This window comes from Pseudomonas fluorescens (assembly GCF_000967965.1).
GTDB classification, from domain to species: domain Bacteria; phylum Pseudomonadota; class Gammaproteobacteria; order Pseudomonadales; family Pseudomonadaceae; genus Aquipseudomonas; species Aquipseudomonas grandcourensis.
Window position 1 is genome coordinate 283007 of sequence record NZ_LACC01000011.1, and the last position, 111862, is coordinate 394868.

The 111862-nt window shown below is 61.0% G+C and carries 109 protein-coding genes (2 of these 109 cut by a window edge); 59 read left to right on the forward strand and 50 right to left on the reverse strand.

What is annotated here, in order from left to right; all coding sequences use genetic code 11:
* A protein-coding gene (locus tag VC35_RS08310) for a DUF2059 domain-containing protein (protein WP_046039132.1) crosses the window boundary here: on the reverse strand, positions 1 to 126 show its 5' portion. Its footprint begins 627 nt before the window's first position; only the first 126 of its 753 coding nucleotides appear in the window; it begins with the start codon at positions 124 to 126; its stop codon lies beyond the left edge, outside the window.
* A 108-nt stretch (positions 127 to 234) separates the two neighbouring features.
* Between VC35_RS08310 and VC35_RS08315 the strand changes: the two genes are divergently transcribed.
* Together VC35_RS08315 and VC35_RS08320 are read left to right on the forward strand one after the other, a co-directional pair.
* On the forward strand, positions 235 to 867 hold the full coding sequence (locus tag VC35_RS08315) for a 2OG-Fe(II) oxygenase (RefSeq protein ID WP_046039134.1): 633 nt from the start codon (positions 235 to 237) through the stop codon (positions 865 to 867).
* 2 nt (positions 868 to 869) lie between these two features.
* The gene (locus VC35_RS08320; protein WP_046039137.1) at positions 870 to 1355 is read left to right on the forward strand and encodes a 2-thiouracil desulfurase family protein; all 486 of its coding nucleotides are present in this window, start codon (positions 870 to 872) and stop codon (positions 1353 to 1355) included.
* Between the two features lie 123 nt (positions 1356 to 1478).
* On the opposite strand, the gene VC35_RS08325 is transcribed toward VC35_RS08320, so the two are convergent.
* Positions 1479 to 2069: a transporter substrate-binding domain-containing protein gene (locus tag VC35_RS08325; RefSeq protein ID WP_046039139.1), complete on the reverse strand. Its 591-nt coding sequence runs from the start codon at positions 2067 to 2069 to the stop codon at positions 1479 to 1481.
* A gap of 135 nt (positions 2070 to 2204) precedes the next feature.
* On the opposite strand from VC35_RS08325, the gene VC35_RS08330 reads away from it, so the two are divergent.
* Positions 2205 to 2630, forward strand: a complete 426-nt coding sequence (locus tag VC35_RS08330; protein WP_046039141.1) for a DUF4399 domain-containing protein — start codon at positions 2205 to 2207, stop codon at positions 2628 to 2630.
* 114 nt (positions 2631 to 2744) lie between these two features.
* On the opposite strand, the gene serA is transcribed toward VC35_RS08330, so the two are convergent.
* Positions 2745 to 3974: a phosphoglycerate dehydrogenase gene (serA, locus tag VC35_RS08335; protein ID WP_046039143.1), complete on the reverse strand. Its 1230-nt coding sequence runs from the start codon at positions 3972 to 3974 to the stop codon at positions 2745 to 2747.
* A gap of 204 nt (positions 3975 to 4178) precedes the next feature.
* On the opposite strand from serA, the gene VC35_RS08340 reads away from it, so the two are divergent.
* The 4 genes from VC35_RS08340 to VC35_RS08355 all read left to right on the forward strand — a co-directional run bounded on the left by VC35_RS08340 (position 4179) and on the right by VC35_RS08355 (position 8496).
* On the forward strand, positions 4179 to 5573 hold the full coding sequence (locus tag VC35_RS08340) for an FAD-binding oxidoreductase (protein ID WP_033052123.1): 1395 nt from the start codon (positions 4179 to 4181) through the stop codon (positions 5571 to 5573).
* A 38-nt stretch (positions 5574 to 5611) separates the two neighbouring features.
* Positions 5612 to 6277, forward strand: coding sequence for a fumarylacetoacetate hydrolase family protein (locus tag VC35_RS08345; RefSeq protein ID WP_046039147.1), 666 nt, complete (start codon positions 5612 to 5614; stop codon positions 6275 to 6277).
* A 268-nt stretch (positions 6278 to 6545) separates the two neighbouring features.
* On the forward strand, positions 6546 to 7472 hold the full coding sequence (locus VC35_RS08350) for an SdiA-regulated domain-containing protein (RefSeq protein ID WP_046039149.1): 927 nt from the start codon (positions 6546 to 6548) through the stop codon (positions 7470 to 7472).
* Between the two features lie 106 nt (positions 7473 to 7578).
* Entirely contained in the window at positions 7579 to 8496 is a 918-nt protein-coding gene (locus VC35_RS08355) for an SdiA-regulated domain-containing protein (RefSeq protein WP_046039151.1), read from the forward strand.
* 144 nt (positions 8497 to 8640) lie between these two features.
* Here VC35_RS08355 and rpiA read toward each other — a convergent pair whose 3' ends face one another.
* Positions 8641 to 9315: a ribose-5-phosphate isomerase RpiA gene (rpiA, locus tag VC35_RS08360; protein ID WP_046039153.1), complete on the reverse strand. Its 675-nt coding sequence runs from the start codon at positions 9313 to 9315 to the stop codon at positions 8641 to 8643.
* 222 nt (positions 9316 to 9537) lie between these two features.
* Here rpiA and ilvA point away from each other — a divergent pair, with 222 nt between their 5' ends.
* Positions 9538 to 11052 carry a threonine ammonia-lyase, biosynthetic gene (gene ilvA / locus VC35_RS08365; RefSeq protein WP_046039155.1) on the forward strand — a complete coding sequence of 505 codons (1515 nt, stop codon included), beginning with the start codon at positions 9538 to 9540 and terminating at the stop codon, positions 11050 to 11052.
* Between the two features lie 40 nt (positions 11053 to 11092).
* Positions 11093 to 11518, forward strand: a complete 426-nt coding sequence (locus tag VC35_RS08370; protein ID WP_046039157.1) for a DUF2269 domain-containing protein — start codon at positions 11093 to 11095, stop codon at positions 11516 to 11518.
* Positions 11519 to 11611: 93 nt separating this feature from the next.
* Here VC35_RS08370 and VC35_RS08375 read toward each other — a convergent pair whose 3' ends face one another.
* Complete coding sequence (locus VC35_RS08375) at positions 11612 to 12268, reverse strand: histidinol-phosphatase (protein ID WP_046039159.1); 657 nt, start codon at positions 12266 to 12268, stop codon at positions 11612 to 11614.
* 143 nt (positions 12269 to 12411) lie between these two features.
* On the opposite strand from VC35_RS08375, the gene VC35_RS08380 reads away from it, so the two are divergent.
* A complete protein-coding gene (locus VC35_RS08380) occupies positions 12412 to 12891 on the forward strand; it encodes an RNA pyrophosphohydrolase (protein WP_003229203.1) in 480 nt (159 codons plus the stop codon).
* 22 nt (positions 12892 to 12913) lie between these two features.
* Complete coding sequence (gene ptsP, locus VC35_RS08385) at positions 12914 to 15193, forward strand: phosphoenolpyruvate--protein phosphotransferase (protein ID WP_046039161.1); 2280 nt, start codon at positions 12914 to 12916, stop codon at positions 15191 to 15193.
* 159 nt (positions 15194 to 15352) lie between these two features.
* On the opposite strand, the gene VC35_RS08390 is transcribed toward ptsP, so the two are convergent.
* On the reverse strand, positions 15353 to 16099 hold the full coding sequence (locus VC35_RS08390; protein WP_046039162.1) for an NRDE family protein: 747 nt from the start codon (positions 16097 to 16099) through the stop codon (positions 15353 to 15355).
* 135 nt (positions 16100 to 16234) lie between these two features.
* Between VC35_RS08390 and VC35_RS08395 the strand changes: the two genes are divergently transcribed.
* The 3 genes from VC35_RS08395 (at position 16235) to VC35_RS08405 (ending at position 18928) form a co-directional block, all read left to right on the forward strand.
* Positions 16235 to 17017 (forward strand): sulfite exporter TauE/SafE family protein, encoded by a 783-nt coding sequence (locus VC35_RS08395; RefSeq protein WP_046039164.1) that lies wholly within the window; start codon positions 16235 to 16237, stop codon positions 17015 to 17017.
* Positions 17018 to 17100: 83 nt separating this feature from the next.
* The gene (lgt, locus tag VC35_RS08400; protein ID WP_046039166.1) at positions 17101 to 17907 is read left to right on the forward strand and encodes a prolipoprotein diacylglyceryl transferase; all 807 of its coding nucleotides are present in this window, start codon (positions 17101 to 17103) and stop codon (positions 17905 to 17907) included.
* 49 nt (positions 17908 to 17956) lie between these two features.
* Positions 17957 to 18928, forward strand: a complete 972-nt coding sequence (locus tag VC35_RS08405; protein ID WP_046039168.1) for a thymidylate synthase — start codon at positions 17957 to 17959, stop codon at positions 18926 to 18928.
* A 122-nt stretch (positions 18929 to 19050) separates the two neighbouring features.
* Here the strand turns inward: VC35_RS08405 and cadR are convergent, their stop codons facing one another.
* A complete protein-coding gene (gene cadR / locus VC35_RS08410; RefSeq protein ID WP_046039170.1) occupies positions 19051 to 19500 on the reverse strand; it encodes a Cd(II)/Pb(II)-responsive transcriptional regulator in 450 nt (149 codons plus the stop codon).
* 93 nt (positions 19501 to 19593) lie between these two features.
* On the opposite strand from cadR, the gene VC35_RS08415 reads away from it, so the two are divergent.
* From VC35_RS08415 to VC35_RS08445, 7 genes are all read left to right on the forward strand, one after another.
* The gene (locus VC35_RS08415; protein WP_046039171.1) at positions 19594 to 21855 is read left to right on the forward strand and encodes a heavy metal translocating P-type ATPase; all 2262 of its coding nucleotides are present in this window, start codon (positions 19594 to 19596) and stop codon (positions 21853 to 21855) included.
* A gap of 16 nt (positions 21856 to 21871) precedes the next feature.
* Positions 21872 to 22735 carry a LysR family transcriptional regulator gene (locus VC35_RS08420; protein WP_046039172.1) on the forward strand — a complete coding sequence of 288 codons (864 nt, stop codon included), beginning with the start codon at positions 21872 to 21874 and terminating at the stop codon, positions 22733 to 22735.
* Positions 22736 to 22892: 157 nt separating this feature from the next.
* Complete coding sequence (locus VC35_RS08425) at positions 22893 to 23969, forward strand: putative 2-aminoethylphosphonate ABC transporter ATP-binding protein (RefSeq protein ID WP_046039174.1); 1077 nt, start codon at positions 22893 to 22895, stop codon at positions 23967 to 23969.
* The gene (locus tag VC35_RS08430) at positions 23969 to 25693 is read left to right on the forward strand and encodes a putative 2-aminoethylphosphonate ABC transporter permease subunit (RefSeq protein WP_046039176.1); all 1725 of its coding nucleotides are present in this window, start codon (positions 23969 to 23971) and stop codon (positions 25691 to 25693) included. The genes VC35_RS08425 and VC35_RS08430 overlap by 1 nt, the downstream gene beginning before the upstream one ends.
* A 38-nt stretch (positions 25694 to 25731) precedes the next feature.
* Positions 25732 to 26757 carry a putative 2-aminoethylphosphonate ABC transporter substrate-binding protein gene (locus VC35_RS08435; RefSeq protein WP_046039177.1) on the forward strand — a complete coding sequence of 342 codons (1026 nt, stop codon included), beginning with the start codon at positions 25732 to 25734 and terminating at the stop codon, positions 26755 to 26757.
* 143 nt (positions 26758 to 26900) lie between these two features.
* Entirely contained in the window at positions 26901 to 28034 is a 1134-nt protein-coding gene (locus VC35_RS08440) for a TIGR03364 family FAD-dependent oxidoreductase (RefSeq protein WP_046039179.1), read from the forward strand.
* The gene (locus VC35_RS08445; protein ID WP_046039180.1) at positions 28034 to 28591 is read left to right on the forward strand and encodes a phosphonate degradation HD-domain oxygenase; all 558 of its coding nucleotides are present in this window, start codon (positions 28034 to 28036) and stop codon (positions 28589 to 28591) included. Before VC35_RS08440 ends, VC35_RS08445 begins: the two co-directional genes overlap by 1 nt.
* Positions 28592 to 28724: 133 nt before the next feature.
* Here VC35_RS08445 and VC35_RS08450 read toward each other — a convergent pair whose 3' ends face one another.
* On the reverse strand, positions 28725 to 30101 hold the full coding sequence (locus VC35_RS08450; RefSeq protein WP_046039182.1) for a GTPase/DUF3482 domain-containing protein: 1377 nt from the start codon (positions 30099 to 30101) through the stop codon (positions 28725 to 28727).
* Entirely contained in the window at positions 30094 to 31464 is a 1371-nt protein-coding gene (locus VC35_RS08455) for a DUF2868 domain-containing protein (protein ID WP_046039184.1), read from the reverse strand. Before VC35_RS08455 ends, VC35_RS08450 begins: the two co-directional genes overlap by 8 nt.
* 85 nt (positions 31465 to 31549) lie before the next feature.
* On the opposite strand from VC35_RS08455, the gene VC35_RS08460 reads away from it, so the two are divergent.
* Positions 31550 to 32062 (forward strand): dihydrofolate reductase, encoded by a 513-nt coding sequence (locus VC35_RS08460; RefSeq protein ID WP_046039186.1) that lies wholly within the window; start codon positions 31550 to 31552, stop codon positions 32060 to 32062.
* A gap of 150 nt (positions 32063 to 32212) precedes the next feature.
* Here VC35_RS08460 and VC35_RS08465 read toward each other — a convergent pair whose 3' ends face one another.
* Positions 32213 to 33604, reverse strand: a complete 1392-nt coding sequence (locus VC35_RS08465) for an L-cystine transporter (RefSeq protein ID WP_046039188.1) — start codon at positions 33602 to 33604, stop codon at positions 32213 to 32215.
* Between the two features lie 254 nt (positions 33605 to 33858).
* Between VC35_RS08465 and VC35_RS08470 the strand changes: the two genes are divergently transcribed.
* Entirely contained in the window at positions 33859 to 34914 is a 1056-nt protein-coding gene (locus VC35_RS08470; RefSeq protein WP_046039190.1) for an HAD family hydrolase, read from the forward strand.
* 206 nt (positions 34915 to 35120) lie between these two features.
* On the opposite strand, the gene ilvD is transcribed toward VC35_RS08470, so the two are convergent.
* From ilvD to VC35_RS08490, 4 genes are all read right to left on the reverse strand, one after another.
* Positions 35121 to 36962 (reverse strand): dihydroxy-acid dehydratase, encoded by a 1842-nt coding sequence (ilvD, locus tag VC35_RS08475; RefSeq protein ID WP_046039192.1) that lies wholly within the window; start codon positions 36960 to 36962, stop codon positions 35121 to 35123.
* A gap of 218 nt (positions 36963 to 37180) precedes the next feature.
* Positions 37181 to 38377 (reverse strand): MFS transporter, encoded by a 1197-nt coding sequence (locus VC35_RS08480; protein ID WP_046039194.1) that lies wholly within the window; start codon positions 38375 to 38377, stop codon positions 37181 to 37183.
* 2 nt (positions 38378 to 38379) lie between these two features.
* Positions 38380 to 39486, reverse strand: a complete 1107-nt coding sequence (locus VC35_RS08485) for a SagB family peptide dehydrogenase (RefSeq protein WP_046039196.1) — start codon at positions 39484 to 39486, stop codon at positions 38380 to 38382.
* Between the two features lie 383 nt (positions 39487 to 39869).
* Positions 39870 to 41066, reverse strand: a complete 1197-nt coding sequence (locus VC35_RS08490; RefSeq protein WP_046039197.1) for a class I SAM-dependent rRNA methyltransferase — start codon at positions 41064 to 41066, stop codon at positions 39870 to 39872.
* Between the two features lie 153 nt (positions 41067 to 41219).
* Between VC35_RS08490 and VC35_RS08495 the strand changes: the two genes are divergently transcribed.
* Together VC35_RS08495 and mutM are read left to right on the forward strand one after the other, a co-directional pair.
* A complete protein-coding gene (locus VC35_RS08495; protein ID WP_046039199.1) occupies positions 41220 to 42089 on the forward strand; it encodes an HDOD domain-containing protein in 870 nt (289 codons plus the stop codon).
* 42 nt (positions 42090 to 42131) lie between these two features.
* On the forward strand, positions 42132 to 42944 hold the full coding sequence (gene mutM / locus VC35_RS08500; RefSeq protein WP_046039201.1) for a bifunctional DNA-formamidopyrimidine glycosylase/DNA-(apurinic or apyrimidinic site) lyase: 813 nt from the start codon (positions 42132 to 42134) through the stop codon (positions 42942 to 42944).
* Positions 42945 to 43079: 135 nt separating this feature from the next.
* On the opposite strand, the gene VC35_RS08505 is transcribed toward mutM, so the two are convergent.
* The 5 genes from VC35_RS08505 to VC35_RS08525 all read right to left on the reverse strand — a co-directional run bounded on the left by VC35_RS08505 (position 43080) and on the right by VC35_RS08525 (position 47803).
* Positions 43080 to 43331, reverse strand: a complete 252-nt coding sequence (locus tag VC35_RS08505) for a YfhL family 4Fe-4S dicluster ferredoxin (RefSeq protein ID WP_003195146.1) — start codon at positions 43329 to 43331, stop codon at positions 43080 to 43082.
* 148 nt (positions 43332 to 43479) lie between these two features.
* The gene (gene coaD, locus VC35_RS08510) at positions 43480 to 43959 is read right to left on the reverse strand and encodes a pantetheine-phosphate adenylyltransferase (RefSeq protein WP_046039203.1); all 480 of its coding nucleotides are present in this window, start codon (positions 43957 to 43959) and stop codon (positions 43480 to 43482) included.
* Positions 43960 to 44074: 115 nt separating this feature from the next.
* Complete coding sequence (locus VC35_RS08515) at positions 44075 to 45670, reverse strand: GMC family oxidoreductase (RefSeq protein ID WP_046039205.1); 1596 nt, start codon at positions 45668 to 45670, stop codon at positions 44075 to 44077.
* Positions 45671 to 45798: 128 nt separating this feature from the next.
* The gene (locus tag VC35_RS08520) at positions 45799 to 46344 is read right to left on the reverse strand and encodes a hypothetical protein (RefSeq protein ID WP_046039207.1); all 546 of its coding nucleotides are present in this window, start codon (positions 46342 to 46344) and stop codon (positions 45799 to 45801) included.
* Positions 46345 to 46372: 28 nt separating this feature from the next.
* Positions 46373 to 47803: a coniferyl aldehyde dehydrogenase gene (locus tag VC35_RS08525; protein WP_046039210.1), complete on the reverse strand. Its 1431-nt coding sequence runs from the start codon at positions 47801 to 47803 to the stop codon at positions 46373 to 46375.
* 145 nt (positions 47804 to 47948) lie between these two features.
* Between VC35_RS08525 and VC35_RS08530 the strand changes: the two genes are divergently transcribed.
* The gene (locus VC35_RS08530; RefSeq protein ID WP_046039211.1) at positions 47949 to 48620 is read left to right on the forward strand and encodes a TetR/AcrR family transcriptional regulator; all 672 of its coding nucleotides are present in this window, start codon (positions 47949 to 47951) and stop codon (positions 48618 to 48620) included.
* A 32-nt stretch (positions 48621 to 48652) separates the two neighbouring features.
* Positions 48653 to 49507 carry a sulfurtransferase gene (locus VC35_RS08535; RefSeq protein ID WP_046039212.1) on the forward strand — a complete coding sequence of 285 codons (855 nt, stop codon included), beginning with the start codon at positions 48653 to 48655 and terminating at the stop codon, positions 49505 to 49507.
* A 69-nt stretch (positions 49508 to 49576) separates the two neighbouring features.
* Here VC35_RS08535 and VC35_RS08540 read toward each other — a convergent pair whose 3' ends face one another.
* The 7 genes from VC35_RS08540 to VC35_RS08570 form a co-directional block, all read right to left on the reverse strand.
* Positions 49577 to 50416, reverse strand: coding sequence for an AraC family transcriptional regulator (locus VC35_RS08540; RefSeq protein WP_046039213.1), 840 nt, complete (start codon positions 50414 to 50416; stop codon positions 49577 to 49579).
* Between the two features lie 3 nt (positions 50417 to 50419).
* On the reverse strand, positions 50420 to 51439 hold the full coding sequence (locus tag VC35_RS08545) for a hydrolase (RefSeq protein ID WP_185754757.1): 1020 nt from the start codon (positions 51437 to 51439) through the stop codon (positions 50420 to 50422).
* A gap of 73 nt (positions 51440 to 51512) precedes the next feature.
* Positions 51513 to 52958 carry a M16 family metallopeptidase gene (locus tag VC35_RS08550; protein ID WP_046039214.1) on the reverse strand — a complete coding sequence of 482 codons (1446 nt, stop codon included), beginning with the start codon at positions 52956 to 52958 and terminating at the stop codon, positions 51513 to 51515.
* Positions 52951 to 54297 carry a M16 family metallopeptidase gene (locus VC35_RS08555; RefSeq protein ID WP_046039215.1) on the reverse strand — a complete coding sequence of 449 codons (1347 nt, stop codon included), beginning with the start codon at positions 54295 to 54297 and terminating at the stop codon, positions 52951 to 52953. Before VC35_RS08555 ends, VC35_RS08550 begins: the two co-directional genes overlap by 8 nt.
* Positions 54298 to 54422: 125 nt before the next feature.
* A complete protein-coding gene (gene rsmD / locus VC35_RS08560; protein WP_046039216.1) occupies positions 54423 to 55019 on the reverse strand; it encodes a 16S rRNA (guanine(966)-N(2))-methyltransferase RsmD in 597 nt (198 codons plus the stop codon).
* Positions 55019 to 56509, reverse strand: a complete 1491-nt coding sequence (locus VC35_RS08565) for a M16 family metallopeptidase (RefSeq protein ID WP_046039217.1) — start codon at positions 56507 to 56509, stop codon at positions 55019 to 55021. Before VC35_RS08565 ends, rsmD begins: the two co-directional genes overlap by 1 nt.
* Entirely contained in the window at positions 56502 to 57857 is a 1356-nt protein-coding gene (locus tag VC35_RS08570; RefSeq protein ID WP_046039219.1) for a M16 family metallopeptidase, read from the reverse strand. Before VC35_RS08570 ends, VC35_RS08565 begins: the two co-directional genes overlap by 8 nt.
* A 343-nt stretch (positions 57858 to 58200) precedes the next feature.
* On the opposite strand from VC35_RS08570, the gene ftsY reads away from it, so the two are divergent.
* The 4 genes from ftsY (at position 58201) to rpoH (ending at position 62404) form a co-directional block, all read left to right on the forward strand.
* Entirely contained in the window at positions 58201 to 59742 is a 1542-nt protein-coding gene (ftsY, locus tag VC35_RS08575) for a signal recognition particle-docking protein FtsY (protein ID WP_046039221.1), read from the forward strand.
* Complete coding sequence (ftsE, locus tag VC35_RS08580) at positions 59739 to 60410, forward strand: cell division ATP-binding protein FtsE (protein ID WP_007975383.1); 672 nt, start codon at positions 59739 to 59741, stop codon at positions 60408 to 60410. Before ftsY ends, ftsE begins: the two co-directional genes overlap by 4 nt.
* A complete protein-coding gene (gene ftsX, locus VC35_RS08585; RefSeq protein WP_046039223.1) occupies positions 60407 to 61429 on the forward strand; it encodes a permease-like cell division protein FtsX in 1023 nt (340 codons plus the stop codon). The genes ftsE and ftsX overlap by 4 nt, the downstream gene beginning before the upstream one ends.
* 120 nt (positions 61430 to 61549) lie before the next feature.
* Positions 61550 to 62404, forward strand: a complete 855-nt coding sequence (gene rpoH, locus VC35_RS08590; protein ID WP_007975386.1) for an RNA polymerase sigma factor RpoH — start codon at positions 61550 to 61552, stop codon at positions 62402 to 62404.
* Between the two features lie 141 nt (positions 62405 to 62545).
* Here rpoH and mtgA read toward each other — a convergent pair whose 3' ends face one another.
* Entirely contained in the window at positions 62546 to 63268 is a 723-nt protein-coding gene (gene mtgA / locus VC35_RS08595) for a monofunctional biosynthetic peptidoglycan transglycosylase (protein ID WP_046039224.1), read from the reverse strand.
* Positions 63269 to 63342: 74 nt separating this feature from the next.
* Between mtgA and VC35_RS08600 the strand changes: the two genes are divergently transcribed.
* From VC35_RS08600 to trmB, 4 genes are all read left to right on the forward strand, one after another.
* Positions 63343 to 63714, forward strand: coding sequence for a DUF423 domain-containing protein (locus VC35_RS08600; protein WP_046039225.1), 372 nt, complete (start codon positions 63343 to 63345; stop codon positions 63712 to 63714).
* A gap of 90 nt (positions 63715 to 63804) precedes the next feature.
* A complete protein-coding gene (gene thiS, locus VC35_RS08605) occupies positions 63805 to 64005 on the forward strand; it encodes a sulfur carrier protein ThiS (protein WP_162184594.1) in 201 nt (66 codons plus the stop codon).
* A gap of 60 nt (positions 64006 to 64065) precedes the next feature.
* Entirely contained in the window at positions 64066 to 64860 is a 795-nt protein-coding gene (locus tag VC35_RS08610; RefSeq protein WP_008051425.1) for a thiazole synthase, read from the forward strand.
* A gap of 9 nt (positions 64861 to 64869) precedes the next feature.
* On the forward strand, positions 64870 to 65595 hold the full coding sequence (gene trmB, locus VC35_RS08615; RefSeq protein ID WP_046039226.1) for a tRNA (guanosine(46)-N7)-methyltransferase TrmB: 726 nt from the start codon (positions 64870 to 64872) through the stop codon (positions 65593 to 65595).
* A 133-nt stretch (positions 65596 to 65728) separates the two neighbouring features.
* Here trmB and VC35_RS08620 read toward each other — a convergent pair whose 3' ends face one another.
* From VC35_RS08620 to VC35_RS08665, 10 genes are all read right to left on the reverse strand, one after another.
* Complete coding sequence (locus tag VC35_RS08620; protein WP_007987827.1) at positions 65729 to 66052, reverse strand: DUF3392 domain-containing protein; 324 nt, start codon at positions 66050 to 66052, stop codon at positions 65729 to 65731.
* A gap of 9 nt (positions 66053 to 66061) precedes the next feature.
* Positions 66062 to 67267: a radical SAM family heme chaperone HemW gene (hemW, locus tag VC35_RS08625; RefSeq protein WP_046039228.1), complete on the reverse strand. Its 1206-nt coding sequence runs from the start codon at positions 67265 to 67267 to the stop codon at positions 66062 to 66064.
* Entirely contained in the window at positions 67264 to 67860 is a 597-nt protein-coding gene (rdgB, locus tag VC35_RS08630; protein ID WP_046039230.1) for an RdgB/HAM1 family non-canonical purine NTP pyrophosphatase, read from the reverse strand. The genes hemW and rdgB overlap by 4 nt, the downstream gene beginning before the upstream one ends.
* Complete coding sequence (locus tag VC35_RS08635; protein WP_046039232.1) at positions 67857 to 68291, reverse strand: DUF4426 domain-containing protein; 435 nt, start codon at positions 68289 to 68291, stop codon at positions 67857 to 67859. Before VC35_RS08635 ends, rdgB begins: the two co-directional genes overlap by 4 nt.
* Before the next feature lie 26 nt (positions 68292 to 68317).
* The gene (metW, locus tag VC35_RS08640; protein ID WP_046039234.1) at positions 68318 to 68938 is read right to left on the reverse strand and encodes a methionine biosynthesis protein MetW; all 621 of its coding nucleotides are present in this window, start codon (positions 68936 to 68938) and stop codon (positions 68318 to 68320) included.
* 7 nt (positions 68939 to 68945) lie between these two features.
* Positions 68946 to 70085, reverse strand: a complete 1140-nt coding sequence (metX, locus tag VC35_RS08645) for a homoserine O-succinyltransferase MetX (RefSeq protein WP_046039236.1) — start codon at positions 70083 to 70085, stop codon at positions 68946 to 68948.
* 181 nt (positions 70086 to 70266) lie between these two features.
* A complete protein-coding gene (locus VC35_RS08650; protein WP_046039238.1) occupies positions 70267 to 70563 on the reverse strand; it encodes a DUF167 domain-containing protein in 297 nt (98 codons plus the stop codon).
* Positions 70563 to 71150: a YggT family protein gene (locus VC35_RS08655; protein ID WP_046039240.1), complete on the reverse strand. Its 588-nt coding sequence runs from the start codon at positions 71148 to 71150 to the stop codon at positions 70563 to 70565. The genes VC35_RS08650 and VC35_RS08655 overlap by 1 nt, the downstream gene beginning before the upstream one ends.
* Positions 71151 to 71174: 24 nt before the next feature.
* Entirely contained in the window at positions 71175 to 71993 is an 819-nt protein-coding gene (gene proC / locus VC35_RS08660; RefSeq protein ID WP_046039242.1) for a pyrroline-5-carboxylate reductase, read from the reverse strand.
* Between the two features lie 35 nt (positions 71994 to 72028).
* Positions 72029 to 72715 carry a YggS family pyridoxal phosphate-dependent enzyme gene (locus tag VC35_RS08665; protein ID WP_046039244.1) on the reverse strand — a complete coding sequence of 229 codons (687 nt, stop codon included), beginning with the start codon at positions 72713 to 72715 and terminating at the stop codon, positions 72029 to 72031.
* Positions 72716 to 72771: 56 nt separating this feature from the next.
* On the opposite strand from VC35_RS08665, the gene VC35_RS08670 reads away from it, so the two are divergent.
* Positions 72772 to 73806 (forward strand): type IV pilus twitching motility protein PilT, encoded by a 1035-nt coding sequence (locus VC35_RS08670; protein ID WP_046039245.1) that lies wholly within the window; start codon positions 72772 to 72774, stop codon positions 73804 to 73806.
* Between the two features lie 140 nt (positions 73807 to 73946).
* Here the strand turns inward: VC35_RS08670 and VC35_RS08675 are convergent, their stop codons facing one another.
* Positions 73947 to 74567 (reverse strand): C40 family peptidase, encoded by a 621-nt coding sequence (locus VC35_RS08675; protein WP_046039247.1) that lies wholly within the window; start codon positions 74565 to 74567, stop codon positions 73947 to 73949.
* A gap of 251 nt (positions 74568 to 74818) precedes the next feature.
* Here VC35_RS08675 and VC35_RS08680 point away from each other — a divergent pair, with 251 nt between their 5' ends.
* A complete protein-coding gene (locus VC35_RS08680; RefSeq protein ID WP_046039250.1) occupies positions 74819 to 75238 on the forward strand; it encodes an NINE protein in 420 nt (139 codons plus the stop codon).
* An 89-nt stretch (positions 75239 to 75327) separates the two neighbouring features.
* Here VC35_RS08680 and VC35_RS08685 read toward each other — a convergent pair whose 3' ends face one another.
* The 7 genes from VC35_RS08685 to gshB form a co-directional block, all read right to left on the reverse strand.
* Entirely contained in the window at positions 75328 to 76599 is a 1272-nt protein-coding gene (locus VC35_RS08685) for a dihydroorotase (protein WP_046039252.1), read from the reverse strand.
* Entirely contained in the window at positions 76596 to 77615 is a 1020-nt protein-coding gene (locus VC35_RS08690; RefSeq protein ID WP_046039254.1) for an aspartate carbamoyltransferase catalytic subunit, read from the reverse strand. The genes VC35_RS08685 and VC35_RS08690 overlap by 4 nt, the downstream gene beginning before the upstream one ends.
* Positions 77616 to 77642: 27 nt before the next feature.
* Positions 77643 to 78146 (reverse strand): bifunctional pyr operon transcriptional regulator/uracil phosphoribosyltransferase PyrR, encoded by a 504-nt coding sequence (gene pyrR, locus VC35_RS08695; RefSeq protein ID WP_046039256.1) that lies wholly within the window; start codon positions 78144 to 78146, stop codon positions 77643 to 77645.
* 79 nt (positions 78147 to 78225) lie between these two features.
* Positions 78226 to 78663, reverse strand: coding sequence for a Holliday junction resolvase RuvX (ruvX, locus tag VC35_RS08700; protein WP_046039258.1), 438 nt, complete (start codon positions 78661 to 78663; stop codon positions 78226 to 78228).
* Positions 78663 to 79235, reverse strand: coding sequence for a YqgE/AlgH family protein (locus VC35_RS08705; protein WP_046039260.1), 573 nt, complete (start codon positions 79233 to 79235; stop codon positions 78663 to 78665). Before VC35_RS08705 ends, ruvX begins: the two co-directional genes overlap by 1 nt.
* Positions 79236 to 79427: 192 nt before the next feature.
* Positions 79428 to 80327 (reverse strand): energy transducer TonB, encoded by a 900-nt coding sequence (locus VC35_RS08710; protein WP_046039262.1) that lies wholly within the window; start codon positions 80325 to 80327, stop codon positions 79428 to 79430.
* Positions 80328 to 80433: 106 nt separating this feature from the next.
* Positions 80434 to 81405 carry a glutathione synthase gene (gene gshB / locus VC35_RS08715; protein ID WP_046039264.1) on the reverse strand — a complete coding sequence of 324 codons (972 nt, stop codon included), beginning with the start codon at positions 81403 to 81405 and terminating at the stop codon, positions 80434 to 80436.
* A gap of 235 nt (positions 81406 to 81640) precedes the next feature.
* On the opposite strand from gshB, the gene pilG reads away from it, so the two are divergent.
* The 15 genes from pilG to madM all read left to right on the forward strand — a co-directional run bounded on the left by pilG (position 81641) and on the right by madM (position 99123).
* Positions 81641 to 82045, forward strand: a complete 405-nt coding sequence (gene pilG / locus VC35_RS08720; RefSeq protein WP_007987791.1) for a twitching motility response regulator PilG — start codon at positions 81641 to 81643, stop codon at positions 82043 to 82045.
* A gap of 57 nt (positions 82046 to 82102) precedes the next feature.
* Positions 82103 to 82468 carry a twitching motility response regulator PilH gene (gene pilH / locus VC35_RS08725; protein WP_007897961.1) on the forward strand — a complete coding sequence of 122 codons (366 nt, stop codon included), beginning with the start codon at positions 82103 to 82105 and terminating at the stop codon, positions 82466 to 82468.
* A gap of 10 nt (positions 82469 to 82478) precedes the next feature.
* On the forward strand, positions 82479 to 83018 hold the full coding sequence (locus VC35_RS08730) for a chemotaxis protein CheW (protein WP_046039266.1): 540 nt from the start codon (positions 82479 to 82481) through the stop codon (positions 83016 to 83018).
* 156 nt (positions 83019 to 83174) lie between these two features.
* Entirely contained in the window at positions 83175 to 85235 is a 2061-nt protein-coding gene (locus tag VC35_RS08735) for a methyl-accepting chemotaxis protein (protein ID WP_046039268.1), read from the forward strand.
* A 37-nt stretch (positions 85236 to 85272) separates the two neighbouring features.
* Positions 85273 to 91179: an Hpt domain-containing protein gene (locus VC35_RS08740; RefSeq protein WP_046039269.1), complete on the forward strand. Its 5907-nt coding sequence runs from the start codon at positions 85273 to 85275 to the stop codon at positions 91177 to 91179.
* On the forward strand, positions 91172 to 91633 hold the full coding sequence (locus VC35_RS08745) for a chemotaxis protein CheW (RefSeq protein ID WP_046039270.1): 462 nt from the start codon (positions 91172 to 91174) through the stop codon (positions 91631 to 91633). Before VC35_RS08740 ends, VC35_RS08745 begins: the two co-directional genes overlap by 8 nt.
* A 231-nt stretch (positions 91634 to 91864) precedes the next feature.
* Positions 91865 to 93535: a malonate decarboxylase subunit alpha gene (mdcA, locus tag VC35_RS08750; protein WP_046039272.1), complete on the forward strand. Its 1671-nt coding sequence runs from the start codon at positions 91865 to 91867 to the stop codon at positions 93533 to 93535.
* The gene (locus VC35_RS08755; protein WP_046039274.1) at positions 93535 to 94410 is read left to right on the forward strand and encodes a triphosphoribosyl-dephospho-CoA synthase; all 876 of its coding nucleotides are present in this window, start codon (positions 93535 to 93537) and stop codon (positions 94408 to 94410) included. Before mdcA ends, VC35_RS08755 begins: the two co-directional genes overlap by 1 nt.
* Positions 94410 to 94709, forward strand: a complete 300-nt coding sequence (locus tag VC35_RS08760) for a malonate decarboxylase subunit delta (RefSeq protein WP_046039276.1) — start codon at positions 94410 to 94412, stop codon at positions 94707 to 94709. Before VC35_RS08755 ends, VC35_RS08760 begins: the two co-directional genes overlap by 1 nt.
* Complete coding sequence (locus tag VC35_RS08765) at positions 94702 to 95553, forward strand: biotin-independent malonate decarboxylase subunit beta (protein ID WP_046039278.1); 852 nt, start codon at positions 94702 to 94704, stop codon at positions 95551 to 95553. Before VC35_RS08760 ends, VC35_RS08765 begins: the two co-directional genes overlap by 8 nt.
* Positions 95550 to 96353: a biotin-independent malonate decarboxylase subunit gamma gene (gene mdcE, locus VC35_RS08770; RefSeq protein ID WP_046039279.1), complete on the forward strand. Its 804-nt coding sequence runs from the start codon at positions 95550 to 95552 to the stop codon at positions 96351 to 96353. Before VC35_RS08765 ends, mdcE begins: the two co-directional genes overlap by 4 nt.
* The gene (locus VC35_RS08775) at positions 96347 to 96967 is read left to right on the forward strand and encodes a malonate decarboxylase holo-ACP synthase (RefSeq protein WP_046039280.1); all 621 of its coding nucleotides are present in this window, start codon (positions 96347 to 96349) and stop codon (positions 96965 to 96967) included. Before mdcE ends, VC35_RS08775 begins: the two co-directional genes overlap by 7 nt.
* On the forward strand, positions 96964 to 97875 hold the full coding sequence (gene mdcH / locus VC35_RS08780; protein ID WP_046039282.1) for a malonate decarboxylase subunit epsilon: 912 nt from the start codon (positions 96964 to 96966) through the stop codon (positions 97873 to 97875). Before VC35_RS08775 ends, mdcH begins: the two co-directional genes overlap by 4 nt.
* Positions 97876 to 97940: 65 nt before the next feature.
* Positions 97941 to 98357 (forward strand): malonate transporter subunit MadL, encoded by a 417-nt coding sequence (gene madL, locus VC35_RS08785; RefSeq protein WP_046039284.1) that lies wholly within the window; start codon positions 97941 to 97943, stop codon positions 98355 to 98357.
* A gap of 1 nt (position 98358) precedes the next feature.
* Entirely contained in the window at positions 98359 to 99123 is a 765-nt protein-coding gene (madM, locus tag VC35_RS08790) for a malonate transporter subunit MadM (RefSeq protein ID WP_046039286.1), read from the forward strand.
* Between the two features lie 158 nt (positions 99124 to 99281).
* Here madM and VC35_RS08795 read toward each other — a convergent pair whose 3' ends face one another.
* Entirely contained in the window at positions 99282 to 100196 is a 915-nt protein-coding gene (locus VC35_RS08795) for a LysR family transcriptional regulator (protein ID WP_046039288.1), read from the reverse strand.
* 131 nt (positions 100197 to 100327) lie between these two features.
* Between VC35_RS08795 and trhA the strand changes: the two genes are divergently transcribed.
* On the forward strand, positions 100328 to 100945 hold the full coding sequence (trhA, locus tag VC35_RS08800; protein ID WP_046039289.1) for a PAQR family membrane homeostasis protein TrhA: 618 nt from the start codon (positions 100328 to 100330) through the stop codon (positions 100943 to 100945).
* Here trhA and VC35_RS08805 read toward each other — a convergent pair.
* The gene (locus tag VC35_RS08805; protein WP_046039291.1) at positions 100942 to 101859 is read right to left on the reverse strand and encodes a LysR family transcriptional regulator; all 918 of its coding nucleotides are present in this window, start codon (positions 101857 to 101859) and stop codon (positions 100942 to 100944) included. The genes trhA and VC35_RS08805 overlap by 4 nt on opposite strands.
* Before the next feature lie 109 nt (positions 101860 to 101968).
* Here VC35_RS08805 and VC35_RS08810 point away from each other — a divergent pair, with 109 nt between their 5' ends.
* From VC35_RS08810 to VC35_RS08820, 3 genes are read left to right on the forward strand one after another with little or no spacing between them, the layout of a single operon-like run.
* A complete protein-coding gene (locus tag VC35_RS08810; RefSeq protein ID WP_046039293.1) occupies positions 101969 to 103210 on the forward strand; it encodes a D-amino acid dehydrogenase in 1242 nt (413 codons plus the stop codon).
* 27 nt (positions 103211 to 103237) lie between these two features.
* Complete coding sequence (locus tag VC35_RS08815; RefSeq protein WP_046039294.1) at positions 103238 to 103588, forward strand: RidA family protein; 351 nt, start codon at positions 103238 to 103240, stop codon at positions 103586 to 103588.
* Positions 103589 to 103617: 29 nt separating this feature from the next.
* Complete coding sequence (locus VC35_RS08820; protein WP_007975438.1) at positions 103618 to 104520, forward strand: transporter substrate-binding domain-containing protein; 903 nt, start codon at positions 103618 to 103620, stop codon at positions 104518 to 104520.
* Between the two features lies 1 nt (position 104521).
* Here the strand turns inward: VC35_RS08820 and VC35_RS08825 are convergent, their stop codons facing one another.
* A complete protein-coding gene (locus tag VC35_RS08825; protein ID WP_046039295.1) occupies positions 104522 to 105241 on the reverse strand; it encodes a 16S rRNA (uracil(1498)-N(3))-methyltransferase in 720 nt (239 codons plus the stop codon).
* Positions 105242 to 105461: 220 nt separating this feature from the next.
* A complete protein-coding gene (locus VC35_RS08830) occupies positions 105462 to 106868 on the reverse strand; it encodes an adenosylmethionine--8-amino-7-oxononanoate transaminase (RefSeq protein WP_046039296.1) in 1407 nt (468 codons plus the stop codon).
* 223 nt (positions 106869 to 107091) lie between these two features.
* On the opposite strand from VC35_RS08830, the gene VC35_RS08835 reads away from it, so the two are divergent.
* From VC35_RS08835 to VC35_RS08845, 3 genes are all read left to right on the forward strand, one after another.
* The gene (locus VC35_RS08835; RefSeq protein ID WP_046039297.1) at positions 107092 to 108843 is read left to right on the forward strand and encodes a flavin monoamine oxidase family protein; all 1752 of its coding nucleotides are present in this window, start codon (positions 107092 to 107094) and stop codon (positions 108841 to 108843) included.
* A 266-nt stretch (positions 108844 to 109109) separates the two neighbouring features.
* A complete protein-coding gene (locus tag VC35_RS08840) occupies positions 109110 to 109661 on the forward strand; it encodes a cytochrome b (RefSeq protein ID WP_046039298.1) in 552 nt (183 codons plus the stop codon).
* Positions 109662 to 109693: 32 nt separating this feature from the next.
* Positions 109694 to 110287, forward strand: a complete 594-nt coding sequence (locus VC35_RS08845) for a YceI family protein (RefSeq protein ID WP_046039299.1) — start codon at positions 109694 to 109696, stop codon at positions 110285 to 110287.
* Positions 110288 to 110465: 178 nt separating this feature from the next.
* Here VC35_RS08845 and VC35_RS08850 read toward each other — a convergent pair whose 3' ends face one another.
* Positions 110466 to 111862, reverse strand: partial view of an RNA helicase RhlE2 gene (locus tag VC35_RS08850; RefSeq protein ID WP_046039300.1) — the 3' portion only. 472 nt of this gene lie beyond the right edge of the window; 1397 of the gene's 1869 nt are visible here — the last part of the coding sequence; the start codon falls outside the window, past its right edge; the stop codon is at positions 110466 to 110468.

A 111862-nucleotide genomic window follows, 5' to 3' on the forward strand; every position in this document is an offset into this window, starting at 1 on the left:
CGAGAGGGCGTCGCTGAAATGCGCGCGTTGTTCCGGCCAGCCGGCGACCTTGTACAACTGGTCGTGGCCGTCTGCCCAGGCGGGCAAAACGCAGAACATCAGCAGTGATAAAAGCAAACGGCGCATAGGGACTCCTGTCAGCAGGCGACTATTCTCCGTGCGGCATCCCTGCTTGTCGAGAATTCGTATCAACCCGCTGCGCGGCTCTGTCGGATTTCCGGGCACAGGAATACTATGCGCGCCATGCAAATATCCTCTGATCACCCGCTGCTGCTACGAATCGTCGACGACCTGGCCGAGCACGGCTGGTCGCAGCAGAATATTTTCCTGCCTCTGGATCTGACCCGAGCGCTGGCGGCCGAGTGTCGCAAACGTGCTGCCGAGGGTGAACTGGCTCCGGCCGCCGTGGGCCGTGGGCCGTCATCGGAGATCCGCGAAGGGATTCGTGGCGACCATATCCAGTGGATCGACCCCGGCCAGGCCGAGGTGTGCGACAGCTACCTGAGTTTGATGAACAGCCTGCGCGAGGCGATCAATCGCGGTCTGTTTCTCGGCCTGGAGGATTTCGAAAGCCACTTTGCGATGTACCCGCCCGGAGCCTTCTACCTGAAGCACGTCGACCGCTTTCGCGATGACGACCGGCGCATGGTTTCGGCGGTGGTTTACCTCAATGATGCATGGCTTCCCGAGCACGGCGGCCAGTTGCGCATGTATCTCGACAATGATCGCGTCCACGACGTGCAACCTATCGGTGGCTGCCTGGTGGTGTTTCTCTCCGGAGAGGTTCCCCACGAAGTCCTGCCCGCGACCCGGGATCGCCTGTCGCTGACCGGCTGGTTCCGCCGGCGCGGCAACGAGCCGTTCTGATCATGCAGAAAATTCTCGTCAGCCGTTGCCTGTTGGGCCACCGGGTTCGTTACGACGGCGGGGCCAGCGGGCCGTTCGATCAGCTTCAGCAGTGGCTTGATGAAGGGCGGGTCGTGCCGTTGTGCCCGGAGGTGGCCGGTGGTTTGCCAACACCTCGGGCGGCGGCGGAAATTCCAGGCGGGCAGGGCGCGCAAGTCCTCGATGACCAGGCGATGGTGATCACCACCGAGGGCGAGGATGTCAGTGCGCAGTTTCTGTCGGGGGCGTATCAGGCATTGGAGCTGGTACAAAAGCATGGCATCCGCATCGCCGTCCTCAAGGCCAACAGCCCGTCCTGCGGCAATCTGCTGACCTATGACGGGACGTTCAGCGGCGTGAAGGTCAGTGGAGAGGGCGTGACGGCGGCGCTGCTCAAGCGCCACGGGGTGCAGGTGTTCAGTGAGCTGGAGTTGCCGCAAGCTGCGGCAGCCTTGGCTGTACAAGACTGACAATCACCATGGATTCACTGTGGGAGCGAGCTTGCTCGCGATGGCGGCCTGATATTCAACATCAATGTTGACTGGACTGACCTCATCGCGAGCAAGCTCGCTCCCACAGGTTCTGCATTTACTTCAGTTCTGCAGCTTCGGCACCACACTCGCATCTGCCCCCAACCACTTCTGCTCCAGCGCCTGCAGTCGCCCGTCATCCTTGATCCGCTGCAAGGCGTTTTCCAGGCTGGCATGGAACGCCGGATTACCCTTCTGAAACGGAATCGCCAGGCTCACGGCCGGGTTGGTTTTGGGCTTCTCTTCCGTCAGCGACTGCACCAGCAAAATGGAGCGCGGCTCTTCCTTCTGCGCGATCAATTGCGCATGGGTTTGAATGTAAGGCTCGCTGAAGTCGAAACGATCCTGGAGATCCGGGGTCGCTGCTATGTGGTTGATAGCGATGTCGTACTTGCCGCTTTCGACGCCGGTCAGCAGATCACTGCCGTCGGTGACGACAAAGTCGGCCCGGACATCGAGTTCACTTGCCAGCAGTTGGCCCAACTCGACTTCGAAGCCGGTGAGCTTGTCGTCATCCTTGAAATTGAACGGGGGAGTGTTGGCTTCAACGGCAATGCGCAATTCGCCCCGGTCGTTGACGTCATCAATCAGTTCGGCATGAGCCAAAGGGCTCAAAAGGGGTAGCAGGCAGATCAGGCCAGGCAGAAAGCGCATGGTCACTCCTTTGAATTTATTATCGCGACCCACTGATTCAGGCTCGCTTTGCTATGGTTGTCGAGTGCCTTCGACAACAATTGGCCATGAAGTTGTCATGGTCATGCGGATTTTACGGAAAAACTGGAGAAGAGAATGAAAACCTTTATGTCACGTGCTGCTTTGGCTGGCCTGTTGATGGGTGTTTCTGTGCTGGCCAGTGCTGCAACGCCGGCTCCGAAAGGCGCCGAAGTGTCCATCGTGTCTCCCGAGGACGGTGCGACGATTCCACAGACAGTCGTCGTCAAGTTCGCGGTCGAGAACATTGCCCTGGCGCCGGCGGGCGATCCCACCAAGAACACCGGTCATCACCACGTGCTGATCGACGTCGACGAGCTGCCTGCCGCCGGTGCGCCGATTCCCAAGGATGCCAACCACCTGCATTTCGGCGGTGCGCAGACCCAGGCTGAAATAACGCTCACGCCGGGCAAACACACCTTGCAGCTTGAACTGGGCGATAGCAACCACATACCGTTCGATCCGCCGATCGTTTCCGAGAAGATCACCGTCAATGTGAAATAAAAAAGGGAGCCCGCTTCGCTGGGGCTCCCTTTTTTATAGTTGCAAGCTGCAAGCTATAAGCTTCAAGTCAAAGCAAAGCGAACCTCACTTGCCGCTTGAAGCTTGAAGCTGCTCTTAAAACAACACACGGCTACGGATGGTGCCGTTGACGTGTTGCAGCTTCTCTTGCGCCAGGTCCGAGTACTCGGCGTCGACGTCGATTACCACGTAGCCGACTTTCTCGTTGGTCTGCAGGAACTGGCCGGAGATGTTGATGCCGTTTTCGGCGAAGACCTTGTTGATCTCGCTGAGCACGCCCGGGATGTTCTCGTGGATGTGCAGCAGGCGGTGCTTGCCAGGGTGAGCCGGCAGGGCCACTTCCGGGAAGTTCACGGACGATACCGAAGTACCGTTGTCGCTGTACTTGACCAGTTTTTCCGCCACTTCCAGACCGATGTTGGCCTGGGCTTCAGCGGTGGAGCCGCCGATGTGCGGGGTCAGGATCACGTTGTCCAGGCCACGCAGCGGGCTTTCGAACTCTTCGTCGTTGGAGCGTGGCTCCACCGGGAATACGTCGATGGCCGCGCCGATCAGGTGTTTGTCCTTGATCGCGTCCGCCAAGTGGTCCAGTTCGACCACGGTGCCACGGGCGGCGTTGATCAGGATGCCGCCTTTCTTGATGGCGCGGATTTCCTTCTCGCCCATCATCCACTGGGTGGCGGCGGTTTCCGGTACGTGCAGCGAAACGATGTCGGACATCGCCAGCAGTTCGTGCAGGTTGCCTACCTGAGTAGCGTTACCCAATGGCAGCTTGGTGATGGTGTCGTAGAAGTACACCTGCATCCCCAGGCCTTCAGCCAGGACCGACAGTTGTGTACCGATCGAGCCGTAACCGACGATGCCCAGCTTCTTGCCACGGATCTCGAAGGAGTTGGCCGCGCTCTTGATCCAGCCGCCACGGTGGCAGGAAGCGTTCTTCTCAGGGATGCCGCGCAGCAGCAGGATCGCTTCGGCCAGCACCAGTTCCGCTACGGAACGGGTGTTGGAGTACGGCGCGTTGAACACGGCGATGCCGCGCTCGCGGGCAGCACTCAGGTCGACCTGGTTGGTGCCGATGCAGAAACACCCTACAGCCACGAGCTTCTTCGCGTGATCGAAGATCTCTTCGGTCAGTTGAGTGCGGGAGCGAATGCCGATGAAGTGAGCATCAGCGATCTTTTCCTTGAGCTGGGCTTCCGGCAGAGAACCAGTGAGGTACTCGATGTTGGAATAGCCCGCCGCCTTGAGGACGTCGACAGCCGATTGGTGGACGCCTTCGAGAAGAAGGAACTTGATCTTGCTCTTATCGAGAGAAGTCTTGCTCATCTGCGTAAACCTGTATCCCGGAGAAAAATGGCAGGAAATGGTCAACAGATGCTGACCCGGACGGCAACTAAACCGTCACCGCAGAACAGCCCTTGGGCACTATCCTGCGGGGTCGTTATGCTAGCATATGCACCCCGCTAAACACTCATTCCTGCGACGTGAAGCGTTCTCAGGATGACCATGAATTGTTCGAGAGTTCTGTCGATGACCAATCCTGCCCTGATTGAAGAGCTGAAGACCCTGGTTGAGCCTGGCAAGGTGCTGACCGATGCCGACTCCCTGAATGCTTACGGAAAGGATTGGACCAAGCATTTCGCCCCGGCCCCGACCGCCATCGTGTTCCCCAAGACCACCGAGCAGGTCCAGGCCATTGTCCTGTGGGCCAACAAACACAAGGTGGCGCTGGTGCCGTCCGGTGGTCGTACCGGGTTGTCTGCCGCTGCCGTGGCAGCCAATGGCGAAGTTGTGGTGTCCTTCGACTACATGAACCAGATCCTCGACGTGAACCTCACTGACCGCACCGCCGTTTGCCAGCCGGGCGTGGTCACCGAGCATTTGCAGAACGTCGCCGAAGAAAAAGGCCTGTACTACCCGGTGGACTTCGCTTCAGCGGGTTCGAGCCAGATTGGCGGCAATATCGGCACCAATGCCGGCGGGATCAAGGTGATTCGCTACGGCATGACCCGTAACTGGGTCGCCGGCATGAAAGTGGTCACCGGCAAGGGCGATGTGCTGGAACTGAACCGCGACCTGATCAAGAACGCCACCGGCTACGACATGCGTCAGCTGTTCATCGGTGCCGAAGGCACCCTCGGGTTCGTGGTCGAAGCGACCATGCGCCTGGACCGCGCACCGAAAAACCTCACCGCGATGGTTCTCGGCACCGCCGATTTCGACTCGATCATGCCGGTGCTGCACGCCTTCCAGAGCAAGCTTGACCTGACCGCCTTCGAGTTCTTCTCCGACAAAGCCCTGGCCAAAGTCATGGCTCGCGGCGATGTACCGGCGCCGTTCGAATCCGATTGCCCGTTCTACGCGCTGCTGGAATTCGAAGCGACCACCGAAGAAGTGGCCAACCACGCCCTGGAAACCTTCGAGCACTGCGTCGAGCAGGGCTGGGTGCTGGACGGCGTGATGAGCCAGAGCGAAACCCAGCTACAGAACTTGTGGAAGCTGCGCGAATACATCTCCGAAACCATTTCCCACTGGACGCCGTACAAGAACGACATTTCGGTCACCGTATCGAAAGTCCCGGCATTCCTGAAAGAAATTGACGCGATCGTCGGTGAACACTACCCGGACTTCGAAATCGTCTGGTTCGGCCACATCGGCGACGGCAACCTGCACTTGAACATCCTCAAGCCGGATAACCTGAGCAAGGATGAGTTCTTCGCCAAGTGCGCCACCGTCAACAAGTGGGTGTTCGAAACCGTCGAGAAGTACAACGGTTCGATTTCCGCCGAACACGGCGTGGGCATGACCAAGCGTGACTACCTGACCTACAGCCGTTCACCGGTCGAGATCGAGTACATGAAAGCGGTCAAGGCGGTGTTCGACCCGAACGGCATCATGAACCCGGGCAAGATTTTCGCTGTTTGATTTTCGAACTTTAAGAGCCAACGAAGCAGGAGTCGGTAATGAGCTATCAGCACCAGTATGTCGACGGTACGCGCATTCACTTCCCGCTGGGGAAAGTGGTGTGCATCGGCCGTAACTACGCCGAACACGCCAAGGAACTGGATAACCCGGTGCCGACCGAGCCGCTGCTGTTCATCAAGCCGGGCAGTTGCGTGGTGCCGCTGGAAGGCGGTTTCAGCATTCCGACCGAGCGCGGTTCGGTGCATTACGAGGCGGAAATCGCGGTTTTGATCGGCAAGCCGTTGTCGACCAAGCCGAGTCGTGAAGAAGTACTCGATGCCATTTCCGGCTTCGCCCCGGCCCTGGACCTGACCCTGCGCGACAAGCAGGCCGAGCTGAAATCCAAGGGCCTGCCCTGGGAAATCGCCAAGTCCTTCGACGGCGCGGCAGTGCTTGCTCCGTTCGTGTCTGGCAGCTCGTTTGCTGACCTGACCGACATCGGCATCCGCCTGACCATCAACGGTGAAGTGCGCCAGGACGGCAACAGCAGCGCAATGCTCAACCCGATCGTGCCGATGATCCAGCACATGGCCGGCTGCTTCTCGTTGCAGGCCGGGGACGTGATCCTCACCGGCACGCCAGTGGGCGTTGGTCCGCTGAATGTCGGTGACGAGATCGTTCTGGAATTGCCTGGCGCCAGCAGTTTCACCAGCAGCGTTCGCTGATCCAGGCGTCGCTGTACCCTGTGGGAGCGAGCTTGCTCGCGATAGCGGTCTATCATTCAACATCTCTGTTGACTGACACGGCCTCATCGCGAGCAAGCTCGCTCCCACAGTAGTATTTGGTGGGCTGAAGTCCGGATTCCACACAGTTCAACCCTGTCATTTCCCGTTTTTTTCACATCCAGTCTGGATAATTTCAGTGCTATTGGCCTCTGAGCCGGCCCCAAACTGTGCTATTACCCCTAGCCTGAATCTCTGGAACGCATCCCCGATGGTCACTCCTCCGCTTTCCACGCTTGAACCTGTCCGCCGCTCGCGCTTCGCCTTGCGTTGGTACATCTGGCTGCTGTTGGTGGCCGTTGTCGCCTACGGCGTCGCATTTGCCATGCAGTGGGATTCGCGGGGCGTGCTCTGGGTGAAAGAGCAATTCAAAAGCCCGGCCGAGCGCCAGGCGAGCATCTGGCTGCCGGACTATCGGGCGGTGATCGATGCCAAGCCATTGCCGGGCATGGAGAAGGACGAAGCATCGGACCTGGCCTACGACCCCCAGACCAAGACCCTGTTTTCGGTGATGGGCAAGAACCCGTTCCTGGTCGAGCTGACATTACAGGGCGATGTATTGCGCAAAATGCCTCTGGTCGGCTGGAGCAATCCTGAGGGTGTCACCGTTCTCGGCGACGGCCGGTTGGCCATTGTCGATGAGCGCGAGCATCTGATCGCTATCGTCCAGGTCGATGCCGATACCCGCGAATTGAATATCGCCGACTTCCCGAAATACGACCTCGGGCCTTCCAAGGACCAGAACAAGGCGTTCGAGGGTGTCACCTGGGACCCGCGCAATCAGCAACTGCTGTTGGGCGAAGAGCGCCCGCCGGCATTGTTTGCCTGGAAAGGTGACGGCAAGGTTCTGACCGGCGACAAGCTGAAACTGGCCAGCCATGCACTGGACATGCGCAACCTGTCTGCCCTGGCCGTCGATCCACGGACTGGCCACATGCTGGTGTTGTCCGCCGACTCGCACCTGTTGCTGGAGCTGGACAAGATGGGTGAGCAGGTCAGTTTCATCACCCTGCTGCGTGGCTTCAACGGCCTGAAAAATACCATTCCGCGTGCTGAAGGCGTGACCATGGATGAAGCGGGCACGTTGTACATGGTGAGTGAGCCGAACCTGTTTTATCGCTTCGAAAAACAGAAGTAATCAACGCCTGCGCTGATTGCCTGTACGTAAAAGGCCAGTGGCCATTAAGCTTCAGTTCAGACGGGCGTGATATTTCATCCGCCCGTTTTGACCCGAGCCCGCCCGAATGCATCGATTTGCCCGCCCCAAATCCCTGATTCTGATCCTGTCGGTGGTCTTGCTGATCGCGTTGATAGCGATCGCCCAGTACATGCGCCTGTTCGAGCGCGCCTGGTTCAATCTGCATACGCTGTGGCAGCCGGTGAGTTCCCGGTCCATGGGGCTGGACCAGTATCAGGTCGTGACCGAAGCGCAGGTGATCGATGGCCTGGCTGACAACGTTTCGGCGTTGACCTACGACCCGATACGCAAAAGCCTGTTCACCGTCACCAACAAACGGAGCGAGCTGGTCGAGTTGTCCCTCGACGGCAGGGTTTTGCGCCGTGTGGCGCTGCTCGGGTTCGGTGATCCGGAGGCGGTGGAGTTCATCAGCGAGGACATCTACGTGGTGACTGACGAAAGCCAGCAGCGGCTGATCAAGATTCGTCTGGAGCAGGACACCACCTTCGTCGATGCGGCAGACGCCGAGCAGATGACCATTGGCGTACACATGGGCAGCAACAAGGGCTTCGAGGGTCTGGCTTACGACTCTGTGGGCAAACGCCTGTTCGTCGCCAAGGAGCGCAACCCGATGCTGATCTACGAGGTACACGGTTTTCCGCGCTTCAACCCTGAAGACTCCTACTCGGTGCACGTGATCAACGACCCCAAGCGTGATGCCGGGATGTTCGTGCGGGATCTGTCGAGCCTGCAATACGACGAGCGCAGCGGGCATTTGCTGGCGCTGTCGGATGAGTCGCGATTGATTCTGGAGCTGGATGTGGATGGGCGTCCGCTGAGCACAATGTCATTGAGCAAGGGGCACCAGGGGTTGCAAAAAACCGTGCCGCAGGCCGAAGGGATCGCCATGGGAGACGACGAAACGCTGTACCTGGTGAGCGAGCCGAACCTGTTCTACGTGTTCAAGAAGCCAACGCAACTCTAGCCAACACCACAAAACACTGTGGGAGCGAGCTTGCTCGCGATAGCGGTCTGTCATTCAACATATCCGTCGACTGACACGGCCTCATCGCGAGCAAGCTCGCTCCCACAGGTCATTCATCTGCTCAGAAAATCTGGGCAGTCTGGCTTATTCCGCGCGCAGGGTCTTCACGCCCTCGCTCGTACCCAGCAACAACAGATCCGCCGGACGTGCCGCGAACAAACCGTTGGTGACCACGCCGACGATCGCATTGATCTGCGTTTCCAGTTCCACCGGATTGGTGATCTGCATGTTGAACACGTCGAGGATGATGTTGCCGTTGTCGGTCAGCACGCCTTCGCGGTAAACCGGGTCGCCGCCGAGTTTCACCAGCTCACGGGCCACGTGACTGCGGGCCATCGGGATCACCTCCACGGGCAGCGGGAAAGTACCGAGGACCGGCACCAGTTTGCTGGCATCGGCGATGCAAATGAAGGTCTTGGCCACGGCCGCGACAATCTTCTCGCGGGTCAGGGCCGCGCCGCCGCCCTTGATCAGGTTCAGGTGCTCGTCGCTTTCATCGGCGCCGTCGACGTAGAACTCCAGGTCGCTGACGGTGTTCAGTTCGTAAACCGGAATCCCGTGGCCCTTGAGGCGCGCGGCGGTGGCTTCGGAACTGGCGACGGCGCCATCGAATGCGCCCTTGTGCTTGGCCAGCGCGTCGATGAAGCAGTTGGCGGTGGAGCCGGTGCCGACCCCGACGATGCTCTTGTCGTCGAGTTTCGGAAGGATGAAGTCGACGGCGGCCTGAGCCACTGCCTGTTTGAGTTGATCCTGGTTCATGCGGGCTCCGGGGTGCCGAGGAGGGGACGAAAGGCCGGCATTATAGGCTTCGGGGCGGGGAAGGTCATTGCCCGATTGGCAGGTCAAAAGATCGCACCTGTAGGGGCTGCCGAAGGCTGCGATCTTTTCGCTGGCTTAAAACCACCTGTTTAGTGTGGTCGCCCGCCCAAAATGCGGGTTAGACTCCTTGGTCCTGCCCAACCCGCTCAGTGATGCTTTCCGATGCTTGAACAGTACGTCAAAAAGATCCTCACCTCGCGCGTTTATGACGTTGCCGTAGAAACCCCGCTGCAGACTGCCCGCCAGCTCTCCGAGCGGCTGGGCAACAGCATTTGGCTCAAGCGCGAAGACTTGCAGCCGGTGTTCTCGTTCAAGATTCGCGGCGCCTACAACAAGTTGACCCAGTTGAGCGACGAAGAACGCGCTCGCGGTGTAGTTACCGCGTCGGCGGGCAACCATGCCCAGGGTCTGGCCTTGGCGGCAAAGGTGTTGGGCGTGAAAGCGACCATCGTCATGCCCAAGACCACCCCGGAGATCAAGGTCGAAGGCGTGCGCTCCCGTGGCGGCAAAGTGGTGCTGCACGGCGATTCGTTCCCGGAAGCCCTGGCCTACTCGCTGAAACTGGTCGACGAAAAAGGCTACGTCTACATTCACCCGTACGACGACCCCCACACCATTGCCGGGCAGGGCACCGTGGCGATGGAGATTCTGCGCCAGCACCCGCAGCCACTGGATGCGATTTTCGTCCCGGTGGGCGGCGGCGGCCTGATCGCCGGCATCGCGGCGTACGTGAAGTACCTGCGCCCGGACATCAAGGTCATCGGCGTTGAGCCGGACGACTCCAATTGCCTGCAAGCCGCCATGGCAGCGGGCGAGCGCGTGGTGCTGCCGACTGTGGGCATCTTCGCGGACGGTGTTGCCGTGGCCCAGATCGGTCAGCACACCTTCGACATCTGCAAAGATTATGTCGATGAAGTGATCACCGTCAGCACCGACGAAATCTGCGCCGCCATCAAGGATATCTACGATGATACCCGCTCGATCACCGAACCTGCCGGCGCTTTGGGCGTGGCGGGGATCAAGAAGTATGTCGAGCAGCGCGGCGTCAGCGGCCAGACCTTCGTGGCCATCGACTCCGGGGCCAACGTCAACTTCGACCGCCTGCGCCACGTCGCCGAGCGTGCGGAGCTGGGCGAAGGCCGCGAAGCGATCATCGCCGTGACCATTCCCGAGAAACCGGGCAGCTTCAAGGCGTTCTGCGAGGCCATCGGCAAGCGCCAGATCACCGAATTCAACTACCGCTACAACACCGGCAGCGAAGCGCACATCTTTGTCGGCGTGCAGACCCATCCGGAAAACGACCCGCGTAGCGCGTTGATCGCCAGCCTGAGCGAGCAGGGTTTCCCGGTGCTGGACCTGACCGACAACGAACTGGCCAAGCTGCACATCCGCCACATGGTCGGCGGGCGTGCGGCGCATGTGGTCGATGAAGTGGTCCTGCGTTTCGAATTCCCGGAGCGTCCGGGCGCGCTGTTCAACTTCCTCAACAAGCTCGGCGGGCGCTGGAACATCTCGATGTTCCACTACCGCAACCATGGCGCGGCCGATGGCCGGGTCGTCGCGGGCCTGCAAGTGCCCCACGACGAGCGCCACTTGGTGCCGGCGGCGCTGGAAGAAATCGGTTACCCGTACTGGGACGAAAGCGACAACCCGGCCTATCAGCTGTTTCTTGGCTGAACAGCTACGCTGACGGGCAAGGCAATAAGGAGTTCTGACAATGGAAACGTTAACTGCCCTGAAAGCGGCGCACATGGTGGCAACTGTTGTACTGCTGGCTTGTGCGCTGGGGCTGGGAGTCTGGGTTTTGCTTGCGCGGCGCAAGGGTGACGCGACAGCGGGTAGTCGCACCTTGCAGCGGCCAAGGGTGTTTGTCTGGCTGCTGATGGGGCTGGCGCTGCTGAGCATGCCGTTTACCGGCTGGTGGATGGTGCATCTGGTGGGCTGGCCGCTGGGGCAGACCTGGTTGCTGGCCTCCAGCGTGCTTTACACCGTGGCGGCACTGGCGTGGTTCTGGCTGCTGGTGCGGCTCAACAAACTGCGCAAGACGCCGGCTGGGGTGGGGAAATTCACCTTTGCCTTGGCGTTGTTCAGTTTTGTCTGTCTTGTGGCCATTGCCGGGTTGATGGGTGCCAAGCCTGTTTAAGGCTGGAGACCGTATCGACCCAATCGCGAGCAGGCTCACTCCTACATTGGAATGCGTTCCCCTGTAGGAGTGAGCCTGCTCGCGATAGCAATGTTAGTCGCGCAACGAAATCACCGGCCAACCCCGCTTCTCGGCCTCGGCCCGCAGATTCGGGTCGGGATCAACCGCTACCGCATGAGTCACCTGCTCCAGCAACGGAAAATCATTCATCGAGTCGCTATAGAAGTAGCTGTCTTCCAGCGTAAACCCGGTTTCTTCCAGCCAGCGATTCAAACGCGTCACCTTGCCCTCGCGGAAGCACGGCACGTCGGTGCTGCGCCCGGTGTAGCGGCCGTCGAGCATTTCGCATTCGGTGGCGATCAGTGTTTCGACACCCAGGCGCTCGGCAATCGGCCCGGTGACGAAGCGATTGGTGGCGGTGATGATGACCAGTTTGTCGCCGGCCGCGCGGTGCTTGGCCAGCAACTCGATGGCCTTGGGCAGCAGGATCGGTTCGATGCAGTCGCGCATGTAATCGCTGTGCCACTGATCCAGCGTGGCCATTTCGGTGCGGCCGAGCACTTCCAGGCAGAAGTTCAGGTAGGCGGCGTTATCCAGTTTGCCGGCCAGATAATCCTGGTAGAACGCATCGTTGCGAGCCTTGTAGGCGACGGCGTCGAGAAAGCCGCGCTCGCACAGGTAATCGCCCCAAGCGTGATCGCTGTCACCGCCCAGAAGGGTGTTGTCCAAATCGAATAAAGCCAGGCGCATTACAGTTACCCGCTGAAAAGTCAGTAAAAAGGCGACAAGAATACGGTCTTTTCACAAGAGTGCACATAAGGTAGGAACCTTCGTTGCCGCCTTAACAACCTTTGTGGAACAATGCGGCGACATGCGTTTGCGAGGTTGTTGCCGTGATCGACCCCGATGGTTTTCGCCCCAATGTCGGGATCATTCTGACGAATGACGCCGGCCAGGTGCTATGGGCTCGCCGAATCAATCAAGATGCCTGGCAGTTTCCGCAGGGTGGAATCAACCCCGAAGAGACGCCGGAAGACGCCTTGTACCGCGAGCTGAACGAAGAAGTGGGCCTGGAGCGCGAAGATGTTGAAATTCTCGCCTGCACCCGGGGCTGGTTGCGCTATCGTTTGCCGCAACGTCTGGTACGTACCCACAGCCAACCGCTGTGCATCGGCCAGAAACAGAAATGGTTTCTCCTGCGCCTGATCTCCAACGAGCAGCGGGTGCGGATGGATTTGACCGGTAAACCGGAATTCGATGGCTGGCGCTGGGTCAGTTATTGGTATCCGTTGGGCCAGGTGGTGACATTCAAGCGCGAGGTGTATCGACGCGCTCTCAAAGAGCTTGCCCCGCGCCTTTTAGCGCGCGACTGACGACGGAGTTCGACCCCGAGCCATGCTCAATACGCTGCGCAAGATCGTCCAGGAAGTTAACTCCGCCAAGGATCTCAAGGCGGCGTTGGGGATTATTGTGTTGCGCGTCAAAGAGGCCATGGGCAGCCAGGTCTGCTCGGTCTACCTGCTTGATCCGGAGACCAACCGGTTCGTGCTGATGGCCACCGAGGGCTTGAACAAGCGCTCGATCGGCAAGGTCAGCATGGCCCCCAACGAAGGTCTGGTGGGTCTGGTCGGCACGCGTGAAGAACCCCTGAACCTCGAAAACGCCGCGGACCACCCGCGCTACCGCTACTTCGCCGAAACCGGTGAAGAGCGCTACGCCTCGTTCCTCGGTGCACCGATCATTCACCACCGCCGCGTCGTCGGCGTGTTGGTCATCCAGCAAAAAGAACGTCGCCAGTTCGATGAAGGGGAAGAAGCCTTCCTCGTGACCATGAGCGCGCAACTCGCCGGTGTTATCGCCCACGCCGAAGCCACCGGTTCGATCCGTGGTCTCGGCCGTCAGGGCAAAGGCATCCAGGAAGCCAAGTTCATCGGCGTGCCGGGTTCGCCAGGTGCGGCGGTCGGTACGGCGGTGGTCATGCTGCCACCGGCCGATCTGGATGTGGTGCCGGACAAGAGCATCGCTGACATCGACGCCGAGCTCAAACTGTTCAAGACCGCCATCGAAGGCGTACGCGCCGACATGCGCACGTTGTCCGCCAAGCTCGCCACGCAGTTGCGCCCGGAAGAGCGGGCATTGTTCGACGTCTACCTGATGATGCTCGACGATGCCGCGCTGGGCAGCGAAGTCACCACCGTGATCAAGACCGGCCAGTGGGCCCAGGGCGCCTTGCGCCAAGTGGTCACCGATCACGTCAACCGTTTCGAATTGATGGACGACGCTTACCTGCGCGAGCGTGCATCCGACGTCAAGGACCTCGGTCGTCGCCTGCTCGCCTACTTGCAGGAAGAGCGCCAGCAAACCCTGGTCTACCCCGACAACACCATTCTGGTCAGCGAGGAACTGACGCCGGCGATGCTCGGCGAGGTGCCGGAAGGCAAGCTGGCCGGTCTGGTATCGGTGCTCGGCTCCGGTAACTCCCACGTCGCGATCCTGGCGCGTGCCATGGGCATCCCGACGGTGATGGGCCTGGTCGACCTGCCGTACTCCAAGGTCGACGGCATACAGATGATCGTCGACGGCTACCACGGCGAGGTCTACACCAACCCGAGTGACGTGCTGCGCAAGCAGTTCGCCGAAGTGGTCGAGGAAGAGAAACAACTGGCCCTCGGGCTGGATGCGCTGCGCGATCTGCCGTGCGTGACGGTCGATGGCCACCGCATGCCGCTGTGGGTCAACACCGGCCTGCTGGCGGATGTGGCGCGCGCGCAGAAGCGCGGTGCCGAAGGCGTGGGCCTGTACCGCACCGAAGTGCCGTTCATGATCAACCAGCGTTTCCCGAGCGAAAAGGAACAACTGGCGATCTACCGCGAGCAACTGGCCGCGTTCCACCCGCAACCGGTGACCATGCGCAGCCTGGACATCGGCGGTGACAAGGCGCTGTCGTACTTCCCGATCAAGGAAGACAACCCGTTCCTCGGCTGGCGCGGCATTCGCGTCACCCTCGACCACCCGGAAATCTTCCTGGTGCAGACCCGCGCCATGCTCAAGGCCAGCGAAGGCCTGAACAACCTGCGAATCCTGCTGCCGATGATTTCCGGCACTCACGAGCTGGAAGAAGCCCTGCACCTGATCCACCGCGCCTGGGGCGAAGTGCGCGACGAAGGCACTGACGTGCCGATGCCGCCGGTTGGCGTGATGATCGAGATTCCGGCGGCGGTGTATCAGACCAAGGAACTGGCGCGGCAAGTGGACTTCCTGTCGGTCGGTTCCAACGACCTGACCCAGTACCTGTTGGCTGTGGACCGCAACAACCCGCGGGTGGCCGACCTCTACGATTACCTGCACCCGGCGGTGCTTCAGGCGCTGCAGAACGTGGTGCGTGATGCTCACGCCGAAGGCAAGCCAGTGAGTATCTGCGGTGAAATGGCCGGTGACCCGGCGGCGGCGGTGCTGTTGATGGCGATGGGTTTCGACAGCCTGTCGATGAACGCCACCAACTTGCCGAAAGTGAAGTGGATGCTGCGCCAGATCAACCTGAGCAAGGCCAAGGAATTGCTGGCTGAGCTGATGACCATCGACAACCCGCAAGTGATTCACAGCTCGTTGCAATTGGCGCTGAAGAACCTCGGGTTGTCGCGGATGATCAATCCGGCAGCAATCAAGCCTCTCTAAAACGCTGACGGCCCCTGTGGCGAGGGAGCTTGCTCCCGCTGGAGTGCGAAGCGCTCCTAATCCGGCTAATGCGGTTTTTCAGAAAAACTGCGGTAGCTGGATTGCAACTGCTTCGCAGCCGAGCGGGAGCAAGCTCCCTCGCCACAGGACCGCGCCAGATCAAATTTTTAGTTCCACTTCCCCAAGATGCCCGCCATACGGCCCGAAACTTCTTTCGACCAGATGCAATGTCCCATCCGCCTGCACAATCAACGCCGTACTCGCCCGCGTTCCATAGCTCTGACTGGCAATGAACACGCTCGACAACAGAGTTTCAGTGGCCAGTCCCACTCCGGTATCCGGCAACTCGGCAAACGGCGCGGTTTGCGCATCGCTCAATAACGCCAGCAGCGCCTGAGGCTGCGGATCATCCAGTACCTCGCTCAAGGCAGCCTTGGCCTTGAGCAGTTTCGGCCATGGCGTATCCAGCCCGGCGTTCGACACGCCGTAGACTCCCGGTTGCAGCATCACGGCTTGCGATTCCCGGGCATTGAAGTGCCAAAGCTCGTTTCTGTTGCCAACCAGTAGATTGAACCCGCCATATTCAGGCGAACGTCTGACAACGTCGGCCAAATAGTCATCAATCGAGCAATCGCCCTCGAGGAATCGCGCGACCAGCTCCCCACGAGACTTGCGCCCCGGCGGTCGATGGGGATCGCGAATATTGGTCAGCGCCGCAAATCGTCCGTTGGCGCCGACACCGAGCCAGGTGCCACCGGCCTCGAGGTCGCGCCCCGCATGCACATGCGGCGCTTCGGGCCATGGCGCCAGCGGCAGGCTGGGGCGGGCGTAGAACTCATCGCGATTGGCCGCCACGACCAGCGGCTGGGCATGACCCGGTCGCCAGGCAAAAACAATCAGGCACATCAGGCTGTCCTTGTGTGTTTTTTGTTCACTCTACGCAGACATCGCTCATCGATCCATCGCCTTGCACAGTGGAGCTTGAGGCCATGCATCCGTTACCATGCCGCTCCGGTTTTGGGGAGGCGAGCGGGGACGACCATGGAATTTCTGCTCTATCTGGCGCTCGGCGCCTGTGCGGGTGTGCTCGCCGGGCTGTTTGGCGTGGGCGGCGGGATCATCATCGTCCCGGTGCTGGTGTTCAGCTTCACGGCCCAAGGGTTCGATCCGTCGATCCTCACGCATCTGGCAGTGGGTACCTCCCTGGCGACGATCATCTTTACTTCGGTCAATTCGGTACGTGAGCATCACCGCCGTGGCGCTGTACGTTGGCCGATCTTCATGTGGATGACCGTTGGCATTCTGATCGGTGCCGGGTTCGGCGCGCTGACGGCGGAAGCGATCTCCGGCCCCAACCTGCAGAAACTCATTGGCGTATTCGCCCTGGTGATCGCCGCTCAGCTTGCGCTGGATGTCAAACCCAAGGCCAGCCGAACCGTGCCGGGCAAACTCGGTCTGACCGTGGCCGGCAGTGTAATTGGCTGGGCTTCGGCGATTTTCGGCATTGGCGGCGGTTCGTTGACCGTGCCATTCCTGACCTGGCGCAGTGTGCCGATGCAGCAAGCCGTGGCCACTTCATCGGCCTGCGGTCTGCCGATTGCCCTGGCCAGTGCATTAAGTTTCATGATTCTGGGCTGGCACGATCCGTTGCTCCCGGCCCATAGTCTCGGTTTCATTTACTTGCCGGCGTTGCTGGGCATTGCCCTGACCAGCATGGTCTTCGCCCGCTTCGGTGCGCGACTGGCCCACAACCTGTCGCCAAAGTTGCTGAAACGGCTGTTTGCCGCTTTGCTGTTCTGCGTCGGCCTGAACTTCCTGCTCTGACGGGCAGCGCAATCCTGGCTTAATCCTGAGGTGGCAGCGTCGCCCGGGAATTTTTAAGATTTGAACTCTAACGAGGAGTCGCAATGCTGCCTTACCCGCAGATCGACCCGGTGGCCCTGGCCATCGGTCCGCTGAAAATCCACTGGTACGGTCTGATGTACCTGATCGGCATCGGCGGCGCCTGGCTGCTGGCGTCCCGCCGCTTGAACCGCTTCGACCCGACCTGGACCAAGGAGAAACTCTCCGACATGGTGTTCTGGATGTCGATGGGGGTGATCGTCGGCGGGCGACTGGGTTATGTGTTGTTCTACGATCTGAGCGCCTATCTGGCCAACCCGACGCTGATTTTCGAAGTGTGGAAGGGCGGCATGTCGTTCCACGGCGGTTTCATCGGCGTGATGCTGGCGGCGTTGTGGTTCGGCAAGAAGAACAACAAGTCGTTCTTCCAGCTGATGGATTTCGTTGCGCCGATGGTGCCGATTGGCCTGGGCGCCGGGCGTATCGGCAACTTCATCAACGCCGAGCTGTGGGGCAAGGCAACCGATGTGCCGTGGGCGATGGTCTTTCCGACCGATCCGGCGCAACTGGCGCGTCACCCGTCGCAGTTGTACCAGTTCGCCCTCGAAGGCGTGGCGTTGTTCCTGATCCTCTGGCTGTTCTCGCGCAAGCCGCGGCCGACCATGGCGGTATCGGGGATGTTCGCGCTGTTCTATGGCATCTTCCGTTTCATCGTCGAGTTCGTCCGCGTACCGGACGCCCAGTTGGGCTATCTGGCCTGGAACTGGCTGACCATGGGCCAGGTGCTGTGCGTGCCGATGATCGTCGGCGGTCTGTTCCTGATCTGGCTGGCGTATCACCGCGCCCCGGCGACTCCAGCGGCAGCCGTATAAAATTCGAACCCCGCAGCGATGGTTGCGGGTTCAAGGACACAGGTAATTCATGAAGCAATATCTCGAACTGGTCGCCCACGTCATCAAGAACGGCACCAAACAGGCCAACCGTACCGGTGTGAACACCATCAGCTTTCCCGGTGCGATGCTGCGTTATGACCTGCAGGAAGGTTTCCCGGCGATCACCACGCGCAAGATGGCGTTCAAATCGGCCATCGGCGAAATGTGCGGGTTCCTGCGCGGCGTGAACAACGCTGCCGAATTTCGGGCGTTGGGCTGCAAGGTCTGGGACCAGAACGCCAACGAAAACGCCCAGTGGCTGGCCAACCCGTTCCGTCAGGGCGAAGACGACCTCGGCGAAATCTACGGCGTGCAATGGCGCAAATGGCCGGCGTACAAGCAGATCCCGGTCAGCAACCCGGCTGCCATCGAGCAGACCCTGAAGCAAGGCTACCGCCAGATTGCCGAAGGCGAGGAGGATGGCCAGGCCTACGTGGTGCTGTACAAGGCCATCGACCAGGTTCGCCAGTGCGTCGACACCATCATCAAGGACCCGGGCAGCCGCCGCATCCTGTTCCACGGCTGGAACTGCGCCCAGCTCGATGAAATGGCGTTGCCGCCGTGCCACCTGCTGTACCAGTTCCACCCGAATGTCGAGACCAAAGAGATCTCTCTGACCCTCTACATCCGTTCCAACGACCTGGGCCTGGGCACGCCGTTCAACCTCACCGAAGGTGCTGCGCTGCTGAGCCTGATCGGTCGTCTGACGGGCTACACGCCGCGCTGGTTCACCTATTTCATCGGTGATGCCCACGTCTACGAAAACCACCTGGAGATGCTCAACGAACAGCTCAAGCGCGAGCCGTTCCCGATGCCGAAACTGGTGATTTCCGACCGTGTGCCGGAGTTTGCCAAGACGGGTGTTTATCAGCCTGAATGGCTGGAGCTGGTGGAACCGGGCGATTTCTCGCTGCAAGGCTACGAGCACCACGCGCCGATGACCGCGCCGATGGCGGTCTAAAAAACCACCACCGACCCTGTGGGAGCGAGCTTGCTCGCGATAGCGGTTTGTCAGTCACATCAATGTTGAATGTGCCGCCGTCATCGCGAGCAAGCTCGCTCCCACAGAGTTTTGTGTTGTTTTCAGTGGCCGTGACTACGGCCAACATGGGAATGCTCAACCTCCGTCGCCACAACCCCGCCGCTCACTTCCAGCCGCTGCAAAATCCCGCATTGATCGACCTCCGGCCCCTCGCCGCAGCGTTGGCGTAGGTCGAGCAGTTGTGTCTGCAAGGCCAGCAAGCCGTCGATCCGCGCCTTGACGTGGTGGATGTGCTCGTCGATCAGCGCGTTGACGCTTTCGCACTGGTCCTGCGGACTGTCGCGAAACGCCAGCAGGCTGCGGATTTCTTCGAGCGTCATGTCGAGGGTGCGGCAGTTGCGGATGAAGGTCAGGCGCTCGGCGTGAGGCTGGGTATAGACGCGATAATTGCCGTCACTGCGGGCCGGTTCCGGCAGCAGGTTCTCGCGCTCGTAATAGCGGATCGTTTCCACGGCGCAGTCCGTGAGTTTTGCCAACTCTCCAATTTTCATGACGCCAATCTCCAAAACTCCAGAATGGGTGCTTGACCCTATAGTGGCTACAGGGTCTTTACTTGGCAACAGGTACTCTTATGGACGCAACCAATGAGCGATTCACTGCACTCCCACAAACCCGGGGCTGAGCACGAGCACAGCCACAAGCTCAAACCCGTGCAAAAACATGGCCACGGCGGTCACGGCGACGCCTGTTGCTCATCTAAAGCGGCAGCGCCTGCGCTGGTAAAACTGAGTGAATCGCCGACGATTGGCGCTCGACTGAGTCGTTTTCGCATCGAGGCAATGGACTGTCCGACCGAGCAGGCACTTATCCAGAACAAGCTAAGCAAACTGACCGGCGTACAGCAGTTGGAGTTCAATCTGATTAATCGGGTGCTCGGCGTGACCCACGATTTGCCCGGTATCGAGCCGATCGTCGAGGCCATCAAGTCCTTGGGCATGCAGGCCGAACCGCTGGACCAGGGTGCTGAAACCCCGACTCCGGCGCCTCGGAAAAAACCGTGGTGGCCCTTGGCCCTGTCCGGTGTTGGTGCATTGCTGGCAGAAGTTATCCACTTCACTGGTTTCGCTCCGAACTGGGTGGTGGCGGTTATCGCACTGGTCTCGATCCTCAGTGGTGGCCTTGGTACTTACAAAAAAGGCTGGATCGCCCTTAAAAACCGCAACCTGAACATCAACGCCCTGATGAGCATTGCCGTGACCGGCGCGGTGCTGATCGGCCAGTGGCCGGAAGCGGCGATGGTGATGTTCCTGTTCACCGTGGCCGAGTTGATCGAAACCAAATCCCTCGACCGTGCGCGCAATGCCATTGGCGGTTTGATGCAGATGACCCCGGACACGGCAACGGTGTTGCAGGCTGACGGAAGCTGGCTTGAGCAGGATGTAAAAACCATTGGGCTCGGCGCGCGGGTACGGGTTCGTCCCGGCGAGCGTATCGGCCTGGACGGTGAAGTGCTGTCCGGTCGCTCGACCATCGATCAGGCGCCAATCACCGGTGAAAGCCTGCCGGTGGAAAAAACCGTCGGTGACAAAGTATTCGCCGGGACCATCAATCAGGCCGGCTCCCTGGAGTACGGGGTGACCGCCGCGGCGGATAACTCGACCCTGGCCCGCATTATCCACGCCGTTGAGCAGGCCCAGGGCGCGCGGGCGCCGACCCAGCGTTTCGTCGACAGTTTCTCGAAAATCTATACCCCGGCGGTGTTCGTCCTGGCACTGGCCGTGGCGGTGATCCCGCCAATGTTCATGGGCGCGTTGTGGTTCGACTGGATCTACCGGGCGCTGGTGCTGCTGGTGGTGGCCTGTCCGTGTGCGCTGGTGATTTCCACGCCGGTGACCATCGTCAGCGGCCTCGCGGCGGCGGCGCGCAAAGGCATATTGGTCAAGGGCGGTGTCTATCTGGAGGGCGGTTACAAGCTCGACTACCTGGCTCTGGACAAGACCGGGACCATTACCCACGGCAAACCGGTGCAGACCGATTACCTGTCGCTGGACCCGACCGCCGACGACTCGGCGCCCGCCATTGCCGCCGCGCTGGCCGGGCGCTCGGATCACCCGGTTTCCCTGGCCATCGCCAAGGCGGCTGTGGATAACCAGACCGCGACGCTGATTGTGGATAACTTCGAAGCGCTGGGCGGGCGCGGGGTGCGCGGCGAGATCAACGGCCAGCTCTATCATCTGGGCAACCATCGTCTGGTGGAGGATCTGGGCCTGTGTTCGCCGGCGCTGGAAGAAAAGCTGTTTGCTCTGGAAAAACAGGGCAAGTCGGTGGTGTTGCTGCTCGATTCGTCCGGCCCGTTGGCGCTGTTTGCCGTGGCGGACACGGTAAAGGAATCGAGCCGCGAGGCTATCCGGCAGTTGCATGACCTGGGCATCAAGACCCTGATGCTCACCGGTGATAACGTCCACACCGCCCAGGCCATTGCTGCGCAGGTCGGTATCGACGAGGCCAGGGGCGACCTGTTGCCGGGGGACAAATTGCAGTCGATCGAGGCTCTTTATGCCCAGGGGCATCGGGTCGGCATGGTCGGCGACGGCATCAACGACGCCCCGGCGCTGGCGCGTTCCGAGATCGGTTTCGCCATGGCCGCTGCAGGCACCGATACCGCGATCGAAACCGCCGATGTCGCCCTGATGGACGACGATCTGCGCAAAATCCCGGCATTCATTCGCCTTTCGCGGCAGACTTCGAGCATCCTCAAACAGAACATCGCCCTGGCTTTGGTCATCAAGGCGATCTTTCTTGGGGTAACCTTCGCCGGGGTCGCTACCATGTGGATGGCGGTGTTCGCCGACATGGGCGTGAGTCTGCTGGTGGTGTTCAACGGTTTGCGCCTGCTGCGCAAGTAAAGGATGAGGGACGGTTGTGCTGAGTGCGGAGCTGAAGGCGTTTTACATGGTGGCCCGCCTGGGCAGCATTACCCAGGCTGCCAAAAAGCTTGGCCTGAGCCAGCCGACGGTGACGACACAGATCCGCAACCTCGAAAGTCAGTATTCGGTCGAACTGTTTTACCGTGGCGGCCGGCGTCTCAGCGTCAGCGAGGAGGGCGCGCGGCTGCTGCCGATGGTCAAGGTGCTGATGCAGCAGGAAGCCGACATCGAGTTTTTCCTGCGTAACTGCGGCCAGGTCCAGGGCACATTGCGTATTGCCGCCACGGCGCCGTATTACATCCTCGACCTGGTGAAAACCTTCCGCGAGCGCCTGCCGCAGGTTGAGGTTTCGGTGGAAATCGGCAATTCCCAACAGGTGCTTGAAGCGCTGGAGGATTACCGGGTCGATGTCGCGGCGTCGTCGCAGTTGCTCGAAGACGCGCGGCTGATTCGCCGGGTGCTCGGCAGCGATCCGCTGGTGCTGGCGGTGCATCGCAATCATCCGCTGGCGGTTCACGATCACGTGCCGCTCGGCGCCTTGGCCGGGCATACCCTGCTGATGCGCGAACCGGGCTCGACCACCCGTCGTTTGACCGAAGATTTGCTGGCCAGTGCCAGCGTGTGTTTCGGCCCGCTGCTGGAGATCGGCAGCCGCGAATCGATCCGCGAAGCGGTGCTGCGCAACATCGGCATCAGCATCATTGCCCGTCAGGAAGTGCCCCATGATCCGCAACTGCGGGTGCTGACCATCGAGAATGCACCGCAGATTCCCGAATACCTGTACTGCCTCAAGGAGCGCAAAAACGCGCGGCTGCCGGCGGCGTTCCTGGGGTTGGCGCAGGAAATGGCCCCTGTGTAGAACTCTGTGGCGAGGGAGCAAGCTCCCTCGCCACAAGTTAGTCATTGTCCAATAACCAAAAATCCCGAATACCACTATCGGCAGTTTTTGCCTTACTGCCACATGACGGACTCATTACAACTCTAGGATGGCCCCATCTGCTAGATGAGATCCGTCCATGAACAACTCGATCGCAACTGCCCTGACCAACCCCGGCGCACCGATGAAGGTGCGCGGTGTACAGAAACGCTTCGGCGCCTTCACTGCGCTGGATAACGTTTCCCTCGACGTGGCGGCTGGTGAGCTGGTGTGTCTGCTGGGGCCGTCGGGCTGTGGCAAAACCACCTTGCTGCGCTGCATCGCCGGTCTGGAGAAGCAGGACAGCGGCGAGTTGTACCTGGGCGATCGCGACGTTTCCCACCTGGCGCCCCAGGCGCGGGACTACGGCATTCTGTTCCAGTCCTACGCGTTGTTCCCCAATCTCACCGTCGAAGCGAACATTGCCTACGGCCTCGCCGGCAGTGGTCGCGACGAAGTGCGCCGTCGCGTCGGTCAGATGCTGGAACTGGTTGGCCTGACCGGCAGCGAGAAAAAATACCCGGGCCAGTTGTCCGGTGGTCAGCAGCAACGTGTGGCATTGGCCCGCGCCCTGGCGCCCGCGCCTTCGCTATTGTTGCTGGACGAACCGATGTCGGCCCTCGATGCCCGGGTGCGCGAGCATCTGTGCACCGAATTGCGCCAACTGCAACGCAACCTCGGCATCACCACCCTGATGGTCACCCACAATCAGGACGAGGCCATGCTGATGGCCGACCGCATTGCCGTGATGAACAACGGCAAGGTCGAGCAGTACGCCACGCCGCAGGAAATCTACAACCGCCCGGCCACGCCATTCGTGGCAGAGTTCGTCGGCCAGGGTAACTGGTTGCCGTTCCAGCGCAGCAGCGACAGCCACGCCCAGGTCGGCGGGCTGAACATGCGCCTGGCCGATGGCAGCGCCAAGACCGCGTCGGGCCGTTTGTTCTGCCGTCCGGAAGCGATCAACGTCAACCCGCTGGTGCACGAGGAAAACCTGTTCCCGGCCAAGGTTCGTGAAATCACTTTCCTCGGCAACCGCTGCCGCATGAGCTTTGAACTCGATCAGTTGCCGGGTCATGCGTTGTTGGCGGAGCTGGCACCGGAAGCCATGCCACGCCTTGGCGCCCAGCAGATCATGGTCGCCTTGCCTCCGCGCAGCCTGCAGGTATTTGCCTGATGAATGCGAACATCGCGCTGCCGCTGCCGTACAAGCAGGTTCGGCAGACTACCCGCGCCGAAATCGGTGACCGGTTGTTCGTGGTCGGCGGCAAAGTCCTCATGCTGGTGTTGTTGGGCGTTGCCGTAATGATGCCGTTGCTGGCGATCTTCTGGCGTGGTTTCAGCGCCGAGGCCGGGCAGGGCGGTGGCTGGGTCGCAGCGAAAGAACTGGTGACCAGCGAAAACTTCCACTGGTTGCTCGGTAACAGCCTGAAGGTATCCCTCAGCGTCGCGGCCATTGTCGTACCGCTGGCCTACCTGTTTGCCTACGCGCTGCAACGCACCTTGATTCCGGCCAAAGGCATCTGGCGGGGCATTTCGCTTCTGCCATTGATGGCGCCGTCGATGCTGCCGGGGATTGCGCTGGTTTACCTGTTCGGCAACCAGGGCATGCTGCGTGGCCTGCTCTCAGACAATATCTACGGCTTCTGGGGCATTGTGCTTGGCGAAGTCATCTACACCTTCCCACACGCCTTGATGATTCTTCTGTCGGCCCTGTCCCTGGCCGATGCGCGACTGTTCGACGCGGCCTCCAGCATGGGTGCGAGTCCTGCAAAAGCCTTCCGCAGTATCACCTGGCCGGCGACCCGTCAGGCCGTGTTCGCCGCATTCTGCCTGGTGTTCACTCTGACCATCACTGACTTCGGTGTGCCAGTGGTGGTCGGTGGCGACTATCAAGTGCTGGCGCTGGAAGCCTACAAGGCGGTGGTCGGCCAGCAGCAATTCGGTCGCGGTGCCTTGATCGGCATGGTGTTGTTGCTGCCGGCGCTGTTCAGCTTCGGCGTCGATGCCTGGTTGCGTCGTCGTCACGGTGACTCCATGAGCGGTCGCGCCCAGGTGTTCAAACCCGCGCCTTCGAAGCTGCGCGACAGCTGCTACCTGGCCATCGTCCTGCTGATCTGCGCCGCGCTGCTGCTGGTGTTCGGCATGGCGGTGTTCTCGTCCCTGGTGAAGTTCTGGCCGTACAACCTGTCGCTGTCGCTCAACCATTATCAGTTCAACGAAACCGCCGGCGGTGGCTGGCTGGCCTACGGCAACAGCCTGAAGATGGCCCTGGGCACGGCGATGATCGGCAGCTTGCTGATTTTTACCGGCGCCTACCTGATGGAAAAAACCAAGGGCCAGCGCGGCCTGAACCTGACCTTACGCATGCTCAGCTTCGTACCGATGGCGGTGCCGGGCCTGGTGCTGGGGTTGGGTTACGTCTTCTTCTTCAACCTCACCGGCAACCCGCTGCATGTGCTGTACGGGACCATGACCCTGCTGATCGTCTGCACCATTGCTCACTATTTGACCACCGCGCAAATGACCGCCACCACCGCGCTGCGTCAACTCGACGCCGAGTTCGAAGCCGCTGCGCTGTCGCTCAAGGCGCCGCTGTACCGCCACTACCTGCGCGTCACCGTGCCGATCTGCCTGCCAGCCTTGCTGGACATCGTGCGCTACCTGTTCGTCTCGGCCATGACCACCGTTTCGGCGGCGATCTTCCTCTACAGCCCCGACACCATCCTCGCGGCAGTGGCGGTGCTGAACATGGACGACGCCGGCAACGTCGGCGGTGCGGCAGCGATGTCGACCCTGATCCTGATTACCTCGGCGGGCGTGTCCCTGCTGCTGGCCTGGGCCTCGCGCGGCTTGCTGCGCCGCTCCCAGGCTTGGCGCCAGACCGCGCCCGGTCATTGAATCTGCACAACCCATCAACTCAAAAACAGGAAAAGATCATGTTCAAGCCTATGGCCCTGGCCGCTGCTGTCCTCACCGCTTTCAGCCTGAACGCCTTTGCGGCGAAAACCGAGTTGACGGTGTACACCGCCCTCGAAGCCGAACAACTGAAGACTTACAAAGAAGCTTTCGAAAAGGCCAACCCGGACGTCGAAATCAAATGGGTGCGTGATTCCACCGGCATCATCACCGCCAAACTGCTGGCCGAAAAAGCCCGTCCGCAGGCTGACGCCGTGTGGGGCCTGGCCGCTTCAAGCCTGGCGATCCTCGATCAGCAAGGCATGCTGCAAAGCTATGCACCGAAAGACCTGGGCAAGATCGGCGCGAACTACCGCGACGCGGCCAACCCGCCAGCCTGGGTCGGCATGGACGTCTGGGCTGCGACCATCTGCTTCAACACCGTCGAAGCCGAGAAGCAGGGCCTGACCAAGCCAGTGAGCTGGCAGGATCTGACCAAGCCTGAGTACAAAGGCAAGATCGTCATGCCGAACCCGGCCTCGTCCGGCACCGGGTTCCTTGACGTCAGCGCCTGGCTGCAAACCTTCGGCGAGAAGCAGGGCTGGGCCTACATGGACGGCCTGCACCAGAACATCGGCCAGTACGTTCACTCTGGCTCCAAGCCTTGCAAACTGGCGGCGGCTGGCGAATTCCCGATCGGTATTTCCTTCGAGTACCCGGCCGTTCAGCTGAAACGCCAGGGCGCACCGCTGGACATCATCCTGCCGAAGGAAGGCCTGGGCTGGGAGATCGAAGCGACTGCGGTGATCAAGGGCACTGCCCACGAAGAAGCGGCGAAGAAACTGGCTGACTTCTCTGCCAGCCCTGAGGCGATGGATCTCTACAAAGAAAACTTCGCCGTACTCGCGCAGCCTGGCATCGCCAAGCCGCAGACCGAACTGCCGGCCGACTACGAGCAGCGCCTGATCAAGAACGACTTCGCCTGGGCTTCGAAGAACCGCGACGAGATCCTGACCGAATGGCGCAAGCGCTATGACGGCAAGTCCGAGAAAGTGGCGGCCAAGTAAGGTCTTCATCGGCTGACAGGGCCTCATCGCGAGCAAGCTCGCTCCCACAGGTCCTGTGGCGGTCACAAAATTTGTGTCCACTACAAATCACTGTGGGAGCGAGCTTGCTCGCGATAGCGGTCTCGAATTCAGGACAAGATTCCATGACACACCACAACGACATGCTGATCGTCGGCGCCGGCGTCCTGGGTTTGTCCCACGCGTATGCCGCCGCCAAGCGCGGTCTGAAGGTCACGGTTTTCGAGCGCAGCGAAACGCCCCTCGGCGCTTCGGTGCGTAACTTCGGCCAGGCACTGGTCACCGGCCAACCGCCGGGACCGATGCTGGAGTTGGCCCGCGCCAGTCGCGGAATCTGGGGCGATTGGGCGCAGCTCGCCGGCCTGCAACTCAAGCGCAATGGCTCGTACCTGTTCGCCCGCACCGAAGCGGAAGAGCAACTGCTGGAAGCCTTCTGCGAGGGCCGCGCCGTCGAATACGGTTACCGCGTCGACCTGCTGCGCGGCGCTGCGCTGCGTGATTTGTACGGCGGTCAGTTCCGCCATCACCGCGCGGCCTTGCATGGCATGGACGACCAGCAGCTGTATTCCCGCGAAGCGATTCCGGCGCTGATCGACTTCCTGCGCCGCGACCTGGGCGTCAAGTTTCACTTCTCTACCCTGGTGCGCGATATCGAGCCGGGGCGCCTGCACAGCACCGCCGGCAGCTTCAGCGCCGAACAGATCATCGTCTGCTCCGGCCACGATTATCAGACCTTGCTGGCCGAACAGATCGCCGAACTCGAGCCGCAAATCTGCCGCCTGCAAATGCTCCGTGCCCGACCGCAAATCAACCTCAACCTGCAACACGCGTTGCTCACCGGTTTGAGCTGCGTGCACTACGGCGCCTTCGCCGATTTGCCGGAAGCTGCGGCGGTGCAGGCAGAAATTCTGCAGTACGCACCGCACCTGCACGAAAACGGTATCCACCTGCTGATCAGCCCGACGCCCTATGGCGAATTGATCATTGGTGATTCGCACCATTACGGCAGCGATCCGTCACCCTTCAATGCCGAGCAGGTCGACGACTGGATGATCGAACTGGCCGAGCAGACCCTGGGCTGCAAGGTGCAAGTGGTCGAACGCTGGCAGGGGGTCTATGGTTCACGGGGGCCGGGACCGTTCTCGTTCCTGCGCCCGGCAAAAGGCCTGAGCGTGGCGTTGATGCACACCGGTGTCGGCATGAGCGTCGGGCCGGCAATGGCTGAGCGCAACGTTGCCACGGTATTGGGGGAAATCTGATGGAGCGTAATGAACAAGTGATTGCCGAGGTGTTCGGTTTGTACGAGCTCTTCGGTGACAGCGACTACATCGGTGAGCCGGTGTCGCAGATCGAGCACATGTCCCAGGCGGCGGAGCTGGCCATGGCCGAAGGCTTCGACGATGAAGTAATTCTGGCGGCTTTCTTTCACGACATCGGGCATATCTGCGCCGAAAGCGTGGAGAGCATGGGCGGCTTCGGTGTGGTCAGCCATGAACGGCTCGGTGCCGACTACCTTCGCCGCGCCGGATTCAGCGAGCGCATGGCACGGCTTGTCGAATACCACGTGCAGGCCAAGCGTTACCTGACACTCAAGGAGGCGGGATACTACGAGCGCTTGAGTGAAGCCAGTCGCCGAACCCTGGAATATCAGGGCGGGGTGATGACGGCTGAAGAGGCCGAGGCGTTCGAGCAGGACCCGCTGTGTGCCGTGAGCTTGCGCATGCGCCAGTGGGATGAACTGGCGAAAGAGATGCATGTGCCGGTGATTGATCTGGCGGTGATGAAGGGCAAAGCGGTACGGCTGTTGGCGGCGTAAAGCCAGTGATACCGAGTTGCTGCCATCGCGAGCAGGCTCACTCCCACACTGGATCTGTGATCGACACAAATCCCCTGTAGGAGCGAGCCTGCTCGCGATGGCGTCAGTTAAAACAACACAAATGTTCAGGTGACTACAGCTGCTGCGCCAACCCCTCAACCTGCTCCTGCCGCTCCGCCTGATTCAATTTGGGATGAGGATTGAGCGACGACCACTGCGGATGCGCCCGCGCTTTGTTCAGCGCCTCAGGCAGTTTGCCTTCGCGCCAGCTTTTATCCCGTGGCGTGGCCACCTGAATACTGTCCATCGCTGCGTGCCCACGGGCATTGAGTGCTTGCAGCAATTGCCGCTGGCGCAGCGCCAACAGGCGCAGCACGTTGTCATCCACCGTCAATTCGCGCTGGCCCTTGATCTTGCCCAGCAAGCGGCTGCCATAACTGCGCGCGGTTTGCAGCGCGCCGCCGGCGATGGCCCCGGCCAGTGCGGCGGCGCCGAGGGTGATGCCACCGACCAGCAGATCAACCCCTGCCCCGGCGGCAGCACCCGCGGCGATTCCGCCGCCGACCCGCACGCCCAGTTGCTTCAGGGTTTCCGGGTTGAACAGGTCATCGCCCCAACGGCCGTCGAGCAGCGGCAAATCACTGGCAGCGGCATCCTGTGGGCGGAAGGCATAGAGCTTGAGCAGGGCCTCGACGCAACGCTGCTCACGCTGGCGTACGGCTTTGCGCAGTTCGCTGATCGCCTTTTGTTCCTGCTCGGCTTCACTGACCACGCTGCGTCGGCAGGCCGCGCAATCGATCAGTAATTCGGCAATCAATCGCTCTGCGCTTTGTTGGCGAGCCAGACGCTGGGCTTGCTGATCGGCGATCAGGCGTTCGAGTTGCGGCCGGGCAGACTCCAGCAACAGGGCGAGACTTTCATAGAGTCGACGCTCACCATCCTCCGGCGGCGCGACGCTGTCGAAGCGTACCAAGGCATGCAAGCCCAGCCGTGCCAGTGCTTCCCGCCAGGCCGGTTCGCGATGGTTGGCGCTGCTGACGAAATTCAGCACCGGCAGCAAGGGTTTGCCGCAACTGGCCAGCACCTCCAGCTCGTCGCGATACTTGGCCAGCACCGGCTCTCGGGCGTCGATCACGTAGAGCCCGGCGTCCGACGCCAGTAACTGGCGCAGCACCTTGGCTTCCTGTTCGAAGCGTTGCCGGGCTTCGCTGCCCTCAAGGAAGCGCGCCAGCCGCGCCGGGCCGTCGAGGCGTTCGCCGGGACGCTCCAGGCGTTCAAGGTAGTCGAGCAGGGCGATGGCGTCTTCCAGGCCCGGGGTGTCGTAGAGATCGAGCAAGGGCTCACCGTCCACCGACAATCGTGCGCCTTCGACGTGTCGCGTGGTGCTGGGGCGATGGGACACTTCACCGAAGCCGACGTCGCGGGTCAGGGTGCGCAGCAACGAGGTTTTGCCGACGTTGGTGTGGCCGACCACGGCGAGTTTCAGGGGCTGCTTCCAGGCGTCAGTCATGACCGGACTCCAGCCAGCTCATCGGTGCGCAATCGGCAAACGGTAGCTCAAGCTGTTGCAGCGCCACGTGCCAGTCGCCCAGGCGTTCGGCGTCCAGCGCTTCACCGGGGGGCGCCTGCAACAACCACACGCGGGTGGCGCTGGCGCTGCGGGCCAGTTCGGCGATCAGCGCCAGGCTGCCGCGATCCGGCGAGCGCCGCGGATCGCACGCAATGGCCAAGCGCGCCGGAGGGAAGCGGCTCAGTTGTTCGAGGAGTTTGTGTCGCGATTCGCGGCTGTCGAGGATGCCGGCGTTGCTGACGTTTTTCGGCAATTGCGGTGGCCACGGGCGGTCGTCGTCCAGCTCGATGGCGACCAATAGAGCACCATCACTTTGTTGTTCGCTGACACCGCTTTCCATGCGATGCAGTTGCTCAGGCGCCGCATCGCTGATGCCGAGGCGTTCGCTGGTGGGCATCAAGCGTTCGCGTAGCTGTGCGTAACCGGGCAGGTTCAAATCCAGACGCAGCGCTGTTTGCCCCATCTTCCAGCGCCATAGGCAAAACAGCGCGAGCAGCAGGCGCGGCAAAACGCCGTAGACCAGCAGAACGCCCACCAGCCAAGCGGCCCAAGCCTGGCGGGCGCTTTCGATGTTCAGGGCGGCGTCGCCACTGGCGCGGATCATCTCCTCGGTGGGCACGCTGAAACCGAGCAGGGCCGGCAGCGCACCAAGGGCCTGAGTGACGGCGATAAAGGTGTCGGCGCTGAGAATGGTGGTTTCCCAGACGAAGCCATAGCGTCGGGTCGCCATCAACGTCAGCAGGATCACCAGCGCGCTGAGCATCGCCAGCAACCACAGGCTGTTGACCAGTACGCCGATGGCCCAGCGATTGAGCTTCTGGCGTTGCAGCAATAACAGCAGGGCCGGCGCCAGTTGTGCGGCCTTGGCGTCCCGGGCGAGTTTTTCACTTAGCCACAGCCACAGTCGCCCGAGGCTGGCGCCGTGTTCGCCGGCAAACACCAGGCCCAGGGCCCAGCTCAGCAGCAGGATCAGGTTGAGCCCGAGCAGGCTGCCCAAGGCCCAGAACACATTCACCGGGTGCAGGCCATCGCCCATGGCGGCAAAGGCCAGGCCGGCGCCGCTGATCACCGCCAGCACCGCCATGACGATCAGTGCCAGTCGCGCGCCTTGCAGCCAGTGTTTCAGGGCATCGGCCAGGCCATCGCGCTCGGCCAGCCACAGGGCTCGGCGTTGAATGCGCAACGGCAAATCGCCGCCGGCGCTGCGGGCCAGTCGGTTGGCTTCAAGGTCTTCCAAGGGACCTGCGTACTCTTCGCGCAGGCGGATGGTTTCTGTCAGCCAGAGGTTATTCAGTTCAGTCACGCGGCATCCCGTCGCTTAAATGAGCTGTGAGCATAACCGCTGTGACGCTTATCGGCGAAAGCGAGGCTCTGGTATCCTCGCCGGCATGACTAAATCACTCCCTCTCAGCCTGATCGCAGCCCTCGGTGAAAACCGTGTGATCGGCGTCGACAACAGCATGCCCTGGCACTTGCCGGGGGACTTCAAATATTTCAAGGCCACCACGCTCGGCAAGCCGATCATCATGGGGCGCAAGACCTGGGACTCCCTCGGTCGCCCGCTGCCGGGCCGCTTGAACATCGTGGTCAGCCGTCAGGTGGGTCTGCTGCTGGAAGGCGCGGAGGTTTATCCGTCGCTGGAAGCTGCTGTAGCTCGCGCTGAAGAGTGGGCAAAAGAGCAGGGCGTCGATGAGCTGATGTTGATTGGCGGTGCGCAGTTGTATGCGCAAGGGCTGGCGCAGGCTGATCGGTTGTACCTGACCCGCGTGGCGTTGAGCCCGGAAGGGGATGCGTGGTTTCCGGAGTTTGATTTGAACCAGTGGAAACTGGTGTCGAATGTGCCGAATCCGGCGGAAGGCGACAAACCGGCGTACAACTTTGAAGTCTGGGAGAAAGCCTAAACCTGTGGCGAGGGAGCTTGCTCCCGCTGGGCTGCGCAGCAGCCCCAAAACCCTGCACTGCATGCTTACTGAAAGATTGCATCAGGCCACACTGGGGCCGCTTCGCGACCCAGCGGGAGCAAGCTCCCTCGCCACAAAGTTGTTCGATCGTTAAGCCTGCGCCAACGCCGAATGCTCATCCGCATCCAGCAGTTCTTTATCAGTCTGCTGCATCACCTGACTGGTAATCGCCCCCGCCGTCATCGAGCCACTGACATTCAACGCCGTACGCCCCATATCAATCAGCGGCTCGACCGAAATCAGCAACGCCACCAGTGACACCGGCAAACCCATCGCCGGTAGCACGATCAACGCCGCAAACGTCGCGCCGCCACCCACCCCGGCCACACCGGCCGAGCTCAGCGTCACAATCGCCACCAAAGTCGCGATCCACAGCGGGTCCAGCGGGTTGATGCCCACAGTCGGCGCCACCATCACCGCCAACATCGCCGGGTACAGGCCGGCACAACCGTTCTGGCCAATGGTTGCGCCAAACGAAGCGGCGAAACTGGCGATGGACTGCGGAATGCCCAGGCGACTGGTCTGCGCTTCAATGCTCAACGGAATCGTCGCAGCGCTGGAGCGGCTGGTGAAGGCAAACGTCAGCACCGGCCAGATCTTGCGGAAGAAGCGCAGCGGATTGATCCCGGCGGCCGACACCAGCACGCCATGCACCACAAACATCAGGCCCAGGCCGATGTAGGACACCACGACAAAACTGCCGAGCTTGATGATGTCTTGCAGGTTCGAACCGGCGACGACTTTGGTCATCAGCGCCAGCACGCCGTACGGGGTCAGCTTCATCACCAGACGGACCAAGCGCATCACCCAGGCTTGCAGGGTGTCGATGGCGTTGATCACTTTCTGACCTTTCTCGGCATCATCCTTGAGCAATTGCAGGGCCGCGACACCCAGGAACGCCGCGAAAATCACCACGCTGATAATCGACGTCGGCTTGGCCCGCGCCAGATCGGCGAACGGGTTTTGCGGAATGAACGACAACAACAGTTGCGGCACATTCAGGTCGGCGACCTTGCCGGCGTAATCGGTCTGGATGGTTTGCAGGCGCGCCATTTCCTGGGTGCCGGCCACCAGGCCTTCGGCGGTCAGGCCGAACAGGTTGGTCAGGCCGATACCGATCAAGGCCGCGATGGCCGTGGTGAACAGCAGCGTGCCGATGGTCAGGAAGCTGATTTTGCCCAGCGATGAGGCGTTGTGCAGGCGGGCCACGGCACTGAGGATCGAGGCGAACACCAGCGGGATCACGATCATTTGCAGCAACTGCACGTAACCGTTGCCCACCAGATCGAACCAACCAATCGAGGCTTTCAGCACCGGGTTGCCGGCACCGTAGACAGTGTGCAGCGCCACACCGAACGCCACGCCCAGCACCAGTGCGAGCAGGACTTTTTTCGCCAGACTCCAAGTGGTGTGGCGGGTTTGCGCCAAGCCCAGGAGCAGGGCGAGGAACACCAGCAGATTGAGGATCAGCGGCAGATTCATTGGAACTCCCATTAGACTTTTGCCAACTGCCTTCCGGGGCAGCTGCGAACCGGCAAGCCTAACAGCTTGAAAACTAATGAATTAATATCAAAAACGTATGGTCTCCGTCGTTTTTGGAATAAGCGGATGTCGCTGTCAGAAATGCACCTGGCGCGAAAGGGACGCAGGCGGTCGCTGACAGACGAGGACTGTCACACTTATTTGTTAGCGTCGATCTCTTTCATTCAGGGTCTTTTTATAAGGGAAGCATGCCAATGAAGTTCGCACCGAAATTGCTGGCAGCAGCACTTTGCCTGGGCCTTGCCGGCCAGGTGCTTGCAACGGATCTGAAACACTGGCCCGCCGATCAGGCCAAGGCGCTGGAGGCGATGATCGCCGCCAACGCTAACAAAGGTAACTACGCGGTGTTCGACATGGACAACACCAGTTACCGCTACGACCTCGAAGAGTCGTTGCTACCGTTCATGGAGAACAAGGGCCTGATCACCCGCGACAAGCTCGATCCCTCCCTGAAACTGATGCCGTTCAAGGACACCGCCGACCACAAGGAAAGCCTGTTCAGCTATTACTACCGCCTCTGCGAAGTCGACGACATGGTTTGCTATCCATGGGTCGCCCAGGTGTTCTCCGGCTTTACGCTCAAGGAACTCAAGGGCTATGTCGACGAGATGATGGCGTCGGGCAAACCGGTGCCAGCGACTTATTACGAAGGCGACGTGGTCAAGAAGCTCGACGTCAACCCGCCGAAGATCTTCACCGGCCAGCAAGAGCTGTACAACAAGTTGATGGAGAACGGCATCGAGGTCTACGTGATGACCGCCGCCTCCGAAGAGCTGGTGCGCATGGTCGCGGCCGATCCGAAGTACGGCTACAACGTCAAGCCGCAGAACGTGATCGGCGTGTCGCTGTTGCTGAAGGACCCGAAGACTGGCGAGCTGACCACCGCGCGCAAGCAGGTCACCGCCGGCAAGTATGACGAGAAGGCCAACCTCGGCCTCGAACTGACCCCGTACCTGTGGACCCCGGCGACCTGGATGGCCGGCAAGCAGGCGGCGATCCTGACCTACATCGATGAATGGAAAAAACCGGTGCTGGTTGGCGGCGATACCCCGACCAGTGACGGTTACATGCTGTTCCACAGTGTTGACGTGGCCAAGGGCGGCATCCACCTGTGGGTCAACCGCAAGGACAAGTACATGGCCCAGATCCAGGGCATGATGGCCAAGAACGCTGCGGCCCAGGCCAAGGAAGGGTTGACGGTGACGGCTGACAAGAACTGGGTGATCGTGAAGCCGGAAGACATCCAGTAAGACCGAGGCGCTCCAATCGCGGGCAAGCCCGCTCCCACAAGGTTCTGGGTGAAGCACAAATTGTGTGGACTCTGAAGATCCTGTGGGAGCGGGCTTGCCCGCGATGGCGGCGTCACATTCACAGTTGTATCCACTGCCAATCCCGCTTCGCAAACAAAAAAATGCCCCGCACATGGCGGGGCATTTTCATGTTCGACGGTTAAGCCTTACAGCCCGTCAAGCATCGCCTTGTTACGCACAGCACCCTTGTCGGCACTGGTGGCCAGCAGGGCGTAGGCTTTCAGCGCGGTGGTCACTTTGCGTGGACGCACTTCCACCGGTTTCCAGCCTTTCTTGTCCTGCTCAACCCGGCGTGTAGCCAGTTCTTCGTCGCTGACCAACAGGTTGATCGAGCGGTTCGGGATGTCGATCAGCACCTTGTCGCCGTCCTGCACCAGACCGATTGCACCACCGGCAGCGGCTTCAGGCGAAGCATGGCCGATGGACAGACCGGAAGTACCGCCGGAGAAACGGCCATCGGTGAGCAGGGCGCAAGCTTTGCCCAGGCCTTTGGATTTCAGGTACGAAGTCGGGTAGAGCATTTCCTGCATGCCCGGGCCGCCTTTCGGGCCTTCGTAGCGAATGATGACGATGTCGCCTTCCTTCACTTCGTCGGCGAGGATGCCGCGCACAGCGCTGTCCTGGCTTTCGAAGATCTTGGCATTGCCTTCGAACACGTGGATCGACTCGTCGACGCCAGCGGTTTTCACCACGCAGCCGTCCAGGGCGATGTTGCCGTAGAGAACGGCCAGGCCGCCTTCTTGCGAGTAAGCGTGCTCGACACTGCGGATGCAGCCGTTTTCACGGTCGTCGTCCAGGGTTTCCCAACGGGTCGACTGGCTGAACGCGGTTTGCGTCGGGATGCCCGCAGGACCGGCTTTGAAGAAGTGGTGCACGGCTTCGTCGGTGGTCTGGGTGATGTCCCACTTGGCGATGGCTTCTTCCATGCTGCGGCTGTGCACGGTCGGCAGCTGGGTGTGCAGCAAGCCGCCACGGGCCAGCGAACCGAGGATGCTGAAGATGCCGCCGGCACGGTGCACATCTTCCATGTGGTACTTCTGGATGTTCGGCGCGACCTTGCACAGTTGCGGCACGTGACGGGACAGACGGTCGATGTCGCGCAGGTCGAAATCGATCTCGGCTTCCTGGGCAGCGGCCAGCAAGTGCAGGATGGTGTTGGTGGAACCGCCCATGGCGATGTCCAGGGTCATGGCGTTTTCGAACGCCTGGAAGTTGGCGATGTTGCGCGGCAGTACCGACTCGTCGTTCTCGCCGTAGTAGCGCTTGCACAGCTCGACGATGGTGCGGCCGGCCTGCAGGAACAACTGCTCGCGGTCACTGTGGGTGGCCAGGGTCGAACCGTTGCCCGGCAATGCCAGACCCAGGGCTTCGACCAGGCAGTTCATCGAGTTGGCGGTGAACATGCCGGAGCACGAACCGCAGGTCGGGCAGGCGCTGCGCTCGTACTCGGCGACTTTCTCGTCAGAAGCGCTGGAGTCGGCGGCGATCACCATGGCGTCGACCAGGTCGAGGCCGTGGGAAGCGAGTTTGGTCTTGCCGGCTTCCATCGGGCCGCCGGAGACGAAGATCACCGGGATGTTCAGGCGCAGGGACGCCATCAGCATGCCGGGGGTGATCTTGTCGCAGTTGGAAATGCAGACGATCGCATCGGCGCAGTGGGCGTTGACCATGTACTCGACGGAGTCGGCGATGATTTCGCGGCTCGGCAGCGAATAGAGCATGCCGTCGTGGCCCATGGCGATGCCGTCATCGACAGCGATGGTGTTGAATTCCTTCGCCACGCCGCCAGCGCGTTCGATCTCGCGGGCGACCAGTTGGCCCAGGTCCTTGAGGTGCACGTGACCCGGTACGAACTGGGTAAAGGAGTTGGCAATGGCGATGATCGGCTTCTTGAAGTCGTCATCTTTCATCCCCGTGGCGCGCCACAGTGCGCGGGCACCGGCCATGTTGCGGCCGTGGGTGGATGTTTTCGAGCGGTAATCAGGCATGAAGCACTCCGGGCGGCTAATCAGGTATCAAAAGGGAAGTGAGCTTCTATTGACGTCTGGAACACTCAGAAATGGCCGCGTGTCCGGAAGTTGCCGATAACTTTGCGGGATCGCCGCGCGCTTCAGCTTGAGCTCATAAACCCGCCGGGGATGACTGGCGATGAATGTTCGCGATTCTACACGGCTGGCGGCTGGAGGGAATGCCGTAGGGCGCTTGATCATCGCCCGACCCTCGCATTTGTCAGCAACCCCCACAGACTGAAACCGATAAAACTGACGGCAATTGTCACCAGCAGATGGGTTCCTGCCAGGGCTAGCACAGCGCTGCTGATGGCGGCGGTGATGAACATGATTGTATTGCCAGCGGATGCAGCGGTTCCGGCATTACTGGAAAACAACAGCATTGCTGCAGAAATGGCTGCTGGCCGAACCAAGGTGACGGCCAGTGCACTGATTAGCATCGGCACAAACAATGTGAGCGTCGTCATTGCGTCGAAGATCAGGATCAACCCTAAAGCCAGACCGGCGATGCTCAGTAGGCTCAATCCGAGGTTTATCTGTTTGCTGAGGGAAATGCGCTTCTGCGCGGCCGAAGCTAGAGCTCCACCGAGGACGTAAGCCACGCCATAAGCCACCAGAACCAACGCATACTGATATTCAGACAGTTTCAGGACGTCCATGAAAATCAGCGGCGTCACGCTGATAAGGGCAAAGTAACAGGAGAAGACCAGCGCGGCGATCCACCAATAGCGAACAAAGTCTTTGCTGTTCAGGATGGTTTTCAGTGTTGACGTAATAGAAGTGGTTTCGTGGTCGGTTCGGGCTGATCTGGCAGGCAACTCTGATTGCGCATGGATAAAGATACCGAGCGCCATCAGGGAAAACGCATAAAAGCTGCCCTGCCAACCAAAAGATGTTTGCAGCCATGAGCCAAGCAGAGGGGACAGTGCGACAAATGACCCGCTCAGGGTCATGTAATAAATGCGCACCCGGGCTCGATCCTTTTCTTCGAACAGGTCCTCTACTAGCGCGTGGCCCAGCACAAAAAAACCGCACCCCAACGCCTGAACGGCGCGAAAGCCCATAAAAGTCGAATAGTCCGTTGCCTGGGTACAGCCGATCGCACCTATCGAGCACAGGATCAGGCATCCAAGCAGCACTTCCTTACGCCCCCATTTGTCCGAAAGGGGGCCGGTGACCAGTTGCGCGAAAGAAAAAACCAGTGTGAACAAGCTGACCGCAAACGCGATATCAACCATTGATGTATTGAATTCCAGCGCCAAGGCCGGGAAAGAGGGAAGCAGGATGTTGAGTGGGAAAAAGCTGATTAACGAAATATTGGTAATAAGAATGAATCGGGAGATTTTTTGACCTGTGATGTTATCGCTTATCCTGGCGCTTGAGTGCTCTGACATTTTTATGGGTTTCCGGGGTTTACTGGTGGGGTATTTTTGTTCAGTAAGCTTTGTAGTTCCTCACACAATGTCTCTCCCTTGCTGTGTCCAGCACCTATAAAAAGAAATACTTGTTCTGATAGGTCGTCCAGTTTTATAAGTTTTTCTATTTTTGATTCGGTCAGGGCAGCGGTTAGCCAAGTATTCAATCCAAGTGATGTTGCACACAGTTGTATAGTTTGCGAAATGTGGCCGATCTCTAGTAGTGAAACCCGATAGGCTTGCGAGTGAGGGTATTTCCACCACATTTTATCGAGGCGCGAAGTAAGGAATATTCCAAAAGGAATGTTGTCGGCAAAGTGTTGGCCTTGTAGAAGAGAACCGAGAGGGCTGTTCAAACGACTCAATAACTTTAAAGCATGCAAGTTCGGGTGATAGTAATAAATCCCAGGGTCGAGCCCTTGGACGTTATAAGCATATAAATATCCTTCGCTGGCGTTCAGTCCACCACCTGACGGGCTGCTGCGCCGTGCATTGAACATGCCCGGAGTCAGTTCACAGGTATCCGACTCTCGCTCCTTCAGGTAACCGAGACAAAAGTAGAGAAGCGTACTGACATCATTCAGCGACACGCTTTTTTTCCGAAAGGAACGGCATGTTTTCCGCTGCAACAAGACTTGCTTGAATCCGGTATGCCCGTCTAATGCCCTATTGTCAGTCGGGGGTGGCAGGCAGAGCAGGTTCTCACGCTGGAGGTGGGCGAATGGGTGAGGTGGTGGGGGCTCTCGACTCAGCGCCTCCTGACAATGAGCGAAGTAACGATCAGCCCATTCCTTTGTGTTCGTTGGGGTATTGCCAGCACCAAGGTCTTTGGTTCCGATGTGAAAAATCTTCGAAAGGTCATCCCATTGCCAGTCATCTGGAGGTAAGTCCTGTTCGACGAATATACCGGCTTCAAAAAATTCAGTGTCAATTGGGTGGCATTTATCAAATAGTGTTGTTTGCTCGATAAGCTCAATTAATCGACCTGCGTGAGAACTGTCGATTTCGAATTGCTCATGGGTTTTATAGTTCCAGATGAAAAGCCGGGGAGGCTTGGGTAGTAAAAAAATATAGGGGTTCAGTTGCATACGGCATCCCTCTTTTTAAAAGCCGGACAGAAGGTATTCTGCCCGGCTTTTCCTGAGTGATTACTTAGGCGTGCTAAGCATTGCGTGGTGGTGTACCGCTAGATTTTTCTCAAGTTGAACTTTCTTCATGATTCAATCTCCAGTAAAGGTTTTGATATCCACCACTCAAGTATTCAAGTGGTAAGCTGGATGATAGGTCTGGATGGATTGAGGTCAAGCGAAATGGTGTAGGGCGTTTCTCGAAGTGAAGTAGTCCTGTTCCGATAACTTTTACGTGATCGGTAAATGCTTAATAAGGCTGAGGTTTTTGTATTGGTTTCGGATGGCTAGTTGATCGTCCGAACTATTGAAGTGCGGACGATCAATATAAGTGCTGTCAGCAATTAGCTATTCGGCAACAACCGGCAAGTAATGCTCTTGATATACCGTGTCTCGGCAATAGCCGGATGCACCGGATGATCCGGACCCTGACCGCCGCGCTCAAGTATCTGGATATTGCGGTCCAGGTGGCGGGCGCTGGTCAGCAGGATGTTCTGCAGGTCGTCTTCCGGCAGGTGCATCGAGCAGGAGGCGCTGACCAGGATGCCGTCCTTGGTGAGCAGGCGCATGGCTTGCTCGTTCAGGCGGCGGTAGGCGCCTTCGCCGTTCTTCATGTCTTTCTTGCGTTTGATGAACGCCGGCGGGTCGGCCACGATCACGTCGAAACGCTCTTCGCTGGCTTTCAGCTCTTTGAGGGCTTCGAACACGTCGCCTTCGATGCAGGTCATTTTCTCGGCGAAGCCGTTCAGTGCGGCGTTGCGCTCGACACCGTCGAGGGCGAAGGCCGAAGCGTCGACACAGAACACTTCACTGGCGCCGAACGCGGCAGCCTGCACGCCCCAGCCGCCGATGTAGCTGTAGAGGTCGAGCACGCGCTTGCCCTTGGCATAGGGTGCCAGGCGTGCGCGGTTCATGCGGTGGTCGTAGAACCAGCCGGTTTTCTGACCCTGGATGACCGGGGCTTCGAATTTCACGCCGTTCTCTTCCAGTGCAACCCACTCCGGCACCAGGCCGAAAACGGTTTCGACGTAACGGGTGAGGCCTTCGGCGTCACGGGCGGCGGAGTCATTCTTGAACAGGATGCCGCTTGGCTTGAGCACTTGGGTCAGCGCTGCAATCACGTCGTCTTTATGGGCTTCCATGGTCGCCGAAGCGATCTGCACCACCAGGATGTCGCCGAAACGGTCGACCACCAGGCCAGGCAGCAGGTCGGAGTCGCCGTAGACCAGGCGATAGAACGGCTTGTCGAACAGGCGATCACGCAGGGACAGGGCTACGTTCAGGCGATGCACCAGCAGCGACTTGTCCAGCGGCAACTTGATGTCGCGCGACAGCACACGGGCGCAGATCAGGTTGTTCGGGCTCATGGCAACGATGCCCAGCGGCTTGCCGCCGGCGGCTTCGAGGATCGCCTGGTCGCCGGCCTTGAAACCGTGCAAAGGTGTAGCGGCTACATCGATTTCGTTGCTGTAGACCCACAAGTGACCGTTGCGCAGACGACGGTCGGCGTTGGCTTTGAGGCGCAGGCTAGGCAGGGACATGTCGTCGCTCCGGAAAAAAGAGCGGGAGTATAGCGTGTTGGGACCCCGGATTGGCCTGCAAGTGGACATGTGGCGAGTGTTGTCATGCGATTTGGTATGTCGGATCCAACTTCATAAAGGTTAGAATCACCGTCTGACCCAGAGTGTGCACAAATGTCCCAAGAGCTGACTTCCGAACAGATCCAACAAGCCCTGCAGGGCATCAGCGTACCGGCCCAGCCGCAAATCATGGTGGATTTGCAGATGGAGCAGTACATGCCCGACCCGGATCTGGAAGTCATTGCCAAACTGATTTCCCAGGATCCGGGACTTTCCGGTTCCCTGCTGAAGATCGTCAATTCGCCGTATTACGGGCTGAGCAACAAGATTGCTTCGATCCAGCGCGCGGTGAATCTGCTGGGCAGCCGCTCGATCATCAACCTGATCAATGCACAGTCGATCAAGGGTGAGATGAACGACGACACCATTGTCACCCTGAACCGTTTCTGGGACACCGCTCAGGACGTGGCGATGACCTGCCTGACCCTGGCCAAGCGCATCGGCGTTGAAAATGGCGATGAAGCGTATGCCCTGGGCCTGTTCCATGACTGCGGCGTGCCCTTGATGCTCCAGCGGTTCCCCGACTATATGGGCGTTCTGGAGCAGGCCTATGCCAACGCCAGCGCCGAATACCGGGTGGTGGATACGGAGAATCAGGTGTTCAATACCAATCACTCGGTGGTCGGGTATTACACGGCCAAGTCCTGGCGCCTGCCGGAACACGTGAGTGCGGCGATCGCCAATCATCACAATGCCCTGGCGATATTCAGCGATGAATCTTCGCGCAACAGTTCGTTGAAGAACCTGTTGGCGATCCTGAAAATGGCCGAGCACATTTGCGCGTCGTACCGGGTGCTGGGCAATCAGACCGACGATCACGAGTGGAACAGCATCGCACCGCTGGTGCTCGATTATGTCGGCCTCTCGGACTACGACTTCGAGACCCTCAAGCAGACGATCCGCGACCTCGGCACTCATCGCTGAGTGTCGGAAACTTCCAGGCCATGCACCTGAGCCGAGAGCACCATGCCTGAATTGCCAGAAGTCGAAACCACCCGTCGCGGCATCGCGCCGTACCTGGAAGGCCAGCGGGTCAGCCGGGTGATCGTGCGTGAGCGGCGCTTGCGCTGGCCTATTCCCGAAGACCTCGATGTGCGGTTGTCCGGGCAGCGCATCGTATTGGTGGAGCGGCGCGCCAAGTACCTGCTGATCAATGCCGAAGTCGGCACCTTGATCAGCCATTTGGGCATGTCAGGCAATTTGCGGCTGGTGGAGGCCGGGCTGCCGGCGGCCAAGCATGAGCATGTGGACATCGAGCTGGAATCGGGCCTGGCCCTGCGCTACACCGACCCGCGGCGCTTTGGCGCAATGCTCTGGAGCCTTGACCCACTCAATCACGAATTACTGATCCGCCTGGGTCCTGAGCCGCTGACCGACCTGTTCGACGGCGAACGCCTGTTCCAGCAGTCCCGTAGCCGTTCGATGGCGGTCAAGCCGTTCATCATGGATAACGCGGTGGTGGTGGGTGTGGGCAATATCTATGCGACCGAAGCGTTGTTCGCCGCCGGGATCGATCCGCGTCGCGAAGCCAAGAGCATTTCCCGTGCGCGTTACTTGAAGTTGGCCATCGAGATCAAGCGCATCCTGGCGGCCGCCATCGAGCGCGGCGGTACCACGCTGCGGGACTTTATCGGTGGTGACGGTCAGCCTGGTTATTTCCAGCAGGAGTTGTTCGTGTACGGCCGTGGCGGTGAACACTGCAAGGTCTGTGGCACGGGCCTGCGGGAAGTGAAGCTCGGGCAGCGCGCCAGCGTTTTTTGCCCGCGTTGTCAGAGCTGAAAGTCAGTTAGATTTTCAGTGAGGCTGATGACGCCTTCGCGAGCAGGCTCGCTCCCACACTAAATTTGCGCCACCCACAAATCCCTTGTGGGAGCGAGCCTGCTCGCGAAGGCATCCTAAAAGTCGTCGAATGGCTTAAGCCTTCCCGGTAATTTTCCGGTACTTCTCCATCAACTGTTCTTCAGTCTCCGGATGCGCTTCGTCCAGTGGAATGCAATCCACCGGGCAGACCTGCTGGCACTGCGGTTCGTCGTAGTGGCCGACACACTGGGTGCACAGGTTCGGGTCGATCACGTAGATCTCTTCGCCTTGGGAAATCGCGGCGTTCGGGCACTCGGGTTCGCAGACGTCGCAGTTGATGCAATCGTCGGTGATGATCAGGGACATGCTAACTCCAGCCGGGGCGGCAAGCCCGGGCGCAATAAACCAATGCGTACAATTGTGCCGCATTGGCGCCCGCAGTGCACGCGGGCGCGATCAAGTGCAGAGAGGTGCAGGCTGCGAAAGCTGAAAAGATCGCAGCCTGCGGCAGCTCCTACTTCTTGAAACGTTCGGTCAGTGCGTCCGCCACCACAGGGTGCACGAACTTGGTGATATCGCCGCCCAGGGCAGCGATTTCACGGACCAGCGTCGAGGAAATGAACGAATAACGCTCGGACGGTGTAAGGAACAGGCTTTCCACATCCGGCGCCAGCTGGCGGTTCATGTTGGCCAGCTGGAATTCGTATTCGAAGTCCGACACCGCGCGCAAACCACGCAGGAACACGTTGGCGTTCTTCTCTTTGGCGAAGTGCGCCAGCAGCGTCGAGAAGCCGACGACTTCAACGTTCGGCAGATGTTTAGTGACCTCGCGCGCCAGTTCTACCCGTTGTTCCAGAGGAAACAAGGGGTTTTTCTTCGGGCTCGCGGCGACGGCGATGATTACGTGATCGAACAGGCGCGAGGCGCGTTCGACCAGATCGCCATGGCCCTTGGTAATAGGGTCGAAGGTACCTGGGTACAACACTCGGTTCATCGCGTCGTCCTGGCGGGAATCCGTTGGGGAGTCGGATGGTATCGCAGCCTTCCCGGTCGGCCAAGTCGCCTGTTGGGTAAGAAAGCACTATAGACGATAGGAATTATCGTCATTTTCATGGGTTTTTTAAACGTTCGGCCAGGGAAGTCGCCAGTTGCGCCGTCAGTCCGTAGACCGACAACTGCGGATTGGCACCAATGCTGGTGGGGAACAGCGAGCCGTCGTGAATCGACAGATTGCCCAGTTGATGATGCCGGCCGAGGCTATCGGTCACCGCGATTGTCGGGTCTTCACCCATGGCGCAACCGCCCATCACATGGGCGCTGCCCAGGCGTGTGCGATACAACTCCAGGCTCAGGCCGTCGATCAGCGTGCGCGCTTCGGCGAGGGTCTTCACGTAACGGGCGTCGGCGTGCATCGGCATCACGGCCTTGGCGCCACCGGCGAACTGGATCTCGGCCATGGTATGGAACGCCCGGCGCAATCCATCCCAGGCGTAGGGTGATAGCTGGTAATCCAGTACCGGCGTGTCATCGCTGCGCAATTCGACGCTGCCACCGGGGCTGTCCGGATGAAAACCGTCCCGCAACAACGCCAGCATGGCGTGGGTATGGGCCAGATTGGCCATGTGCTGCGAGTTTTCCTGACCGAAACCACCGAGCAATGTGGTGGCCAGCGCCGGGTGCAGGGGCGGGACTTCCAGTTTGTAGGACATCTTGCCCGTGGTGCCGTCCTGCCATTGGAAATGGTCGGAATAGATCGACTGCGGCGCGCCGTAGAAGGGGTTGACCACTTCGTCGAACAACGCGGCGGACATGTTCACCGGGTGCAGGAACGTGCGTTTGCCCAGGCGCTTGTGCGGGTCGGGTGCTCCGGAGCGCATCAGCAAGGCCGGGCTGTTGATGCCGCCACCGGCCAGCACGAAATGCCGCGCCTTGACCGTGATGGTGCGCCCGGTCGGTGCGACACAGCGTTCATCCATCGCCGAACATTGCAGGCCGGTGACCTTGTCGCCGCTGATCGTGAGTTTTTCGGCGCGGGCCAGGTAAAGCAGCTCGCCGCCTTTTTCCAGGGTCGCTGGAATGGTGGTGACCATCATCGATTGCTTGGCGTTGGTCGGGCAGCCCATGCCGCAGTAGCCGAGGTTCCAGCAGCCGCGAACGTTGCGCGGGATGACGTGCCATGAGTAATTCAGTGCTTCGCAGCCCTTGCGGATCACATCATTGTTGGCGTTGGGTGGCACCATCCACGGCGCGACACCCAGGCGTTGTTCCATTTTTTCGAACCACGGTGCCATTTCCGCCGGGCTGTGGCCCTTGACGCTGTGCTCTTTGGCCCAGTGTTCCAGGGTCGGCTCCGGGGTGCGGAAACTGGAAGTCCAGTTGATCAGCGTGGTACCGCCCACCGCCCGGCCCTGGAGGATGGTGATCGCGCCGTCCTTGCTCATGCGGCCGATGCCTTCCTGATAAAGGCTGGCGTAGGCCTGGTCTTCGAGCAGCTTGAAGTCGCTGCTGGTCTTGAGCGGGCCTTCCTCGATCAGCAGCACCTTGTAGCCGGCCGCGCTGAGGATTTCGGCGGTGGTGCCGCCGCCGGCTCCGCTGCCGATGATCGCCACGTCCGCTTCGAGTGTCAGGTCCTGGGTCAGTTGCGAGCCGTTGTAGGTTTTCCAGCCTCGGGCCATGCCTTCGCGGAACGGATCGGGTACGGGCATCTTTGGGTTCTCTTTTTTATTATGTTTGGTGGTGTTAACAAGATCGCCTTCGCGAGCAGGCTCGCTCCCACAAGGGTTATGCAATCTCCTGTGGGAGCGAGCCTGCTCGCGATTTGGTCGCCACGGTTTCAGACCGTTGGTGGCCCGGGATACCCGCAATGCGCCCACGATTCCTTGCGGCCGTACCAGGCCATCATCACCAGTTGCAGCAAGGAGCTGTGGCCCATGCGCAACAGGCTCAACGAGCTGTTTTCCCAGCGATCGAGAAAAGCTCGGATGTCATTGGCGCTGGCGTTTTCCCAGCTGCCCCAGATCCCGGTCAGCGGTCCGCGGGTCACGGCCATGCCCAGCACATCGAACAGTTGTTGGGTCAGCTTGAGCATTTCCGGCGACAGGTGGGCGAGGTTGTAATCCAGGCTTTTCAGTGTGCCCTCGACAGCCTCGGGCATCCGTTCGGCGGTCACGGCACCGTCGAGCATGACCGGTATCAACGCCCGCAAAAACAGCAGATCGCCGCTGCGTAACGTGACGTAACCATTGGCCGGGACGCTCGACGAGCAACCGCTGAGGCTGGCTCCGAGCCCGGCGGTGGCGAGGAAAGCTGTGGCGCCGAGGCTGAATTTAAGCAGCCCGCGTCGTGACAGCGCGGGTGTATCGGACAGGCTGGGGGTCATTATTGTTATTACCCGACTGTGATGATTGTTAGCGGATGAACAGCTTCTGGATCAGCTTCTGGATGGATTTGCCGTACGGCGGATAGATCAACTTCGCCGCGTTGAACCGTTGTTTGATCAGCACGCCCTTGGCCTTGCTGAAGGTCAGGAACCCTTCATGGCCGTGGTAGTGGCCCATGCCCGAAGCACCAATACCGCCAAACGGCATGTCGTCCTGGGCAACGTGCAGCAGGGTGTCGTTCAGGCACACACCGCCGGAATGTGTTTCGTGCAGCACACGCTGTTGTTCGCGCTTGTCGTAGCCGAAGTAATACAGCGCCAGTGGGCGAGGGCGCTGGTTGATGTAGGCAAATGCCTGGTCCAGATCCTTGTACGGCACGATCGGCAGCAACGGCCCGAAGATTTCGTCCTGCATCACCGTCATCTCGTCCGTGACGTTGAGCAGCAGGCTATGGCCCATGCGGCGGCCCTGGCCCTGGTCGAACAGCGGCATCAGCAGCGCACCCTTGCTGGTGGCGTCGCTGACGTAGCCGTTGAGACGCGCCAGTTGTCGCTCATTGATGATTGCGGTGTAGTCCGGGTTGTCGGCCAGCGTCGGATAAAACCCGCGGACGGCTGTGCGATAGGCTTCGACGAAACCTCCGACGCGATCCTCCGGCACCAGCACGTAGTCCGGGGCCACGCAGGTCTGGCCGGCGTTCAGGGTTTTGCCGAAGGCGATGCGCTCGGCGGCGTCCTTGAGTGGTACATCCCGGGAAACGATGGCCGGGGACTTGCCGCCCAGTTCCAGGGTCACCGGGGTCAGGTTTTCCGCGGCGGCGCGCATCACGTGTTTGCCGATGCTGGTGGCGCCGGTGAACAGCAGGTGATCGAACGGCAGGCGTGAAAACGCCACGCCCATATCCGCCTCGCCCAGAACCACGCAAACCAGGTCTTCGGGGAAGATTCGCGCCAGCAGTTGCTTCATCAGCAGGCCGGTCGCAGGGGTCGACTCACTGAGCTTGAGCATCACCCGATTGCCCGCCGACAGTGCGCCGACCAACGGTCCGATGGCCAGGTACAACGGGTAGTTCCACGGCACGATGACCCCGACCACGCCCAGCGGTTGGTAAACCACTTTGGCCGAAGCCGGTTGGAAGGCTGCGCCCACCTTGCGTCGCGAGGCTCGCATCCAGCCCTTTAGATGTTTGCTGGCGTAATGGATGCCGTGCAGGCTGGGCATCAACTCCGCGAGCAGGGTTTCATCGGCGCTGCGATTACTGAAGTCCTGGCTGATCGCATCGATCAGGGCCTGGCGCTCATTGTTCAACAAATCCTTTAGCGCCTTGAGCCATTGCTGGCGCTGCGCGGCCGGTGGCATCGGGTTGGCGGCGTAGGCGGCACGCTGGGCGTCGAACAGGGCCTGAAGCTCTTCCAGCGGCTGCTGTAGGTTCTGCAGGTAGGAAATTTCAGCAGTCATGGTCGGCTCCGGATTTATTGTAATGAAGCACTTTTTAGAGTCTATGCTCTAAAAAGTCAAATGACATCCTGGAACAGCTTTGTTTTATCCGCTCGCGGATAGATCTAAGATGCCCGTCAACGCACTCTGAATTAAAGCTCAAGCCATGGCCCCACGGATCAAAACCAGCGAGCGCATCGTGCAGAACAGCCTGGAGCTGTTCAACCAGCAGGGCGAGCGCAGCATCAGTACCAACCACATTGCTGCCCACATGGAAATTTCCCCGGGCAACCTGTACTACCACTTCCCGAACAAGCAGGCGATCATCGCCGTGTTGTTCAGCGAGTACGAAAGCCTGGTGGACAGCTTCCTGCGCCCGCCCCAGGGACGCGCCGCCACGGTGGAAGACAAACGTTTCTACCTCAAGGAACTGCTGTCGGCGATGTGGCGCTACCGGTTTCTGCATCGCGACCTCGAACATTTGCTCGACAGCGATCCGGACCTGGCCGACCGCTATCGACGCTTCTCCCAGCGCTGCCTGATCCAGGGTTCGGCGATCTACGAAGGTTTCGTCGCCGCCGGTATCCTGAAGATGGACAAGGTGCAGATCGAGTCCCTGACGCTCAATGCCTGGATCATCCTCACGTCCTGGGTACGTTTCCTGTGCACCACGCGAGAGAACTCCAGCCACTTGAGCGAGCAGGCCATTAAACGCGGGGTGTATCAGGTGCTGGTGCTGGAAGCCGGGTTTGTCACGGATGAGGCCCGCGATGCGGTCAGCGCCTTGTTCGACGAGTTTTACGTGCCCCTCGCCCAGGCACTGGAAGAAGTACAGTAGGATCAAGGCCGAGTTAATCACAGGAGCCCGCTATGCCCATTGCGCAACTGATCAGCCCGCAAGCACTGGACCTGAAAAAGGACCAGCCGGGGCTGGTGATTCTGGATTGTCGTTTTGCCCTCGAAGACCCGGATTACGGCCAGCGCAGCTATGCCGAAGGGCACATCGCCGGTTCGAGCTATGCCGACCTCGAGCGTGATCTGAGTGGCGCGGTGGTCAAGGGCGTGACCGGGCGTCATCCGTTACCCGAGCCGGCGCAACTGATCGAGCGCCTGCAAGCCTGGGGCATCAACGCCGATAGCGAAGTGGTTCTGTATGACGACGGTCCGGGGGCCTATGCGGCGCGGGCCTGGTGGTTGCTGGCATGGTTGGGCAAGCGCGACGGTGTATTCATCCTCGATGGCGGTCTCAAGGCCTGGCACGCGGCCGGTTTGCCGCTGAGCCTGGATGCGCCGGCGATTACCCGTGGCTCCTTCACCGGCAGTCCTGACTTGGCGTTGCTGATCGATGCCGAGCAGTTGCAAAAGCGCCTCGCGCGGCCGGAACTGACCCTGCTCGATGCCCGTGCATTGCCGCGTTTCAAGGGTGAAGTGGAACCGATCGATCCGATCGCCGGGCACATTCCCGGTGCCCAGTGTGCGGCGTTTACCGACAACCTGGGCAGTGACGGGCGTTTTCTGCCGGCCGATCAGCTCAAGCAGCGTTTCGCCGCGAAACTGGGCGATCGCTCGCCGAATGATCTGGTGGCGTACTGCGGTTCCGGCGTGACGGCGTGCCACAACCTGTTTGCGTTGTGTCTGGCCGGTTATCCGTTGGGTTCGTTGTATGCCGGGTCGTGGAGCGAATGGATCAACGAGCCTGCGCGGGGCATCGCCACCGGCGAATAAACACCATCCATCCCTGTGGGAGCGAGCTTGCTCGCTCCCACAGGGATGGATGGTGTTTTTGAGACCTGGTTAAACCTCAAGTCCCCGTTTTGCACTGCGATACGCCCCCGGTCCAACTCCATACACCTGCTTGAACTGCCGGCTCAGATGGCTCTGGTCGGCAAACCCCAGTTGCATCGCGACTTCCAGCGGCAAACAACCACGTTGCAGCAACGCCCGCGCCTGGGCGATGCGTTGTTGCATCAGCCAGGTGTGCGGCGGCATGCCGGTGGCCCGGCGGAACACCCGGGCGAAATGGAATGGCGAGAGATTGACCGCCGCCGCCAGCGCCTCCAGCGAGGGTGGTGCTGCCAATTGTGCGTGCAGCAATTCCTTGGCCAGGCTCACGGCCCGGTGTTCCTTGCCGGGTTTGCCGGCATCGGGCACCGCCGCATGACGCTGCAACAGCGACAGCACCAGTTCGCGCCAGACCGTTTGTTGCTGCAATGCGGTGGCGGGGCTTTCCAGCAAGCGGTGGAGTTGGCAGAAGCCGTTCACAAGATCCTGGTCGCGATACAGCGTGGCACCGAAGGCCGGCAAGTGATGGGTCGGCAGTTCGAGTTCAGCCAGCAGGGAGGTCATCTGCTCGCTGTCCGGATAGAACGCCCGGTACAGCCAGCCATCCTCGGTGCCTTTATGGCCGGTGTGCAATTCATCGGGATTGATCAGCACCAGCGTGCCGCTGCCCGCCAGGTGTTCGGCACCGCGATAGCGATAACGCTGGGCGCCGGCCATGATCATGCCGATCACATAGCCGTCATGCACATGAGGGGCGAAACGATGATCGATGTAGCGTGCGGACAATAGCTCGACCCCGGCCAGCGGCGGGGTTTGCCAGAAGTGAATTGACTCGCCTTGGTCAGCATCTATGATTCAAGTGCGCCCTGAGGCGGCCAGCCACTCGGGGATGCGCCGCTCCAGGTAGTAGCCAGGTTGCGTGAGCGTACCGTCGACGAAGCCGACATGCCCGCCCTTGGCTTGCAGTTCGAATTGCGTGCAAGGGGACAACTCATCGACGTGCGGCAGGCTGTGGGGAAACACGAAGGGGTCGTCGGCGGCCTGAATCATCAAGGTCGGCGTACGGATTTCGCCAAGGAAATAGCGGCTGGAGGCGCGGCGATAGTAATCCTCTGCATCGGCGAAACCGTGCAGTGGCGCGGTGACGCGACCGTCGAAATCCCAGAACGTGCGCATGTTTTCCAGTGATCCGAGGGCCGCCAGGGCTGCCAGGCCCTCCTCGCGTCCGTCGTGCTGGAACTGTCGTTGTTTGTTCTTGATATAGGCAACCATCTCGCGCATGAAATGCGCCTGGTAAACCTTGGAGAAGCCCTGGCCGATGCGGTCGGCGCACTGGTCCAGGCGGAACGGCACCGACACCGCCACGGCGCCCATCACACCGCTGTCGCTGCCGGTTTCGCCCAAATGCTTGAGCAGGACATTACCGCCCAGGGAGTAACCCACCGCATACAGTGGCGCGAGAGGTCGTTTGGCTCGCAAGTGCCTGATGGTTTCGGCCAGGTCTTCGCTGGCGCCGGAATGGTAGCTGCGCGGCAACAGGTTGGGTTCGCCCGAACAGCCGCGCCAGTTCAGCGCGACGCTGGCCCAGCCTCGGTCACCCAGGGCTTTTTGCATGCCGGCAACGTAAGGCGAATTCGACGAACCGGTGAGCCCGTGCAACACCAGCACCAGCGGTGCGTCGGCGCTGTGCGGGCCATGCCAGTCGAGGTCGAGAAAGTCGCCGTCTTCAAGCCAAAGACGTTCGCGTTCGCGGCCGATGTGCACGGTTTTACGCCACAACGGCCCCCACAAGGTTTGCAAGTGCGGATTGCCGAGGCCGAAGGCGGGGGTAAAGGGCGGCGGTGAGGCCAGTGCGGGGTGCGATTGCACAGTCATTCTCGGTGGAAGTGTTCATGCGTCTGCCCGAAGACGCGGCGGGACAGCGCCGCGACCGCGTCATCATGGCTGTCTAACTTGCCACATTCTCGCCAGGCATGCGACACATGGCATTGGTTGCGCTTTCGCTCGGAGCTGGCAGCGGTTGTTGATCTGTCTTCGGCCCCAGGATGACAACGCGCCATTGATCGGCGTGGTGATGCCGATTGAGCGCGCTTTTGATTGAGGCGGGGCTCAGCTTCAAGGCTGCTTGCGTGGCAAAGTCGAGGTCCAGCGGCAGATTGTGCGCGCTGATGGCGTACAACTGTCTCAGAATCTGCATATTGGTGACGCTGTTCAGTGGCGCGCTACCGGTCAGTTGCTGTTGGCTGTCTTCGAGTTCCTGTCGGGTCGGCCCTTGGGCGAGAAAGTCGCTGAACATCGTCTTGATATGGGCCAGCACGGCATCGGCCTGCTCTGGTCGGGTTTGCAGTTCAATGGTCAGCAACCCTTGTGCCTGAAGGGCAGAAAGGTCGGCTTTGACGTGATAGGTCAGGCCTCGGCGTTCACGCAGTTCATTGGTCAGCCGGTTGGTGAAAATCCGCATGGCCATTTGCAGCGCGACGTAGTCCGGACCGCTTCGCAGGTCACTTGGCTGGGCGAGGCGCAGGTAAGCCTGGGTCGATGGTCGTTCAACGCGCAGCAAGCTCGGGGCTGTTGGACTTGTCACTGGCTTGATCGCGGCAGCGGCCGGTCCCAGGGGCAAGGCCGCGGAAATCTGCGTACCAATACGCTGGGCTTCTTCCTCGGTGAGGTCACCGACCAGTGTGATCTGGGCATTGCCTGCGGCATAAGCCTCGCGATGAAAGTCTTGCGCCAAGGAGCGGGTGATGGAGGCAAGCCCGGCCCGGGTTCCGTAGAGGGACTGAGCATTGCCGTGCTCGGGAAACAGCTGAGCGAGGTTCGCTTGTCGGGCTTGAGCGGCATGGGACTGGTCTTCAAGGTCCAGAAAGTACTGCAATTGGGATTTCACCCCAGGCAGGGACTCTTGCGGCAACAGCGGTTTGCCGAGTACCTGGGCAAACAGCTCCAGGGCTGGAGTGCGCCGTGATTCGTCACTCAGACTACGCAGGGAAAACCAGGTCCGGTCCTGGCTGATACCCATATTCATCCTTGCACCCAGATTATCGAACGTCGCCTGTATGGCGTTGACGTCCTTGCCGGTCACTCCTTCGTTCAAAAGGCTATAGGTGACAGCGGCCAGGCCGGGTTGAATCGGTGTGTGGGCGCTGCCGGCGGCAAAGCTTACAAGAGCATCGAACATCGGCAGGCCAGGGGTGCGGATGAACAGGATCTTCGTTCCGCCGAGAGTTTTGTAACCCTTGATCGGCAGCGTACGTTGGGTCGCCGGAGCCTGTGGTTCATTGAGCGATTGCAGCCCCGGTTTCCGGGCCTCCGTGGTTGCAGCGGCAGGGGCCTGTGCACTCAACAGCATGCCGGCCAGGATCAATCCATTGATGAGACCTTTGAGCTTATCCATTGTTTTTCTCCGGCAGGATTTTCGCGGTACTCAGGCGCTCACGCGTCAGGTAAGTCTTTGCGACTTGTTGAATATCCAGGGGAGTGACCTTGTTCAGCTCATCCGTGTCCTGATCGGTTAGCCGCCAGTCCAGACCGATGGTTTCCAGCAGGCCCAGGGTGTTGGCCTGCCCTTCCAGATCATCCTGCGCATAAACCGTGTTAGCGATCACAAGGTTTTTCGCGCGCTCCAGTTCTGCCGGTTCCGGTGCCTTGCTCTTCAGTGATTCGATCACTTGCCACAGGCGGGCGAGGCCTTCGTCAGCGTCATTGAGCTTGTCCGGGTTGAGCTGGGTGCTGATGGTCAGCAACGAATCACCGCGATTGAAGGCGTCGTACTCTGAGTTGGCCTCAGTGAATATCGCCTCGCTCCGTTGCAGTTGCTGTTTGATCCGCGCGCTACTGGATCCGGCCAGTAACATATCGAGCAAGCGCAGGGCATGGGCGGTCCGACGATCCGGTGCCGTGGCCAGGCTGGGCGCGTTGAAGCTCATGATCAGGCGCGGGGAGGCTACGGGTGCATGCAGGGTCAGTGACCGTTCACCGGCAGAAGCCAGCTCGACGGGGGCAGGCGCCACGGGTGTCGCACGTCGCTCAAGGTGGCCGAAGTGCTGCAGTGCCAGGGCTTTGATCCGCTCAGGCGCAACATCGCCAACGACCACTAGCGTCGCATTGCTTGGCGAATACCAGGCCTGATACCACTGCCGCAATTGCACGGCGTTCATTCGTTGCAGATCGTGCATCCAGCCAATCGTCGGGGTGCGGTAGCCGCTGGCCGGGTGGGCGATGCTGTTCAGTCGTTCGTGAGCAGACACGGTGATCTCATCATCAACGCGCATCCGGCGCTCCTCCTGAATGACCTTGAGCTCCGGCGTGAAGTCCTGTGCATCCAGCTCGGCCGTATTCATCAGGTCGGCCAGTATTTCGAAAGCGACGCCAGTGCGGCCGGAAGGCAGTGTCTGGTAAAAGACCGTGAAGTCAGTGCCGGTATATGCGTTTTGATTGGCGCCAAGCTTTTCCAGTATCACCGCGAACTCGCCGGCGCAGGCCTTGCTGCTGCCTTTGTAGACCATGTGTTCGAGGGCGTGGGACAGGCCGGACTGGCCGGGCGGTTCGTAGCTTGAACCGACCTTGATCCAGAGTTGGGCGGTGACGATGGGGGAGCGGTGGTCCTCGCGCACGACAACCTTGAGGCCGTTATCCAGTACGAAGTCTTGCGTCGCAGGAGGGGTCGCTGCGCTGGCCATGAGCGGCAGCCAGGCGATAAAGGGCAGCACAAATATGCTGCGGGAGATGTTCATCCGTGTTCATCCTCAGTGGTTTGCAGTTAATTGCGCAAACCACTGTGGATGATCCGGAAGGACGTCAGGCGGTAACTATGTAGTGCACTTCACAACCGGTTTGGGGCAGTCGCCCCGCCGAAATGTCAGGCGCTGCGTTGCCACAACGAGTAATACACGCGCCCGGATTTCTGCTCCCGGTGCAGGCGCCAGTTCTCCGGTAGGCCCAGGGTCGACGGCGCCGACTCGCTTTCGGTGTACACCCAGGCGTCTTCCGCCAGCCATTGGCGCTCTTCGAGCAACTTGCAAACGGCAGGCAGCAGGTTCTGGTTGAACGGCGGATCGAGGAACACCAGGTCGTAGGCCGTTGCGGTCTGGGTTTCCAGGTAGCGCAGGGCGTCGGCGGTCTGGACCTGGCCGTTGGTGCAACGCAGCGTGCCCAGGTGTTCCTTCAGGCTGGACACCGCGATACTGCTGGCGTCCAGCGCCTGGCCCATGGCTGCGCCACGGGACAGGGCTTCGAGGAACAGTGCGCCACTGCCGGTGAACGGGTCGAGCACCTTGGCGCCCGGCACGTAAGGCGCGAGCCAGTTGAACAGGGTTTCACGCACTCGGTCCGGCGTCGGGCGCAGGCCTGGGGCGTCGGGGAAACTCAGCTTCCGGCTGCGCCATTCGCCGCCGATGATGCGCAACTGGTTCACGCCGTTATGGACGTTCTTGGCGGGTTTTTTAGGATGGGCCATTAATGCTCCGGAACCCCGAGCGGTTGCTCGGAAGGTTTATCAGTAGGGGCCGGTAACGGCTTTTGCGGCACGGTCGGGCCAGCGCTGACGATGACCATCTTGTCCGTGCTCAGGTGTTTGTTCATGGCGGCTTTGACCTGCTCGACGGTCAAGTCCTGGGACTGTTGCATGAAGTCTTCCAGGTGACTCAACGGCAAGTTGTAGAAACCGATGGCGCCAAGCTGGCCGACGATATCGGCATTGCTCGCGGTGGACAGCGGGAAGCTGCCGGCCAGTTCGCGCTTGGCGTCGTCGAGTTCTTTTTCGGTCGGACCGGTTTTAAGGTAGTCGGCCAACACATCCTGCACCAGTTTCAGGGTGCCCTCGCTCATCTCGGCGCGGGTTTGCAGGTTGATCATGAACGGGCCACGCGCCTGCATCGGGGTGAAACCCGAATACACGCCGTAAGTCAGGCCACGCTTCTCGCGCACTTCGCTCATCAAGCGGGTGCCGAAGCCGCCGCCACCGAGAATCTGGTTACCCATGGACAACGCAGCGTAGTCCGGATCGTCGCGGTCGATGCCCAGTTGCGCGAGCATCAGGTTGGTCTGCTTGGACGGGAACTCGATATGGCCGACGCTGGCCTTGGGCTCGACCGGTTGGGCAATTTTCGGCAAGGCCGGGCCTTTGGGCAGGGCGCTGGAAACCTGGGCGGCAATCGCTTCCGCTTCCGCGCGCGACAGGTCGCCGACCAGTGCGATCACCACATTGCCGGCTGCGTAGGCTTTCTCGTGGAAAGCACGCAGTTGGGCCACGGTGATCGCCGGGACGGTTTTCGCCGTGCCGTCGCTGGAATGCGCGTATGGGTGATCACCGTACAAGCGGTTCATCAGTTCCAGGCTCGCCAGTTTGCCGGGATTCTGTTTCTGGTATTCGAAGCCGGCGAGCATCTGGTTCTTGATGCGGGCAAACGAGTCGGCGGGGAAGGTCGGTTTGCCGACGACTTCGGCGAACAGCTTCAGGGCTGGCTCGCGCTTGTCCTTGGCACTCAGGCTGCGCAGCGAAGCGATTGCCATGTCCTTATAAGCGCCGTTGCCGAAATCGACGCCCAGGCCTTCGAAGCCCTGGGCAATGGCACCGACGTCTTTGCCGGCCACGCCTTCGTTGAGCATGGCGTTGGTCAACACCGCCAGGCCCGGTGCGTCGCCGTCCTGGCTGCTGCCGGCAGCGAAGATCAGGCGCATGTCGAACATCGGTAGCTCATGGGCTTCGACAAACAGCACCTTGGTGCCTTCGGCGGTGTTCCAGGTCTGCACATCCAGCTTGCGGTGGTCCGGTGCCTTACCGTTGAGTTCGGTCAGCGATTGCAGTTTCTGGCTGGCCTTGGCCTTGTCCAGGGCTTCGCTGGCATTGGTTTGCTCAGGGCGCGACAAATAGAACGCTGCGGAACCGATAACGGCGACGGCGACCAGGCCGATCAGGGCCAGGCGAGAGGGTTTACGCTCACTCATGAGTCGTCTCCAGAGGCAGTACATGGGCGACGCTGAGACGTTCGCGGGTGAAATACAGCTTGGCGGCTTTCTGGATATCTTCCGGCGTGACGCTTTCCAGATCGGACAGTTCGGTGTCCATCAGTTTCCACGACAGGCCGACGGTTTCCAGTTGGCCGATGGCCGTGGCCTGACTGGTGATCGAGTCGCGCTCGAAGACCAGGCCGGCGATGACTTGTGCGCGTACGCGTTCCAGCTCTTCGGCGGTAGGCGCCGTGGTTTTCAGCTGGTCGAGCAGCTTCCACAAACCGGCTTGCGCCTGGGCGATGGTCTTGTGTTTCTGCGAGTTTGGCGATGCCGACAGGGTAAAGAGGCTGTCGCCACGGGTGTAGGCGTCGTAACTCGACGAGCCGCCGGACACCAGTTCTTCTCCGCGCTCCAGTTGCGTCGGGATGCGACCGCTGTAGCCGCCATCGAGCAGTGCCGAGATCAGGCGCAGGGCATTGACCAGGCGCTTGTCTTCGGCGGTGGCGATGCTCGGCACGTTGAAGGCCAGCATCAGGCTAGGCAGTTGGGTCTGCACGTGCAGAGTGATCTGGCGCTCGCCCGGTTCGGCCAGTTCCAGCGGCTTTTTCGCGGCGGGCACTTCACGCTTGGCGATCGGGCCGAAATAGCGTTGGGCCAGGGTTTTGACTTCGTCCGGGGTGACATCGCCAACCACCACCAGCGTGGCGTTGTTGGGCACGTACCAGGTTTCGTACCAGTGGCGCAGCTCTTCGACTTTCATCCGCTCAAGGTCGGCCATCCAGCCGATGGTCGGCGTGTGATAGCCGCTGGCCGGGTAGGCCATGGCCTTGAAGCGCTCGTAGGCCTTGGCCATCGGCTTGTCGTCGGTGCGCAGGCGGCGCTCTTCCTTGATGACTTCGATTTCCTTGGCGAACTCATCGGGTGGCAGGCGCAGGCTGGCCATGCGGTCGGCTTCCAGCTCGAAGGCCACGCCCAGGCGATCCCGGGCCAGCACCTGGTAGTACGCGGTGAAATCATCGCTGGTGAATGCGTTTTCTTCGGCACCGAGGTCGCGCAGGATCAGCGAGGCTTCGCCGGGGCCGACTTTCTCGCTGCCCTTGAACATCATGTGCTCCAGGGCGTGGGACAGGCCGGTATTGCCCGGTGTCTCGTAGCTGGAGCCGACCTTGTACCAGACCTGGGAAACCACCACGGGCGCACGGTGGTCTTCGCGCACGACCACCTTCAAGCCATTGTCGAGAGTGAATTCGTGGGTGGGTTGCGGGTCGGCAGCCAGGGCCGAAAGGGGCAGGCAAACTGTGCTGAGCAGCAGGCCAGCGGCGCGGCGGGCAAGAGCATTCATTCGTTTTCAAACCTTTGGGGCTGCCCGCTTGTTCTTAGCGTCAGCGGGCGAGAGGGTGCTAGGATACTGATCCGTTTTAGCGGCGGCCACGCCTATCAGGCCTTTATGCTTGATCAGGTTGAATGGGTTTGCGACGGAAGGTGGATATTTATCAACTGAATTCCGCGTTTTCGCCGATTTTGCTGCTTTAGTCCTATGAGAAATCGATTCCTTGAGGCGCCGATGAGCACCTCGACAAAATGTTGCGCGTGAACAAGCTGGGTGAAACACAGTCTGTTCTGCATTGAATATTTATTTGCCGGGGCGCCATTGGCGCGTCGCTACCGTGAGATAGCCGTCCTCCATGTTTGGTTCCAACGACGACAAGAAGACCCCAGCTGCGGCTGGCGAGAAGAAAAGCCTGTTCGGATGGCTGCGCAAAAAGCCGCAGGAACCCGTCGTCGAACAGCCACAAGCCATTCCTGAGCCAGCGCCGACGCCGGGCCCGGTAATAGAAGAAGCGCCCGCTCCGGTTGTTCTGCCGATTGCCGAGCCGTTGCTGCAACCCAAGGTTGAAGCCGTTCCCGAACCCGTCAGCGAAATCGTCACCGAACAGCCGCCGGCCCCGACTCCCGAGCCATGGCTGACCTTGCCCGTGGCGGAGGAGCCGGTGGCATTGGTCGAAAATGACCTGGCCCCCCACGTGACCCCGCCGATTCCGGCCCCGGCGGCGTTTATGCCTGCACCGGTTCATGCGCCTGTGGACGAACCGATTGTTGAACCAGTCGTCGTGGCCGAGCCTGTGCCCGTTGTCAGCCAGCCAGAGGTTCCGGTATTCGTTGCTCCGGTTGCTCCGGTTGCTCCGGTTGCTCCGGTTGCTCCGGTTGCACAAGCACCGGCACCCGCTCCGATTCCTGAGCCTATCGCGGCGCCCGTCGAAACCCCGGTCGAGCCGGTACGCACCGAAGAAACCAAAGCCGGTTTCTTTGCCCGCCTCAAGCAGGGCCTGTCCAAGACCAGCGCCAGTATCGGCGAAGGCATGGCCAGTCTGTTCCTGGGCAAAAAAGTCATTGATGACGAACTGCTCGAAGACCTCGAAACCCGTTTGCTGACCGCCGACGTCGGTGTCGAAGCCACCTCGGTGATCATTCAGCGTCTGACGCAGAAGGTTGCGCGCAAGGAGCTGGCCGACGCCGATGCCCTGTACAAATCCCTGCAAGCCGAGCTGGCAGCGATGCTCAGGCCTGTCGAGCAGCCGCTGAAAATCACCTCGCAGAACAAGCCGTTCGTGATTCTGGTCGTCGGCGTCAACGGTGCCGGCAAGACCACCACCATCGGCAAGCTGGCGAAGAAACTGCAACTGGAAGGCAAGAAAGTCATGCTCGCCGCCGGGGATACCTTCCGTGCCGCGGCGGTGGAGCAATTGCAGGTCTGGGGCGAGCGCAACAAGATCCCGGTGATCGCACAGCACACTGGCGCCGACTCGGCTTCGGTGATCTTCGACGCCGTGCAGGCCGCCAAGGCTCGTGGCATCGATGTCCTGATCGCCGACACCGCCGGCCGCCTGCACACCAAAGACAACTTGATGGAAGAGCTGAAAAAGGTTCGCCGGGTGATCAGCAAGCTCGATGCCGACGCACCTCACGAAGTGCTGTTGGTGCTTGACGCCGGCACCGGCCAGAACGCCATCAACCAGGCCAAGCAATTCAACCAGACCGTTGAACTGACCGGCCTGGCGCTGACCAAGCTCGACGGCACCGCCAAGGGCGGGGTGATTTTCGCCCTGGCCAAGCAATTCGGCCTGCCGATCCGCTACATTGGCGTCGGCGAAGGCATCGACGATTTGCGTACCTTTGAAGCAGAACCCTTTGTCCAGGCATTGTTTGCCGAACGGGAGCGTTCATGATTCGTTTCGAACAGGTCGGTAAGCGCTACCCGAACGGTCACGTCGGCTTGCATGAGCTGAGCTTTCGAGTCCGCCGTGGCGAGTTCTTGTTTGTCACCGGCCATTCCGGTGCCGGTAAATCCACGCTGTTGCGCCTGTTGCTGGCGATGGAGCGCCCGACCAGCGGCAAGCTGCTGCTCGCCGGGCAAGACCTGAGCACCATCAGCAACGCGCAGATTCCTTTCTTGCGCCGACAGATCGGTGTGGTGTTCCAGAATCACCAGTTGCTGTTCGATCGCACGGTGTTCAATAACGTCGCGTTGCCTTTGCAGATCCTGGGGTTGTCCAAGGCCGAGATCGCCAAGCGCGTGGACTCGGCACTGGAGCGTGTGGCGCTGTCGGATAAAACCGACTTGTACCCGGGCGACCTGTCCACCGGTCAGCAGCAGCGCGTCGGCATCGCCCGTGCCATCGTCCATCGTCCGGCCTTGCTGCTGGCGGATGAACCGACCGGTAACCTCGACCCGCGTTTGGCCGCCGAGATCATGGGTGTGTTCGAAGACATCAACCGCCTCGGCACCAGCGTGCTGATCGCCAGTCACGACCTGGCCCTGATCGCCCGCATGCGCCATCGCATGCTGACGCTGCAACGCGGTCGATTGATCGGTGACGGGGAGGCCGCGGTATGAGTGCAACACGTAGCCCCAAGGTTTCCGAGCGCGTGGCCCCGAAGGCCGCCGATCCGCAGCCGCAAAAGAAAAAACGCGATGATGACGACGGTCCGGACTTTGCCACGTTGTTCCGTGCCTGGATCGAAAGTCATCGCGCCAGTCTGGTGGACAGCCTGCGCCGCCTGGGCAAGCAGCCCATCGGCAGTTTCTTCACCTGCATGGTGATGGCGGTGGCCCTGAGTTTGCCCATGGGGCTGTCACTTTTGCTAAGTAACGTCGAGCGTCTGGGTGGTTCCTGGCAGCGCGCGGCGCAGATTTCCCTGTATCTGGACCTTGAGGCCAAGCCGGCCGAAGGCGAATCGCTGCGCGATCAGATCAAGGGCATGCCTGGCGTCGCCGATGCCGAATATGTTGGCCGGGATCAAGCGCTGGAAGAGTTCCAGCAACAGTCCGGGCTGGGCGAGGCGCTCAAGGAATTGCCAGAGAACCCGCTGCCGGGCGTGGTCCTGGTGACGCCGGCCGAAGTCGACAAGCCGGCCCTTGAAGCATTAAGACAAAAACTATCCGAGCTGCCGAAGGTACAACAGGCGCAACTTGATTTAGTCTGGGTCGAGCGTCTGGCAGCCATCCTCAAGCTGGGTGACCGTTTTGTCTTCGGTCTGACCGTGCTTCTGGTTTCTGCATTACTTTTGGTGATAGGCAATACCATTCGTCTTCATATTGAAAACCGCCGCACAGAGATAGAAGTGATTAAACTGGTCGGCGGCACTGACAGCTATGTGCGTAGGCCCTTTCTGTATATGGGCGCGTTGTATGGCTTCGGTGCGGGGATTCTGTCCTGGGGTGTACTGGCGTTCGGCCTTGATTGGCTGAACGACGCGGTGGTAGGGCTGGCCGGATTGTACGGCAGTGATTTTGCGCTGGCTGGAGTGCCAGTTGCCGACGGTCTGTCTCTCTTGCTTGGCGCGGTGCTGTTGGGGTATATCGGTGCATGGATTGCAGTCGCACGCCACCTGAGGGAGCTTGCGCCTAAGTAGTATCATTTTGCTCGTATTGACCTTTCAGCGTTTTTGGGTTTTAGGGAACTTGTCTTTCGGTTTCCGGTCAATTTTCGCAGTGCTGAACTGCACGAGTTTGTAAGTCGGAGGTTTTTTCGTATGACCAATTCTTTGCAACCTGCATATGCTCTGGTCCCGGGTGCGAACCTGGAGGCCTATGTGCACACCGTCAACAGCATTCCATTGCTGTCGCCGGAGCAGGAGCGTGAACTGGCCGAGAGTCTCTATTATGAGCAGGATTTGGGGGCGGCTCGGCAGATGGTGCTCGCCCACCTGCGTTTTGTCGTACATATCGCCCGTAGCTATTCCGGCTACGGTCTGGCTCAGGCTGACCTGATCCAGGAAGGCAACGTCGGCCTGATGAAGGCCGTGAAGCGCTTCAACCCGGAAATGGGCGTGCGCCTGGTGTCCTTTGCCGTGCACTGGATCAAGGCGGAAATCCACGAGTTCATCCTGCGCAACTGGCGCATCGTGAAAGTCGCGACCACCAAGGCCCAGCGCAAGTTGTTCTTCAACCTGCGCAGCCAGAAGAAGCGTCTGGCCTGGCTGAACAACGAGGAAGTCCATCGCGTAGCGGAAAGCCTCGGTGTAGAGCCTCGGGAAGTGCGCGAGATGGAAAGCCGCCTGACTGGCCATGACATGGCCTTCGACCCGGCTGCCGAAGCGGACGACGACAGTGCTTTCCAGTCGCCGGCCAACTATCTGGAAGACCACCGGTACGACCCGGCCCGTCAACTGGAAGATGCCGACTGGAGCGACAACTCCAACCACAACCTGCACGAAGCGCTGGAAGTGCTGGACGACCGCAGCCGTGACATCCTCTACCAGCGCTGGCTGGCGGAAGAAAAAGCCACGCTGCATGACCTGGCGCAGAAGTACAACGTGTCGGCCGAGCGTATTCGCCAACTCGAGAAGAGCGCGATGAACAAGCTCAAGTTGTCGATCGCTGCGTAACTGGCGAGCAGGCAATAAAAAACGCCCCGATCATTGATCGGGGCGTTTTTGTTTGTGCCTGATTTGTTTGCATCACATTGAACCTGTGGGAGCAAGCTTGCTCCCACAGGGATCTTCAGTGTTTCAAAAAATGGTGATCGGTTACTCGGCCCAAGGCGCCCGGCGCGAATCGTTCAGCCCGACCAGATAGCTGTCGCCACCCAGTTGGCTCATCTGCTGCCGAATCCAGCCCGCCCGACGCGAAACGTAGGAAGTCGGATGGCTCGCACTCCACACACGAGGATTGGGCAGTACGGCGGCCAACAAGCTCGATTGCTGACGGCTGAGGTTTCTGGCGCTCACACCAAAGTGATGCCGGGCCGCCGCTTCAGCGCCAAACACACCGTCATCCCACTCGACGCTGTTGAGGTACACCTCAAGAATCCGCTGCTTGGGCCAGAACACTTCGATCAGTCCGGTGAACCAGGCTTCCAGGCCTTTGCGCAGCCAGCTGCGGCCAGACCACAGGAACAGGTTCTTCGAGACTTGCTGGCTCAGGGTGCTGGCGCCACGGATCGAACCGCCGCGCTCGTTATGGGCAAACGCCGCCTGAATCGCGCCGATATCGAAGCCCCAATGTTCCGGGAATTTCTGGTCTTCGCCGGCAATCACCGCGACTTTCAGGTCATCAGAGATCTCGTCCCAGGGTTTCCAGGTCCGTTGCAGGTCGATGGGTTCACCGTCGAACCAGGACTCGATCTTGCGCTCGACCATTAGCATCGTCCCTGGCGGCGGTACCACGCGAAAGATCAGCACCAGCAATACGCTGCCACCCATGAACCAGAGCACGGCCTTGGAGAAATGACGGAAATAGATACGCAGCATAGAGATGGCTTGGCCGAACCCGTTGAGCGGGCCATTATACAGACCCTTTGGATCGAAACTGACTGGAGTTCTGCATGCTGCGTGGCTTTCTGATACTGGCCGCTTTTTTCGGCTTCACCGGTGTCGGCCTCGGGGCCTTTGCCGCCCATGGCTTGAAGGACCGCCTGAGCGCCGAGTACCTGGCGATCTTCCACACCGGCGTCACCTATCAATTGGTTCACGCCCTGGCGTTGCTCGGTATCGCAGCGCTGGCCACGCAAATTCCCGGTCGACTCGCCACATGGGCCGCTGCGTCGTTTGCCATCGGTATCCTGCTGTTCTCCGGCAGCCTGTATGTATTGACGCTGACGGGCATCAGCAAGCTCGGCATCATCACCCCGTTCGGTGGCCTGGCCTTCCTGGTGGGCTGGTTTTGCCTCGGACTTGCCGCCTGGCGCCTGAGCTGACTTAACGGTCCATTTCATGACGAATGGCTTGGGTCGACCTGACTGATCGGGCTAGAATGCCAGCCCCTAAAAATGATGGCGGCATCCGGCATGCGCATTCAGTTGAACGGCGAATCCCTTGAACTGCCCGACGGTGAAACCGTTGCGGCCCTGCTGACCCGTCTGGACCTGACCGGACGCCGGGTGGCGGTCGAACTCAATCTGGATATCGTCCCGCGCAGTCAGCACGCAGACACCGCGTTGAACGACGGCGACAACGTCGAAGTCGTGCACGCCATCGGCGGCGGCTAGCAGCCTCGGCCCAGTGGCCACAGAATTCTGCAAGTACCTCACCCCTACAGAGGATTTCCCATGAGCATCGTTCGCAGCGACAAGCCTTTCGTCCTGGCCGGTCGTACTTACCAGTCGCGTTTGCTGGTCGGTACCGGCAAGTACCGTGACATGGAAGAAACCCGCCTGGCCATCGAAGCCTCGGGTGCCGAGATCGTCACCTTCGCCGTACGCCGCACCAACCTTGGCCAGATCGAGGGCGAGCCGAACCTGCTCGATGTGCTGTCGCCGGATCGCTACACTTTCCTGCCGAACACCGCCGGTTGCTACGACGCCATCGAAGCCGTGCGCACCTGCCGCCTGGCCCGTGAGCTGCTCGATGGCCACAACCTGGTGAAGCTGGAAGTGCTGGCCGACCAGAAAACCCTGTTCCCCAACGTGATCGAAACCCTCAAGGCCGCCGAAACGCTGGTCAAGGAAGGCTTCGACGTGATGGTCTACACCAGTGATGATCCGATCATCGCCCGTCAATTGGCGGAAATCGGCTGTATCGCGGTGATGCCGCTGGCCGGTCTGATCGGCTCCGGTCTGGGGATCTGTAATCCATACAACCTGCAGATCATCCTCGAAGAAGCCAAAATCCCGGTGCTGGTGGATGCCGGTGTCGGTACCGCTTCCGACGCCACTATTGCCATGGAGCTGGGTTGTGATGCGGTGCTGATGAACTCGGCCATTGCCCACGCCCAGCAGCCGGTCATGATGGCTGAAGCCATGAAACATGCGATCGTCGCAGGTCGCCTGGCCTACCTCGCCGGCCGCATGCCGAAAAAACTCTATGCCAGCGCCTCTTCGCCGCTGGATGGTCTGATCAAGTAAGAGCCATTGATGACTGAATCGAACGACACGCCAATCCAGACGGAAGAAGGCGACGAGCGCCAACACCGCCGCATCAAGAGTTTCGTGATGCGCGCCGGGCGCATGACCGAAGGCCAGCAAAAGGGCCTGGAGCAGGGCACTCCGCTGTTCGTGCTGCCGCTGGCCGATGCGCCGGTGGATTTCGACCAGGTGTTCGGTCGCTCGGCACCGCGCTCGCTGGAAATCGGTTTCGGTATGGGCCATTCGCTGCTGGAAATGGCAGCGGCTTCACCGGATCAGGATTTCATCGGCGTCGAAGTGCACCGTCCGGGTGTCGGTGCGTTGCTCAATGGCGTGCTGACGCAAGGCCTGACCAACCTGCGGGTCTACGATTGCGATGCGATCGAAGTGCTCAACCGCTGCGTGGCCGATAACAGCCTCGATCGCCTGATGCTGTTCTTCCCGGATCCGTGGCACAAGAGCCGTCACCACAAGCGCCGTATCGTTCAGGCGTCATTCGCTGAGTTGGTGCGCAGCAAGTTGAAAGTCGGCGGCATTCTGCATATGGCCACTGACTGGGAGCCGTACGCCGAGTACATGCTGGAAGTGATGAGCGTCGCGCCGGGTTACCGCAACCTCGCTGAAGACGGCAAGTGCGTGCCGCGCCCGGCCGAGCGCCCGATCACCAAGTTCGAACGCCGTGGCGAACGTCTTGGGCATGGTGTGTGGGATTTGAAGTTCGAGAAACAGTCCTAAGCCGTAATGCTGTAAAAACTGTAGGAGCGAGCCTGCTCGCGATGAGGCCATGACATTCAACATCTGAGTTGACTGTCAGACCGCTATCGCGAGCAGGCTCGCTCCTACAGTTGTTTTGTATTCGGCAAAAAAATCAGCGGCGGTCAGCGACCACGCCAATCAACACCAGCACCACCAGCAACACCGGCGCCAGGCTGTAGTTGTTGAACTGGCTCAAGCCGCGCACGACCCACGGCGTGGCGTAGATCAGTGCCGCGCCGCTGCCGATCATGCACAGCAGGGACATCAGCGGCACGCGCAACGCGCCGGCGATGCTGCCCAGGCGCTGCTCGACCCAGCCTTTGAAATCCGCACCGAACAGCACCAGCAGGCAGCCCACCAAGGCCAGGGCGATTTCCGAGAGGTTGCTGCGGCTCCAGCGAGACACGGTGGCAAGCAGGTCGAGTACCAAATCCATTCGATTTCCTTATGTCAGAAATTTCTGCAGCAAGTCGTTGAGGAAGAGTTGTCCGCGCATCGTGGCTACCAGACGTGACGGTTCGACCTGCAACAGGCCGCTTTGTTCGGCTTCACGGCGGCCTTCAGCAAGGCTTTCCAGCGTCATGCCGGTACGTTCCGGGTACAGCCGCGATTCGACGCCTTCAGTCAGGCGCAGCGCGTTCATCAGGAATTCGAACGGCATTTCATCGTTGCCCAGCGCTTTCTCGCCAGCCAGGAAATTCTTCGCCGGATTCAGGTAATCCTTCGGCAGGCGCGTCTTCCAGGTGCGAATGATGCGTCCGTCCGGATGACTGAGCTTGCCATGGGCGCCGGCGCCGATGCCAATGAAGTCGCCAAAACTCCAGTAATTGAGGTTGTGGCGCGCCGGGCGACCGGGCAGGGCGTAGGCCGAGACTTCGTATTGCGCGTAACCGTGTTCGGCGAGCAGCGCTTGCCCGGCTTCCTGAATGTCCCACAGCGTGTCGTCTTCCGGCAGTGTCGGCGGCTGGTTCCAGAACACCGTGTTCGGTTCCAGGGTCAGTTGATACCACGACAGGTGTGTCGGTTTCAGGGCGATGGCTGTGCGCAGGTCCGCCAAGGCATCGTCCAGGGACTGATTCGGCAAGCCATGCATCAAGTCCAGGTTGAAGTTGTCGAACCCGGCCTGCCGCGCCATGCCGGCGGCACGTACGGCTTCGTCGCCGTTGTGGATCCGCCCCAGGGCCTCAAGCTTTTCTTGCTGGAAGCTCTGGATGCCGATCGACAGGCGATTGATCCCCAGTTTCCGGTACGCGACGAACTTGTCTTGCTCGAACGTCCCCGGATTGGCTTCCAGCGTGATTTCGATGTCGCTGGCAAACGGAATGCGCTGTTCGACGCCTTTGAGCAAGCGCCCCAGCGAATCAGCGCTGAACAGGCTTGGCGTGCCGCCACCAAAGAAAATCGAGCTCAGCTCACGACCATAAACGGCGTGCAGGTCCTGATCGAGATCGGCCAGCAAGGCGTCGACGTACTCTTCTTCCGGCAGCACGGGGCTGGCGGTGTGGGAGTTGAAGTCGCAATAAGGGCATTTGCGCACGCACCACGGGATGTGGATGTACAGCGCCAGCGGCGGCAGCACAGGCAGGGCCGCCCGAGGCGATTGAGCGTCGCCGCCGAAGATCAGCGGCGACGCGGATGATTCACGGGTCATTTCAAGCCCAGACGCTGGCGCAGCAGATCCATTGCACGGGCTCGGTGGCTGATCTGGTTCTTGTCGCCAGGGCTCATTTCGGCACTGGAGCAATCGCGCTCCGGCACCCAGAACAGCGGGTCGTAGCCAAAACCGTGCTCGCCGCTGGCCTGGGTCAGGATTCGCCCATGCCACAGACCTTCGCAGAGGATCGGCAGCGGATCGTCGGCGTGGCGCACCAGTGCCAGCACGCATACGAACTGCGCGCCGCGTTCGGCTTCAGGCACGACTTTCAACACGTCGAGCAGCTTGGCGTTGTTCGCCGCATCGCCCTTGCCGTCGGCATAACGCGCCGAGTAGATACCTGGCGCGCCGCCAAGGAAATCTACCGCCAGCCCTGAGTCGTCGGCCAGCGCCGGCAGGCCGGAAATGCGCGCGGCATTGCGGGCCTTGAGGATGGCGTTCTCGACGAACGACAAACCAGTCTCTTCAGGTTCGACGCTGCTGAACTCGCCAATCGAGCGCAGATGCACCGACTCGCCGAGCATGGCCTGGAGTTCCTTGAGTTTGCCGGCGTTATGGCTGGCCAGTACGAGTTGCGTGAAGTTGATCATTGGCCAGGGAAGAGCTCTTGGTTGAAATTGATGGTGTTGATCTTGTCGCCGGTCTGCACCTTGATGTCGAAGGTGCGGACTTCCTGCTGGGGTACTGGGTATTGGGCGATGTAGTAGATCGCTCCTTGCTCGGTGACCTGCTTGAAGTTCAGTGTGTAGCTTTGGCTGGTCAGGTCTTTGACGGTGCCGCTGACCTCGGCCGTCATCGGCGTGCCGGCCTTGATCACCGTAATGTTGATCACGCCCTGATCCTTGCTGCGGGTCAGTTGGGCGGCCTTGGCAACGTCCGGTAGCAGGTAGGTGGAGTTGAAGGTGTTGTAGTGCACCGTCACGTCACCGAAGGTTTCCTTGCGTTCGCTCTTGATGGCGTCGGCGGCCATGGTGGTGACGCTCAGGCAGGCAGTGAGTAGAAACAACGCTAGACGACCCATGATCGTTCTCCTTGAAATAGGGTGGATCAGACTGCGACCCTGTGGTCGGAAAGTCCCGGGCTGCTGACCCGGTAGATGCCGATCTCACCTAACAGATTAGGCCATAGCTTGCTGGCCCACCCGTGCCGATGTTGTTGATCCACGGCCAGCCGATCAATGACCTTCGCTTCACGTTCGCGACACAAGGCTTCAAAGTCGGCGAAGGTGCAGAAGTGAATGTTCGGCGTGTTGTACCAGGTGTACGGCAGGAACTCGGAAACCGGCATGCGGCCCTTGCTCGCCAGGTACCAGCGGCAGCGCCAGTGACCGAAATTCGGGAAAGTGATGATGCACTGACGGCCGACGCGCAGCATTTCCTCGAGGATCCTGTCCGGGTAGTGCACCGCTTGCAGCGCCTGGGTCATGACCACGACATCGAAACTGTTGCTGGCAAAGTTGCCCAGGCCCTTGTCCAGGTCCTGTTCGATGACGTTGATGCCCTTGGCCACGCACTCGGCGATGTTGTCGGCATCGTTTTCCAGGCCATAGCCGGTGACTTGCTTGTTGTCGCGCAGCCAGGTCAGCAGTTCGCCATCGCCGCACCCGAGGTCGAGCACGCGGCTGCCGGCGGGGATCCATTCCTGGATGATTTCCAGATCAGCTCTCATGGCTTTCTCACAACGTAATGCGGTTCATGTAATTGCCGAATGCCTGCAGGTAGCGCGGGATCGGAATCAGGAAGGCGTCGTGGCCTTGCGGAGCGTCGATCTCGAGGTAGCAGACGTCCTTGCGCGCGGCCATCAGCGCATCCACCAGTTCCCGCGAGCGGGCAGGGGAGAAGCGCCAGTCGGTGGTGAACGACATCACGCAGAACTTGGCCTTGGCACCTTCAAAGGTTTTGGCCAGGTTATCGTCGAAGTTCGCCGCAGGATCGAAGTAATCGAGCGCCTTGGTCATCAACAGGTACGTGTTGGCGTCGAAGCGCCCGGAGAACTCTTCGCCCTGATAGCGCAGGTAGCTTTCCACCTGGAATTCGACGCTGTGGAAGTCGTAGTTGAGCTTCTCGCTCTTGAGCCCGCGGCCGAATTTCTCGCCCATGGAATCGTCGGAAAGGTAGGTGATGTGCCCGACCATCCGCGCCAGCATCAGGCCGCGCTTGGGGATCACGTTGTGTTCCTGGAACGAACCGCCGTGGAATTCAGGGTCGGTGAGGATCGCCTGGCGCGCCACTTCGTTGAACGCGATGTTCTGCGCCGACAGCTTGGGCGCCGAGGCGATGGCCAGGCAATGACGGATGCGGTCTGGGTAGGTGATGCTCCATTGCATCGCCTGCATGCCGCCGAGGCTGCCGCCGATCACGGCCGCGAACTGGGCGATGCCGAGGCGATCCGCCAGGCGCGCCTGGCTGTGCACCCAATCCTCGACGGTCAACACCGGGAAGTCGGCGCCGAACGGCTTGCCGGTCTCCGGGTTGATGCTGCTCGGGCCAGTGGAGCCGTTGCAGCCGCCGAGGTTGTTCAGGCTGACCACGAAGAACTTGCTGGTGTCGATCGGCTTGCCGGGGCCGATGCAGCTGTCCCACCAACCGGGCTTGCGGTCGTCGACGCTGTGATAACCGGCGGCGTGGTGGTGACCGGACAGGGCGTGGCAGATCAGCACGGCGTTGCTCGCCGTGGCGTTGAGCGTGCCGTAGGTTTCGTAAATCAGGTCATAGGCCGGGAGCGAACGTCCACAGGCCAACGCCAGGGGTTCGCTGAAGTGCGCCACTTGCGGCGTCACCAGACCAACAGAATCGGGGGGAAAGGCAGCTGGCATCGACCCTGCTCTCATTGAAATGAGGCGTAAGTCTAAAGACCGCTGGGGTTAGCGGCAAGCAAAGGTCCGAGCTGTTTTCCTCCAGCTGTAACGAGGTGTATTCATTGCGAGCAGGCTCGCTCCCACAGGGATTGCATTTCAGATGTGGAAGCGAGCCTGCTCGCGATGAACGATGACGCGGTCAGCCTGCCGGGCGCACCAGATCAGGCAAGTCCGGCAACTTCTTCGGCGAACAGATTCGCACCCGTTTCTGCCGGTTCAACTCGCCACTGATCAGGCTGACCTGGCTCTTGGACACGCCAAAGGCCTTGGCCAGGAACGCCATCAGATACGCGTTGGCCTTGCCCTCGACCGGCGGCGCGGTCAGGCGGATCTTCAGGCGATCGCCGTGCAGCCCGCAGAAATCATCACTGCGGGCTGCCGGTTGCAGGTGACACTCCAGAATCAGGTCGTCACCGTCCCAGCGGAAGTAGCTCATCAGATCAGGCCGAGCAGACCCTGTGGCATGAAGGCATAGTACGCAAGGCGCGGGATCAGCCAGCTTTGCAGCAACTGGATCACGATGAACGCGAAGATCGGCGAAATATCGAGGCCGCCCAGGTTCGGGATGATGCGGCGGAACGGGGCGAGTACCGGTTCAGTAATCTGCGCGACCAGCTCAGCCCCTGGGTTGTGGCTGCCCGGGGCAACCCAGGAGAGAATCACGCTGATGATCATCGCGTAGAACAGCACATTCAAAAACAACGAGAACAGGGCGATCACCGACCATGGCGCAATCAGCAACCAGTTAACCTCGAAGCCTTTGAGCGTGAGGATGACCGCCATCAGCAGTATCTGCACGATCAGCGCCAGCACCAGCGACGACATATCCAGCCCGAACATGCTCGGGATGACCCGGCGCAGCGGCTTGAGCAGAGGTTGGGTGGCTTTGACGATGAACTGGCAGAGCGGGTTGTAAAAATTCGCCCGAACCAGTTGTAGGATGAAGCGCAGCAGTACAATCAGTAGATAAAGGCTGCCCAAGGTTTTAATGATGAAAACGGCAGCATCGTTGAGTCCTAGCATTATTGAGTCCTTTTTAAGAGCTGATTAGCGGCCAAGTTGCTCAGCCATCTCGGCCGAGCGATGCGCGGCAGCGCCGAGTGCCTTTTCGACCAGGGCTTCGAAGCCATTGGCCTGGAACGACTTGATTGCAGCTTCCGTGGTGCCCGCAGGCGAGGTGACACGGCGGCGCAACTCGGCAGCGTCTACGTCGCTGGAGACCGCCATGTGTGCGGCACCCAGGGCGGTTTGCAAGGTCAGTTGCGCGGCGATGTCCGCTGGCAGGCCGAGTTTCACGCCGGCGGCGGTCATGGCCTCGATCAATAGGAAGAAATACGCCGGGCCCGAGCCGGACACGGCGGTGACGGCATCCAGTTGCTGCTCTTCATTCAGCCATAGGGCGATGCCGACCGCGGACAGCAACTCCTGGGCCTGCTGACGCTGTTCGGCGGACACCTCGGCTGTCGCGAACAGGCCGCTTGCACCCTGACGCACCAACGCCGGGGTGTTGGGCATGCAGCGCACGATCGGCTGTGCGCCGAGCCAGTTGTTCATGCTGGCGCAGGTGATGCCCGCGGCAATCGAAACCACCAGTTGATCGGGCTTGAGGCTTGGGCGAATGGCTTCGCACACGGCTTTCATCGCCTGGGGTTTGACCGCCAGCACGACCACGTCGGCACCGTCGATGGCCTGGGCGTTGTCGGCAAAGGTTTTGATGCCGTGTTCAGCACTCACGCGGGCGCGGGTTTCTTCACCCGGATCGCTGGCGCGGATCTGCGCTGCTTCCAGACCCTTGGCCCGCAGGCCACCGATCAGGCTGGCGGCCATGTTACCGGCACCGATAAAGGCAATACGCGTCTTGCTCATGTCAGGTCCTTATAAAGAGAAGAGTCAGCCATTTTTCAAGGCTGACCGTAGTCGCGGGCGCCAAACAAGGCCGTACCGATACGGACCCAGGTGGCACCTTGGGCAATGGCTGACTCGAGGTCATGGCTCATGCCCATGGAAAGTGTGTCGAGCGGCAGGTTCAGGCTGGCTTGCAGGCTTTGCACGGCAGCGAAAGCGGCATCCTGGGCGGCGCGATCTTCCGTAGGCTCCGGGATTGCCATCAACCCGCGCAGTTTCAGGCGCGGCAGGTCGCTGATGGCGTTGGCCAGAGCCGGCAGGTCGGCCGGGGCGCAGCCGGATTTGCTGGCTTCACCGCTGACATTGACCTGAATGCAGATGTTCAGGGGCGGCAAATCGGCGGGACGCTGTTCGGACAGGCGTTGTGCGATTTTCAGACGATCCACGGAATGCACCCAGTCGAAGTGCTCGGCGATAGCACGAGTCTTGTTCGATTGAATGGGGCCGATGAAGTGCCAGATCAAGGGCAGGTCGGCCAGTTCCAGCTGTTTACCCAGCGCTTCCTGCAAGTAGTTCTCGCCAAAGTCGCGCAGGCCGGCGGCGTAGGCTTCACGCAGGTCCTGAGCGGGTTTGGTCTTGCTCACAGCCAGCAACCGGACGCTGTTTTCGGCGCGGTTCGCAGCAAGTGTTGCGGCATGTATGCGCGAACTAACCTGAAGAATGTTGTCTGCTATGGTGGACATCAAGAGGCGCCAGCGGTCTGAAGGTTCGCGGCATTCTACTGGAATTGAGAGGCGCTATGGATATCACTGAGCTGCTGGCATTCAGCGCCAAACAGGGGGCATCCGACCTGCACCTGTCTGCCGGCCTGCCGCCGATGATTCGCGTCGACGGTGATGTGCGGCGCATCAATCTGCCGGCCCTGGATCACCAACAGGTGCAGGCTCTGATCCATGCCATCATGAATGACGCCCAGCGGGTGGAATTCGAAAAGCATCTGGAAACCGACTTTTCCTTCGACGTGCCCGGCGTGGCGCGCTTTCGGGTCAATGTGTTCAATCAGAACCGTGGCGCGGGTGCCGTGTTTCGCACAATCCCGTCAAAAGTGCAGAGCATGGACGAACTGGGCATGGGCGGCGTGTTCCACAAGATGACCGACGCTCCCCGTGGCCTGGTGCTGGTGACCGGCCCGACCGGTTCCGGCAAGTCCACCACGCTGGCGGCGATGATCGATTACCTCAATACCCATCGTCATCACCACATCCTCACCATCGAGGACCCCATCGAGTTCGTTCATGAGTCGCGCAAATGCCTGATCAATCAGCGTGAAGTCCATCGCGATACCCGTAGTTTCGCCACCGCCTTGCGTTCGGCACTGCGGGAAGACCCGGATGTGATTCTGGTGGGGGAAATGCGCGATCTGGAGACCATTCGCCTGGCATTGACCGCGGCCGAAACCGGCCATCTGGTGTTCGGCACGCTGCACACCACGTCGGCGGCGAAAACCATTGACCGAGTGGTCGACGTGTTTCCGGGGGACGAGAAGTCGATGGTGCGCTCGATGCTCTCCGAGTCGCTGCTGGCGGTGGTGTCCCAGACCCTGGTGAAGAAAATCGGCGGCGGACGCATCGCGGCCCACGAGATCATGCTGGGGACATCGGCGATCCGCAACCTGATCCGCGAGGACAAGGTGGCGCAAATGTACTCGGCGATTCAGTCGGGAGGGTCGTTGGGGATGCAGACGCTGGATATGAGCTTGAAGGACCTGGTGACCAAGGGGTTGGTCAGTCGTGAACATGCGCGGGAGAAGGCGCGGTCACCGGATAACTTCTGAGAATTGCAATGTTACCTGTGGCGAGGGAGCTTGCTCCCGCTGGGTTGCGAAGCAACCCCAAAAAACCGGGAACGCTACGCACTCCAGCGGGAGCAAGCTCCCTCGCCACAAGTACTCGCCGTCAGGTGTGCGCTAGCCAATCAGCGCTGAACAACCCGCAGCTGATTCGGCTCTTTCGGCAGAACCCGCTTGGCAACCACGTAGTGGTTTTCCCAGTACGGTTTCTTCAAGGTATCGATGGACACCGACTTGCCACGACGTGGCGCGTGGATGAAACGGTCGTTGCCCAGGTAAATGGCAACGTGATTGACCCGACGGCTCTTGATGTTGAAGAAAATCAGGTCGCCCGGCTTCAGGTCGTCGCGATCGACTTTCTCCCCATGACCGCTGGCCATGGCGTTGGAGGTGCGTGGCAGGTCGAACGTGGCGTCGTTGAACGCGTATTTTACCAGGCCGCTGCAATCGAAGCCTTTGCTTGGGCTGCTGCCGCCCCAACGATAGGGAGTGCCAAGGACGTTCACAGCGCGGCTCAGCACGTTGCTGCTTTCCTTGGTGCCCATCGGTGGAACCAGGCCGCTTTTGTCGTTGGCCAGGCTTGGAGCATATTTAGCGGATTTCTTGTCTTTGCTCGAAGGAGCAGAGGCATGGGATTTTGGGGTGTAACCATTAACGTTAGGAAGACGTTGCTCACGATTGGTGGCGTGGGCGGCCAGTGGCATCAAAAGGCAAATGGTTAGCCATGTCTTGAAAAATGAACGCATTAGGCAAGGCTCTTAATAAGTTAGCGCGCAACTTTATAACAGCTTTTTTGCCGCCTCCGAGGCCGTTGGTCGATTCAATCTGGAGGGCAATGGTGGCAAAAAAGCGGCAAAATGGCGCAATTGTCGGACAGGAGTCCGGTGTTACAAGGCTTTGACGGGAGTGAAGGTAGCATTTGCCATACGTCGGATGTCTGTAAAAAAGTCACAAAGAATTAAAGAATATTTATCTATCGTATGAATCGAGGTCATTCATGAACCCCTATCAACAGGCTGTCCAGCAGCAAGACACCCACAGTAAAGTGATCGGTTACCTGCTGTGGATTTTCGGTTTCACCGGCGCTCACCGCTTCTATTACGGCAAGCCGGTGACCGGGACTATCTGGTTCTTCACCTTCGGCTTGCTGGGGATCGGTTGGCTGATCGACCTTTTCCTGATTCCGGCGATGGACCGCGAGGCTGACTTGCGGTTTACCGCGGGCCCCATCGAATACAACGTGGCGTGGATCCTGCTGACGTTTCTCGGGGTGTTCGGTGTGCACCGGATGTATCAGGGGAAATGGATCAGCGGGTTGCTGTACCTGGTGACGGGCGGGTTGTTCTTTATTGGCGTGCTGTATGACTTCTGGACGTTGAATGACCAGGTTTCTGTGCGTAACGCGCAGAGTCGATAAGCGAAGAGCAAAAGATCGCAGCCTGCGGCAGCTCCTGCAGGGAAATGCATATTCCCGTGTGAGCTGCCGCAGGTTGCGATCTTTTGTTTTTAAGCCTGGTGGCTGATCCGCCCATCCACCAGGGTGTAACGCACCACACCCGGCAGGCTATGGCCAATGAACGGGCAGTTTTCGCCCTTGGACAGCCAGGTTTCACCCGCCACGGTCGAGGCCGCAGGGTCGAACAGCACGATGTCCGCCGCGCCACCCACCGCCAGTTTGCCTGCCGGCAGGCGCAAGGCCTCGGCAGGGCCGGCGCTCAGGCGCTTGAGCAACGTCGGCAGGTCCAGCAAGCCGTCTTCGACCAGGGTCATTGCCAGTGGCAATAGCAGTTCAACGCTGCTGATGCCCGGCTCGGTCGCGCCGAACGGTGCCAGTTTGGCGTCACGCTCATGGGGTTGGTGATGGCTGGAGATGGCCGAGATGACGCCGGATTTCACCGCTGCGCGCAGGCCCTCGCGGTCGGCGCGGGTGCGTAGCGGCGGCTGGACGTGGTACAGGCTGCTGAAGCCGATCAGGGCTTCGTCGGTCAGGATCAGCTGGTACAGGGCGACATCCGCGGTCACCTTCAGGCCCCGGGCCTGGGCCTGGGCGATCAGCTCCACGCCGCGTGCGCTTGTGAGCTGGCTGAAGTGTGCGCGCACGCCGGTCTGTTCAACCAGCAGCAGATCCCGGGCCAGGGCGACGGTCTCGGCACTTTCCGGAATGCCCGGCAAGCCCAGGAAGCTGGCGGTCGGCCCTTCATGAGCCAGGCCACCTTCGGCCAGGTCGTAATCCTGGGAGTTGAAAATCACCGTCAGGTCGAAAGTCGCTGCGTAGTCCAGCGCCCGGCACAGGGTACGGGTGTTGCGGAAACTCTCCAGGCCGTTGCCGAAGGCCACGCAACCGGCATCGCGCAGTGCCACGAGCTCGGCCAGCTGTTCACCGTCCAGGCCTTTGCTCAGGGCGCCAATCGGGAAGACTTTGGTGTTGCCGGCCTCGCGGGCGCGGTCGAGGATCAGTTCGGCCACCGCCGAGGTGTCCAGGACCGGTTTGGTCTTTGGCGGGCAGCAGAGGCTGGTCACGCCGCCAGCCGCCGCCGCGCGGGTTTCGCTGACAATCGAGCCTTTGCGGCTGTAGCCCGGCTCGCGCAGGGCAACGTTGAGGTCGACCAGACCGGGAGCGGCCACCAGGCCTTTGGCGTCGATGGTGTCGACGGCGACAAAGCCGGCTGGCGCCGCGCCAAGGGCGACGACTTTGCAGGCTTCAATGTGGATATCGGTCACTTGATCCAGGCCGCTGGCCGGATCGATCACGCGGGCACCGAGAATGCTGAGCTTCACTGGGCTTTCTCCTGCTCGAATTGGCCTTGCTCGAATTGGCGTTGCGCAGTCTGCCCGCTCATGGCCATGGACAGTACCGCCATACGAATGGCGATCCCGTAGGTCACCTGGTTGAGGATCACCGAGTGCGGGCCGTCGGCCACCGCCGATTCGATTTCCACGCCACGGTTGATCGGCCCCGGGTGCATCACGATGGCATCGGGCTTGGCGCCTGCCAGGCGCGCGGTGGTCAGGCCGAACAGGCGGTAGAACTCGCCCTCGCTCGGCAACAGGCCGCCGGTCATGCGTTCACGCTGCAGGCGCAACATGATCACCACGTCGACGTCTTTCAGGCCTTCGGTCATGTCGGTGTAGACCTTCACGCCGTATTGCTCGATGCCGATCGGCAGCAGGGTTTTCGGCGCGATCACGCGGATGTCCGGGCAACCGAGGGTTTTCAGGGCCAGCATGTTCGAGCGCGCGACTCGCGAATGCAGGATATCGCCGACGATGGCCACCGAAAGGTTTTCGAAACCGCCCTTGTGTCGACGGATGGTCAGCATGTCGAGCATGCCCTGGGTCGGGTGTGCGTGCCGGCCGTCGCCGCCGTTGATGATCGCCACTTGCGGGCAGACATGTTCGGCGATGAAGTGCGCGGCACCCGAATCACCGTGGCGTACGACGAACATGTCGGCGGCCATGGCTTCCAGGTTGCGCAGGGTGTCGAGCAGGGTTTCGCCCTTGCTCGCCGACGACGTGGACACGTTGAGGGTGATCACGTCCGCCGAGAGCCGTTGGGCCGCCAGTTCGAAGGTGGTGCGGGTGCGGGTCGAGTTCTCGAAGAACACGTTGCACACGGTCTTGCCGCGCAGTAGCGGGACTTTCTTCACGGCCCGGGCGCCGACTTCAAGGAAGGAGTCGGCGGTGTCGAGGATTTCCGTCAACAGCTCGCGGCGCAAACCGTCGAGCGAGAGGAAGTGGCGCAGCTGGCCCTGATCATTGAGCTGCAGCGGGCGCTTGGTTTCTAGAGGCGTCATCGCGAGGGGGACTCTCAATAGGGCGAATTAAAGGGCGAGGTCTTGCAGTTCGAGCGCAAGCTCCGGGCCGGACAGCTTCACCCGTTCGTGGGCGGCCAGCGACAGGGTCGCGCCAACCACGTTCGGGCGGATCGGCAGTTCGCCGGCGTCCAGGTCCAGCAGGCACACCAGCGTCACGCTGGCCGGGCGGCCGTAGTCGAACAGTTCGTTCATGGCGGCGCGGATGGTCCGGCCGCTCATCAGTACGTCGTCGATCAGCACCAGGTGCTGGCCTTCGATCTCGAACGGCAGCGCCGAAGGGCGAACCTGTGGGTGCAGGCCGTTCTGGCTGAAGTCGTCGCGGTAGAAGGACACGTCCAGGGTGCCGAGGGGCTCATTGCTGCCCAGCTCCTTGAGCAGGGCCTGGGCCACCCAGACGCCGCCGGTACGGATGCCGATGAAGCGCGGGTCGCTGATGCCTCGTTTGACCAGATAGGCGTCAAGTCGGGTCGCCATCTGGCTGATCAGTTCGGCGGGATTGGGCAGGCTCATGGTTGCTCCTTCTTGGGCCCGAGCCAGCCTGTGCGGGAAGTGGCTCGGGTTGTAGCTAAGAGAGACGCACAGCGGCTCTTCAGGATTCAAACAGTGCGGTGTTTTCGTCGAGCCAGCCTTGCAGCAGCAGGGCGGCGGCGATGGCATCGACCGGGTTGTCGCGGTAACTGCCTTTCTGGCCACCACGAGCCAGGCGTTCGCCCTTGGCCTCGAAGGTGGTCAGGCGTTCATCGTGGGTATAGAAGGGCAGGTTGAAGCGGCCGTTCAGGCGCCGGGCGAACTTTTCCGCGCGGGCGCACATGTCGCTGGGCGTACCGTCCATGTTCAACGGCAGGCCGACCACAACAGCATCGGGTTTCCACTCTTTGATGAGAGCTTCGACCTGGTTCCAGTCGGGGATGCCGTTCTGCGCCTTCAGGGTGCACAGCTCGCTAGCCTGGCCGGTAATCACCTGGCCGACCGCAACGCCGATCTGTTTGGTGCCGTAGTCAAAACCCAGAATCAGCTTCAGGGCCATCAGGCGTGCCCCGCCTGGCTGGTCAGCAGGCTGAGGTTGACGCCCAGATGTTTGGCCGCCGCTTCCAGGCGCAATTCACTGCTGGTATTGAACAGGATGTCGGCGTCGAACGGGCAGTTCAGCCAGGCGTTCTGCGCCAGTTCGGCCTCCAGTTGCCCGGCTTCCCAACCGGCGTAGCCGAGGGCAATCAGGCTTTTCGCCGGGCCGACACCGTCAGCGATGGCGAACAGCACGTCCTGGGAGGTCGACAGGGCCAGCTCGTCTTCCAGATCAACGGTCGCCTGGAAGCTCAGACCTTTGGGGTGAAGAACGAAACCGCGATCGGTCTGCACCGGGCCACCGATGAAGATCGGCACATGCTGGCAGAGCGCTGGCGGTTCGATTTCCGGGCGCAATTGCTCAAGGATATCGGCCAGGTTCAGATCTTGCGGACGGTTGACCACCAGCCCCATGGCGCCATTGGCCGTGTGCTCGACGATGTAGGTCAAGGTGTGCGCAAAGTTCGGGTCGGCCATGTGTGGCATGGCGATCAGGAATTGATGCTTGAGGTAGCTGGGGCTGACGTTTTTCATGACCGCTAGTGTGGCGTTCGAGGGGCGAACTGACAAGCTGGGGATGCACAGGAAATGCCCCGAATATCAGTCGCGACACAGATTAAGTGTGGGAGCGAGCCTGCTCGCGATGATGGCGGTACATCCAGCATTTAAGTGTCAGACAGATCGCAATCGCGAGCAGGCTCGCTCCTACAGGGGGTTTGCGGTGAATCAATTGCTTGAGAGCCTGTCACCACGGGCAAATTTCCAGGTGCGGATGATCTCCAGCCGGTCGATATCCGACAAATCCCCGGTAAACGGTGCAAAGGGTGCTGCCAGTCGCACAATCCGCTGGGCCGCCTGGTCCAGCAGCGGTTGGCCCGAAGATTCCAGCACCAGCACTTCATACAGCGAACCGTCGCGGTTGATCGACACCATCAGGCGCAAGTTGCCGTAGATCTGTTTGCGCCGCGCTTCGTCGGGGTAGTTGAGGTTGCCGATGCGCTCGACTTTCTTGCGCCATTCGTCCTTGTACCAGGCGCCCTTGTCGCGCATGGTCGAGGCCGCGCTCAAACGGTGAATGCGTGGGCGCTTGGCGTACAGCTGTTGTTCGGCGGCCAGTTCCGCTTCGAGGCTGGCGATGTCGCTGGACAGTTGCTCGCTGTCGAAGGTCGGCGCCTGGACCTGGGGCTTGACCTCGGTCTTGGGCTCCTCGGTCTTGGCGGGGGCTTTTTTCGGCTTCGGCGCCACGGTGGTCACGGCAGCCTTCGGCGGGGCCTCCTGCGCTTCAGGCTTGGCGGCCGGCGGTGGCGTGACCTTTTGCACCTTGTTGTCCTGGAACGGCGCGACCTCGGTGGTCTTGGGAATCGCCTTTTTATCCAGGGTGCCGCTGCCTTGCTGATTTTCCTGGGCCAGGAAATCGGCTTTCTCGGGCTTTTTTTCGCTTTTGAAGGTGGCGAGGGTGATTTCCAGGGTTTTGCTGATCTGCTTGGGCTCGACCACTGCAAACCCGACACCCAACAGCAAGGCCAGGTGGATCAACACCGCCAGAAACAGGGTAAAACCGAGGCGATCAGCCGGGCGCACGCCACGGTGGGCGAGCTCAGCAGGCAGATCGGACGGGAGGGTCATGGCAAAAAAACCAACATCGCGTTTTTACGGGCCCGGCATGATAACGCAATGTTGGTTTTTAGCTTCAAGCTCTAAGCTTCAAGCGACAAGCTGTACTCCGCACGCTTCAAGCTTGCCGCTTGTGGCTTGCAGCTTGCAGCTGCTTCTCTATGGCATCCATCAACATGCCGCCGATGTCAGTGCCAAACGCGTTATCGATCTCGCGAATGCATGTCGGGCTGGTGACGTTGATCTCGGTCAGGTGTTCGCCGATCACGTCCAGGCCAACGAACAGCAGGCCTTTTTCACGCAGGGTCGGGCCGACTTGCGCGGCGATCCAGCGGTCCTTGTCGGTCAGCGGACGGGCTTCGCCGCGACCACCGGCAGCGAGGTTGCCACGGGTTTCGCCTTGGGCTGGAATCCGCGCCAGGCAATAATCCACAGGCTCGCCATCGATCATCAGAATGCGCTTGTCGCCGTCCTTGATCGCCGGCAGGTAGGCCTGGCCCATGATCTGCTGGGCGCCGAGGGCGGTCAGGGTTTCGAGGATCACCGACAGGTTCGGATCGCCCGCGCGGTGACGGAAAATCGACGTGCCGCCCATGCCATCTAGCGGCTTGAGGATCACGTCGCCGTGTTTGGCGGCGAATTCGCGCAACACGTCGGCGCGGCGACTGACTACGGTCGGCGGCGTGCACTGCGGGAACAGCGTGGCGAACAGCTTCTCGTTGCAGTCACGCAGGCTTTGCGGCTTGTTGACCACCAGCACGCCAGCGCGCTCGGCTTGCTCCAGCAAATAGGTGGAGTAGACGAACTCCATATCGAACGGCGGATCCTTGCGCATCAGGATCACGTCCAGATCGCTCAGCAGCGCGTCGCTTTCGGCGCCCAGTTCGAACCATTTTTCCGGGTTGGCGAACACCTGCAGCGGACGCATCCGGGCCCGGGCCTGGCCTTCGCCCTGATACAGGTCGCGCTGTTCCATGTAGAACAGCTCCCAGCCACGCTTCTGCGCGGCCAGCAGCATGGCCAGCGAGCTATCCTTTTTATAGGAAATGCTGGCGATAGGGTCCATGACAATCCCGACGCGAACGCTCATTGGGTTTTCCTCGAAAATTGGCTACCGGATCGGTATGAAAAAAGTGGCGTCAGAGTGGCGCTGAGTGTGTTCCCGGTCAAGGAAAAACCACCTTGCGGGTCGGCCGATAGATTGGTTCTGGAGACTGTGCTAAAAAGGCTGCCATGTCGTGCCGGCCCTTGAACATCAAGGGTTTCGAGCCGCGTTAACCGGCAAACGGACAATTTGTTTCGCAAAGGCGACGGTAGAGCATTTTATGGAACAGCACCCCAGCGCCTTGAAGGTCATGGTGATCGACGATTCGAAGACGATCCGTCGCACCGCCGAAACGCTGCTCAAGAACGTGGGTTGTGAGGTCATCACGGCCATCGACGGTTTTGATGCCCTGGCCAAGATTGCCGACAACCATCCCGGCATCATCTTTGTCGACATCATGATGCCGCGGCTGGATGGCTATCAGACCTGCGCCCTGATCAAGAACAACAGCGCGTTCAAGTCCACGCCGGTGATTATGCTGTCGTCCAAGGACGGGCTGTTCGACAAGGCCAAGGGGCGCATCGTTGGCTCCGACCAGTTTTTGACCAAGCCGTTCAGCAAGGAAGAATTGCTTGATGCGATCCAGGCCCATGTTCCTGGCTTCGCCGCCGTTTTGCCGCAGTAGGACACGCACAGTGACGCTCGGCCATCGGGCCAGGCGTCGACAAGAATGGGGAAGACCATGGCACGTATTCTGATCGTCGATGATTCGCCGACCGAAATGTACAAACTGACCGGCATGCTGGAAAAGCACGGTCATGAAGTGTTGAAAGCCGAAAACGGCGCCGACGGCGTGGCCCTGGCCCGCCAGGAAAAGCCCGATGCAGTGCTGATGGACATCGTCATGCCCGGCCTCAACGGCTTCCAGGCCACCCGCCAACTGACCAAAGACCCGGAAACCGGGCATATCCCGGTGATCATCATCACCACCAAGGATCAGGAAACCGACAAGGTCTGGGGCACGCGCCAGGGCGCCAAGGACTATCTGACCAAACCGGTCGATGAAGACACCCTGATCAAGACCCTGAACAACGTGCTGGCCGGTTGATCGTCAGGCCATGAACGAGTCGCTGACGGCTTTCGAGCTGCTGCTGCAAATCGACCAGCGCTGTCGTCTGCTGGCGGCGGACCTGCCGTCCCAGCCGGCCCGGCGGGACAGCTGGAGCGGCATCGGTTTTCGCCTGGGCGAACACTGGTATGTCGCGCCCATGAGCGAAGTCAGCGAAGTCTTGCATGAGCCGCGCTCCACTCAGCTGCCGGGGGTCAAACCCTGGGTCAAGGGTGTCGCCAACCTGCGCGGGCGTTTGCTGCCGGTCATGGACCTGTGCGGCTTCTTCGGGCACGAGCTTTCGGCGGCGCGCCGGCAGCGGCGGGTGTTGGTGGTGGAACATGAAGAGGTGTTTGCCGGGTTGCTGGTCGATGAAGTCTTCGGCCTCCAGCACTTTGCCCAGGACAGCCTGGAGCCGGTGCCGGCAGACGAGTTGAAGGGGCCGGTGGCGGCGTTCGTCAAAGGCCGGTTTCAGCGCGAGCAGTGCTGGCAGGTGTTCAGCCCGTTTGCGTTGACGCAGTCCCAGGGGTTCATGAACGTCGCGGTGTAGTTGGAGCAACAGAGAACCTTGTGGGAGCGAGCTTGCTCGCGATGACGGACTTGCAGCCAGCATTAATGTCGACTGACACACCGCTATCGCGAGCAAGCTCGCTCCCACAGGTTCCTCGGCAAGTCTTGGAAGGTGTGGGTTAACAGGCGAGGACCGATGATAAAAGCAAAAGCAGGCAAGCCAATGGAAGGGTCGCGCAGCCGGTCGCAGATTATCGTGCTGTTTATCGCGCTGATCGTCTTCATCATGCTGCTGTTCGCCAACTTCGCGTACCTCAACACCCAGGCTGTCTATGACAAACAGTACATCGGCCACGCCGGCGAACTGCGCGTGCTGTCCCAGCGTATTGCCAAGAACGCCACCGAAGCCGCCGCCGGCAAGTCTGCCGCGTTCAAGTTGCTCAGTGATGCGCGCAACGATTTCGCCCAGCGCTGGGGTTATCTGAAGAAGGGCGACCCGGCCACCGGTCTGCCGCCAGCCCCTACCACCGTGCGTCCAGAGATGCGCGCGGTGCAACAGGACTGGGAACGCCTGCTGAAAAACACCGATGCGATTCTTTCCAGCGAGCAAACCGTCCTGTCGCTGCATCAGGTCGCCGCGACCCTGGCCGAAACCGTGCCGCAATTGCAGGTCGAGTACGAGAAAGTCGTCGAGATCCTGCTGCAGCGGGGCGCCCCGGCGGCCCAGGTGGCCATGGCCCAGCGCCAGTCGCTGCTGGCCGAGCGAATCCTCGGCGCGGTCAACACGGTGTTGGCCGGCGACGAAAATTCTCAGCAGGCCGCCGATGCATTCGGGCGTGACGCGACGCAGTTCGGCAAGGTGCTCAATGGCATGCTCCAGGGCGACCCGGCGCTCAAGGTCAGCCAGGTCGAAGACCACGACGCCCGTGCGCGACTCGCGGAAATTTCCGAGCTGTTCGAGTTCGTCTCGGGCTCGGTGGACGAGATTCTCGAAACCTCGCCGGAACTATTCAAGGTCCGCGAATCGGCCTCGAACATTTTCAGCCTGTCGCAAACCCTGCTCGACGAAGCCTCACACCTGGCCAGCGGTTTCGAAAACATGGTCGGCGGGCGCACCACAGACACCATTGGCGGTTATGTGCTGGGCTTGTTGGCGCTGGCTTCGATCATCCTGATCGGCATGGTGATGGTGCGCGAAACCAATCGTCAGTTGCGCGAAACCGCCGAGAAAAACGAGCGAAACCAGAACGCGATCATGCGCCTGCTCGACGAGATCGAAGACCTGGCCGATGGCGACCTCACGGTGACGGCCTCGGTGACCGAAGACTTTACCGGCACTATCGCCGACTCGATCAACTACTCCGTCGACCAGTTGCGCGATCTGGTCGCGACCATCAACCTCACCGCCGGCCAGGTGGCCGCCGCCGTGCAGGAAACCCAGGCCACCGCCATGCATCTGGCCCAAGCGTCGGAACATCAGGCCCAGCAGATTTCCGAAGCGTCGATGGCGATCAACGACATGGCCGAGTCCATCGACCAGGTGTCGGCCAACGCGGCGGAATCTTCGGCGGTTGCCGAGCGCTCGGTGGAAATCGCCAACAAGGGCAACGAGGTGGTGCACAACACCATCCACGGCATGGACAACATTCGCGAACAGATTCAGGACACCGCTAAACGCATCAAGCGCCTGGGCGAGTCATCCCAGGAAATCGGCGACATTGTCAGCCTGATCGATGACATTGCCGACCAGACCAACATCCTTGCCCTCAACGCGGCCATCCAGGCGTCCATGGCCGGTGACGCCGGTCGCGGTTTCGCCGTGGTCGCCGATGAAGTGCAGCGCCTGGCCGAGCGCTCGTCCGCCGCTACCCGGCAGATCGAAACCCTGGTGCGGGCGATCCAGACCGACACCAACGAAGCCGTCATTTCCATGGAGCAGACGACGACCGAAGTGGTGCGCGGCGCTCGTCTGGCGCAGGATGCCGGTGTGGCCCTGGAAGAAATCGAAGGCGTGTCCAAGACACTTGCGGCGTTGATCCAGAGCATTTCCAATGCGGCGCAACAACAGACGTCGTCGGCCGGTCAGATTTCCCTGACGATGAACGTGATCCAGCAGATCACCTCGCAGACGTCGTCGGGTTCCACCGCCACGGCCGACAGCATCGGCAACCTGGCGAAAATGGCCAGTCAGTTGCGTCGTTCGGTGTCCGGTTTCACCTTGCCCGATGCCAAGGCGCAGGTTGTGGACAAAGCTTGAACCGCCCATGGGTATCTGAATTGTGATTGGAGTGGTTATGGGTGATCGGCACGACTATGTGGCCCTCGAGTGGGTCAAGGGCGAGATTGCCGAAACGCTGAAACAGGCTCATCACGCGATTGAAAACCTGCTCGATGATCCGCAGGCGACCCAAGCGCTGGATGATTGCCTGGCATGCATCCATCAAGTCCACGGCAGTTTGCAGATGGTCGAGTTCTACGGCGCGGCGTTGCTCGCCGAAGAAATGGAACAGCTGGCCATGGCCTTGCAGAGCAACCGTGCCAGCCATCGCGACGAGGCGTTGCACTTGTTGATGCAGGCCCTCGGGCAACTGCCGATCTACCTCGAGCGGGTGCAAGGCGCGCGTCGCGACTTGCCACTGGTGGTGTTGCCCCTGATCAACGACCTGCGCAGCGCCCGTGGCGAAAGCCTGTTGTCGGAAACTAGCCTGTTCAGCCCGCAATTGCCCGAGTTGCCAGCGTTGGATGCAAAAACGCTGGCGCAGCTGGAGCCGGCCGAGTTGCCCGGTGTGCTGCGCAAGCTTCGGCAGATGCTGCAGCTTGCGCTGGTCGGATTCCTGCGTGAACAGGACAACGACACCAACCTCGATTACCTGGCCAAGGTCTTCACCCGCCTCGAAGCACTGTGCACCAATGCACCTCTGAGCCCGTTATGGCAGGTGGCATCGGCGCTGGTCGAAGGCATGCGGGGCGGTGCGATCGCCAACAGCCCGGCCTTGCGCAGTCTGTTCAAGGAGGCCGACAAGGAACTCAAGCGCATGCTCGAACAAGGCATGCCCGGCATCAATCAACCGGCCCCGCCGGAGCTGCTCAAGAGTTTGCTGTTCTACATTGCTAAGGCCGAACATCCCACCGGGCAGATGCTGACCATGAAAGAACGCTACTCACTGGACGACGCGCTGCCTGACAGCGCGATGGTCGATGAAGAACGCGCGCGGCTGGCCGGTCCCGACCGTGATGCCATGCGCTCGGTACTGGCTGCGCTGTGCGAAGAGCTGGTGCGGGTCAAGGAGCGCCTGGACCTGTTCGTGCGCAGTGACCGCCAGCACACCTCCGACCTCGACAGCCTGCTGGCGCCGCTGCGGCAAATAGCTGACACCTTGGCGGTGCTGGGTTTCGGCCAGCCGCGCAAGGTGATCATCGATCAATTGGCGGTGGTGCTCAGTCTCGCTCAGGGTCAGCGCGAACCCAACGATGCGATCCTCATGGACGTTGCCGGGGCCTTGTTGTACGTCGAAGCGACGCTGGCCGGCATGGTCGGAACCGTTGAGCCGGAGAGCCAGGACGACAACCGCCTGCCGACCACCGACCTGACGCAGATCCATCAGATCGTGATCAAGGAGGCCCGCATCTGTTTGCTGCAGGCCAAGGACATGATCGTCGACTACATCGACGCCGATTGGGACCGCCAGCATTTGCAGGCGCTGCCGGCCTTGCTGACCCAGGTGCGTGGCGCGCTGGCGATGATTCCCTTGAGCCGGGCGGCGAGCCTGGTCGAGACCTGCAATCACTTTATTCGCGAGCACCTGCTGCTCGAGCCGGGTCAACCGGGCTGGCAGGAACTGGACAGCCTGGCCGACGTGATCACCAGCATCGAGTACTACCTCGAGCGCCTCAGCGATGACCCGCAGGCGCAGGGTGAAAACCTGCTCGATGTCGCGGAAAAAAGCCTGGCAAGCCTCGGGTTTTTCCCCAGTGAGCAGCATGTGCCCGTGCTTGATGATGTACTCAACCCGAGCGATGCGCAGGTCATGCAGATGATGCAGGGTCTGGATGATCCACAGATCGTCCAGACCCTGGCCGATGTGCTCGCCAGCCCGGTTTCGAGCCTGAACCCGCCCGCGTTGAACACCCCGGGCAGCCTGCTGCCGCCGCCCGCGGGCGAAGAGCCGGTGGACGAAGAACTGCGCGAAGTGTTCCTCGAAGAAACCGACGAGGTCCTGGAAGTCCTGCGCGAGTACTTACCGCGCTGGTCGGTCAACCCTGACAACCGTTCGGCCCTGGGTGAGCTGCGCCGCGCCTTCCATACCCTCAAGGGCAGTGGCCGCATGGTGCGCGCCCTGGTGCTGGGCGAGCTGGCCTGGGCCGTGGAAAACCTGCTTAACCGCGTACTGGAAAACAGCGTGGAACCGGGCGCCACGGTGCAGCAACTGATCGGCGATGTGCTGCATCTGCTGCCGGAACTGGTGGCCGAATACGCCGCCAATGCCCAGCGTCAGCGCAACGATGTCGACCAGTTGGCCGCCCGCGCCCATGCCCTGGCCAAGGGCGATGAACCGGTGTCCGATGAGGATACGCAAGATGTCGCGGCCCTCGACCCGCTGTTGCTGGAGATCTTCCGCAAAGAAGCCGAAACCCATCTGGGCAGCCTCAATCGCTTCCTTGATCAGGCCGCCGAACATGTGCCGTTGCAGGCCAGCGACGAATTGCAGCGCGCCTTGCACACCCTTAAGGGCAGCGCTTATATGGCCGGTGTGTTGCCGATTGCCGAGCTGGCCGCACCGCTGGATCAACTGGCCCGAGAATACAAGGCGCACCTGATCGCGCTGGATCTGGATGAAGTCGAATTGCTGCTGGAAGCTGAAGGGCTGTTTCGCCTCGGTTTGCGCCAGCTCAAGAAAGATCCGCTGGCGGAAATTCCCGGTGCCCGGGGTTTGGCCGAGCGCGCCAGGGTGCTGCTGGCCGAGCACCTGGAAAACCTCCTGAGCACACCGAACAGCGGGTTGCGGATCAAGCGCGATCCGCAACTGATCAACAACTTTCTCGCCCAGGGCATGGACATCCTGCTGGACGCCGAAAGCCTGTTGCAGCGTTGGCAGCAACACCCCGGCGAACGTCAGGAACTCAGCGCGCTGCTGGACGAACTGACAACCCTCGGCGAAGGCGCCCACCTGGCCGACCTGCACCCGGTGGATGAGCTGTGCGAAGCATTGCTCGATCTGTACGGTGCCGTGGAAGAAAGCAGCCTGGCGGTCAGCGAGCGGTTTTTCCATGAGGCACAGGCTGCCCATGAAGCACTGATCAACATGCTCGACGAACTGGCCGCCGGCCAGGAAGTCAGCCCGCAGCCGCAACGGATCAGGGCCTTGCGCGAACTGCTCGACGAGAGCCTTGACCCGTCGGCCATGGGCCTGATCCGCAGCGATGGCAGCCGCAGCTTGAGCATCCGCGAATTGGGGACGGCCACCGCCGAGCTTGAGCAGAGTGCGAGGGCGCCAGGGCTGGACGATGAAATCGTTGCGATCTTCCTTGAAGAGGCGGTGGATATCCTCGAAAGCGCCGGTCAGGCCTTGCAGCGCTGGTTGCGCGACTCGGACAACGCCGCGCCGCTGTCGTCCCTGCAACGGGATTTACACACCCTCAAGGGTGGCGCGCGCATGGCCGAGGTCGGGCCGGTCGGGGATCTGGCCCATGAACTGGAAAGCCTTTACCAGGGCTTGGTGGACCGTCGTTATGCCTTCAGCGATTCACTGGAGGTACTGCTCAAACAGAGCCATGAGCGACTGGCGCTGTACCTCGAACAGTTGCAGCTCAACCAGCCGCTGGACGATGCCCCTGAGCTGATCGAAGCCATTCGTGCCTACCGTCAAGGTCATTCGGGTATCGCCGAGTCCGCCCGGCAGGCGACCGACAACGACTCGGCTGCGCACGATCCGGAATTGCTGGAGATCTTCCTCGAGGAAGGTTTCGATATCATCGAAAGCTCCGGGGCGGCGCTGGAGCGCTGGCAGGCCCAACCTTCGAGTCGTCAGGAAGTGGAAACCCTGCTGCGCGACCTGCACACGCTCAAGGGTGGCGCGCGCATGGTGGAAATCGCCGCGATCGGCGATCTGGCCCATGAACTGGAGTTCCTCTACGAAGGCCTGTCCACCGGCGTGCTGCAACCGACGGAGCCGTTGTTTGCGCTGTTGCAGCGCAGCCATGACCGCCTGGCGCAGATGCTCGACGCGGCCCGCGCCGGCGAGCCGATGCCGCCGGCCGACCGCTTGATCGATGCGATCAAGAACTTCAGCCACCCGGCCGTGCCTGAAGCGCCCGCGCCGGTTGCGCCGTCGGCCACGCCCAAGGCCGAGCCGCTGGCGCCGCCGTCCGATGTCGGCGCCGACATGGTCAAGGTCTCGGCGGAGCTGCTCGACGATTTGGTCAACCTGGCCGGTGAAACCTCGATCTTCCGTGGCCGGATCGAGCAGCAGGTCAACGATGCGCACATCGCCCTGAATGAGATGGAGACTACCATCGAGCGGATGCGCGACCAGTTGCGCCGCCTCGACACCGAGACCCAGGGGCGGATCCTCAGCCGCCAGCAAGTCGACGCCGAACGCCTGGGCTACGAGGAATTCGACCCGCTGGAAATGGACCGCCACTCACAATTGCAGCAACTGTCCCGGGCGCTGTTCGAATCGGCCTCTGACTTGCTCGACCTCAAGGAAACCCTCGAGCGACGCAATCAGGACACGGAAAACCTGCTGCAACAGCAGGGCCGCATCAACACCGAATTGCAGGAAGGCCTGATGCGCACGCGCATGGTGCCGTTCGAACGCATGCTCCCGCGTTTGCAGCGCATCGTCCGGCAGGTGTCCAGCGAACTGGGCAAGGACGTGGATTTCATCGTCGACAACGCCGAAGGCGAGATGGATCGCAACGTTCTCGAGCGCATGGCCGCGCCGCTGGAACACATGCTGCGCAACTCCGTCGACCATGGCCTGGAGTCCGTCGAAGCGCGGCTGGCGGCGGGGAAACCGGCCAAGGGCAAGATCACCCTCGATCTGCTGCGCGAAGGCGGCGACATCATTTTCGACATCCGCGACGACGGCGCCGGTGTGCCGCTGGACGCGGTGCGGCGCAAGGCGATCAAGCGCGGCCTGCTCGCCCCGGACAGTGTCATCAGTGATCACGACGTGTTGCAGTTCATCCTGCAACCGGGGTTTTCCACCGCCGAAAAAATCACCCAGATCTCCGGGCGCGGCGTTGGCATGGACGTGGTGCACGAAGAGGTGCGGCAACTGGGCGGCACCATGAGCATCGACTCGGTGCCCGGGCAGGGCGTGCATTTCCGCATTCGCCTGCCGTTTACCGTATCGGTCAACCGGGCGTTGATGGTGCAGTGCGGTGAGGACCAATACGCGATCCCGCTCAATACCATCGACGGCATCGTGCGCGTCCTGCCCAATGAACTCGAAGGGTATTTCCGCTTCGATTCGCCGACCTACGAATACGCCGGACAACGTTACGAGCTGTGCTACCTGGGTGAGCTGCTGAAAACCAGCCCGCGCCCGAAACTGTTGGGCCAGAGCCTGCCATTGCCGGTGTTGCTGGTGCAGTGCAACGAACGGCACATTGCGGTGCTGGTGGACGCCATGGCCGGCACTCGCGAAATCGTGGTCAAGAGCCTGGGGCCGCAGTTTGCGGCGGTGCAAGGGGTGTCCGGGGCGACGATTCTCGGGGATGGCCGGGTGGTGCTGATTCTGGATTTGCTGGCGCCGATCCGCGCCATGCAGGCCCGTGTACCCCAGCGTCCGGCGGGGCAAGAGATCGAGGCCGAACCGCATCGGCCGCTGCTGGTGATGGTGGTCGACGACTCGGTCACCGTGCGCAAGGTCACCAGCCGCTTGCTCGAACGCCACGGCATGAACGTGCTGACCGCCAAGGACGGGGTCGATGCCATGCTGCTGCTGGAAGAGCATATGCCCGACCTGATGCTGCTGGACATCGAGATGCCGCGCATGGATGGCTTCGAAGTCGCGACCCAGGTGCGCAACGACGAACGCCTGCAACACCTGCCGATCATCATGATCACCTCCCGCACCGGACAGAAACACCGCGACCGCGCCATGGCCATCGGCGTCAATGATTATCTTGGCAAGCCGTACCAGGAATCGGTGCTGCTCGAAAGCATCGCCTTGTGGAGCAAGACCCATGCTTGAGCACCGCACCAGCAACCTCACAGGCCTGCTGCTGCCGTTGGCCGACCGCAACCTGATCCTGCCCAACGTCGCCGTTGCCGAGCTGATCGATTACCAGCAGCCGGGGACGTTCGACCTCGACACACCGCCGTGGTATCTGGGCCTGGTGACCTGGCGCGACCGGCAGATTCCGCTGCTGAGTTTCGAGTCGGCATGCGCGCAGAAAGTCGTCATCGGCGAACGCGCGCGGATCGTCATTCTCAACGCCCTGGGCGGTCGCCCCGAGCTGAAGTTCATCGCGCTGTTGGTGCAGGGGATTCCTCGCTCCTGCAAGCTCGATAGCCAGTTGAGTTACGTGGATGTGCCGTTGTGTTCGCTGGAACAGGCGGCGGTGCAGGTGGGCGAGCAGGTGGCCAAGGTGCCGGATCTGTTGGCGCTGGAGGCGTTGTTGGTGGATGCCGGGCTGGTCGACTGATCCCGATTCAGCGGTGATCTGACTGACGCCTTCGCGAGCAAGCCCGCTCCCACAGTTGATCTGTGGTGAACACAAAACCCTGTGGGAGCGGGCTTGCCCGCGAAGAGGGCCGCATGAACGACGCAGATCTCGATCATTAGCCTGAGCGTAACGATCCACCACTCTGCTTGATTGATACCCCCACCCAACACTCCTAAGGTGACCCCACGACAGCGAACCCGTGGAGTGGTCATGACAACAACAATATCCCCCGACTCGCGATGGACGCGGCGGCGCAGCGAAAAGCAGCGGCGCCTCGAGCTGGTGCGAGGTCTCGCCGACGGTGTGGTGTTGCCCACCGACAACATCGTCGCGGCGCTTGAAGCGCTGATCCTGCCCGGCGACCGTGTGGTGCTCGAAGGCAACAACCAGAAGCAGGCGGATTTCCTCTCGCGCTCCCTGGCCAAGGCCGACCCCGCGAAGCTGCACGACCTGCACATGATCATGCCCAGCGTCGGGCGCTCCGAGCACCTGGACCTGTTCGAACGCGGCATCGCCCGCAAGCTCGACTTCTCTTTTGCCGGCACCCAGAGCCTGCGCATCAGCCAGTTGCTTGAAGACGGCCTGCTGGAAATCGGCGCGATCCACACCTACATCGAACTCTACGCACGACTGGTGGTGGACCTGATTCCCAACGTCGTGCTTTCGGCCGGATTCATGGCCGACCGCGCCGGCAACATCTACACCGGGCCGAGCACCGAAGACACCCCGGCACTGATCGAGCCGGCGGCCTTCAGCGACGGCATCGTCATCGTCCAGGTCAACCAGTTGGTGGACGACGTCAGCGACCTGCCGCGCGTCGACATTCCAGCCTCCTGGGTCGACTTCGTGGTGGTGGCCGACAAGCCGTTCTATATCGAACCGCTGTTCACCCGCGACCCTCGGCACATCAAGCCCGTGCACGTGCTGATGGCGATGATGGCGATCCGCGGGATCTACGAAAAACACAACGTGCAGTCGCTCAACCACGGTATCGGTTTCAACACGGCCGCCATCGAACTGATCCTGCCGACCTACGGCGAGTCCCTCGGCCTCAAAGGCAAGATCTGCCGCAACTGGACCCTCAATCCGCACCCGACCTTGATTCCCGCGATCGAAAGTGGCTGGGTCGAAAGCGTGCATTGCTTCGGCACCGAGCTGGGGATGGAGAACTACATTGCGGCGCGGCCGGATGTGTTCTTTACCGGGCGCGACGGCTCCCTGCGTTCCAATCGGATGTTCAGCCAACTGGCCGGGCAATACGCTGTGGACCTGTTCATCGGCGCGACTTTGCAAGTCGATGGCGACGGGCATTCCTCCACCGTGACTCGCGGACGCCTGGCCGGTTTCGGCGGGGCACCGAACATGGGCCACGACCCGCGCGGTCGCCGTCACGGCACGCCGGCCTGGCTCGATATGCGTAATACCGATGTGGCCGAGCCGATGCTCGAGCGTGGCAAAAAGCTCGTGGTGCAGATGGTCGAAACCTTCCAGGAGGGCGGCAAACCGACTTTCGTTGAAACCCTCGATGCGGTCGATGTGGCGAAGAAAAGCGGCATGCCATTGGCGCCGATCATGGTCTACGGCGACGACGTGACCCACCTGTTGACCGAAGAAGGCATCGCCTACCTGTACAAGGCGCGCTCGCTGGAAGAACGCCAGGCGATGATCGCCGCCGTCGCCGGGGTGACCGCCATCGGCCTGCGCCACAACCCCAAAGACACCGCGCGCATGCGCCGCGAAGGCCTGATCGCCTTGCCCGAAGACCTCGGCATCCGCCGCACCGACGCCACTCGCGAGTTGCTCGCAGCGAAAAGCGTGGCTGATCTGGTGGAGTGGTCCGGTAGCCTCTACAACCCGCCCGCCAAGTTCAGGAGCTGGTAATGCACGCACTTAACCTGCAACCCAAAAGCCTGAGCCTGGCCGAACGGCTGGCGGATCTGGCGGTGGACGCGCTGATCGACGAGGCTGATCTGTCGCCAAAACCGGCACTGGTCGACCGTCGCGGCAATGGCGCCCACACTGATTTGCACCTGGGGCTGATGCACGCATCTGCTCTGTCCTTATGGTCGACCTTTAAAGAAATGGCTGAAGCCGCCATCGAGTTCGGCGAGATCGACTTGCCCCTGCGCGAAGCCGTGGGCCGCATCGGTCGCGAAGGTGAGCAAGCCATGCTCGACACCACCGGTGGGGTGAACACCCATCGCGGGGCGATCTGGGCCTTGGGCTTGTTGGTCACTGCCGCGGCGCTGGAGCCTCAATCCTGCAGCGCCAATAGCATGGCGTTACGTGCTGCGCGGTTGGCCCTGCTCGACGACCGTTTTGCACCACGTCCGCTCAGTCACGGTGCGCAAGTCGCCCAACGCTACGGCGCTCGCGGTGCCCGTGAAGAAGCGCAATTGGGTTTTCCGGCAGTGACCCAACGTGCTCTGCCACAACTGCTGCGCAGCCGCGCCGCCGGCCATGGCGAACAGAACGCCCGGCTCGATGCGCTGCTGGCGATCATGACCAATCTGGCTGACACCTGCGTGCTTTACCGCGCCGGTGAAGAAGGCCTGAACACCATGCAACTGGGCGCCCGGGCGGTGCTCGATGCTGGTGGCAGTGCCAGCCTCGGCGGACGTCGCCGCCTGCATGAGCTGGACCAACAACTCATCGCGTTGAATGCCTCGCCCGGCGGTGCTGCCGACCTGCTCGCAGCCTGCCTGTTCATCGACCGTATCGCGTCTGGCGACGGCCTCATCCAGGGAGTGTTTTGATGGAAACCTTATCTTTTGAATTCCCTGCCGGGCAGCCGCCACGCGGTCGCACCCTGGTGGGTTGTGTCGGCTCTGGCGATCTGGAAGTGCTGATCGAACCGGGCCAGTCCGGCAAGCTGACGATCAACGTGCAGACCTCGGTCAATGGCAGCGAACAGCGCTGGCAGCACCTGTTCGCACGGATGTTCGACGGTCAGACGCCACCGGCGATGGATATCGATATCCACGATTTCGGCGCGACACCCGGCGTGGTGCGCCTGCGTCTGGAGCAAGGCTTCGAGGAGATCGGCCATGACTGACAGCGCATCCCTGCTGAACAAGCACAGTTTCGTCGAGCTCGGTGCTCGGCAACGCGCCAAGGCGTTGCTCGACGCCGGCACCTTCCGCGAACTGCTCGACCCCTTTCAACGGATCATGTCGCCGTGGCTGTCGCGCCAGGGCGTGGTGCCACAAGCCGATGACGGCGTGGTGATCGCCAAGGGCAATCTCGATGGTTTGCCGGTGGTGATCGCGGCCATCGAAGGTGCGTTCCAGGGTGGCAGTCTCGGTGAGGTCGGCGGAGCAAAAATTGCCGGCGCACTGGAACTGGCCGCCGAAGACAACCGCAACGGCATCCCGACTCGCGCCGTGCTGCTGCTGGAAACCGGCGGTGTGCGCTTGCAGGAAGCCAACCTTGGCCTGGCGGCCATTGCCGACATCCACGCGGCGATTGTCGAGTTGCAGCAGTACCAACCCGTGGTCGGTGTGGTGGCGGGCAGCGTCGGTTGCTTTGGCGGCATGTCGATTGCCGCCGGGTTGTGCAGCTATCTGTTGGTGACCCAGGAGGCGCGACTCGGCCTGAACGGTCCGCAGGTGATCGAACAGGAAGCCGGACTCGAGGAATACGACTCCCGCGACCGGCCCTTCATCTGGAGCCTGACCGGTGGCGAGCAGCGCTTCGCCAGTGGCCTGGTGGATCGCTATGTTGCCGACGACGTGGCGCAGATTCGCCAGCAAGTCGGCGAGTTGCTCCAGCAAGGTTTGCCGGCGCAACCACGTAGCCAACAGGCCGAGCTGTTCCTGCAACATCTGGCGCGTCTGGACGCCGAACCGCAAATCGAGCCGTCTGTGGTTCGCGATCTGTACCAAGGAGAACGCCCATGAGTTCGTATTCCCTGCGAGGTTTGAACTGGTTCAACGCCTTGAGTGCCGGGGCGAAAGCGGTCGAGGGTTTGCCGGCTTCGCTGAAGGTCGCCGACGGTTCGCTGGGCGATCAGCCTGTGCGTTTCATCGCGGTGGTGGCCGACCCGGAAAACCGCTTCGTCCGTGCACGCAATGGCGAAGTGGGGCTGCTCGAAGGCTGGGGCCTGGCGAAGGCGGTGGATGAGGTGATTGCCGCCGATGCTGACAAAACGCAGAAGCGCGCAGTGATCGCCATCGTCGACGTGCCGAGCCAGGCCTACGGCCGACGCGAAGAAGCCCTCGGCATTCATCAGGCGCTGGCCGCTGCGGCGGACAGTTATGCCCGTGCCCGTCTGGCCGGTCATGCGGTGATCGGCTTACTGGTGGGCAAGGCGATGTCCGGGGCATTTCTGGCCCACGGTTATCAGGCCAACCGCTTGATCGCCCTGCGCGATCCGGGGGTGATGGTGCACGCCATGGGCAAGGCGTCGGCGGCGCGGGTGACCTTGCGCAGCGTCGAAGAACTCGAAGCCCTGGCTTCCAGCGTGCCGCCGATGGCCTATGACATCGACAGCTATGCCAGCCTCGGGCTGCTGTGGGAAACCTTGTCGGTGGAAAAGATCGAGCAGCCGACTGCGGCGGATCTGACGCGGGTGACCGAGTGCCTGCATCAGGCGATTGGCGATGTGGCCGCCGCGGGCCCTGATCTGAGCGGTCGCCTGGGTGCGGCCAATCGGGCGGCGTCGAGCAAGGTTCGCCAATTGCTGAGAGCGCAGTGGTGAGCACGCTGTTGGCTCACGACCTGCTGTGGGGCATGACCCCGCAGCAGTTACCTGCGGATGCGCCTGCCTGGGTGATCGAGTCGATCAGTGCCGGCCAGCCGGTGGTGGTCCGGCGCGCCTTGAGCGCGGCGGGGCAGGTAGCGGTGGGCGTGCGCGGGCTACTGCGCGAACAGCGATTTGCAGCGCTGATGGAAGTCGCTGCCATTACGCGGCGGGTGCGGCCGGAAGAACTATGCCATGTTCAAGGCCGACGCGATTTCCCGGCGCTGCGGGCCTTGGCGCAACTGCGCTCGCACCTCGATGACAGTGGTTGGGTCTGGGGTGTCAGCGGCAGCGCCGGGTTCGAGTTGGCCAGTGGGTTTGCCGCTTTGCACGAGGGCAGCGACCTCGATCTGATCCTGCGTACGCCACGTCCGTTGAGTCGTGTCGACGCGCAGGCGTTGGTGGCCGTTCTTGATGCCGCCGTGTGCCGCGTGGACCTGCAGTTGCAGGCACCGTCGGGCGCCGTTGCCTTGCGCGAATGGGCCGGTGCTTCGTCGCGGGTCCTGTTGAAAAGTGCCACTCAGGCCAGCCTGGTCACTGATCCGTGGAATCCACAGGAGCAAGCAGCATGAGCAGCTTGCTGGTGTTCCCCGGCCAAGGCGCGCAACAACCCGGGATGCTGGCGCGTTTGCCTCGGGAAACATTGAACGAGGCGAGCGACCTGCTCGGTGAGGATGTGACGCAGCTGGATTCTGCCGAGGCGTTGCAGTCGACGAGGGCGGTGCAGCTTTGCCTGCTGATCGCCGGTGTCGCCGCTTCACGTCAGTTGGCCATGGCCCCGGACTACTTGGCCGGCTTGTCGATCGGCGCTTACCCTGCAGCGGTGGTGGCTGGCGCCCTGGGTTTCAGCGATGCGTTGCATCTGGTCAGCCTGCGCGGTGAGTTGATGCAGCAGGCTTATCCACAGGGCTACGGCATGACCGCGATCATCGGTCTGGACCTGGCCACGGTGGAAGGATTACTGGCCCGGGTGCACAGCGCGCAAATGCCGGTTTATCTGGCCAATATCAACGCCGATAACCAGGTGGTGATTGCCGGTAGCGACGCGGCGATGAAAACGGTGGCCGAGTTGGCGAAAGGTTGCGGGGCTGGCTTGGCCAAGCGTCTGGCAGTGAGCGTGCCGTCCCACTGCCCATTGCTTGAGGTACCCGCGCAACGGTTGGCCGAAGCCTTCGCCAAAGTGCCGCTGCACACCCCGAAGATGGGCTACCTGAGCGGCAGTCGCGCGCGTCCGCTGATCAAGCCTGAAGCCTTGCGTGATGACCTGGCCTTCAACATGTGCCGCATCGTCGATTGGCGCGGCACGGTACAAAGCGCCTACGAGCGCGGCGTGCGTCTACAGATCGAACTGCCGCCCGGTGCGGTGCTGACCGGGCTGGCGCGCCGGGTGTTCGAGCAGGGCACCGTGATTGCCTTCGACGGTGCCCGGCTCGATACCTTGCAGGCGCTGATGCGAGAGGAGGGAAGCTGCCACTCTTAAATCACCCGACTTAAGGCTTCGAACAACAAAAACAACATTCGAAATGCACTTTGAGGACTACAACAATGATTATTTACGGTGTGGCGCTGTTGGCGATCTGTACGCTGGCAGGGGTGATCATGGGTGACATGCTCGGTGTGTTGCTGGGAGTGAAGTCAAACGTCGGCGGTGTAGGGATCGCGATGATCCTGCTGATTTGCGCACGGTTGTGGATGCACAAGCATGGCGGCATGACCAAGGATTGCGAACTGGGCGTCGGCTTCTGGGGCGCCATGTACATCCCGGTGGTGGTGGCGATGGCCGCGCAACAAAACGTGGTCACGGCGCTGCATGGTGGTCCGGTGGCGGTATTGGCGGCGATCGGTTCGGTGGTGATCTGCGGCTGCACTATTGCCCTGATCAGCCGGACCCACAAAGGCGAACCCTTGCCCGATGAACCGGTGGATGTAACGCCGGTTGGCGCACCGGCAGGAGGTCGCTGATATGTGGGATCTCATCAAGAATGGTCTGGAACATAACGGTCTGGTCACCGCATTCGCCTTCGTCGGCGTGATCATGTGGGTGTCAGTGCTGATTTCCAAACGCCTGACCTTCGGGCGTATCCACGGCTCGGCGATTGCCATCGTCATCGGCCTGGTACTGGCCTGGGTCGGCGGCACGATGACCGGCGGGCAAAAAGGCCTGGCGGACTTGACGCTGTTTTCCGGCATCGGGTTGATGGGCGGCGCCATGCTGCGGGACTTCGCCATCGTCGCCACAGCATTTGAAGTGCAGGCCACGGAAGCGAAAAAGGCCGGCTTGATTGGTGTGATCGCGCTGCTGTTGGGCACGGTGCTGCCGTTTATTGTCGGTGCGTGCATGGCCTGGGCATTCGGTTACCGCGATGCGGTGAGCATGACCACCATTGGCGCCGGTGCGGTGACTTACATCGTCGGGCCAGTGACCGGCGCGGCCATTGGCGCCAGTTCCGATGTGGTGGCGCTGTCGATTGCCACCGGTTTGATCAAGGCGATTCTGGTGATGGTCGGCACGCCGATGGCGGCGCGCTGGATGGGCCTGGATAACCCGCGCTCGGCGATGGTGTTCGGTGGGCTGGCCGGGACAGTCAGTGGCGTGACCGCCGGCTTGGCGGCGACGGATCGACGTCTGGTGCCTTATGGCGCGCTGACCGCGACCTTCCACACCGGGCTTGGCTGTCTGTTGGGGCCTTCGTTGTTGTTCTTTATTGTTCGCGGGATTGTTGGCTAGTCCAGTGACCGCTTTTTGTGGCGAGGGAGCTTGCTCCCGCTGGGCTGCGTAGCAGCCCTGAAATCTACCACCGAGATGAGTCAGGTAAATCCGGTGGCCTGATTTTACGGGCGCTTCGCACCCGAACGGGAGCAAGCTCCCTCGCCACAAGGGCTCCGTCAAACCTGCCGATTGGCATACATCCGACACTCCGCCAGCAACGCCAGCAGATTTGGATCACGCTCCTTGGCTTTGAGGAACACCACGCCAATGTGCTGCTGCAAGCGGTACTTTTCCTGCAACGGGATCAGCTTCACCCGGTTCTCGTATACCGCCGCAATCCGCCCCGGCAGCAACGCATAACCCACGCCCGAACTGACCATGCTCAGCAGGGTAAAAATGTCGTTGACCTGCATCGCCACCTTCGGCTCGAACCCTGCCTGCTCGAATACCCGCTTGCCGTCCTGATGGGTGGCGAAGCCCTGGGTCAGGGTGATGAAGGTTTCGTCGCGGACCTCGGCCAGGTCGACTTCGGTTCGCTGGGCAAACTTGGAATCGGCGGGTGTGGCGAGGAAGATGTCGTCGGAAAACAGCGGGATCTGCTCGCAATCCGGATCGTTGACACTCTCGTCCAGCGACACCAGGGCCGCATCGACTTCCATGTTCTTGAGCTTGTAGAGCAGGTCGATATTGGAGCCCAGAATCAGGTCGATGTTGAGCTCGCTGCGGCGGATCTTCAAACCCATGATCAGTTGTGGCACGGTCTTCACCGTCAGTGAATACAGCGAGCCGAGTTTGAAACGTTCGGCCGAGAACCCGGCGGCTTCGCGGGTCAGGCGCACGCTTTCGACGACATCCTGAATCAGCTTCTGCGCCCGTTCTTCCAGCACATAAGCGCTTTCCAGCGGCGTCAGGCTGCGGCCTTCGTGCTTGAACAAGGGGCAGCGCAGGGCGCTTTCCAGTGAATGGATCGCCCGATGCACGCTGACGTTGCTGGTCTGTAATTCGGCAGCGGCCCGCGCCAGGTTACCGGTACGCATGAAGGCCAGGAACACCTCGAGTTTTTTCAGGGTCAACTCTTCATCGATCAGCATGGGGCGGACTCTTTTTGGAATGACTCGATTGTGCCCAATTACGCCAGGCTCGTCGTACAGAAACATTGCGCTTTTACGCTTGAAGCCTGAGCCTTGCGCTCTGCGGCAATGAAATGCGAGGTAAGCAACGCATGTATCACGGGGAAAGACTGAACGCCTGGACGCATCTGCTCGGGGCCGTGGCGGCGTTTATCGGCGGGGTGTGGCTGATTGTGCTGGCCAGTCTCGACGGCAGCCCGTGGAAGATCGTCAGTATGGCGATCTACGCCTTCACCTTGCTGGTGCTCTACAGCGCATCGACCGTGTACCACAGCGTGCGCGGGCGCAAGAAAGCGATCATGCAGAAGGTCGATCACTTTTCGATCTATCTGTTGATCGCCGGCAGCTACACGCCGTTCTGCCTGGTGACCCTGCGCGGGCCGTGGGGCTGGACCTTGTTCGGGATTGTCTGGGGATTGGCGCTGATCGGCATTCTGCAGGAGATCAAGCCGCGTTCGGAAGCGCGCATTCTGTCGATCGTGATTTATGCGGTGATGGGCTGGATCGTGCTGGTGGCGGTCAAGCCGCTGCTTGCGGCGCTGGGTGGCGTCGGGTTTACGTGGCTGGCGTCAGGCGGGGTGCTGTACACCGTGGGAATTATCTTTTTTGCCCTCGATCATCGCCTGCGCCATGCCCACGGGATCTGGCATCTGTTCGTGATCGCCGGGAGCTTGCTGCATTTTGTGGCGATTTTCTTTTATGTCCTTTAAGGCTGTACCGGGACCAGGCGATCCAGCTGCTCCCGGGCTCGACGGCTGAATACCTGCAACAGGTCGTTCAAGGTGTGGGGCGGTGGTTCGGCGACGCGGGTCACTGCGTACAGGGTGATGGGTAGCGGCGGTGCCAGAGGGCGGATCGTTGTGGTGGCGGGAGAGGCGCCAAGGGCGGTGAACGGATCGATCACCGCCAGGCCCGCGCCGGATTCCACCATCGCCCGTGCCAGTGAGTAGGTTTGCACGGCGATGCGTACCCGGGGCGGCGGTTCGACCGCTTCCAAGTAACTGTCGAGCCGCGCGGCCAGTGGATCGGCGCTGGATAAACCGATCAGCGGCGCATCTGCCAGCGCCATCAGCGGCAACGGTTTACCCACCTCTTCCTGAGTCCAGTAACCACTCGGCGCCAGCGCCACCAGCACGCCGGACGCCAGCGCCTGGGCCTTGAGCCCCGGGTGATCCGGGCGTTGCAGGGTCAGGGCGACATCCACTTCGCGCATCAACAGGTTCTGCACCAGTTCGCGACTGTGGGCGCTGGAGAGTTCGCAAACGATGTCCGGGTAACGCCCGGTCCATTCGTGAATGGCCGGCGGCAGCAATGACAGGGCCAGCGCCGGGGTGGCACCGATGCGCAGGCTGTGGCCAGGCTCGCGGCGCAGGCTCTGCGCCAGGCGTCGCACGCCTTGCAGGCTTTCGCTGACCTTGTCCACTTCGCGCTCCAGCTCCAGCGCTTCCGGCGTCGCCTGCAATTTGCCGCGTACCCGCAGGAACAGCGGAAAACCCAATTGTTGCTCGGCGTGCTGCAACACCTTGCTCACCGCCGGCTGCGAGACGTGTAGCAATTGCGCGGCAGCGCTGATCGAACCGGTCTGGCGGATGGCCTGGAAAATCTCGATATGGCGAAGGCGCATGGCAAGTCCATAACCTTTGTTTATGGGTTTGCCATCTTTATGCATTGTTCAACGTCTGTCACCTGGCTCTAACCTTGGCCTCGTCTTCACAACGGTTTTAAGGACGGACATGGCTCAGCGTGTGTGCATCATCGGTGGCGGCGTGATTGGCCTGGCAACGGCCTATGCGCTGGTGCGCGACGGCTTTGAGGTGACGGTGGTTGAGGCGCGTGGCTCGCTGGGCAGCGAAACCAGCTTCGCCAACGGCGGCCAGTTGTCCTATCGCTATGTCGCGCCCCTGGCCGACGCCGGTGTGCCTTGGCAAGCCATCGGCTGGATGCTGCGCGGCGATTCACCATTGAAGCTGCGCCCGCGCTTCGACCCGGCCCAGTGGCGCTGGATGGCGTCGTTCCTCGGCGCCTGCCGCCGCTCGGTCAACCGCGAGAACGCCGCGCACTTGCTGCGCCTGGCGCTGTTCAGCCAGGACACATTGAAGTCCTGGCGCGAGGACGATGGACTGGCGGGATTCCAGTGGCGGCGCAATGGCAAACTGGTGACTTTCCGCCGGAACAGCAGCTTCGAGCATGCGCGCCAGGGCCTGGCCGACCCGCAGCAACAGCAAGTGTTGTCGCCGGCCGAATGCGCGCAGCTGGAACCGGCGCTGATAGATGCGCCCTTTGTCGGGGCGATCTACACCCCGGACGAAGAGGTCGGCGACTGCCACGGTTTTTGCCAGCAACTGGCCGCCCGGCTGCAAGCGTCCGGCTGTTGCGAGTTTCGTCTCGGGCAAGCGGTGACCGGCATTCGCCACAGCAATGGTAGCGTCAACGCCATTGAGCTGGGCGAGCAAGTGCTGCCGGTCGATCAACTGGTGATCGCCGCCGGTCACCGCAGTCCGCTGTTGGCGCTACCCGGGCTTCAACTGCCGCTTTATCCGCTCAAGGGCTACAGCCTGACCGTGCCGATCGGCATCGGTCACCGGGCACCGGACGTGAGCATCACCGACTACGACCGCAAGATCGTCTATGCCCGCATCGGCAAGCAATTGCGGGTGGCGGCGATGGTCGACATCGTCGGCTTCGACCCTGCTTTGGACCCCAAGCGCCTGGCGCTGATCAAGCGTCAGGCCCACGACACCTTTCCAAATGCCGGCGCCTATGACGAAGCCGTCGAGTGGGCCGGCATGCGCCCGGCCACCCCCAGCGGCGTGCCGTTACTGGGCGCGACGGCGTATCGCAACCTGTGGCTCAACCTCGGCCACGGTGCGCTGGGTTTTACCCTGGCATGCGGCAGCGGGCGCTTGCTCAGCGAGCTGATCGGCGAGCGCCGGCCTTCCATCGACCTGCGCGGTTTCAACCACCGGGCCGCCTGAACACCGATTTCTGAAGAGGAGACCGCAATGACGATTACCCGACTGCACAGCAACCCGCGCCTGTCTGGCGCCGTGACCTTTGGCGACCTGGTGTTTCTCTCCGGTCAGGTGCCGGGCGATGCCCTGGATGCCAGCGGCCAGACCCGCGAAGTGCTGGCGAAAATCGATACCTTGCTGGCCGAGGCGGGCAGCGACAAGGATCATCTGCTCAGCGCGACCATTTACCTGAAGAACATCACCGAGGATTTCGCCGCGATGAACGAGGTCTGGTCGGCCTGGCTATCGCCGGGGCAGGCACCGAGCCGCACCACCGTGCAGGCCGAACTGGCCCGACCGCAGGTGCTGGTGGAAATCACCGTCATCGCTGCACGCGTCTGATAAACCAACACCCACAACGGAGAATAACAATGCAAAAAATCACGTTGCTCGCTTGTACGCTTGGCCTGTTGCTTGGCAGTCAGGTTCAGGCCAATGAAGCGCCGCTGACCGGCACCCTGAGCAAGATCGCCAGCGCCAACAGCATCACCCTGGGCTATCGCGATGCTTCGGTGCCGTTCTCCTACGTGGGTGATCACAGCGGCAAGCCGATGGGTTACTCGGTGGATCTGGCGGGCAAGATCGTCGAGCGCATCCAGCAGCAACTGGCGCTGCCAGACTTGAAGGTGAAGTACAACCTGGTGACCTCGCAGACCCGCATTCCACTGGTGCAGAACGGCACCGTGGACCTGGAGTGCGGCTCCACCGGCGTGACCGCCGAACGGCAGAAGCAGGTGGCGTTCTCTTATGGCTTCATTTACGTCAAAGGCCAGTTGCTGACCGCGAAGGACAGTGGGATCAAGAGCTTCGCTGACCTGCGCGGCAAGAACGTGGTGACCACCGCCGGCACCACCAACGAGCGCTTCCTGAAAAGCTACAACGTCGATCACAAGATCGACATGTTCGTGATCAGCGCCAAGGACCACGGCGAAGCCTTCCAGATGCTGCAATCGGGCCGGGCGGTGGCGTTCTACATGGACGACGCGCTGCTCTACGGTGAGCGCGCCAAGGCCAATGACCCGCACAAGTGGGTGGTGGTCGGGGAGGAGCAATCGCGGGAGATCTACAGCTGCATGGTGCGCAAGGACGATCCGCAGTTCCTGGCGCTGGTCAACGGCGCGTTGGCGGATCTGTACAGCTCGGGCGAGATCAATGGCATCTACAAACGCTGGTTCGAGCAGCCGATCCCACCGAAGGGTTTGAACCTTGAGTTCCCGATGACCAGCGAACTCAAGGCGATCATTGCCAAACCGGTGAGTGATCCGGTGCAGTAGCCTAGAAATCACCCCAGAGTTGCTGGGCCACCGCCAGTGCAACAACCGGCGCGGTTTCGGTGCGCAGCACCCGTGGGCCGAGGCGGGCGGCGTGGAAGCCGCTGGCCTTGGCCTGATCGACTTCGGCATCGGACAAACCACCCTCCGGACCAATCAGGAATGCCAGACTTGAAGGTTTGGCATGGCTCACCATCGGCTCAGCCACCGGATGCAGCACCAGCTTCAATTCGGCTTCGGTCTGCTTCAACCAGTCAGCCAACAACAGCGGCGGATGAATCACCGGCACTCGCGAGCGCCCGCATTGTTCGCAAGCGCTGATCGCCACCTGGCGCCAGTGCAGCAGGCGTTTGTCGGCGCGCTCGTCCTTGAGCCGGACTTCGCAGCGTTCGGTGAAGATCGGGGTGATTTCAGTGACGCCCAGTTCCGTGGCTTTCTGGATCGCCCAGTCCATGCGCTCGCCCCGGGACAGGCCCTGGCCGAGGTGGATTTGCAGGGGCGACTCGATCTGCCCGGCGAAGCTTTCATCGACCTGCACTACGACGCGCTTTTTGCCGACCTCGACCAGCCTGGCGCGAAACTCCTGGCCCGAACCGTCGAACAACTGCAACGCATCGCCCTCGGCCATGCGCAGCACGCGGCTGATGTAATGGGCCTGGGCTTCGGGCAACTCATGCTCGCCGATGCTCAGGGGGGTGTCGATAAAGAAGCGGGACAGTCTCATGCTGGGTCTCTACTGAATCTAATGTTCGGCATCGTAAATGTGTCGAAGTAGCTTTTTGTGGCGAGGGGGCTTGTCGGACCGCCGCACCGCCCCGTTCGGCTGCGAAGCAGTCGCAAATCCTGCTGATGCGATTGATCCGGGGAAACCGGGTTACCGGATTTGGGGTCGCTACGCGACCCAACGGGGGCAAGCCCCCTCGCCACAGGGTAATCAGTGACTGTCAACCCGGATCACGGAACCCTGGATGGAAGTCCTTCGGCACTGCCACGCTGACACTGTCACGGGTCGCAATGTCGATCCCTTCGCTGGCCACTTCGGCAAGGAAGTCGATCTGCTCCGGGGTGATCACATACGGCGGCAGGAAATACACCACGCTGCCCAATGGACGCAGTAAAGCACCGCGCTCCAGGGCGTGCTGGAACACCTTCAGGCCACGACGTTCCTGCCATGGGTAAGCTTCCTTGCTGGCCTTGTCCTTGACCATCTCGATGGCCAGCACCATGCCGGTCTGGCGCACTTCGGACACGTTCGGGTGATCGACCAGGTGCGCCGTCGACGAAGCCATGCGCTGGGCCAGGGCCTTGTTGTTCTCGATGACGTTGTCTTCTTCGAAAATATCCAGGGTCGCCAGGGCCGCTGCGCACGCCAGCGGGTTGCCGGTGTAGCTGTGGGAGTGCAGGAAGGCGCGCAGGGTCGGATAGTCGTCGTAGAAGGCGCTGTAGACCTCGTCTGTGGTCATGCACGCCGCCAGCGGCAGATAGCCGCCGGTCAGGGCCTTGGACAGGCACAGGAAATCAGGGCGGATGCCGGCCTGTTCGCAGGCGAACATCGTCCCGGTACGGCCGAAGCCGACGGCGATTTCGTCGTGGATCAGGTGCACGCCGTAGCGGTCACAGGCTTCTCGCAGCAGCTTGAGGTACACCGGGTGGTACATGCGCATGCCACCGGCGCCCTGGATCAGCGGCTCGACGATCACTGCCGCGACCGTGTCGTGGTTTTCGGCCAGGGTCTGCTCCATGGCCGCGAACATGTTGCGCGAGTGCTCTTCCCAGCTCATGCCTTCGGGGCGCAGGTAGCAGTCCGGGCTCGGCACCTTGATGGTGTCCATCAACAGCGCTTTGTAGGTTTCGGTGAACAGCGGCACGTCGCCCACCGACATCGCCGCCATGGTTTCGCCGTGGTAGCTGTTGGTCAGGGTAACGAAGCGCTTCTTGTTCGACTGACCGCAATTGAGCCAGTAGTGAAAGCTCATTTTCAGCGCGACTTCGATGCAGGACGAGCCGTTATCGGCGTAAAAACACCGGGTCAGGCCTTCCGGTGTCATCTTCACCAGGCGCTCGGACAACTCGATCACCGGTTGATGACTGAAGCCAGCAAGGATCACATGTTCGAGCTGGTCGACCTGGTCCTTGATGCGCTGGTTGATCCGCGGGTTGGCGTGGCCGAACACATTGACCCACCAGGAGCTGACCGCATCGAGGTAGCGTTTGCCTTCGAAGTCTTCCAGCCACACGCCTTCCCCGCGCTTGATCGGGATCAGCGGCAGTTGTTCGTGATCTTTCATCTGGGTGCAGGGATGCCACAGCACGGCGAGGTCGCGTTGCATCCAATGATTATTCAGGCCCATTTTCACTCTCCTGGAGGCGGTCCGTGACCAGCGAGGACAAACAATCGCGCAAGCCTATGCAATGCGTGCCACGGGGACAACCCATTGTGTCGAATGAGCTACTTTGTACAGGCCGATAGACGTTGCTGGCGGGCGTCCGAATGCTGACGTATCCTTCGCGGTTCTTGAGCCGTCTGGCTCGCAAAAACTGCTGTTTTCCTCGTGTGATTCCGGAGTTCGCTGAATGTCTGTCGGTTGGCTGCGCGCCTGTGCGCTGGTGATGTTGGGGCTGTTCAGCGTGTCTGCGCTGGCCAAGGATAAAACCGCGATCGTGATCGGCGGCGGCCTGTCTGGCCTGACTGCCGCGTACGAGCTGCAGAACAAGGGCTGGCAGGTCACCCTGCTGGAAGCCAAGTCGAGCCTGGGCGGCCGCTCCGGCATGGCCACCAGCGAGTGGATCGGCAACGACAAGGCCCAGCCGGTGCTGAACAAGTACGTATCGACCTTCAAGCTGAGCACCACGCCAGCCCCTGAGTTCGTGCGGACCCCAGGCTACCTGATCGATGGCGAGTATTTCTCCGCTGCCGACCTGGCGACCAAGCAGCCGGCCACCGCCGAGGCGCTCAAGCGCTTCGACAAGACCGTGGACGACCTGGCGCGCTCGATCGACGACCCGCAGAACCCCGCAGCCAACAACACACTGCACGCGCTGGATCAGATCAACGTGTCGAGCTGGCTCGACAAGCAGAACCTGCCAGCCACCGCTCGCCAGCTGATCAACCAGCAGATCCGCACCCGCTACGACGAACCTTCGCGCTTGTCGCTGCTGTACTTCGCGCAGCAGAGCCGTGTCTACCGTGGCGTCTCCGATCGTGACCTGCGTGCTTCGCGCCTGGTCGGTGGCAGCCCTGTGCTGGCCCAGGCCCTGGTCAAACAGCTGAAAACCATCAAGACCAGTTCCCCGGTCTCGTCGATCATTCAGGACAAGGACGGCGTGACCGTCAAAGTCGACAACGTCGGCTATCAGGCAGACTACGTGGTGCTGGCCGTGCCATTGCGCGCCCTGAACAAGATCCAGATGACCCCGGCGCTGGATGCCCAGCACCTGGCGGCGATCAAGGGCACCAACTACGGCTGGCGCGACCAGATCATGCTGAAGTTCAAGACGCCAGTATGGGAGCCCAAGGCGCGCATGTCCGGCGAGATCTTCAGCAACACCGGCCTGGGCATGTTGTGGATCGAACCTGCCCTGAAGGGTGGCGCCAACGTGGTGATCAACCTGTCCGGCGACAACGCGCGGGTGATGCAGGCATTCGGCGACAAGCAGATGGTCGATCAGGTGTTGATCCGTCTGCACGCGTTCTATCCACAGGCGCGTGGTTCGTTCACCGGTTATGAAATCCGTCGCTACAGCACCGACCCGTCGACTGGCGGCGCCTACCTGGCCTTCGGTCCGGGCCAGATCAGCAAGTTCTGGCGCCTGTGGGAACGCCCGATTCAGCGCGTAGCCTTCGCTGGCGAACACACCGACACTCTGTACCCGGGTACCCTGGAAGGCGCGCTGCGTACCGGTCAACGTGCAGCCAGCCAGGTTGAAGACCTGGCGGCGGGCAAGTCGTTCGAGCCGGCGAAAGTGGGTCCGGCCGCCGCAGCGGCGGGCGCTGGTGCGGTGGTGGCGAAGAAAGGCAATTTCTTCAGCAACCTGTTCGGCGGCTCGGATGACGAGAAGAAGCCAGAGCCGGTCAAGGCACCTGAGCCGGTAGCACCGGCAACTCCGGCACCCGCTCCAGCTCCGGTTGTTGCACCGGCTCCGGTCGAAGCGCCGAAACCAGTAACCCCGGCAAAAGCCGAGCCGGCCAAGAAAGCTCCGGCGAAACCGGCTGCCAAGACCGAGGCGAAAAAAGCCCCGGCCAAGGCTCCTGTGAAGAAAGCCGAGCCGGTGAAGAAGCCAGTGGCTAAACCCGCGGCGACTCCGACAACGGATGCCAAGGCGTAGTAAGCCCCGGGCATAAAAAAAACGCGGCGTAAAAGCCGCGTTTTTTTATGCCTGGAGAAATCTGGGCACACAATCGAATAAACCTTTGGCAGGAAGTGTTATTGAATTGGGCTACATTTTTGTACACACATTTGCCGTTAATCTTTTCTTAACTCGCCTGTTTCAGACTCTTGATCGTATTTCTCGATATTTCAAAGCAAAATTTTCCGCTTTAATTCGATAGATAACTCGATAGTCTTGGGCCAGCACTTACAGGGATCTAGGCAATGCAGCTACGTAACTCTACCTCCCGCTACGGCTGGGTCAGCATCTTCATGCACTGGGGCGTGGCACTGGCCGTGTTCGGTTTGTTCGCCCTTGGGCTATGGATGGTTGGCCTCGGCTATTACGACCCATGGCGCAAGGAAGGGCCGGATCTGCACAAGAGCATCGGTTTGATCCTGCTGGGGGTCATGGTATTGCGCGTGTTGTGGCGTTTCATCAGCCCGCCGCCGCCAACCCTGGCCAGCTACAGCCGCATGACGCGACTGGGCGCCATGTTCGGTCATGCCTTTCTGTATTTCTGTCTGTTCGCTGTGATGATTGCCGGTTACCTGATTTCCACCGCAGAAGGCGCCGGGATTCCGGTGTTTGACTGGTTTGAAGTGCCTGCCCTGGTTTCCGGACTACCGGACCAGGCAGATAACGCCGGTGCGATTCACCTCTACCTGGCGTGGGTGCTGGTAATTTTTTCCGGCCTCCATGCGTTGGCAGCATTGAAACACCACTTTATCGACCGTGATGTGACCCTCAAGCGAATGCTGGGTCGCAAAGCCTGAAGTTCAACCTCGACTCCCAAGGAAAACAAAGCATGTTGAAAAAGACTCTCGCCGCTCTGGCCATCGGCTCCGCTCTGCTGTCCGCCAACGTGATGGCGGCTGACTATGTTGTAGACACCACAGGCCAGCACGCCTTCGTTGACTTCAAGATCAGCCACCTGGGCTACAGCTTTATCACCGGTACCTTTAAGACCATGGACGGCAAGTTCAGCTTCGACGCTGCCAAGCCTGAAGACAGCAAGATCGAGTTCAACGTGAACCCCGCCAGCGTCTTCACCAACAACGCCGAACGTGACAAGCACATCTCCAGCAAAGACTTCTTGAAAGTGGCTGATTTCCCTAAGGCCACGTTCGTGTCCACCAGCGTTAAAGCCACCGGTAAAAACGCTGCTGGCAAAGACACGGCCGACGTGGCCGGCGACCTGACTATTGCTGGCGTAACCAAGCCAGTCGTGATCAAGGCCACTTTCCTGGGTGAAGGCAAGGATCCATGGGGCGGCTACCGTGCAGGCTTCGAGGGCACTACCAGCATCAAGCGTTCCGATTTCGGCAAGATGATGGACCTGGGTCCACAGTCCGACGCAGTCGATCTGTACATCTCGTTTGAAGGTGTTAAAGCGAAGTAATGCTGAGACTGTAGGAGCGAGCCTGCTCGCGATAGACCTGAGAGCGCCGCGGAGCATCAGGCTTGCAGCGTTATCGTTGACGACCATCGCGAGCAGGCTCGCTCCTACAGGATGTCATCAGCCATAAAAAATGCCCCGGACCTTTTGGTTCGGGGCATTTTTTCATTGCAGCGATAACTCAGCGATTGCGGGTCAGCAGCGCTGGTTTCTCACCACGAGGACGGCTTGGCAGTTGATCCAGCTGCTCAGGTGTCGGGAAGCGGTCAGCCTTCGACTCCTTGTGCATGATCTTCGGCGCGGGACCGCGCGGGTTCTGTACGGCGGGTTCCGAACGCGGCTGGTCGTCACGGGCCGGACGGCGATTGCGCGAGTCTTCGCGGCGGGCCTGGCCGTCGCGCGGTGCGCCACTGCGAGGACCGCTACGCTTGGCCGGTGGGGTGCCGGTGCTGGCGCCTTCGCTGTTGCGCGGACCGTTCTGGCGACCTTGTGGCTTGCCGGAACGTGGAGCGCCCGAACCTGCCGCAGTGCCTTGTGCCGGAGCACCCGGACGGCGACCACGGCCTTGCGCGGGTTTCTGCTGCGGCACGTAGTCGACGCGGTTACCGAAGTTATCGACATCGTCGTCCAGGAACTCGTCCGGGGCACGATCAGAGGCGGCACGAGGAGGCTGCGACGGACGCTGTTCGCGAGCCGGAGTGCCTTCACGTGGCTTCTGCTGACGGGCAGGGCGCTCGCCGCGTTCGCCGGCCGGTTTTTCCTTGCCCTTGTCTTTGCCTTTGTCCTTGCGACCGCCGCCGCCACCGCTGCCGTTCGGACCGTCGCCGCGCGGGCCACGTGGATTGCGTGGGTTACGCATGTCCGGACGTTCGCGCACTTCAGGTTTCTCGGCTTCCACGGCACTCGCATCGAAGCCCATCAGGTCGCCGTCGGCGATTTTCTGCTTGGTCATGCGTTCGATGCTTTTCAGCAGTTTTTCTTCGTCCGGGGCGACCAGCGAAATCGCCTCGCCCGAACGACCGGCACGGCCGGTACGGCCGATGCGGTGCACGTAGTCTTCATCGACGTTCGGCAGTTCGAAGTTGACTACGTGTGGCAACTGGTCGATGTCCAGACCGCGAGCAGCGATGTCGGTGGCGACCAGGATGCGTACTTCACCGGCCTTGAAGTCGGCCAAGGCTTTGGTGCGGGCGTTCTGGCTCTTGTTGCCGTGGATCGCGACGGCGCTCAGGCCGTGCTTGTCCAGGTACTCGGCCAGGCGGTTGGCACCGTGCTTGGTGCGGGTGAACACCAGCACCTGTTCCCAGGCGCCAGCGGTGATCAGGTGCGCGAGCAAAGAACGCTTGTGGCTGGCGGCCAGGCGGAATACGCGCTGTTCGATCCGCTCGACCGTGGTGTTCGGCGGCGTGACTTCGATGCGCTCCGGATTGTGCAGCAGCTTCCCGGCGAGGTCGGTGATGTCCTTGGAGAAGGTCGCCGAGAACAGCAGGTTCTGGCGTTTGGCTGGCAGACGGGCCAGGACCTTTTTCACGTCATGGACGAAGCCCATGTCGAGCATGCGGTCGGCTTCGTCCAGCA

What these genes read in the sequence shown, in the direction of transcription:
- lgt (WP_046039166.1), top strand. Translation starts at nt 17,101, where the DNA reads ATGCTGCCTTACCCGCAGATCGACCCGGTGGCCCTGGCCATCGGTCCG.
- VC35_RS08390 (WP_046039162.1), bottom strand. Translation starts at nt 16,099, where the DNA reads ATGTGCCTGATTGTTTTTGCCTGGCGACCGGGTCATGCCCAGCCGCTG.
- VC35_RS08690 (WP_046039254.1), bottom strand. Translation starts at nt 77,615, where the DNA reads ATGACGCCTCTAGAAACCAAGCGCCCGCTGCAGCTCAATGATCAGGGC.
- VC35_RS08355 (WP_046039151.1), top strand. Translation starts at nt 7,579, where the DNA reads ATGCATCGATTTGCCCGCCCCAAATCCCTGATTCTGATCCTGTCGGTG.
- ptsP (WP_046039161.1), top strand. Translation starts at nt 12,914, where the DNA reads ATGCTCAATACGCTGCGCAAGATCGTCCAGGAAGTTAACTCCGCCAAG.
- rsmD (WP_046039216.1), bottom strand. Translation starts at nt 55,019, where the DNA reads ATGGCCCATCCTAAAAAACCCGCCAAGAACGTCCATAACGGCGTGAAC.
- VC35_RS08825 (WP_046039295.1), bottom strand. Translation starts at nt 105,241, where the DNA reads ATGAGACTGTCCCGCTTCTTTATCGACACCCCCCTGAGCATCGGCGAG.
- VC35_RS08375 (WP_046039159.1), bottom strand. Translation starts at nt 12,268, where the DNA reads ATGCGCCTGGCTTTATTCGATTTGGACAACACCCTTCTGGGCGGTGAC.
- mtgA (WP_046039224.1), bottom strand. Translation starts at nt 63,268, where the DNA reads ATGCTGCGTATCTATTTCCGTCATTTCTCCAAGGCCGTGCTCTGGTTC.
- VC35_RS08545 (WP_185754757.1), bottom strand. Translation starts at nt 51,439, where the DNA reads ATGACTGTGCAATCGCACCCCGCACTGGCCTCACCGCCGCCCTTTACC.
- VC35_RS08830 (WP_046039296.1), bottom strand. Translation starts at nt 106,868, where the DNA reads ATGGGCCTGAATAATCATTGGATGCAACGCGACCTCGCCGTGCTGTGG.
- VC35_RS08470 (WP_046039190.1), top strand. Translation starts at nt 33,859, where the DNA reads ATGAAGTTCGCACCGAAATTGCTGGCAGCAGCACTTTGCCTGGGCCTT.
- VC35_RS08550 (WP_046039214.1), bottom strand. Translation starts at nt 52,958, where the DNA reads ATGGATAAGCTCAAAGGTCTCATCAATGGATTGATCCTGGCCGGCATG.
- VC35_RS08440 (WP_046039179.1), top strand. Translation starts at nt 26,901, where the DNA reads ATGACACACCACAACGACATGCTGATCGTCGGCGCCGGCGTCCTGGGT.
- VC35_RS08600 (WP_046039225.1), top strand. Translation starts at nt 63,343, where the DNA reads ATGCTGCGTGGCTTTCTGATACTGGCCGCTTTTTTCGGCTTCACCGGT.
- pilG (WP_007987791.1), top strand. Translation starts at nt 81,641, where the DNA reads ATGGAACAGCACCCCAGCGCCTTGAAGGTCATGGTGATCGACGATTCG.
- VC35_RS08810 (WP_046039293.1), top strand. Translation starts at nt 101,969, where the DNA reads ATGGCTCAGCGTGTGTGCATCATCGGTGGCGGCGTGATTGGCCTGGCA.
- coaD (WP_046039203.1), bottom strand. Translation starts at nt 43,959, where the DNA reads ATGAACCGAGTGTTGTACCCAGGTACCTTCGACCCTATTACCAAGGGC.
- VC35_RS08515 (WP_046039205.1), bottom strand. Translation starts at nt 45,670, where the DNA reads ATGCCCGTACCCGATCCGTTCCGCGAAGGCATGGCCCGAGGCTGGAAA.
- mdcH (WP_046039282.1), top strand. Translation starts at nt 96,964, where the DNA reads ATGAGCAGCTTGCTGGTGTTCCCCGGCCAAGGCGCGCAACAACCCGGG.
- VC35_RS08505 (WP_003195146.1), bottom strand. Translation starts at nt 43,331, where the DNA reads ATGTCCCTGATCATCACCGACGATTGCATCAACTGCGACGTCTGCGAA.
- VC35_RS08705 (WP_046039260.1), bottom strand. Translation starts at nt 79,235, where the DNA reads ATGAAAAACGTCAGCCCCAGCTACCTCAAGCATCAATTCCTGATCGCC.
- VC35_RS08570 (WP_046039219.1), bottom strand. Translation starts at nt 57,857, where the DNA reads ATGAATGCTCTTGCCCGCCGCGCCGCTGGCCTGCTGCTCAGCACAGTT.
- VC35_RS08405 (WP_046039168.1), top strand. Translation starts at nt 17,957, where the DNA reads ATGAAGCAATATCTCGAACTGGTCGCCCACGTCATCAAGAACGGCACC.
- ftsY (WP_046039221.1), top strand. Translation starts at nt 58,201, where the DNA reads ATGTTTGGTTCCAACGACGACAAGAAGACCCCAGCTGCGGCTGGCGAG.
- serA (WP_046039143.1), bottom strand. Translation starts at nt 3,974, where the DNA reads ATGAGCAAGACTTCTCTCGATAAGAGCAAGATCAAGTTCCTTCTTCTC.
- rdgB (WP_046039230.1), bottom strand. Translation starts at nt 67,860, where the DNA reads ATGATCAACTTCACGCAACTCGTACTGGCCAGCCATAACGCCGGCAAA.
- VC35_RS08425 (WP_046039174.1), top strand. Translation starts at nt 22,893, where the DNA reads ATGAACAACTCGATCGCAACTGCCCTGACCAACCCCGGCGCACCGATG.
- VC35_RS08635 (WP_046039232.1), bottom strand. Translation starts at nt 68,291, where the DNA reads ATGGGTCGTCTAGCGTTGTTTCTACTCACTGCCTGCCTGAGCGTCACC.
- VC35_RS08485 (WP_046039196.1), bottom strand. Translation starts at nt 39,486, where the DNA reads ATGCAACTGAACCCCTATATTTTTTTACTACCCAAGCCTCCCCGGCTT.
- pyrR (WP_046039256.1), bottom strand. Translation starts at nt 78,146, where the DNA reads ATGAGCCTGCCCAATCCCGCCGAACTGATCAGCCAGATGGCGACCCGA.
- VC35_RS08370 (WP_046039157.1), top strand. Translation starts at nt 11,093, where the DNA reads ATGGAAACGTTAACTGCCCTGAAAGCGGCGCACATGGTGGCAACTGTT.
- VC35_RS08610 (WP_008051425.1), top strand. Translation starts at nt 64,066, where the DNA reads ATGAGCATCGTTCGCAGCGACAAGCCTTTCGTCCTGGCCGGTCGTACT.
- VC35_RS08430 (WP_046039176.1), top strand. Translation starts at nt 23,969, where the DNA reads ATGAATGCGAACATCGCGCTGCCGCTGCCGTACAAGCAGGTTCGGCAG.
- rpiA (WP_046039153.1), bottom strand. Translation starts at nt 9,315, where the DNA reads ATGAACCAGGATCAACTCAAACAGGCAGTGGCTCAGGCCGCCGTCGAC.
- VC35_RS08315 (WP_046039134.1), top strand. Translation starts at nt 235, where the DNA reads ATGCGCGCCATGCAAATATCCTCTGATCACCCGCTGCTGCTACGAATC.
- VC35_RS08325 (WP_046039139.1), bottom strand. Translation starts at nt 2,069, where the DNA reads ATGCGCTTTCTGCCTGGCCTGATCTGCCTGCTACCCCTTTTGAGCCCT.
- VC35_RS08655 (WP_046039240.1), bottom strand. Translation starts at nt 71,150, where the DNA reads ATGCTAGGACTCAACGATGCTGCCGTTTTCATCATTAAAACCTTGGGC.
- ruvX (WP_046039258.1), bottom strand. Translation starts at nt 78,663, where the DNA reads ATGGCCCTGAAGCTGATTCTGGGTTTTGACTACGGCACCAAACAGATC.
- VC35_RS08650 (WP_046039238.1), bottom strand. Translation starts at nt 70,563, where the DNA reads ATGAGCTACTTCCGCTGGGACGGTGACGACCTGATTCTGGAGTGTCAC.
- hemW (WP_046039228.1), bottom strand. Translation starts at nt 67,267, where the DNA reads ATGACCCGTGAATCATCCGCGTCGCCGCTGATCTTCGGCGGCGACGCT.
- VC35_RS08465 (WP_046039188.1), bottom strand. Translation starts at nt 33,604, where the DNA reads ATGAATCTGCCGCTGATCCTCAATCTGCTGGTGTTCCTCGCCCTGCTC.
- VC35_RS08445 (WP_046039180.1), top strand. Translation starts at nt 28,034, where the DNA reads ATGGAGCGTAATGAACAAGTGATTGCCGAGGTGTTCGGTTTGTACGAG.
- VC35_RS08450 (WP_046039182.1), bottom strand. Translation starts at nt 30,101, where the DNA reads ATGACTGACGCCTGGAAGCAGCCCCTGAAACTCGCCGTGGTCGGCCAC.
- VC35_RS08710 (WP_046039262.1), bottom strand. Translation starts at nt 80,327, where the DNA reads ATGACCCTCCCGTCCGATCTGCCTGCTGAGCTCGCCCACCGTGGCGTG.
- VC35_RS08345 (WP_046039147.1), top strand. Translation starts at nt 5,612, where the DNA reads ATGAGCTATCAGCACCAGTATGTCGACGGTACGCGCATTCACTTCCCG.
- metX (WP_046039236.1), bottom strand. Translation starts at nt 70,085, where the DNA reads ATGCCAGCTGCCTTTCCCCCCGATTCTGTTGGTCTGGTGACGCCGCAA.
- VC35_RS08760 (WP_046039276.1), top strand. Translation starts at nt 94,410, where the DNA reads ATGGAAACCTTATCTTTTGAATTCCCTGCCGGGCAGCCGCCACGCGGT.
- VC35_RS08675 (WP_046039247.1), bottom strand. Translation starts at nt 74,567, where the DNA reads ATGCGTTCATTTTTCAAGACATGGCTAACCATTTGCCTTTTGATGCCA.
- ilvA (WP_046039155.1), top strand. Translation starts at nt 9,538, where the DNA reads ATGCTTGAACAGTACGTCAAAAAGATCCTCACCTCGCGCGTTTATGAC.
- VC35_RS08395 (WP_046039164.1), top strand. Translation starts at nt 16,235, where the DNA reads ATGGAATTTCTGCTCTATCTGGCGCTCGGCGCCTGTGCGGGTGTGCTC.
- cadR (WP_046039170.1), bottom strand. Translation starts at nt 19,500, where the DNA reads ATGAAAATTGGAGAGTTGGCAAAACTCACGGACTGCGCCGTGGAAACG.
- VC35_RS08495 (WP_046039199.1), top strand. Translation starts at nt 41,220, where the DNA reads ATGTCCCAAGAGCTGACTTCCGAACAGATCCAACAAGCCCTGCAGGGC.
- VC35_RS08735 (WP_046039268.1), top strand. Translation starts at nt 83,175, where the DNA reads ATGATAAAAGCAAAAGCAGGCAAGCCAATGGAAGGGTCGCGCAGCCGG.
- VC35_RS08340 (WP_033052123.1), top strand. Translation starts at nt 4,179, where the DNA reads ATGACCAATCCTGCCCTGATTGAAGAGCTGAAGACCCTGGTTGAGCCT.
- thiS (WP_162184594.1), top strand. Translation starts at nt 63,805, where the DNA reads ATGCGCATTCAGTTGAACGGCGAATCCCTTGAACTGCCCGACGGTGAA.
- pilH (WP_007897961.1), top strand. Translation starts at nt 82,103, where the DNA reads ATGGCACGTATTCTGATCGTCGATGATTCGCCGACCGAAATGTACAAA.
- VC35_RS08835 (WP_046039297.1), top strand. Translation starts at nt 107,092, where the DNA reads ATGTCTGTCGGTTGGCTGCGCGCCTGTGCGCTGGTGATGTTGGGGCTG.
- VC35_RS08350 (WP_046039149.1), top strand. Translation starts at nt 6,546, where the DNA reads ATGGTCACTCCTCCGCTTTCCACGCTTGAACCTGTCCGCCGCTCGCGC.
- VC35_RS08665 (WP_046039244.1), bottom strand. Translation starts at nt 72,715, where the DNA reads ATGTCCACCATAGCAGACAACATTCTTCAGGTTAGTTCGCGCATACAT.
- madL (WP_046039284.1), top strand. Translation starts at nt 97,941, where the DNA reads ATGATTATTTACGGTGTGGCGCTGTTGGCGATCTGTACGCTGGCAGGG.
- madM (WP_046039286.1), top strand. Translation starts at nt 98,359, where the DNA reads ATGTGGGATCTCATCAAGAATGGTCTGGAACATAACGGTCTGGTCACC.
- VC35_RS08730 (WP_046039266.1), top strand. Translation starts at nt 82,479, where the DNA reads ATGAACGAGTCGCTGACGGCTTTCGAGCTGCTGCTGCAAATCGACCAG.
- mutM (WP_046039201.1), top strand. Translation starts at nt 42,132, where the DNA reads ATGCCTGAATTGCCAGAAGTCGAAACCACCCGTCGCGGCATCGCGCCG.
- VC35_RS08765 (WP_046039278.1), top strand. Translation starts at nt 94,702, where the DNA reads ATGACTGACAGCGCATCCCTGCTGAACAAGCACAGTTTCGTCGAGCTC.
- mdcE (WP_046039279.1), top strand. Translation starts at nt 95,550, where the DNA reads ATGAGTTCGTATTCCCTGCGAGGTTTGAACTGGTTCAACGCCTTGAGT.
- VC35_RS08520 (WP_046039207.1), bottom strand. Translation starts at nt 46,344, where the DNA reads ATGACCCCCAGCCTGTCCGATACACCCGCGCTGTCACGACGCGGGCTG.
- VC35_RS08320 (WP_046039137.1), top strand. Translation starts at nt 870, where the DNA reads ATGCAGAAAATTCTCGTCAGCCGTTGCCTGTTGGGCCACCGGGTTCGT.
- VC35_RS08805 (WP_046039291.1), bottom strand. Translation starts at nt 101,859, where the DNA reads ATGCGCCTTCGCCATATCGAGATTTTCCAGGCCATCCGCCAGACCGGT.
- VC35_RS08795 (WP_046039288.1), bottom strand. Translation starts at nt 100,196, where the DNA reads ATGCTGATCGATGAAGAGTTGACCCTGAAAAAACTCGAGGTGTTCCTG.
- VC35_RS08840 (WP_046039298.1), top strand. Translation starts at nt 109,110, where the DNA reads ATGCAGCTACGTAACTCTACCTCCCGCTACGGCTGGGTCAGCATCTTC.
- VC35_RS08490 (WP_046039197.1), bottom strand. Translation starts at nt 41,066, where the DNA reads ATGTCCCTGCCTAGCCTGCGCCTCAAAGCCAACGCCGACCGTCGTCTG.
- VC35_RS08535 (WP_046039212.1), top strand. Translation starts at nt 48,653, where the DNA reads ATGCCCATTGCGCAACTGATCAGCCCGCAAGCACTGGACCTGAAAAAG.
- ftsE (WP_007975383.1), top strand. Translation starts at nt 59,739, where the DNA reads ATGATTCGTTTCGAACAGGTCGGTAAGCGCTACCCGAACGGTCACGTC.
- VC35_RS08565 (WP_046039217.1), bottom strand. Translation starts at nt 56,509, where the DNA reads ATGAGTGAGCGTAAACCCTCTCGCCTGGCCCTGATCGGCCTGGTCGCC.
- mdcA (WP_046039272.1), top strand. Translation starts at nt 91,865, where the DNA reads ATGACAACAACAATATCCCCCGACTCGCGATGGACGCGGCGGCGCAGC.
- VC35_RS08525 (WP_046039210.1), bottom strand. Translation starts at nt 47,803, where the DNA reads ATGACTGCTGAAATTTCCTACCTGCAGAACCTACAGCAGCCGCTGGAA.
- rpoH (WP_007975386.1), top strand. Translation starts at nt 61,550, where the DNA reads ATGACCAATTCTTTGCAACCTGCATATGCTCTGGTCCCGGGTGCGAAC.
- VC35_RS08670 (WP_046039245.1), top strand. Translation starts at nt 72,772, where the DNA reads ATGGATATCACTGAGCTGCTGGCATTCAGCGCCAAACAGGGGGCATCC.
- VC35_RS08755 (WP_046039274.1), top strand. Translation starts at nt 93,535, where the DNA reads ATGCACGCACTTAACCTGCAACCCAAAAGCCTGAGCCTGGCCGAACGG.
- VC35_RS08555 (WP_046039215.1), bottom strand. Translation starts at nt 54,297, where the DNA reads ATGAACATCTCCCGCAGCATATTTGTGCTGCCCTTTATCGCCTGGCTG.
- VC35_RS08330 (WP_046039141.1), top strand. Translation starts at nt 2,205, where the DNA reads ATGAAAACCTTTATGTCACGTGCTGCTTTGGCTGGCCTGTTGATGGGT.
- VC35_RS08620 (WP_007987827.1), bottom strand. Translation starts at nt 66,052, where the DNA reads ATGGATTTGGTACTCGACCTGCTTGCCACCGTGTCTCGCTGGAGCCGC.
- VC35_RS08435 (WP_046039177.1), top strand. Translation starts at nt 25,732, where the DNA reads ATGTTCAAGCCTATGGCCCTGGCCGCTGCTGTCCTCACCGCTTTCAGC.
- ilvD (WP_046039192.1), bottom strand. Translation starts at nt 36,962, where the DNA reads ATGCCTGATTACCGCTCGAAAACATCCACCCACGGCCGCAACATGGCC.
- gshB (WP_046039264.1), bottom strand. Translation starts at nt 81,405, where the DNA reads ATGAGCGTTCGCGTCGGGATTGTCATGGACCCTATCGCCAGCATTTCC.
- VC35_RS08845 (WP_046039299.1), top strand. Translation starts at nt 109,694, where the DNA reads ATGTTGAAAAAGACTCTCGCCGCTCTGGCCATCGGCTCCGCTCTGCTG.
- VC35_RS08815 (WP_046039294.1), top strand. Translation starts at nt 103,238, where the DNA reads ATGACGATTACCCGACTGCACAGCAACCCGCGCCTGTCTGGCGCCGTG.
- VC35_RS08460 (WP_046039186.1), top strand. Translation starts at nt 31,550, where the DNA reads ATGACTAAATCACTCCCTCTCAGCCTGATCGCAGCCCTCGGTGAAAAC.
- trhA (WP_046039289.1), top strand. Translation starts at nt 100,328, where the DNA reads ATGTATCACGGGGAAAGACTGAACGCCTGGACGCATCTGCTCGGGGCC.
- proC (WP_046039242.1), bottom strand. Translation starts at nt 71,993, where the DNA reads ATGAGCAAGACGCGTATTGCCTTTATCGGTGCCGGTAACATGGCCGCC.
- VC35_RS08415 (WP_046039171.1), top strand. Translation starts at nt 19,594, where the DNA reads ATGAGCGATTCACTGCACTCCCACAAACCCGGGGCTGAGCACGAGCAC.
- VC35_RS08745 (WP_046039270.1), top strand. Translation starts at nt 91,172, where the DNA reads ATGCTTGAGCACCGCACCAGCAACCTCACAGGCCTGCTGCTGCCGTTG.
- ftsX (WP_046039223.1), top strand. Translation starts at nt 60,407, where the DNA reads ATGAGTGCAACACGTAGCCCCAAGGTTTCCGAGCGCGTGGCCCCGAAG.
- metW (WP_046039234.1), bottom strand. Translation starts at nt 68,938, where the DNA reads ATGAGAGCTGATCTGGAAATCATCCAGGAATGGATCCCCGCCGGCAGC.
- VC35_RS08820 (WP_007975438.1), top strand. Translation starts at nt 103,618, where the DNA reads ATGCAAAAAATCACGTTGCTCGCTTGTACGCTTGGCCTGTTGCTTGGC.
- trmB (WP_046039226.1), top strand. Translation starts at nt 64,870, where the DNA reads ATGACTGAATCGAACGACACGCCAATCCAGACGGAAGAAGGCGACGAG.
- VC35_RS08680 (WP_046039250.1), top strand. Translation starts at nt 74,819, where the DNA reads ATGAACCCCTATCAACAGGCTGTCCAGCAGCAAGACACCCACAGTAAA.
- VC35_RS08530 (WP_046039211.1), top strand. Translation starts at nt 47,949, where the DNA reads ATGGCCCCACGGATCAAAACCAGCGAGCGCATCGTGCAGAACAGCCTG.
- VC35_RS08740 (WP_046039269.1), top strand. Translation starts at nt 85,273, where the DNA reads ATGGGTGATCGGCACGACTATGTGGCCCTCGAGTGGGTCAAGGGCGAG.
- VC35_RS08480 (WP_046039194.1), bottom strand. Translation starts at nt 38,377, where the DNA reads ATGTCAGAGCACTCAAGCGCCAGGATAAGCGATAACATCACAGGTCAA.